The organism is Haloferula sp. BvORR071 (assembly GCF_000739615.1).
GTDB lineage: Bacteria > Verrucomicrobiota > Verrucomicrobiia > Verrucomicrobiales > Akkermansiaceae > Haloferula.
On record NZ_BATP01000007.1, the window covers coordinates 1 to 115,343 of the forward strand.

The following is a 115,343-nucleotide window of genomic DNA, read 5'->3' on the forward strand; positions in this document are numbered from 1 at the left end:
AAGGGCACTTTCTGCTCCTTGGCGTATCCCGCCCACTCGCCCGGAGTGGCACTGTGGCGGCCGGCGGTGAAGTCCTCCCGCGCCGTCTTGAAGGCCTTGGAGAGATAGTAAACGTAGTTCTGGTCGCGGTAACCGTGGCTGCCGTCCTTGTAGAACATCGCCGCGAAAATTCCGAACATCAGCAGCATCGCCACAGCACGGAACAGGAACCAGGGGGTGGGTTTCAGGACGAGGCGTTCGCTCATGGGTATCGGCAGCAGGGGGAGGAAAGCCGCCCGGGAGGCGCATGGCAAGCTCCGGCGGCTCCCCCAAAATCCGGGGGTCTACGCCCGGGCCGCGGCAATTCTCCCGTTTTTTCCCGCCTGACAGCAATGCAGGGATCCCGCTTTGACGTCCCCCCTTCCCCGCTCCATGCTGCCGCCGTCCGTGAGTTTTTCCGCCCAATTTGCCGCCGCCCTGGCGAACCCGTCTCCCCTGTTGCGCCGTTTCGAGCGGCTGATCGCCCCGGTCCAAGACCGCGGGCTGGAAGCCCTCGCCCGGGAGAGCCAGCGCCTGACCCGCCACCACTTCGGCCGCACCATGCGGCTTTTCGCGCCGCTCTACCTCTCCAACGAGTGCGTGAACAACTGTTCCTACTGTGGCTTCTCCCGGGACAATGGGATCTTCCGGGTGACCCTGACCGTGGACCAGGTGGTCCGCGAGGCGCGGTACCTGCATGACCTTGGCTTCCGCAATGTGCTGCTGGTCGCCGGCGAGCACCCGAAATTCGTCTCGGATGGCTATCTCCAGGAGTGCATCGATGCCCTGAAGGGCTTCTTCCCGACCATCGGTATCGAAGTCGGCCCGATGGAAGATGACCAGTATGCCGAAATCGTCCGCCACGGCGCGGAGGGTCTGGTGGTCTATCAGGAGACCTACCACCGCGAGACTTACCAGCGCCTGCATACCGCGGGACCCAAGAAGAACTTCGACTGGCGCCTCGATTGCCCCGAGCGCGCTTACGCGGGCGGCTTCCGGAGGATTGGTATAGGGGCTCTCTTCGGTCTCGCGGAATGGCGGCATGAGGCACTCGCCCTGGCCGCCCACCTCGAATACCTCTACAAGCATTGCTGGAAGGCGCAGTTCACCGTGGCCTTCCCTCGGATGCGTCCCTACGCCGGGAACTACCAGTACGAGCCGGACGAAAATCTCTATCTCTCGGACCGGGCGCTGGTGCAGCTCGTCTGTGCATTCCGGACCTGCTTCCCGCAGGTCGGCATCGTGTTGTCCACCCGCGAACCCGCAAACTTCCGCGACTCTCTCGTTCATCTGGGCGTGACCACCATGTCCGCCGGCGCGCGCACCGAACCCGGCGGCTACACCGGTGCGGGCAGCGATGACCTGCACCTGACCGTGAAGGGCCGCCGCGTCGAACTGGAGCAGACCACCGGCTGCGAGAAGGCAACCGAGCAATTCAAGATCGACGACACCCGCTCGCCCGCCGAGGTCGCCGCGATGCTGCGCTCGAAGCAGATCGAGCCGGTGTGGAAGGACTGGGATGAGGCGATCCTGGCCACCCCGTAGACAGTCCATGCGCGGCTTCCTGATCTTCTTCAATCTGGCAGGTGCGATTCTATCGATCGCCCTTCTCGTTTCAACCTTTGCCGCAAAGGGGATCATTACATCGCAGGCACAGCGAATCGCGGTGGAGAAGTCCCGCAAGTATTCCGACCCTCTCGCGGGCAAGCTTCAGGAAACGCTCGACCGCCCCTTGATCGGGAAACTGATCGTCGGCAAGCCGCGCGAGGTGCTGGAACGCGAGCTTCAGGATTACCGCAGCTCACCCGGCGACTGGCTCGAGGAGCTCGCCAGGGGAGGCGCGGACAAGGCCAAGCAGATCGACTTCCCCGAGATCACCCAGCCGCTCGCCCGCAAGGCTCTCGATGCACTGAAAAGCGAGATGACGGGGCTCAAGGCTCAGGTGCAGGACAGCTACCGCAATCTCATCGCGGACCTGCGCCTGTTTGCGACCACGAACCTGATCGTATTCCTCCTCATCGCTTGGCTCTGCTGGATCGCCCGCTCACCCTCGGCCATCCACTGGCTGGTCGGTTATTCTCTCGCGATGAGCTTGGCTCTCGTCATCTCGATCTACTTCTACGCCCAGCAGAACTGGGCGTGGTCAATCCTGCGCAACGACTATATGGGCTGGCGTTATCCAAGCCTGCTTGGCATTGCCACTGCCTACCTCATGCTCCGCTTCACACCGGAGATCGCGTTCCAATACGACTGGAAGAAAAAGGAACCCTTGCCATGACCCTCTTGATCAACGGAAACAGCCGGAGCTTCGATGCCGATGCCTTCAGCGTCGACAGCCTGCTCGACACCCTCGGCCTCGGCGGCAAGCCGGTGGTGGTGGAACTGGATCAGGAAGCGGTCTTCGCGAAGGACTACGCGGGCACACCGGTGAAGGACGGGGCGGAGGTCGAGATCGTGATGATCGCGGCGGGGGGCTGACCCTTCTCACTCCGGCAATTGCTCCTTGTCCCCCAAGTGTCTCGGACGGGTGCCGAGGATATTGACGTCGAGCCACATCTTCACCCGGGCCCCGACTTCTCGGACCTTGGTTTTGAATCCTCCGCTGCTGACGACGTCCTGGGCATTGAAGCCGGTGACCTTCATGCCATTCGCTTGGGCGAGGTAAACGGCGCGCTCGTTGTGGAAGCGCTGTGAGATCATGACCACCTCCGTCAGCCCGAAGATCTCCTTGGCACGCACCACCGAGTCCAGGGTCCTTAGGCCGGCGTAGTCGCAGACGATCTTGTTCTTCGGGATGCCGCGCTCGACCAGCGCCCGCCGCATCTTCTCGGGCTCGTTGTAGTACTTCTCGCTGTTGTCCCCGGAGACTAGGATCACTTGGATCTTGCCGGCCTTCCACAGCTTCTCCGCGGCATCGATGCGATAGCGGAAGTAGAGATTTTCGCGCTCCTGCGCCCGGTCAGTGGTGCCGAAGACCAGACCCACCTTGGTCGGCGGGACCAGGTTCACGTCATCGTACAGGATACCCCGGGACGCTTGGACGGCGGCGAGGTTCGCCCACGCAATAAACGCGACTCCCAAGAGGCCGACCGCCATGGCCGCCAAGAGAGTTCGCTTCAGCCAAATCCGCCAGCGGAGTCTATTCCCCGCTCGGGTCACGCCTTCTGTTCCGCCGGTTTCCACTTGGTCCATGCCACCATCGACTTCACCGCCTCCGCAAACCGGCTGCCGATCGGCTCCTCCGGAGCGATCACCCGGAGCCGACCGGGATCCTCATTGCTGAATTGCACCTCACGCCAGCGGCCGGCCAATTCGCCATCCACCTGCACCGGCACCTCGCGGTCCGCTATGACCTTGCAGGAATGGGCCTGCAGGTAGGCCACGGTGGTCCCCGCCGCCTCCACACCGCCGAAGGCGATGCCCCGGAGAGAGTCCAGCACCAGCTTGTAGCCGGCTTCCTTGAAGACCAGCACGTCGAGCATGCTGTCGCGGTTGTCGGCCTTGTGGAAAAGCTTGAATTGGCCGCCGTAGAGCGAGCCGTTGCCGGTCAGCACCGCCACGCCTTCCTCGCGGCGGCCGTCGTCGCAAATCACCTCCATCCGCGGCGGATCCTCGCCGAGGACCTTCACCGCCGCCAGCAGGTAGGCGAGCGGCCCGAGCATCTTCTTGGTCTCCCAAGTCGTTTCCTCGATCACCATGGCGTCGAAGCCGACACCCGCCATCTGGACGAAAGGAATACCGTTGGCCTCGAACAGGTCGATCTCCTGGACCAGACCGGCCTCGATGACCTCGAAGGCCCGCGGCAGGTTGTCGAAGGGGATGCCCAGCTCGCGGGCGAAAACGTTCATGGTCCCGGCCGGCAGCACGCCGAGGGCGGTCTGGGAGCCAGCCAAGCCTTGGACCACGGCATTCAGGGTGCCGTCGCCGCCCGCAGCCACCACAACCGGCGCGCCTTGGCGCGCGAACATCGCCGCCAACTCACGCGCCTCCGCAGCGCTACTGGTGGCATGCAGCGCGAAGCGCGTGGCATGATCCATGAGGAAGCGAAGGGCCCGCTGCCCTTTTTGGCTGCGCGCCCTCGGATTGAAAATCAGCGGATACCGCGGCAGCCCGGTCACGGGCCTGAATGGAACCCGGCGACGGCCAAGTTCCAAGTGCGAAGTAGCGCCGGAATTCCAGTCGTGCATCGCAGGCGCTCAATCCCCGCGAAGCGCCTCGATCACCTTGGAGACCGGAAGCCCCATCACGTTGTCAAAGGCTCCTTCGATGGATTCCACCAGCAGATCTCCGCGCTCCTGAATGCCGTAGGCACCTGCCTTATCCAGTGTATCGACCGTTTGAATGTATTCTTCGATCACGGACTCATCGAACTCCTTGAAACGAACCAAGGTAAGATCATGAAATCGATTTACACGATCGATTGAATCAAAAATACAAACACCTGTGCAAACCGTGTGAGCGCGTCCCGATAATTTCCGTAACATTTCACGGGATTCATTCAAGGACTTAGGCTTGCCCAGTGGCTCGCCCTCAATCCAAACAAGTGTATCAGCTCCTATCACCGTGGCCTTGGGATGCTGCTCAGCAACGGCCCGCGCCTTGAGCTCGGCATTTTGTTCACACAAATTCACAAGCGGGATACTTGCGTCGTGGATCTCCTCGGCGGGTGAAACAACCACTTCAAACTCCACCCCTGCCTCGGCAAGGAGCTGCTGACGACGAGGCGAGGCGGAGGCGAGGATCAGGTGCACGAGCGGGGTGTATCGACTCCCCTTCCCTCTGCAAACCTTTGATCGAAGACAGCAAGCTATCGCAATCGATTTGCAAAACCGCGCTTGCCGCCCAAAGCTCTGGCCATGCGTTTTGTCGTCGCCCTTCTCGCCAGTCTCCTGCCCCTGTCCGCCGCGGAATTGAAGGTGGCCTCCCTGCATCCTCTGGTGGGCGACCTCGCCCGACAGGTCGGCGGCGCGCGGGTGGAGGTGGTCGACCTGATCGGCAAGAACGGCGATCCGCACCACTTCGAACCGGTTGCAGCTGACCTGGAGAAGGTGGGAGACGTAAAGCTCTACCTCGCCTCCGGGATGGGCCTGGAGAGCTACCTGACTTCCCTGCGCGGGATCGTGGGAGGGAAGGCTACGGTCGTGGAGATCGGCAAGGATCTGCCCGCGATCGAGGAGGAGGACGACCATGATCACGGAGCGGAGGATCACGAGCACCATCACCACGAGCAGGACCCGCACTGGTGGCACTCCATCGACCTCTTCCGCCGGGCCACGACCGCGACGGCGGAGGCCCTGAGCGCCGCAGACCCTGCTGGCGCAGAGAGTTACACCAAGAATGCCGCCGCCTACCGCACCAAGCTGGACGAGCTACAGCGCTGGAGCCGCAAGGAGATCGCCCGGATCCCGCGTGAGCGCCGCCAACTTGCCACCGCCCACGCCGCCTTTGCCTATTTCTGCAAGGACAATGGCTTCGAGGCCATCCCCCTGCAGGGCCTGAACCGCGAGCAAATGCCAGACCCGAAGCAGCTCGCAGCCCTCATTACCAAGCTGAAGGAGCACAAGGTGGCGGCGATCTTCCCTGAGAAGGAATCCAACCCCAAGATTCTGGAGATCCTAACCAAGGACACCGGGATCAAGGCCGGCAAGCCGCTCTACGCCGATGGCTCCGGGGTGGACAGCTACGAGGCGATGATTCGCCACAATGTTTCGGCGATCGTGACCGGCTTGGCACCCTCTCCTTGAGGCTGGCGGCAACCGGACGGCGACGCCGGCAACCCGGCTCAAAGCTAGGAAGACAACGCAATTTTGCGGGCGTTCAAAAGTTTCCGACAAAATAATTTCCCAGATTTTTAAAATATGTTAAAGACTTCCCCGCTGTCGCCCATAAAACATGAAAAACCAACACTCGAGGTTGCCCCACCTCTGCGTTGGCCTGATTGCCCTGAACACCCTGCTCCCCGCGTCCCTCTCCGCCGCTGAAACGGCGCAGACCACCAACCCGATCGGTCGGGTAGCCAGGATTTTCAACCGCAAGCTGGTCGAGGTCGAAGACCGCATCCATTGGCTGGAAGACCGCCGGGATGCCCTCGCGGTGTTTGCGGAACGCCCCCTCAAGGAAAGCATTTGCTGGCGTTGCGGGCAGTCCGACGAGTCGGCAGGCAATCCGTGGATCTCCCTCGATCTGGGACGCGAAGTTCCCTTGGACCAGATTTTCCTTGTTCCAGCCCAGCGCGAGGCGGGCGATTCGAACGACCTTTTCCCGCGCCGCTACATGATTGAGGCGGCTACCCAAGCGGACTTCTCCGACGCCCGGACGGTCTACAAGACCGGCCAGCTTCCCCAGCCCTCCCCCAACGGCTACCCGGTCCGGATCAATGCTGACGGGCAGCCCGCGCGCCACGTGCGGCTCACCCTTCTGGAGGGCCACCGCCGCGGCCTGCCGAATGTCTGCGCGCTCTCCGAGATCTTTGTCTTCTCCGACCGCAATCCGGTTTCCTTCGGGGCGACCGTGACCAGCAACCAATCGGTGGAAATCCCCAACCGATGGGCCCCGCAATACATCGTCGACGGCCGCACGCCGCTCGGAATCTGGCAGGGTGGCCTGTGGACCGCCTCGCACGGTGACTGTCTGGAAGTGCCAATCGACAACCAGCGGGTCGAGTGGATCATTGATCTGGGCGAGAGCACGACGGTGGACCGTATGGTCTTCTTCCCCTACGCGCTGCCGGAGCTCTCCGGTCCGGGTGCGGTGCCGCCGCGCCTGAATGTGGAGGTTTCGGACACCCCGGATTTCGCCAAGCCCACGCGGATTGCCAGCAGCGGCGATCGCGATCTGCCGGTTGACCTGACCACGCCGATCGTGATGCCGACGAGCACCCGGACGGCCGGCCGCTATCTGCGGGTGGTCTCCGAAAAGGCCTGGCAACTGGGCAACCGCCAGCTGCAAGCCTTGGGCGAGATCGAAGTCTGGTCCGGCACCCGTAACGTGGCCTTCGGTAAGGAAGTCACCGCCCGCCAGGACGGGCTGGAACATCCCTCCGAAGAACTCACCGATGGCTCCGGCGGCAGTGTGCAGATCCTGCCGATGCACGTCTGGCTTAACCAACTCGTCGAGCGCAGCCAGATCGACGGTGAACTTCAAAGCCTGAAGTCCTCGCACACGACCATGGCGTCGGAGAGCGAGTTGAACACCACCTGGGGTGCGGCGATCGGGCTTGGCCTGACTTTCCTGATCCCGGTGGCAATCGTCGAACGACGCCGTCTGGTGTCCCGCACCCAGCTCGACAAGCTGCGCAAGCGTATCGCCTCCGACCTGCACGACGACATCGGCAGCAACCTCGGCTCCATCTCGCTGATCGCCCGCTCCGCGAAGCGCGACCTCGAGCGTCTGCACGGCCCCGATGTGGTGGCCAACGACCTGGGCGAAGTGGAAACGATCGCCCGCGAAAGCTCCCTGGCGATGCGCGACATCGTGTGGCTGCTAGAACGCCGCCAGGACACGATCGGCGACTTGGTGCAGCGGATGCGCGACTGCGCTGCCCGCCTGCTGCGCGAGATCGAATACTCTCTGGTCTGCCGGTCCTCCAAGACCGCGGCCAAGCTGACGCTCGATTCCAAGCGTCACCTCTTCCTTTTCTACAAGGAAGCGCTTCACAACGTGGTGAAGCACTCGAAGGCGACCCAAGTGACCGTGCGCCTCTTCGACGAGCGCGAACGCCTGGTCATGGAGGTCTCCGACAATGGCATCGGCCTGCCCCGCAACGAGGACGACCAGATGGCCGCCGTGAAGAAGCTCGCTGACCGCGCCCGGGTGCTGGAAGGCACCCTGCACGTGGAATCCAAGCCCGGCGCGGGCACCACCCTCCGACTCTCCGTCAAACGAACCAGCCTGATGGCAACCAAAGCAACCGCCCATGAGTAACACCGCTACTGTCCCGTTGCGGATCTGGATCTGCGAAGACCATGCGAACTTCGCCAAACAGATCTCGCGTCTCATCGCCGGTGAAGATGACCTCGTCTGTGAGAAGGCATTCTCGCACCCGGACGACCTCTTCGCCGAACTGAACTACTGTTCCGCCCCGCCGGATCTCCTGATGCTCGACCTCGGCCTGCCCGGCAAGGACGGCCTGCAGGTGCTGCGCGAGGTCAAGGCCAAGGTCCCGGCACAGAAGATCGTCATCCTCACCTCCTTCGACGACCGCGAGCGCGTTTACCGCGCCATCTGCAACGGCGCCTCCGGATACCTGCTCAAGACCGCCGATCCGGACGACATCCTCTCCGGCATCCGCGACGTGATGCAGGGCACCGCCGCGCTGAGCAGCCCGATCGCCACAATGATCCTGGAAGGCTTCTCCAAGCACGGCCCGGTGGAAGAAACCGAGCCCCTCACCTCCCGTGAGGAAGAAGTGCTGCGCCTGCTGGTGAAGGGCTTCATCAAGAAGGAAATCGGCGACCAGCTCGACATCTCCCAGCACACCGTGGACATGCACCTGCGCAGCGTTTACCGCAAGCTGCACGTCCGCACCCAGACCGAAGCCGTCTCCAAAGCGCTCCGGAAGGGCCTGGTCTGATCGTTCGCTCGCTTCACTCCCCGACGCTCCCCGCTTCCGCCGGATTCCATTGTCGCGGCTCGCGGCTCCGTGTAATTCCCTCTATCAATGACGGGAAAACGCGGGCTGACGCAGCAACATGTGGCAAGGATTCTCGGAGGCGAGAGCCCGGAGGTGGTGGCAGCGCGACTTGGCCCCAACTTCGACAATCTGCCAGCGGTTCCTGCGGGTAGCGCCAAGGTGACGGCGCAGCGTGCGGAGGCATTGTGGCAGGAAGCCGGGCTGGATTTAGAGCTACAGGCGATCCTGTTGAATGAAGCCGCAGTCCAGGAGCTACCAGTCTACCAGGGCAATATTGAGAATGCCATCGGCCTGCTGAAGCTGCCGCTGGGCCTGGCGGGGCCCTTGCGGATCAATGGCACTACGGCGCGGGGTGACTATCCCATTCCCCTGGCGACCACCGAGGCGGCGCTGGTGGCTAGCTACCATCGCGGATGCCGGCTGCTGACGGAGGCAGGCGGTTGCACCGCGCTGGTGCTCTTCGAAAGCCTGAGCCGCGCGCCCGCTTTCGTTCTCCGCACGGCGGCAGAGGCCTGCCGTTTCACGATCTGGGCGATGGAGAACTTCGAGGTTTTCCAAGAGATCGCGAATGCCACGACCTCCCACGGCAAGATGGTGGATGTGGGGGTCACACTGGAGGGCAACCACGTGTATCTGAACTTCGAGTTCACCACCGGCGATGCCTCGGGCCAGAACATGGTGACCATCGCCTCGCAGGCGGTCTGCGACTACATTGTCGAACACACGCCGGTGCCATTACAGCGGCACTATGTGGAATCGAATCTCTCGGGCGACAAGAAGGCCAGCACCAAGGCCTATACCAGTACCCGCGGCAAGAAGGTGACGGCGGAGGCGCTGATCCCGGCGGAACTGGTGAAGAAGCACCTGCACACCACGCCACGGGCGATGGAGCAGTACTGGCAGATGTCGGCGATCGGCGGGGTGCTCAGCGGCACACTCGGCATCCATGGCCACTTTGCAAACGGACTAACAGCCCTCTACCTCGCCACCGGCCAGGATGCAGCCTGCGTGGCGGAATCCGCAACGGGTGTGACGCGCTTCGAGGTTACGGAGGAAGGCGATCTTTACTCCACGGTGACCTTGCCGGGAATCATGGTCGGCACGGTCGGCGGGGGGACGCGATTACCCACGCAGAAGGCCTGCCTGGAGCTGATGGGGCTCGCCGGGGCTGGCAAGGCGCGGGCACTGGCGGAAGTGTGCGCGGGGCTGCTGTTAGCCGGAGAGCTTTCGATCATCGGGGCGCTGAGTGCGGGGCACTTCGCGCGGGCGCACCGCAAGCTGGCGCGGGGGAAGAAGAATGAATGATCCCTGTGGTATGGCCCGACTTCTCCCGGTTCTCGCCTGTGCGGCGATTCTAACAAACGCCTCTGCGTCTGTAGAGGTCGCCACGATCAGCAGCTTCGGCCAAGCGGTGAAATGGCTGGAGGTGGCGGCTCCAGTGCTCGTCCGTGCCAGCACACGGGAGATGAGTAGTGGGGCGACGGCTTTCCCGCCTCAGGCAGGCCCCGGCTATGAGGCATTCTGGCTGCGCGACTACTCCTATGTGCTGGAAGGCTGTAGTAACTCGCTCTCCGACACCGAAGTGCGCCGGGCCTGCACGCTCTTCCTCGATGCGCTCGATCCCAAGGGCGCTGGTGTGGATTGCATTAAATTCGATGGCACCAGGATCTATCAGCCCGGCTACGGCAGCATGGGCAAGAACCCGGTGGCGGATGGCTCCCTCTTCACTATCGAGGTAGCATGGCAGACGCATCAGCGGCTGCGGGACAAGGACTACCTTGCCGGCATCATCGGGAAGCTCCTGCTCGCGCACCAGGGCGTGCCACGAAACCCTAGCACCGGCTTGGTCCACATCACCAGCGAGGGCTGGGATCGTTGTCCTTATGGCTTCACGGATTCCGTACGCAAGCAGGGCGACGAGCTGTTTTGCTCGCTGCTATTGATCGAGGCGGATCGGCATCTTGCGACGATGCTTCGCGAACTTGGGCGGAGCGATGAAGCTGCAAAGTTCGAGGACGAGGCAAGCGCCCTAACAAAGACGGTGCAGGCTATCTTCTGGGACGGCGAAGCGGGATTGTTCCTCGCAGCTACCGGCCAAGGCCGCCAGCCGGACCTGTGGGGCTCGGCCTTTGCGGTGTATGCCGGCATTGCCTCACCAGAGCAGGCCATCGCCATCGCCCGTTATTTCCAGCAACATCATGCGGAAATCGTGCAGAAGGGGCAGATGCGACACCTGCCGAAAGGCATGTATTGGGATGCCGCCTGCGAGCGCGACACCTATCAGAACGGCGGCTACTGGGCCACGCCCACGGGTTGGCTGATCTACACGCTCGATCTCGTCGATCCCAAGCTCGCCGAGCAAACGCTAGTGGACCTGGTCCGCGACTTCCAGGAGCGCGGGGTGAACGAATGGATCTTCGGAGAGGGCGTCCACACCCGGAACTACCTCTCCAGCGCCACCCTGCCATTGGCGGGGGCGAAGAAGATGCTGGAGCGCCGGGCCAAGGCCAACAAGTGAGCGACTGCACCTTTCGGCCCACCCGGAAAGCAGCCCCTGCCTTGCCAGCGGACAAATCCACCCGCTAGACTGCGGACAAGGTCAATGGGGACGCCAAACGAAACTCCACCTCCAAGTTTCTCGGGGAAATGGTGGACCTATCAGAAGGAGCGTTTCCCGCTCCTAGCGCACGGGCCGCTGATCGCGGCATTCAGTGCCTGCGCGGTCTCCTACTCCTCCCTGCTGCGCCAAGCGCCGGTGCCGGGATGGGAGATGTATTTCACTGCCTTCGTGGTCTGTCTGCTGATGTTTTTGCAGCTTCGGATTGCGGATGAATTCAAGGACTTCGAGGATGACTCCCGCTGGCGCCCCTACCGTGCGGTGCCGCGGGGTCTGGTTAAGTTGTCTGAGTTGCGTGTGGTGTTCATTCTCGCCGCGGCGATCCAACTCGGGCTGGTGCTGTGGCTGGACCTGCGGCTGCTGTGGGTGCTGGGGATTGCCTGGACCTATCTGGCGCTGATGAGCGTGGAGTTCTTCTGCCGGGAATGGCTGAAGGCACGGCCGGTGGTCTATCTGGTGAGCCACATGGGCATCATGCCGCTGGTGGATTTCTTCGGCACCGCCTGCGAGTGGCTGCCGCGCGCAGGCAAGGCGCCGGCGGGGCTGGGCTGGTTCCTCGCGGCGAGCTTCTGCAACGGGATCGTGATTGAGCTGGGCCGCAAGCTGCGCCAGCCTGCCGATGAGGAGGAGGGCGTGGAGACTTACAGCGCGCTATGGGGTGTGCAAGGCGGGGCGACCGTGTGGGTGTTCATGTTGTTCTGGACCTGGTACTGCGCGCTCAAGGCATCCCAGGCGATCGGTTTTGCATTCCCGGTTTCTTGCGGGCTCGGCGCGGTCTTGTTAGTCGCTATGGCAGCGGTCTTTGGCTACGCTCATCGCGGGATGTCCGGGAAGAAGATCGAAGCGGTCTCCGCCGTATGGACGCTAGCCCTCTACCTGCTCCTCGGCTTGGTGCCGCTAGTCCTGAGACGCTGAACCGATCATGAGCTTTCTCTTCCCCGGAACCCCCAGTTCACGCCTCGGCGGCAAGGGCGCAGCCCTCGCCAAACTGGGCGAGGCGGGCTTCGACGTGCCGGCGTGGTTCGCGGTGCCTCCAGAGGCGCAGTGGAGCGAGGGTGAACTGGCGGCTTGCCTAACAGACCTTGGCGCGGGTCCCTTCGCGGTGCGCTCCTCCGCCACGATGGAGGATGGTGCAGGGCATTCCTTCGCGGGGCAGTTCGAGACCTTCCTGGAAGTTCCCGCGGCTGAAGTTGCGGAGCGGATCGCGGCCGTGCGGGACTCGGCACGGCGGGAGGCGGTGCTCACCTATTGCCGCGAGCGCGGGCTGCCGCTGCCGGAGCCGCCGACCGTGCTGGTGCAGCGGATGATCCTGCCGCGTTATGCGGGCGTAGCTTTCTCGGCGGATCCGGTCAGCGGCAGGCGCTCGCTCGCGGTGGTGTCCGCGGTTGCGGGAACCGGTGAGAAGTTGGTATCGGGCGAGGTGGATGGTGAGACTTGGCGCATCAGTAGCGAGTCCAGCGAGATGCCGGAAAATGCTCTGCTAAAGGAAGCTGAGGCCCGAGAGCTTGCTAAACTTGCCCGCGATTGCGCGGCTTACTTTGGACGGCCACAGGATATCGAGTGGGCGATCGACGAAGCAGGCAAGCTCTGGCTGCTGCAATCGCGGCCGATCACGACCTTGGCCGGCGTGCCGGACCCCGACGATACATTGCGGGTCTGGGACAACAGCAACATCGCGGAGAGCTACGGCGGTGTGACCACTCCCCTCACCTTCTCCTTCGCCCGGCGGATCTACGAGTCAGTCTACCGCGAGTTTTGCCGCCTGATGTCGGTGCCGGCGGAGCGGATCACGCGCGCGGACGATGTCTTTCCGCAGATGCTGGGGCTGATCCGGGGGAGGACCTACTACAACCTTGCGAGTTGGTACCGGGTGCTGGCGCTGCTGCCCGGCTTCCAGCTCAACCGCTCCTTCATGGAGCAGATGATGGGCGTGAAGGAACCGCTGCCCGAGCCGCTGGTGCAGAAGATCATCGCAGAATCGAGCGTCAGCCGCGGCGCGGACATGCGGGCCTTGGTCGGCACCTGCATTGGATTGATCCGGCAGTTGCGGGGACTGAAGAAGCAGGTGGCGGAGTTCCAGGCGCGGCTGGATACCGCGCTCGCACCGCCCCCGGTGCCGCTGGAATCCATGAGCGGGGAGGACCTGGTAATTCACTACCGCGACCTCGAGCGCCAGCTGCTCAAGCGCTGGGACGCGCCGCTGGTGAATGACTTCTTCGCGATGATCTACTACGGCCTGCTCCGTGGCCTGTGCGGCAAATGGGCCGGCGATCAGGATGGCACGCTGCAGAATGAGTTACTCGCTCACACTGGCGGGATCATCAGTGCGGAGCCACCGCGCCGGATCATCCGCATGGCCAAGCTGGCCGCGGAGCTTCCCGGCCTGCCCGAGCTGCTGGTGAATCCGGATACACCAGCGCAGGAGAAGCTCGCCGCGGTCAAACGCCACGGCTCGCTGAGCGCGGAGTTCCAGCGATATCTGGATGACTTCGGCGACCGCTGCCTGGAGGAACTGAAGCTCGAAAGCCCAACCGTCCGCGACGACGCCTCGACCCTGCTATCTTCCATCGGCGCGCTGGCGATGCGCGGGAACCTGCCGGAGGAGGTCGCGACATCGCAGGCTGAGGCGCCTTCGCTGGGCAATCCCCTGAAGCAGATCGTCTTCGGCCATGTGCTCAAGCATGCGCGGGAGAAGGTCCGCTGCCGCGAGAACCTGCGCTTTGAGCGCACGCGGCTGTTCGGGCGGGTGCGGGCGATCTTGCGCGAGCTGGGCAAACGCTTGCATGCCGACGACCGCCTGGCGGCTCCCGAGGATATCTTCTATCTGGAACTCGACGAAGTGCTCGCGGCATGGGAGGCGACCGGCACCATCGTGGACTTCGCCGCACTGGCCCAACAGCGCCGCATCGAGTTCGATAGCTTCCGGAACGAAGCGGCACCGCCGGATCGCTTCGAGACCCACGGCCCGGTGCATCGCTATTCGGCATTCGAAGCCAGCCGCAAGGAGGAACCAGTGGTCGCGGGCGAGCACATCAAGGGCATCGGTGCCTGCCCCGGCAAGGTGAAGGGCCGCGTGCGCGTCGTGCTCGATCCCCGCGGCGCACGCTTGGAGCCCGGCGAGATCCTCGTGGCTCAGCAGACCGACCCTGGCTGGGTCGTGCTGTTCCCGGCGGCCTCAGGTCTACTGGTGGAACGCGGCAGCCTCCTATCCCACTCCGCCATCGTCTCCCGCGAACTTCGCCTCCCCTGCATCGTCTCCCTCTCTCGCATCACCACCATCCTCAAGACCGGTGACCTCGTCGAAATGGACGGCAGCACCGGCGAAGTGCGAATCCTAACAGAGGAGGAAGCATGACGACCACCTGCCGTGCTCCCTTCAAAGTCGACCTAGGGAATGCCCGCTCAAAAGCCCCAAAGGGGCGGCCGGGAGATAGCCGAGGGCAAGCGATAGCGCAGCCCTGGGTTTTGCCCGAAGCTATATTGCCCCCTGAATTGGGGGCCGGGAGTGTGGTGACTCCAGACCGTTTTCCCATCGGCGACCTCGCTGCTCCCCTACAGGGAGCCAATCTTGTTAGGCACCGTGCCCAGGGTTGCGCGCGCTATCGCTTGCTTACCCGGGGCTATCTCCCTGCCGCCCCGTTGGGGCTCTTGAACAAGCGGCCTCTGTCCTCGATGCCATCTCGTGGAGGCTCATCGGAAAAGGACGGCTTATCCCACCGCACCTCACATCGCCCATGAGCAAATCCGAGATCCAGCACCGCGCCGACTTCTCGAAGGTCCGCTATGCCCAATGCTGGGAGGACTCGCTCCTGCTGGTCCAAGCCCTTCAGCCCGCGGGCCGGCACTGCCTGAGCATCGGCTCGGCTGGTGACAATAGCTTCTCCTTGCTTGCGGCTGGCGCGGCCTCGGTTACGGCGGTGGAAATGAACCCTGCCCAAGTCGCCTGCATCGAATTGCGCAAGGCGGCGTACTTGAGGCTCGACCATGCTACCTTCCTGGAGCTCCACGGCTCGCGTCCCTCAAGCCGCCGCCCGACCCTCTACGCCGAGTGCCGGGCCATCATGCCCGAAGAAGCCCGCACCTTCTGGGATGCAAATCCGGAAGACGTCGCCAGCGGCATCGGTGGCTGCGGGAAGTTCGAGAACTACTTCCGCCTTTTCCGCAGCCGGGTGCTGCCACTGGCACATCCGCGGAAGCGCGTGCTCTCCTTGTTAGAGCCCCGGTCCCACGACGAGCGCCGCCGTTTCTACGACAAGGTCTGGAACAACCGCCGCTGGCGCGCGATCTTCCAAGTCTTCTTCTCCCGCGCGTTGATGGGTGCCTTGGGCCGGGATCCGGAGTTCTTCAAGTACGTCGAGGGCTCCGTGGCCGAGCGAATCCTCAGCCGCACCGAGCACGCCTTGGCGGCGCTGGATCCTTCCGCGAATCCTTATCTCCACTGGATCCTCACCGGCACCCACGGCGAGACGCTGCCCCACGCCCTGGAAGAGGCGAACTTCGAGCCGATCCGCAAGGGTCTGCAGGAAGGCCGCTTCCGTGTGATTGGTTCTCCCATCGAGGCCTTGTTAGAAGCCGAGCCGGACAAACGCTTCGACGCCTATAACCTGAGCGACATCTTCGAATACATGAGCGAGGAAAACACCGAGGCCCTGCTGCGTCGCCTAGTCGCGGCCTCGAATCCCGGTGCCCGGCTCGCATATTGGAACATGCTCGCACCGCGCTCGCGCCCGGAATCCATGGCGAAGCTGCTGCAACCGCGAGCCAGCGAGGCCGCCAGCTTGTTTCATGAGGATCGGGCCTTCTTCTACAGCCGATTCGTCGTGGAGGAGGTACTGAGGTGAGCGGGCATGAATGGCTGGCTGTCCTTGGTGTGCTGGCCGCCTTACTGGCAGGCCTGCCCCTGATCCGCAAATTGTGCAGTGCCGGCGGCAGCTCCTCTGAAGTGGCGCGCAAGTCGGTACACGTCGCGATGGGTTTGGCCTGCGCGGCCTTCCCTTGGATCTTCGACAGGCCGCTGCCGGTGTGGGTCCTGGCTGGTCTCGCCACCCTGCCACTGCTGCTCTTGCGCTGTGTGCCGGCCCTGCGCAAGGGCGTCGGCTCTGCCCTGCATGGGGTGGAGCGCTTCTCCTATGGCGAGATCCTATTCGCTCCCGCGGTCGCCGCGGTCTTCGCTCTCTCGAAGGGCGATCCCCTGCTCCATGCCATTCCGGTCGGCATTCTAACCGTGGCGGATGCCGCGGGCGCGATTGCCGGAACGCGCTGGGGTCATCGCTTCTACGTCTGTGGCACGGGCCGCAAGAGTGCGGAAGGTTCCGCCGCCTTCCTGGTGGTAGCTTTCCTTTGCACCTTCCTGCCGCTCTTCTACAGCGGCCGCGTGGATGCCATCCACGCGATGGCCATCGCGCTCACGCTGGCCATCGTCTCCATGATGGCCGAGGGCATCTCGGACCGCGGCTTCGACAACCTCGTGATCCCGGTGGGCTGCCATCTCCTGCTCGCGCGCTTCCTGGCGAGCAGCATGCTGCAGATGGAGATTCGCTTCGGGGCTGCGGTGCTTCTGTTAGGCTTGGTGGCGTGGAGTTCCCGCTGGAGCACGCTCAGTGGCAGTGCCTTGATCGGCGGCGCTCTGCTCGGCTATGGCTGTGCGATTCTGGGCGACCCACGCTTTCTCCTGCCGCTGCTGGCCATCTTCATCTGCCACCTCGTCACCACCGGGCGTCATCGCCTCGGCGGGACCTTCGACCATCGGCTGGATGCCGTGATCTCGCATGCCATCGGCTCGCTGCCGTGGTGTCTCGCGGTGGATCGCGGCTTCCTCGATTCGCGGGTAGCCCTGACCGGGCTGTCCTTCGCGATGGCGATTCATCTCACGATGACCACACTCGCCACCCGCCGCTACCTCCACCCCGGCAGAGCCGCGCTGTTGTATTCCGTGGTGAAGGGCTGGGGTGTCGCTGGTCTCGCCGGGCTGCTCTGGCTGTGGAAGGACAACCAAGCGCTGGCGTGGCCAGCCACCATCGCGCTGGTCCTGACACCCGCCGTGGCCTTACTCTCGGATGCCTTGGAATCCCGTCTCTCCGCTTCCGTGGTGTGGACCCTGCGCGGAACCTTGGCCCTGCTCTGCTCCACTCCCGCCCTGCTCATGCTGAAGCAACTCGCGCCATGAACCCTCCCCTCATCCACATCCTGGAAGGCCCCGCTACGGACTGGAGCTCCCTGCCTGCGGCCCAAGCGATCTCCGAACAAGTCGCCGGCCCGGAGGAGAAGCCCGACGCGCGCCTGATTGCAGTCGATCCAGAAGGACGGATCGCCACCGCCGCCCTGTGGTGGAGCGACGTGCCTGCTTACGGAGACCACAAGGTTGGCACCATCGGCGGCTTCGAATCCTTCAGCGCCGAAGCGAGTGCGCAACTCCTGGAAGCCGCGGAGGAGCGCTTGCGGGAAGCGGGCTGCACCATCGCCATCGGCCCGATGAACGCCAACACCTGGCGCCGGCACCGCTTCGTGATCGAGAGCAGCGGGCGCGGGCCGTTCCTGTTAGAGCCGCGGAACAACCCCGCTTTTCCCGAATGGTGGCGCGCCGCGGGCTATCAAGAGCTGTCCCGCTACTCCTCCTCCCTCATGCCGCTGGATGGCAGTTCGGTGGTCTCGCCGACCCTCAAGGAGCGACTGGAACGATCCGGCATCGCCATCCGTCCGCTGCATGGGGATCGCTATGATGACGAGCTGCGGGCGATCTACGCAATCAGCCTGCGCAGCTTCGCAAACAACTTCCTTTACACGCCGCTGGAGGAGGAAGGCTTTCTCGGTGCCTACCGCAAGGTGCAGTCACGCGTCGATCCCGACTTCGTGAGGATCGCGGAAAAGGACGGCGTTCCCTGCGGCTTCGTCTTCGCGATCGCGGATTTGGAAGCCGCCGCCCGCGGCGAGAAGCCGGCCCTGATCGTGAAGACCCTGGCGGTTGATCCGGAGTCGCGCTGCGCCGGGCTCGGCAGCCTGCTGGTCGATGAAGTTCACCGCCTGGGCCGCGAGAAGGGCTTCACCGAGGCGATCCACGCCCTGCAGCACGAGAACAACACCTCGCTTAAAATCACGGGCCGCCACCACGGCGACCCCATCCGCCGCTACGCCCTGTTCTCAAAACTACTATGAACCTCGTGGCACTCCTCCGCGAGCGGGCGGCACTCCATCCCGGGCGTCCCGCCTTGATCGATCGCCACAAGGGCTGCGACCGCAGCGTGGGCTTCGCGGAACTGCTCCAGCGGGTCGAGCGGGGTGCCGGCAGGCTAAAGGAATTGGGCCTCAAGCGCGGTAGCACGATCCTGGTCTTCCAACCGGTTTCAATTGAACTCTACGAGATCCTTCTGGCGGCCTTCCACGGTGGTTTGCGGGTGATGCTCGCGGATCCATCGGCCGGACGTGCCTTTCTCTCGCTCTGCTGCCAGCGCCTGCCGCCCGATGCTTTCTTCGGTCCATGGAAAGCCCACCTGCTCAAGCTCGCCGTGCCAGGACTGCGGCGGATCCCGCGTGCCATTTGCTCAACTGGATGGTTTCCCGCGGCCTCCGCATGGTCACCGGGCCACCCAGCGAGCATGGAAGAGGTTCCCGACGAAGAGCCCGCGCTGATTACTTTCACCAGCGGCAGCACCGGCGTGCCGAAGGCCGCGGTCCGCAGCCACGGCTTCCTGATGGCCCAGCACCGGGCTTTGGAGAAGGCACTCGATTTCTCGGAAGCTGAGGTCGACCTGATCACCCTGCCGGTCTTCGTGCTCGCCAACCTCGCTTCTGGTCTGACCAGCGTGTTGGCCGATACCGACCTGCGCTCGCCAGGCAAGGCAGATGCCGCGGCTATCCGCGCGCAATGCGAGCGCCATGGCGTGACCCGCTGCGCCGCCTCCCCTGCCTTCTTCGAGGCGCTGCTTGCCGGTCCCGATTCGTTGCCACAAGTAAGCAAAGTCTACACGGGCGGCGCACCGGTTTTTCCCGATCTGCTAGAACGACTCCAAGCGGCGCTGCCGGATGCGGAAGTCACCGCGGTCTTCGGCTCCACGGAAGCGGAGCCGATGAGCCACCTCGGCGCGCACGAATACAGTGCGGATCTCGTCGCGCAGACGGCCGCGGGCTTCGGTCTCTGCGCGGGGGTGCCAGTGCCGGAGGTTGAGCTGCGGATCATCCGCGATCACTGGGGCCAGTCCTTGGCCAAGCTCACGCCGGAAGAACTCGACAATATCACCGTGGCGCCCGGGGAGCCGGGTGAGGTCATCGTGACCGGTGATCACGTGCTCAGCGGCTATCTCGGCGGCGTGGGTGACAAGGAAACCAAGATCCACGTGGCGGGCAAGGTCTGGCACCGGACCGGCGATGCGGCGTGGCTGGATGAATCCGGCCGCTTGTGGCTGTTAGGTCGCTGTGCGGCGAAGCTTCCGGCCAGTTCACTCGCTCGCGCCGGACTTCCCGAAGGCGCGCTCGACTATCCCTTCGCGATCGAATCGGCATTGCGGGCCCGGCATCCCGGCACTCGTACCGCGGCCCTCGGCTTGAAGGGTCGGCGGGTGCTCGTCACGACGGTTGCGGACATGGAGGCCGAGGCCGCGGAGTTTGGGATCGACGAGGTCATCCGGGTGGAGGCCATCCCCCTGGACCGGCGGCACAATGCCAAGATCGACTATCCCGCCTTACTGAAACTGCTCGGGGAAGCCTGAGCCGCTAAGACGTCGATTCCGCATTGGCGAATCCGCGATCTCTCCGCATGCTCCGCGCATGCCGACGGTGCACGTGGATCTGGGAGCGCGTTCTTATGACGTGAAGGTGGAGCAAGGCCTGCTGGTGCGGGCTGGCGAGGCGATCCGCGAGGCTGGCCTGAAGGGCCGCGCAGCGGTGATCTCCGACGAAACCGTGGCCGGGCACCACGCGCAGGCATTGCTCACAGCTTTGGAGACTGCCGGTTACACTGCAGATCTCCATCTGGTCCCCAGTGGCGAGAGCTCGAAGTCGATGGCGCGGGTCGAGCAACTCTGCTCCTCGATGGCAGCGGCGGGACATGACCGGCGATCCTTCGTCATCGCCCTGGGCGGTGGCGTGGTGGGCGATCTGGCCGGCTTCGTGGCCTCTGTCTTCTACCGCGGTATCCCCTTCGTGCAGATTCCCACGACCATCGTCGCGCAGGTCGATTCCTCGGTCGGCGGCAAGACCGGGGTGAATCTGGCGGAGGGCAAGAATCTGCTAGGCGCCTTCCACCAGCCGGCGCTGGTGCTGGTGGACCCACTGGTGCTGGCAACCCTGCCGGACCGCGAATATCACGAGGGTTTCGCCGAGGTCATCAAGCATGCGGCGATCCGCGATGCCGCGATGCTGGCGGACATCAAGGCGCTGGATCCCGCGACCCGCGATGTGCCGGCGGATCTCATCGCCCGCAACATCGCCATCAAGGCCCGCATCGTGGAAGTGGACGAGCATGAGACCAAGGGCGTCCGTGCCCTGCTTAATCTTGGCCACACCATCGGGCACGGGATCGAGGCCTCGGTACCCTACGGTGAGATGCTGCACGGTGAGGCGATCTCGCTAGGCCTGCGCGCCGCCCTGCAGCTCTCTGAAAAGCACGCCGGCCTACCAGCCGACCAAAGCGGCACCATCCTCGGGCTCCTGCAGCATTTCCATCTCCCCCTGCAACTCGATCCCGCGATCACGACCGAGCGCGTGATGGAGAAGCTGGGCCGCGACAAGAAGTTCGAGGGCGGCAAAGTCCGCTTCGTCCTCCTGCGCGCTGCCGGTGATGCTTTCGTGAGCGCCGAGGTTACGCCCGACGATATGCGTGAGGCGATTGAGCTCCTGAGGACAAAGGCGTGAGGGAACAAGGAAGGGCACTCTCCCCGTCCTCCACGCCTCTTCCAGGCAAAGAAAAAGGCGGAGACTCTCGTCTCCGCCTTCTTTAAAATCTCAGATCGCGTCCCTTACATCCCCGGCATCTCCACCGTGCGGGAGAACTGGAAGGACTCTTGGGCGAGGATCTTCTCGCGAACCTTCTGGTCGAGGTTGCCGGCACCAAGGCGGATCACCGCGGCATCGGAGAGAACCGTGACACCGATTTCCACACCGGTGAGGCGGCCGGCCTTCAGCTCGTCGTCGCTGACCTGCGGCTTCAGGCTGCCGGACTTGGCGTCGGTCTTGATGCCGTCGCCACGCATCCGCAGTTCCTTGCCCGCCCCGGTCTCGCCGAGGGTCACGCGGACCGGCACCGTGGTGGTGGTGTTACCCGTCTGCTGGGTCACATCGACATGGAAGGTCAGCGTGAACTGGTAGATATTCTCACAGACGAAGTTCTCCGGCTTCTTGAGGTCCGTCTTGAAGCTCTGGAAGGCACTTTCAAGATCGTCATGGCCCAGCAGCTTGTCGAAGGTGTCCTTCGGGTCCACCAGCTTGCGGTAGAAGACGAAGGTGTTCGCATCGTGGTTATCGTTGTTGTCCTTGCCGCTGATCGGGTCCTGATACTCGAGGCCGTAGCCGACACAGGAAACGTCGCCGCCCAAATCCTTTTGGCCGCCGATGTCACCCAGGTAACGGTCGGTCGCGGCGGTGAAGAGGATCAGGCTTGCGGCATTCGAACTCTGGTTCGAGGTCGGACCAGGAAGATCGTCGCTGACCTTGGCATAGAGCCAGTCGAAGTTGTTGCCACGGCGTGAGACGAAGGACTCGAAGTCCTTGGCCATCGTGTCGAGCATCGACTTGGCTTGGCGCGAGGCGCGGATCTCAGCACGGCCACGCTGCCATGCGTCCATGGCGATGCCGGTGATGGAGACAAGCACCGTCACGATGACCGTAGTGATGGCCATGGCGACCATCAGCTCGATCAGGGTGAAGCCGCCTTTGCGCTTGGAAAATTGCGGGGTTTTCATGGAAGCGGGTTTTCGCCGGGATTAACGGCGCACTGCGAGATTACGGGTGAAGACGGGTTTTTCGAGATTCTTCGGATCGAACTTACCGCCCTGCTTCACGTAGTTCGGGTCGCTCGTCGGGATGATGTAGAATTCAGCGGCGAAGGCGATCACGGCCTCCACATAACCGTTGGAGCCCTGTCCGCCGGAGCTATCGCCAGTGTCGTTCGGATCCTGGTTGATACCGTCGTCCTCACGCTTCACGAGCTGGCCGTTCTTGAATTCGAGCTGCGTCAGCTTGGCGGTGAAGATCCGGCCTTCCAGCGCGTTCAGGTCCTTCTGGAAAAGAGGATCATCGCGCTTGCGGACCGCAGGCTGGACGATGAAGTCCTTACCGGCAACACCGCCACCCTGCTCGTAAGGCTCCATCGAACCGTCCGAGCGGATCTCATCAGGCTTGCCGCGATACTGGTAGAGGAAGATCGACTCCTTGCCGGCGGAGGCGCCTTCGATCCACTTGTAGGCCTTGTCGAAGCCGGTGCTGTAATCGGAGGTGGTGCCCGGACGGACCGTCACGAGCTCACGCTCAAGGGCGGCGGCAAGGCGATCGGCCTCCTGCACGCTGATGGCCTTGCGCAGGCCTTGGGTGGCAGGACCAAAGACCGCGAGGAACGCTGTGAGAAGAAGGGCCAAAACGCCAATGGCGATGACCGTCTCCATCAAGGTGAAGCCGCGGTGCTTGCGAATGGAAGTGAACTTCATGGGCGGAATCAGAAAGTGGTAACTTGCGCGGGAAGACCGATTTGTTCGGGGTCGCGGAACAAGGAAGTGCGGCCGTTCCGCCAGACGACGAAGCCACCGAAGTCACGCTTGCCTTCCGCGGCGGGCCGGGGCGCTTGACCCAGAGGGCGGACGCCGGAACCGATCACAAAACTCGTTCCCGGACTGGTGCAAATGCCCTCAGAGTTGAACTCATAGGCGATGTACTTCCCGTCGTAGATGTCCTTGCCGAAGGTATAGGACTTTTCCTCCATGTCGCCTTCGCCGGTCTCGTGGTTCTTCTTGCTGAACTCCTTGCTGAAGTAGGTCTTCTCGGGGAGATTCTGGCCACGGCTGGAAAGCACCCACTTCTCCTTCATCGGCTGACCTTGCTCATCGAGTTCCTCGTAGCAGAGGACCAGGCGGCGGAGGTAGGTTTCTTCATTCTGCGGATCGTTGACATCGACCAGCACGCGGGCACGGGTGCCCTTGCCGACGGCAATGGCGCGGGCCTCATCGAACAAGGCCTCGGAAGTCGCGACCGCGGAGCCAAGGCTGTTGCCGCTGCCAATGCTTTTCATCACGCCAGCGCCCAAGGTGAGCAGTAGCGAAATGATCAGAATTACCACAAGCAACTCGACCAGGCTGAAGCCTGTGAGGTGACTTTTTCGGGACGGAATCATGGTGGGTTTTGTTTTGTGAACTTATGGTGCGGTCTAGTGCCGGATGCAAGCGGTAATGTGTTTACATCGCAATTACCTGAATTTTCCTGATTACGATTCGTAGCGGCCCTTCCGCGGGCCGGACATCCAGGCCCAGGCGGAGCTCACCATGTCGCGAACGTCCGTGTGCTTGGCGGACCAGCCCAGCGTTTGTTTGGCAAAAGACGGATCGGCAAGGAGTTGCGGTGGGTCACCGGCGCGCCGCGGGCTGTATTTCACGGGGACCGTACGGCCCGTGACTTCCTCCACGGCGGTGATGATTTCCTTTACGGAGACCCCTACCCCGGTGCCGAGATTGCAGGCCACAGAGCTGCCGCCGGCCGCCAAGTGGGTGATCGCCGCGGCGTGCGCAGAGGCGAGATCGTCCACATGGATGTAGTCGCGGATGCAGGTGCCGTCCGGCGTCGGGTAGTCGGTGCCGAAGACATCGAGGTGGGAAATCTCTCCGGTCACGGCCATCAGGACCCGCGGGATGAGGTGGGTCTCCGGATCGTGGTCCTCGCCGATCTTGCCGTCTGCGGAGGAACCGCTGGCGTTGAAATAGCGCAGGGAGGCGGTCTTCAGGCCCCAAGCGGCGTCGCAGTCCCGTAGGATCCACTCCAGCATCAGCTTGCTGCGGCCGTAGGGATTGATCGGGTCCTGTGGGTTGGTTTCGACGATCGGGATGCTCGCCGGCACGCCGTAAGTCGCGCAGGTCGAGGAGAATACGAAATTCTTGCAGCCCTTCTCCTGCATCACTTCGAGCAGGGCCAGCGGGGCGGCGGTGTTGTTCCGGTAGTACTTCAGCGGATTCGTGACCGACTCGCCGACGTAGGCGTAGGCGGCGAAGTGGATCACCGCAGCAAAGCCGTGGCGGTCGAAAAGCCCGGCAATCAGCTCCTTGTCGCCGATATCGCCCACCACGAGTTCCACGCCCTCGTCGACGATGGCATCCCGGTGACCGAAGACCAAATTATCGAGAACCACCACCTTGTAACCTTGGGCGGCGAGAAAACGGACGGTGTGGGAGCCGATGTAGCCGGCTCCGCCTGTGACCAAAACGGGGGTACTCATGAAATCGGATGAAAGAAAGGCAGCGTGTGCAGGGAGGAAATGGGTTTGGCGGGGCTGTGTCAACGGCGGGAGTGGCGCAGGGCACGGGCCGGAGGCGGATTTGGCGGCAAAGGCACCCGTGGCTCGATTTCCCGCGGTGCCCTCCCCTTCTAAAGCCGCCGGAGGGGTTCCGTGTCACCATTCCGCATCCAGCCGCAAATGAGCCGCTGGACTTCGTTCGAATCGGTTGAATAATTGTCTCCAGCAATCGTCACAAAACCATGATCCGGACATCCCGTTGGATTCAAGCCGCAGCGCTCGCGCTGGTCACCCTCAGTGCCACTTCCTGTTTCTATGACCCCTATGCCGGAGGCGGCGGCGGCGGATATTATGGAGGCGGCGGTGGTGGCGGCTACTACGGCGGGGGCAGCAGCGTGAATTTCGTCTACACCAGCAGCGACCGCTGGCTCTATGACCCGGTCGTCTATTGCTACTACGACCGCTACCGCGGCTGCTACTACGATCCCTACCTCTACGGCTACTACCCTGCCGGCTACTGCCCGCGTCCGCTCTACGGCGCCCATCACCCGTATGGCTGGGGTGGCCATGGCTACATCGGCGCGCCCACGGGCTTCCGCGACCGCGCTCTGCCGAACTACCAGAACCGCGTCCAGCAGTTGAAGGCCCAGAACTACAACTGGGCAAACAAGGTCCGCGAGCAGAACGACCGCGCCGCCGACAACCTCCGTAACCAGCGCGCTCGCGCTGCGGAGAAATACAAGGACGCGCAGTACTACCAGAAGCAGCGCAACCAGAACATGCAGTCCAACCAGGCGCAGAAGATGGAGAACATGCGCGAGCAGCAGCAGCAGTTCAACAACAAGGCCCGCGGCCGCACTCCTTACAACCAGCCGCAATACCAGCAGCAGCAACAACAGCAGCCGCGCCAGTATCCGCAGCAGTACAAGAAAAAGAGCAACAATCCCTATGAGCAGCCGGTGACAACCGGTGGTGGCGGCAATTCCCGCCAGGCCCGCATCGCGCAGCAACAAGCCCAAGCGCAGCAGTATGGCCGGGGTCATGGCCAGCAAGCTCAGCCCGCACCGCAGCACCAAGGTGGCGGTAACGGTGGCGGCGGCAACAACGCCGCAGCCAAGTGGAAGGAAAAGATGAAGGAGAAGAACGGCAACGGCGGCAACTGAGGATCCCGCTGCAGCACGATTTCAAGAGCCCGTCCACGAGAGTGGACGGGCTTTTTCATTTGGACCACGCCCGGTAGGGCGCGCTGGCCTCAGCGCGCCGCGGGCGATGTGGGGATCACCTTCATGCATTGCACCCGCTTGAGATCCACGGGGATCGCACGCGGCGGCCTGGGCCAGGCCGCCCTACCGGGCACGCCAGGGAGTTCCGGCACCTCAAGCTGTGGGTAAGGAGCAGATCCTGCCGGCGTACACCACAAGATCCGTCTCGCAATCAGGGCCGCTAGGCCGTTGAATGATTACCCTCCATGGACCGCGCTCTCCACGAACAGATCCTGCAGACCTTCTTCCACTGCGACCCGCAGGCGATTACCGGGATCTTCCGTGAATTCCTGAACGCCTTGATCGCGGAGGACACACTGCCGCCGGTCGCGCAGATGGAGCAGAACTACGAGACCGCGCGGGCGAATCCGGAGATCCACGTGCTGCCCGGCAATCTCAAGGACGCGCGCGATGCGGTCTTCCCCTTCTTCTGGGGCACCGACAGTTGGTCCTCGCCGCTGCACCTGGAGAACGTGAAGGGCCCGGCGAACTACGCGTCGCTCATCGGCGCACTGGCCTGCCTGCTCAAGAACCCGAACCTGTGCACGGACACCTACAGCCAGCGCTCGAACGAACTGGAGGTGAAGTCCGTGACTGCGCTCGCGAATCTACTGTTCTATCACACCAAGGACCCGTGGGGCGTGTTCACCATGGGCGGGACGATTTCTAACATGTACGGCGGCCGGATCGGGATCGAGAAGGTCCTGCCCGGCGCGATGCAGAAGGGCCTGGGCAGCGCGAAGCTCGCGGGCATCGTCTCCGCCGCCGCGCACTACAGCAACCGCAGCGTCGCCGGTTGGCTGGGGCTTGGCACGGAGCAGCTGCATGCGATCCCGACCGATGGCAAGATGGCGATGCGGCTCGACCTGTTAGGCGAGAAGCTGGAGGAACTCTACAGCGCCGGGACCAAGGTCGCCTTCGTCACCGCCACCTTCGGCACTACCGATGCTTGCGGGGTCGATGACATCGTGGGCATCCGCGGGGTGATCGAGTCGGTCGCCGCCAAGCATGGCCAGCCGGTGCCGCAGTTGCATGTCGATGCCGCGGTCGGCTGGGCGCTCAGTTTCCTCAGCGAGTATGACCGCGCGGCCAATCCGCTGGGCTTTTGCCCGGAACTCCTGCCGCTGGTACACCGCGCCCAGCAGCACGCCCTCGGCCTCCGCCAGGCGGACAGCATCACAATCGACTTCCACAAGATGGGCTGGGGCCACTACCCCGGCAGCGCCTTCCTGGTGAACAACCGCAGCGACCTCCGCTACCTCGCCCGCGACGTCAGCGAGACACCCTACTTCTCCGAAGCCGACGGCCGCCGCGACCCCGCCCTCTTCACCCTCGAGTGCTCGCGGCCCGCCCTCGGCCCCTACTCCGTCATGGCCTCGCTCAATGGCATCGGCATGACCGGCTGGCAGATGCTCATCGCCCGCTCCCTCGAACTCGCCCAACGCCTCAAGGACCGCCTCGAACAACTCGACCACTGCAAGGTCCTCAACCTCGAGACCACCGGCCCCGGCGTCGTCTGGTGGGTCCTCCCCAAGGGCCGCAACGCCAAGGACATCTTCGCCCGCCTCGAAGCCGGCGAACTCCCGCCCGCGAAGTTCGCCGGCTACGCCGCCGAGATCCGCCGCCTCTTCGACAAGCGCCAGCAATCCCTCGACCCCGCCCGCGACGCCCGCCTCAGCTTCACCACCAGCATCGGCTACCGCCCCCACGGCATCGACATCCCCGCCTGGAAGGCCGTCCTCTTCAACCCGCGGACGGATGAGGCGATTATTGATCGTCTTGCTGCGGGGATTGAGGAGTTGGTTTGAGGTTGGGGCAACGGCACTTCAGCTACCGCAAACCTTCCAGGGTCGCGCCCTCATCCGTCGCACTAAGATTCAAGGAGTAAAGAAGTGGCGACATTCAGCAATTTCAGATTGGTGATGCTAAAATGCTAGAACTGATTTCGTCCGACAACAGCCCAAAGAATCGAAGTCGTGCAGGCGCTCGAGCCTTTTACACCACTGCCTTTTCGATATTGCCCTTTGATAGGTAGTTTGGCATCGCGTGCTAGGTTGGAATGAACCCGCCATCACAAAACCAGTCACTCGCGACAGCGGCTCGATACATCGCCGCAACCCAAGAATTCCGGTGGTCAGCCTCAATACTCACGAGTTCTTCCTTCAAATGATCTCGGACGACGGATTTCCCGCCAAGTTTGAATAGGCCGGTCAGACGGCCACGAATCTCCGCAAGCCGACTTCCAGCATTAGAAGCAAACAACGTCGGGAGATTGAGCTCCTTGAGGTGGGATGCCGTCCGTGCCTGATCGTCGCCTGACCAATGGCTTGGCGGAGCGGCAAAGAATCGAAAAGCGACTGGCGAACCTACGATGACCTCAGCCACTAGCCAAATCTCGCCGTCAAAGTCGTCGAAGTACGGATGCAGCAGCTGTCCAGCTTTGTTCGCGGGAAAGTACTCGGATTTCTCACCTTGGCACCACTTGCAGGCGGCAACCAGATTGTCGGGCGCAACTGCATAAACGGGGTAATGAGTTTTCGGCAAATAGTGATCAAGCGTATTGACAGTTCCAATGCCACACATCGGACACCGGCTGTGTGCTGGAGTGGTCATGATCCGATCATAGATCGGGCGTCCCTTGGACTTTTTGGGAACCATTCTAAGGGTATAAACTCCTACCATCTCCTCACCAGAAACCATTCCAACCGGATCATAGCCGACCAACTGGTAGAGATCTGCCCCGCGAGCTTTGGCAAAGTAGTCTTTAGCATCGGACTCGACCATCGGCCTAGTTGCCCTCAGGCGATTTTTAAGGTCCTTGTCTCTCACCATCGAGACGCACGTCTCGAAGACCTCACCCGGGTCATAGGCCTGCAAAGTTTCATCAGTGGGTCTAGGCAACGATCTCATGACTCGATCCTCCCGGCATAGAATAGCCCCCGCAGAACCGCTCTTCCTTCAGAGCCAAGCTGGCCTTCCAGCCGCCCAATGGCGACCTCGTAGGTCGATGCCGCCTTCCTCACTTCCCCGAGTAACTGGTGATATCCCGACTGAGAAAGTTCTAACTGAAACACTTCTCGACTTAGAATCCCCACACTTTCGGCAAAAGTTTCGATCGCTGGTCGCTCGGCTTTCGCCGCTGTCAAAATCCGATTAAGGATCCAAACGCACGACTTGGGTACCTCTTGGAGAATGACGGGGGAATGCGTGGCCACGATCGCAACTCCGTTTCGCGCCACCATGAGGGCGGAAACAGCTCGTGTCATTGCGGACAACAACGGAGGATGGAGATGCGCTTCGGGCTCATCAATCAGAACCAGCGTTTTTTCTTCTACTTTCTCCACCAAGCGAGTCAACGTCAGGAGGACAATCTTATGACCCGAACTAAGGGCCTTGAACGTCTTCAGAACTGAATCACAATCTTCCTTATCCGAAAGATTCTTTTCGATAAGCAAAGTCAGTTGAGCTGCTTGGAAGACTGGGTCGGATTGAAGGATTTCGATGACTCTCACCCACCTACGCTTTCGAGCGCCGATTCGGCACTCGCTCAAGCTGTCCACGAACTCCCGTGCAAGGACCGCGGGAGACTTTGGCTTTATGGGAGCCGTAGGCGAATCGCTCGACCAACCACGTAGCCCAATATAAGAATATCCTAGACCATTCGGACCAAGGCGTTTCTCAGGAAGAAGGTCGCCTTCATCAAAGGCGCTAAATGACACCGCTACTACGTTTGCGAAGGCCCCACCCCGACCCCAAGTTTCATTGAATTCAAACTTCCCGGATTGTGCCGCCGACGCATCGGTGGCGACCAACGCCTTTGCCATCAATGCGAGCAATCGAGTCTTGCCCACTCCATTCCTCCCAATAAGGACGTGCACATTGGTAGGAATCGGCGATTCAGGATCAACACTGAAGTCCAAGATAAATGGAGGAGCGCCGTCACCCAGCCGCTTTGGGGGCGAATACACGAAATTAAATCGCGTTAACCCCGCGTCTCCGTGTGCCATCCGGCGGAATTGGCCTTCCACTGTGGTCCGCGTGATCGATCGGAGAAGGGATTCACCCATCACATATTCTTCCTTCGCCCACGCCCACCTCTCCGCATCCCATGCAACGTCGCGAAGACAACGAAGAACCCATTCGCGGACCTCATCGCCAAGTGAATTGAGATTTGAATAGTACTCGTCGTCCTGCCCTACGGAGAAAAAGTAATCTCCCAGCCAATCAAAGTTTGATCGAATGTTGGGCTTTCGAAATCCGACGGGAAGATTGGACGCCGCAGCATGCGGCTTGAGCCCCCACTCCCCGATCTTCACGTGCCCTATGCCATGATGCTTACCCTCTGGATCAACTATTGTCAGGTAAAACTGGGTGCAATACTTACCCCAGTCGTCCCATCTATCTCGGTTCAGGAATCCTAGCCATCCCTTCACATTCGAGGGAACCCTGTCGCTTTGCGCAATTACTCGGAATGGGCTGGGTGAAGGCTCAGACAGATTCATGCTTCTCTCGTTAGAGTTAGGTCATACTAGCCAAAGATCGGATGTCGAGGTTCTCGACAGACAGCTTGACGGAAATTAGTCGATCACTCGATCGCGCCAGAAGCTGATTTACCTCCTCCAAGGCGAGTGCCTGCTCGTGGAAGGGTAAAACGATCTCGCTGAACTTGGCTCGCAACACCCTGCCCGGAATAACCATCGGCAGACCTTGGAGGTCACCCCGGTTCAAGATCCATCGTGAAGCATAGAACTCGTTGGACTCAACCGCTCAACGAAAAGCCTCGCCATGTCCGCAGCCCCAAGCAGCCTCATAATAGGATGAGACCTCACGCCGACTCCCGCTTGGCCCGCTCCTTGAGCAGATCCTCGCGGGTCAGCATCGGGCCGAGTTTCTTGCGCGCCAGCCACCAGCCGATGATGCCGCCGCCGAGGTGGCAGCCGTTGCCGACGATGGCGAGGCCGGAGTCCGGCAGGCACCAAGCCGTTACCAGCAAGCCGGCTTCTGCCAGCATCAGACCGATCCCCAGGTTCCGGGCAGAGACGGGGATGGGCCACATGCGTTCGCTGGGCGAGACGGTGACCAGCCAGAGGACGACGGCGAAGATGCCGCCGGAGGCACCGACGAGGAGTTTCTCGGGGTTGGGGGTGACGGCGAGTTGGACCAAGCCACCCGCCAGGACGCCAGCGAGGAAGACCTTGAGCAGGACCGCGGCATCCGCGATGCGTTCGAGGCGGGCACCCGCCACCAGAAGCGCTAGGGCATTCAGCGCGAGGTGCCACCACATCATCGGCCAAGGGCCGTGGATGAAGGCGTGAGTGAGGAGTTCCCAGATGCGGCCGGCCCGGATGCCGTCGCGGGAGAGGCCGAAGGTCTCGTAGATCCAGTCGGGCTGGCCGAGCAGGGAGAGGATGATCTGGACGACGCAGAGGGAGGCGGCGAGGCCCATGGTCAGCTTGGCGGCGCGGATATCCGCACCGAGCCGGCGCCATCGTTCCATCCGCTTTCCGCTACCGCTCACAGGGCCATCCTTTCGCATGCGGGCACAAAGGTCCAATGGGAAGGACCTTGGTGCGCTCGGGGTTGCTGTTCCGGATTCTGCGGCGGCCAGGAGGAGTTCCGTCGCCTGCCTTACTTGACCACGCGGGCGCGCGGCTCGCGCGTCACCACATCACCCGTGCCGGGGCTGGTGACGAAGGGACCGCCTTCCAGCGGGGCGACGCCGGTGAAGGCGACGTCCGGCATTTCGCTCGGGCGGCCGGCCAGCGGGAAATCCTTGCGCAAGGGGTAGAAGGGATAGCCCTCCCACATGAGGATGCGGCGGAGGTCGGGGTGGCCGCTGAAGCGGATCCCCATCATATCGTAAACTTCGCGCTCATGCCAATCGGCACCCACCCACAGGTCGGTGCAGGTCGGGACTTCCTCGTCCTCGGAGACCTTGGACTTCACGCGCAGGTGCTTGGAGTCATCGACGGTGACCAGCTCATAGACCATCTCGAAGCGCGGGTCCTCGCCGAAGTGGTCGAGGCTCGAGATATCGATGATCATCGCGTAGCCGAGCTCGTTCTTGGCGGTAGCCAGAAGCTCATGGAGCACGGAGAGCTTCACCGAGATGGTGTGCTCGCCGCGGAACTCCTTGGTTCCGACGACATCCGCGCCGAACTTGGCGGAGAGAGTGGCAATATCCTGGGCAGCCGACATGGGAGAATGAATCTAACGATCAGGCGAGGTCCTCGATCAGTTCCTTCTTCTGGTTGCTGAGGGCGGGATCGCTCTCGATCTTCCGCTGCAGCTTCATGAGCCCTTCGATCAGAGCCTCGGGCCGCGGCGGGCAACCGGAAATGTAAACGTCCACCGGGATCAGGCGGTCGATCCCCTGCAGCACGGCGTAAGAGCGATACATGCCGCCGGAGGAGGCGCAGGCGCCCATGGCGATGCACCACTTGGGCTCCGGCATCTGGTCCCAGATCCGCTTCACAGCGAGGGCCATCTTGTAAGTCACGGTGCCGGCCACGATCATTACGTCCGCCTGGCGGGGCGAGAAGCGCATGACCTCCATGCCGAAGCGACTGAGGTCGAAGCGGCTGCACGCGGAAGCCATCATCTCGATCGCGCAGCAGGCGAGGCCCATGGGCATCGGCCACATGGAATTCTTGCGCATCCAGTTCATCGCCGCGTCCACGCGGGTGAAGATGATGTTGCCCTCGATCTTCGAATCGTAGGCGGCGTGGGCGGTCTGGGTGGAATCGCTGACCATAGGTGGCTCCGGCGGGACGATGCGCCCGGTGAGGACGCCCCTCAAGCCCGTTTGTGAAATTTTTCACAAGCTCCCCTGCCTGGGCCCGGCGACGCATCCTTGCCAGCCTGCCAGGAAACCCGCTAAGGATCACGCCGAATGGCGAGAAACCGGACCAGACGCAATTGGGCCTATGGGGTGGCGATCCTCATTTTGTGCCTCTTTTTCGCTTGGAACAATCGCGAAGCGCTGATGGCGGCCAAAACCGGTGGCGAAGCATCGAAACAGGGAATCGCCGGCAACCCAGCGACTCCGGACGAAACATCCCCTTCCAAGTCCGGCAAAAGCGGAGCCCGGCCCACCGCCCCGAAACCGGCAAGTGACAAGGAACAGGAGAAATTCAAACGCTTCTTTCTGCCGCCGATCAAGTTGGAGGGTGCGACAATCGAGGAAGCGGTGGCTGCGATCGTGGCCGCCTATCGCGAGACGGCGACAGCCACGGGCGAAACCGCGCTGGATCTACGCGTCGATCTTGCCTCCGCCCGGACCCGCAAGCCGCTCACCTGCACCACGCCGCGGGCTCCGGCCGGCACGGTCCTGCGCTACGTGGCGGCGATGGCCGGCAATAGCACAAAGGGCAGTTTGCCGAATTTCCGCCTAGAGGCGCTGTCTGACGTGGCGGATCGCAAGGGCAAGATGGAGGTTCCGCCCGACTGGGCCTCCCAGGTGGCGGACCTGCTGACTTCCGGGACGAAGGCATCGGAGGCCAAGCTGGCGGAAGATCCCTTCGCCGAGACCAAGAAGAAAGACCCGCCGCAGGACGATCCTTTCTCCGAAAACCCGCCACGCCCGAGGCCAAATCTCCGCGATCTGCTGATCGCCCAAGGATTCAACCCCGAGCTGGTATGCGCACAGTCGGGACCCAGCTTCACCTACGAGCACATGAGCGAAGCCGAGCAAGAGTTGCTCGCGGCATTGGCAGAGACCGGCGGGCTTGGCGGGCTGGGGCCGGTGCAGCTCAAGATCGATGCCAAGGTGATCGAGCTCCCCGAGGATCTCGCCCATTCGCTGAATTCCGGCGCAGCCCTTACGGACGCCGAGGTCCAACTCACAATGCGCGAACTCGCCCAGAAGAAGGGCGTCGATCTGATGACCCTGCCATCGATCACGGCACGTGCCGGCGAAGATGCGATGATCGAGCTTATCAACACCAAGCCGACCCAGGAGGGAGGAGAGACTTGGACCGGGGTAAAACTGGCGACCACGGCGGTTCCCTACGGACTCGGGAGCCAAGTCGAATTTGCCTTCAAGGGTCGCGGGGAAGGCGGCGATGAAACCTTAGCCCGGGAGCAAGTCACGCTGCCGGAGAACGCCAACGGTGTGGCCCTTTCGCAGGCGAACGGCGGCCAGAAGTTGGTGGTGATGGTCGGGAACACATTGATCGACGCCATCGGACGGCCGATCGCCCCGCCGCCCTGAGCCGAAAACCCGCACTTGTCACCGGGGGGCGAAGTGAAGAGGCTCCGCGCCCCATGAATCGCATCGACGCCGCATTCGCCCGGCTCCGCTCGGAAGGCAAGAAGGCCTTTGTCGCCTATGTCGCCGCGGGTGACCCCTCCTTCGAAGCCTCGCTTGAAGTGGTGAAGGCCTTGGCCGATGCCGGGGCGGACGTGATCGAGCTGGGCCTGCCCTTCTCTGATCCGCTTGCGGACGGGATCGTGAACCAGATGGCCGCGGATCGCGCCCTGAAGGCAGGCATGAGCACGCCGCGCTCGCTGGATCTGATCCGGGAATTCCGCAAGACGCACGAGACGCCGATCGTGCTCTTCACCTACCTCAATCCGATTTTCACCTACGGCTTCGAGAAGTTCCATGCGGACGCTGCCGCCGCTGGTGCCGATGGGATCCTGCTGCTCGACCTGCCGCCGGACGAGGCGAAGCTCAATGCCGATCTCGCCAAGGGCGAAGGGCTGAAGCACATCCGCCTGATCGCACCGACCACTCCCGATGAACGCGTAGGCCTGTTGGCCCAGTCCGGGGATGGCTTCATCTACGCCCTCTCCCGCACCGGCGTGACCGGCGCGCATGGCGTGCCCTCCGAGGGCATCGGCGCTCAGGTCGCCAAGATCAAGGCGCACACGCAGATCCCGGTTTGCGTCGGCTTCGGCATTACCAAGCCGGAGCAGGCCTCGATGGTTGCGAAAACCTGCGATGGGGTGATCGTCGGGTCGGCGATCGTGAAGCAGATTGAGCTGAATCCCGAGCGCGCCGCCGAAGCGGTCCGCGAGTTCGTCACTCCCCTGATCGAAGCCACCAAGGCAGCCTAAGACTTTCCGACCATGCTACTCCACTTCTACAAGATGAACGGTGCCGGCAACGATTTCGTTGTCATCGATAACCGCGATCTTTCCGTCGCCCTGGACAAGGACCAGATCGAAGCGCTCTGCGACCGCCACCGCGGTGTCGGCGCCGATGGCTTGCTGGCCGTGGAGCCGGCGGAGAACGGCGCCGACTTCAGGTTCCGTTACTACAATGCGGACGGCGGCGAGGCCGAGATGTGCGGCAATGGTGCCCGCTGCTTCGGCCGCTTCACCGCGGCGCTCATGGACGGTGAGCCAGAGCGCGTGACCTTCGAGACCATCGCTGGCACCCTGGCCGCGGAGCTGGTGGACGAGGAGGTCCGGATCGCGATGTCCGAGCCGAAGGACCTCAAGATTGATACCGGCGTGAAGATCCCGGAGCTGAACGCCACCTTGCATTTCATCAATACCGGCGTGCCCCACGTCGTCGCTTTTGTGGCGGATCTGCCAGGCACCGAGGTCGTGCGCCACGGTGCGGCGGTCCGCTATCACCAGGCTTTCGCCCCCGCTGGCACGAACGCGAACTTCGCCACCGTGCTCGCCCCCGGTCACATCGCCATCCGCACCTATGAGCGCGGCGTGGAAGATGAGACCCTCGCCTGCGGCACCGGCATGGTGGCCTGCGCCCTCATGCACCATCTGCTCGATGGTGCACCTTCCCCCATCAAGGTGGACGTGAAGGGCGGCGACACCTTGGAGATCGGCTTCGAGAAGACCGGCGAAAGCAGCTTTACGAATGTGACGCTGACCGGCCCCGCCGACTTTGTTTTCGAGGGCGACATCGAGATTTGATCCATATGATGCCAAAAAATGGCATCATATGATGATAAAACTTGCCATCACTGGGGCAGATGCCATGCTCGAGGCATGGAAAGGAAGAAGGTCAGCTATCGAAGTGCCAGCAAGCGCACCATCGTGGACTTGCCGGACGAAGACCTGAGCCGCTTGGATGAAGTGGCCGAACAGCAATCGGTCTCGCGGGCTGCTCTCCTCCGGGAAGCGGTGGCCGAATACGTGATACGCAAGAGCAAGGCCCCCGCAGTGCCCAAGCCGCTAACCGGTTTTGGCTCGCTGAAGGGCTACTACGGTGAGGCCCTCGCTTATCAGGATGAACTTCGCGGAGAGTGGGAATGACCGGCTTCTTCGACACGAATATCCTGATCGACTTCCTTAATGGCGTGCCGGAGGCGCAGGTCGCCACCTCGCCTTACGGCCGCCGGTGCATCAGCCGGATTACCTGGATGGAAGTGCTGGCCGGGGTGAAAGATACCCCGGGCGAGGACATCGCGCGGACCTTCCTCGCCCAGTTCGACGTGGTTGAGATGAGCGAGGATGTCGCCGAAGCGGCCCTCACCTTACGTCGACACCATGTGCCGCGCCTGAAGTTACCGGACGCGATCATCCTCGCCTCGGCACGGATGCTGGGCTGCCGCCTGATTACACGGAACACGCGGGACTTTCCTCAAGACTCGGCGGACGTGCTGGTGCCTTACCGTCTGTGACGGAAAATTTCATATTCCCCGGGTTCCGGGTTGAAGAGCGGCAAATCACGTTCATTCTCCGCCCGCCATGACGTTCCGAGGCACTTACACCGCGCTGATTACGCCCTTCCGTGACGACCGTATTGATGCCGCGGCCTTCAAAGCCCTGATCGAGCGGCAGATCGCCGCCGGCATCACCGGTATCGTCCCCGTCGGCACCACCGGCGAATCGCCCACCGTCGATACCGACGAGCACATCGAGGTGATCCGCCTCGCCGTGGAATACGCCGCGGGCCGCTGCCAAGTGGTCGCGGGCACGGGGGCAAATGCCACCAAGGAGGCGATCGAGCTGACCCAAGCCGCCGAGAAGGTCGGCGCGACCGGCACGCTCCAAGTCTGCCCCTACTACAACAAGCCTTCGCAGGAAGGGATCTACCGCCACTTCCGTAGCGTGGCCGAAAACACCGGCCTGCCGGTGATGCTCTACAGCGTGCCCGGCCGTAGCGGCGTGGAGATTGGCGTGGAAACCGCCGCCCGCCTTGCCGCCGACTGCAAGAACATCGTCTCCATCAAGGAGGCCGGTGGTTCGGTCGAGCGCGTGAACCAGCTTTTCCAAGCGGTGCCCGCGGATTTCTCGATCCTCTCCGGCGATGACCCGCTGACGCTGCCCTTCATGTCCTGCGGCGCGGTCGGTCTCGTCTCCGTGGCCTCTAACCTCGTTCCCGAGGTGCTGGTGAAGCTGGTGCAGACCTGCCTCGACGGTGACTTCGTGGCGGCCCTGGCCCAGCAGAAGCAGTGGTACCCCCTCTTCCGCGGCCTGATGTCGCTGGACGTGAACCCGGTGCCGATCAAGACCGCCGTGGCCCTGCAAGGTCACTGCACTGAGGAACTGCGCCTGCCGCTGGCACCGCTTACCGACTCCGGGAAGGCCCAGCTCCGCTCGCTCCTCACCGAATTCGGACTTCTCCGCTAAAAAGGACAGCCACCATCCGGAAAGCGCCATGATCCAACTTCTAGTCACCGGCAAGTCAGGCCGAATGGGCCAAGCCGTCCTCCAAGCCGCGAGCCAAGAGCCCGCGGTTACCGTGACCGCTACTCACGACGCCGGCGAGAATCTCGCCGCGGCGATCGCCCAAGCCAACACGGTGATCGACTTCACCATGCACAAGTTCACCAGGGAGCTGCTCGACGCGGCGCTGGTGAACAAAACGCACTTGGTGATCGGCACCACCGGCCACACCGATGAAGAGCGCGCGGCCATCCGCGAGGCCTCCAAGACCCTGCCGATCGTTTACGCACCGAACTTCTCGATCGGGGTGAATACCCTCTTCTGGCTGACCCAGAAGGCCGCGCAAGTGCTTACCCAGGACCGCTTCGACATCGAAGTGACGGAGATGCATCACCGCCACAAGATCGACGCGCCCTCCGGTACCGCCCGCCGACTGCTGGAAATCCTCAACGAGGAAACCGGCACGAAATACGAGGAGGACATCGCCCACGGCCGCTTCGGCAACGTCGGCCCGCGGGCGCCCCGCGAGATCGGCATGCACACCCTGCGTGGTGGCGATGTGGTCGGCGACCACACGGTGATCTTCGCCGCGGATGGCGAGCGGGTGGAACTGACCCACAAGGCCAGCTCGCGCCTGACCTTCGCTGCCGGTGCCGTGCGTGCTGCGGTCTGGCTCTATAACAAGCCGGCCGGCATCTACGACATGCAGGATGTGTTGGGCTTGAAATAGACAGAAGATCTGAAGGCTACAGACGACAGACTTGAGAATCACCCGGTGCCTTCCAGTCTTATGTCTGTAGTCTTGCCGTCTTCCGTCTCTCAAGGGATACGTGTGGGCATTGCCTTGGGGTCAAACTTGGGCAACCGCCTGAAGCACTTGCAGGAGGCCCGGGACCTGTTGAAGCGGGTCGCGGTGCCGGACTCGCTGCTCCAAGCATCCGTTTACCAGACGGAGCCGGTGGATTGTCCGGACGATTCGCCCGATTTCTACAACACGGTGGTCGAAATCGGCTACACGGGCACCGCGCATGAGCTACTGGATGCAACCCAGGCGATCGAGTTCCGGCTCGGCCGCACGGCGGTTCCGGAGCGGAACGCGCCGCGGGTGATCGATGTGGACATCCTCTACTTCGGCGAGGAGCGGATCGATGGCGAAATCCTCGACCTCCCCCACCCCCGGCTGACCTCGCGGCGCTTTGTGCTTCAGCCGCTCGCGGAGATCCGGCCGGACCTGATCCTGCCTGGCGATCAAGTTTCGATTGCGGAACACCTCCGCCACCTTGATTCTAACGAACCGCCGCTGGTGACTGTCCAAGCGACGTGGTAAGCCATCCGCCCGCCGTGACCGCATCCGAAAAAGCCGCCGCCATCCTCCGCCGGAAAGCTTCAGGCCCGCCGGTGACGATGCTAACGGCCTACGACTATCCGACCGCCCGTCTCTTCGATGATGGCGGTGTGGATATCCTGCTGGTCGGCGATTCGCTTGGCATGGTGGTTCTTGGCTATCCGGACACCACCCACGTGACGCTCGAGCAGATGCTGCACCACGTGGCAGCCGTGGCCCGGGCCAAACCACGGGCGATGGTGGTGGGAGACCTTTCGATCGGCACCTATCCCGACGCCGCAACCGCACTCGCCAATGCCAAGCGCTTGGTGGAGGCCGGGGCTGAGGCAGTGAAGCTGGAAGGCGGCTTGCGCCAGGCGGACAAGGTCCACGCGATCGTGGACGCCGGAATCCCGGTTTGTGGCCATCTAGGCATGCTCCCGCAGCGGGTGCTGGAAGAAGGTGGCTACCGCAAGAAGGGCAAGACCCCCGAGCAAAGCGCCGCTCTGCTGGAAGGCGCGCAGGCGTTGGTGGATGCCGGGGTCTTCGCGATCGTGCTGGAGAGCGTGGTCCCCTCCGTCGCGGAGTGGATCAGCAGTCAAATTGCTGCACCGACTATCGGCATCGGCAGTGGCGAGCATACTTGCGACGGCGAGGTGGCGGTGGCCACAGACCTGATCGGCACCTTTCCTTGGTTCGTGCCACCCTTCGCGAAGCCGGAGGCTAATCTTGCGCCCCAAATCGCCGCCGCTGCCGCTGCCTATTGCAAGCGGGTGCAGGACGCGCCGGCCCGCCACCCAGGCTAGAGCCAGCAAGCCCTACGGCATGCCATCCATCGTTCTGCGCCATGCCAGCGACTCGGACAGCTTGACCCGGGCGGTCGAATCGCTTGCCAAGCCCTTGGATGCCAGATGGTCCCCCGGCGACCGCCGTTCGAAGTCCCGGCAGCACGAGAATTTCGGCTTCAATCTCTGCCTGGTGGACCGGGAAGGCCCCGTCGGCGAATGCTTGGAGGAAGCGCTGCGACGGTTCGGCGAACTGGAACAGCAGCTTTCCGCCCTCGGCCAGTCGTTGCGGGGATGCGTGGTGGACATCGGGATCTTCGGGGATCCCGCTTACTTCACCCGCTCCGTGAGGCTCAGCGCCAGTCAATGCGCCCGCTGGGCAAACTTGGGAGTGGATTTCGAGGTCTCCTTCTACCCATCCTCCCAGCCGGAACCATGACCAGCCCCGAAAAACAAGCCGCGCTCGAAGAGCGCATGGCCCGGCTGGGCATCGAGGAGGAGGACCTCCACGAGAGCTTCATCCTCGGCTCCGGCTCGGGCGGGCAGAAGATCAACAAGACGAACTCCTGCGTCTTCTTGAAGCATATCCCCAGCGGCTTACAGGTGAAGTGTCAGGAAAGCCGTTCGCGCGAGGCGAACCGTTACCTGGCGCGGGAGTCACTCTGCGACACCTTTGAGGGCATCAAGCGCGACAAGGCGACGGCGCAGAAGCAGGCGATCGAAAAAGCCCGCCGCACCAACCGCAAGCGCTCGCGCCGCTCCAAGCAACGTTCGGTGGCCGAAAAGCGTCAGCTTTCTGAAAAGAAGTCGCTCCGGAAAGCTCCTGGAGCTGAAGATTGATTCCAGCAGCAAGCCTGCTAACCCTGTAGTCAGCCATGAAAGCCTACCTCGATCTGATGCGCGATGTCCTGCAGAACGGCGAGGAACGTTCCGACCGCACGGGCACCGGCACACTTTCCGTATTCGGACGGCAGGTCCGTTACGATCTCCGTGAGGGCTTCCCCTGCCTGACCACCAAGAAATTGCACCTGCGCTCGATCATCCACGAGCTGCTCTGGTTCATTAAAGGCGACACCAACGTGGCCTACCTGCAGGAGAACGGCGTGCGGATCTGGGATGAATGGGCGGACGAGAGCGGCGATCTCGGCCCGGTCTATGGGCGCCAGTGGCGCTCCTTCCCCGCCCCCGACGGCCGTGAGGTCGACCAGATCGCGGAACTCGTCCACGGGCTGCGGGGCGACCCGCATTCACGGCGACATCTGGTGGTGGCGTGGAACCCCGGCGAGCTGAATCGCATGGCCCTCCCGCCCTGCCATTGCCTGTTCCAATTCTTCGTTCACGAACCGGAGTCCGACCGTCCGGGGCTATCCTGCCAGCTCTACCAGCGCTCGGCGGACCTCTTCCTCGGGGTGCCTTTCAACGTGGCCTCCTACGCGCTGCTCACGATGATGCTGGCCCAAGTCTGCGGCTTCGAGGCGCGCGACTTCGTCCACACCTTCGGCGACCTGCACCTCTACAAGAATCACCTCGACCAAGCGCGCGAACAACTCACCCGCGATCCGAAGGCTCTGCCCAAGATGTGGATCAACCCGAAGGTCCGCGAGCTGGACGACTTCAGCTTCGATGATTTCCGGCTGGAGAACTACGATCCACACCCGCACATCAAGGCGGAAGTCTCGGTTTAAGTGCATCCATGTTCCACTTCGAGCACCGCGAGGATAAACCCATCAGCACGCACCGCTTCGCGTGGCGGATGTTGCGCTGCTTTTCCTACGCGCTGGTGACGGTGCTTGCGGCGCTGGTGATCGGCGTCGTCGGCTATCACACGATCGGCGGCTTGGGGTGGATCGATGCCTTTCTCAATGCCTCGATGATCCTCGGCGGGATGGGACCGGTGGATGCGATGACGACGGATGCCGGCAAGATCTTCGCTGGTTGCTACGCACTCTTCTCGGGCTTGTTCTTCGTGGCGCTGGCAGGCTTCCTCTTCGCGCCGGTGATGCACCGGATTTTGCACCGCTTTCACTACGAGGAGGACCAGGAAGGAGAATCTTGATGCGTTTGATTGCCATTGTCGCGATGACCCCGGAGCGTGTGATCGGTCGGAACGGAACCCTGCCCTGGCACCTGCCGGAGGACCTTGCCTTCTTCAAGCGGACCACCTCCGGCCATGCGATCGTGATGGGCCGCAAGACCTACGAGTCGATTGGCAGGCCGCTGCCCAAGCGCCGCAATATCGTGCTGACCCGGGACCAGTCTTGGTCAGCCCCGGGAATCGAGGTGATCCACGCGCCGGAAGAGCTGGCCATGCTTCCCGGTCTGGAGGGAGATGTCTTCGTGATCGGCGGGGCCGAGATCTACGCCGCCTTCCTCGACCAACTGGACGAATTGCTGGTTTCCCGCGTTTTCGAGAATTACCCGGGTGACACGCAGCTCCCGGTATTCGAACATGCCTTCGCGGAGCCGGAGCTGATCGAGACGCACGACGCCTTCGAAGTCCGCCGCTACCAACGCCAACCTTAACTCCACTAGCCAGCCATGCCCCAATCATTCGAACTCGAAGGCACCCTGAAGCTCATCTTCGACGTGCAGACCTTCTCCAGCGGCTTCATCAAGCGGGAGTTCGTGGTGGAAGTGCCGGACGGCAAGTTCCCGCAGATGATCAAGTTCGAGTGCGTGAAGGACAAGACCGCCATGCTCGACAAGCTGAGCATCGGCGACAACGTCAAGGTCTCCTTCGACGTCCGTGGCAGCGAATACAAGGAGCGCTTCTACGTGAACCTGAACGCTTGGAAGCTCGTGAAATCCGGCGGCGGCAGTGGCGATGACTTCAGCCAAGAGCCGCCGCGCGGCAACTCCTCGCTGGATGATGCCTTCGACCGCGAGCCGAATTACTCGGACGACGTGCCGTTCTGAAGCGGTGCACGCCTGCGGCGTGTAAGAGTCCGCGCCGGCCTCCGGCTGGCGGACTTCCCCTCAGGAGGGATGCGCCTTTGCTGCGCCATCCGCCTCCCTGTATTCTGCAATCTAGCAGACGGGGGCACCTATCTCGCGGCCGGGCTTGTGACGAGGCCGTAACGCAGGCCCCCCGGGACGCGCGGAGCCCCGGAAATCATCGCTTTTTTACAATTCGGAGATGGACCGTCTCCCTATCTTACGGTTGTTTGAATGGGATAAGTTAGGTCTTGGGCCGGGTCTCGCTACCCGGCCCATACTCAACCGCCTTGCTTACCCCCCACGATGAAAACCCTCGCGCCCCTCTTAGCTGCAGCTTTGTCCGGCATCGCCTTTGCTGGTATGCCTCCGGATTCAGGCAAGGTGCCCGAAGGTCTGGCACCTTCCGAATGGGCCGATATCCACGCCGCCTATGAGGCCGCCCGGCATGCGCCGCGGCGTCAGGAAAGCGGCCATTTCCTCGCCCGCAATCCCGGCCAGCAATGGTCCGCGGAGTTCGATGGCAAGGGGTTTGTCGTTACCCCCGACCTCGGCGCTTGGACCTGGGGCTTGGAATTGACCGGGTATGGGGAGCGCACCCTTCCATCCCCTTCCCAGCTTCGCCACGAAGGCGGAAAGATCACCTGCCAGCGGGATAGCAATCTCACCGAGTGGTTCATCAACGACAGCCGTGGCCTCGAACAAGGCTGGGACTTCCAACAGCGCCCCGAGCGCGCTGACCCGACCGCCCCGCTGCGCCTTCATCTAGCCATCCGTGGCAGTGTCCAAGCACAGGTTTCCGCCAGTGGCGACAGCGTTTCTTTCCAAGAGAAAGACGGCGACAGCACCTTGAGCTATGGTGGACTAAAGGCATGGGACGCGGACGGTAAGAAGCTCGCCGTCCGTTTCGAGCCAGCCGATGGGAAGGGCATCCGCATCGCGGTCGATGACCGGAGCGCCCGCTACCCGATCACCGTCGATCCGGTCGCCATTCAGCAAAGCAGCCTGCTTGGACCCGCCGGAATTGCCGTCTCCGGCGACACCGTGGTAGTCGGGGCCCGTGTCCTCACCCGCAGTGGCGGGGCTTGGGCCCAGCAGGCTTTGCTCGCTGGCAGCAATACCGCAGCAGATGACAGCTTCGGCAACGCGGTCGCGATCTCGGGTGACACGCTGGTGATCGCGGCTTTGAATGAAGACAGCGCCGCCACCGGCGTGAACGGCGATCAGAACAACAACGATGCCACCAATTCCGGGGCTGTCTATGTCTTCACCCGCAGCGGATCGACATGGACCCAGCAGGCTTATCTCAAAGCCAGCAACACCGGCGCGAATGACGCGTTTGGCACCTCTGTCGCAATCTCCGGCGACTCCATCGTAGTGGGTGCCTACGCTGAAGACAGCAATGCCACCAGCGTGAACGGGGACGGCAGCAATGATGCGGCGGCCAATTCTGGAGCCGCCTATGTCTTCGTCCGCAACGGCAACACCTGGACCCAAGAAGCCTACCTCAAGGCCAACAACGGCGTGGCAGGAGATGGCTTTGGCGGCGCGGTGGGAATCTCCGGCGACCACGTGGTGCTAGGTGCTTCCGCGAAGAACAACAGTGGCGGAGCCGCATTTATGTTCAGCCGTAGCGGGACGACCTGGACGCAAGAGGCCTACTTCCCGGGCAGCTCCAACGGACACTTTTTCGGTGGCACCGTGGATATCTCCGGTGAAACGGTGGTGGTAGGGGCTCCCCGCGATAACTTCTACAACTGGGCGGGAGCTGCCTATATCTACGTCCGCAATGGCAGCACTTGGAGCCTGCAGGGTTATCTAAAGGGCAGCAATACGGAAGACCTCGACCAGTTCGGCTATTCCGTAGCGATCTCCGGCGACACCGTGGTGGTGGGAGCCAATTGGGAAGACAGCCGGGCCACCGGCGCGAACGGCGATCAGTCGGACAACGTCGCGCTCGACTCCGGTGCCGCCTACATTTTCACCCGCAGCGGCACGACCTGGACCCAGCAGACCTATCTCAAGGCACCCTACACCCTGAACGGTAAGCAAGAGTTCGCCCGGAGAGTGGCGTTTTCAGACGGAGTGCTCGTCGCGGCAAGCTTGACCAACACCTTCGTCACGGACTTTTTCACCTCGGGATCCGAGATCCATATCAAACAAGGGACTGCCGATGTCTTCAGCGGCGGGACGACGGCCTTCGGACCGATTGTGGAAAACAGCGGTTCCACGGAGCTGACCTTCACCTTGGCCAACCTGGCCGTGGACGACCTCCTGCTGACCGGCACTCCAAAGGTCGCCCTGAGCGGCAGCAGCGACTTCACCCTCACCGCCCAGCCTAATAGCCCGATCGCCGGGTATGGGGCCAGCACCACGTTCAAGGTGCTCTTCACCCCCATCACCGGAGGTCTCAAGACGGCTTCCCTTGCGATTCCCAACAGTGATTCAGATGAAGGCCTCTTCACCATCAATCTGGCCGGGACCTCGCTGTCCTTCACGACCGACACGGATGGTGACGGCCTGAACGACGCCGCGGAATTCAACATGGCCAGCCTCAACTTCAACTGGCAGGTGGCGCAACCGGCCTTGGTAGACACCTACTTCGCCAATGCGGGCGGCACCGGGTTCGCGACCTTGGCACAAGTCCAGGCCCTCTATCCGGGGAAAACCTTGGTCGCCAGGAATCCAGCGAACGGCCGCTTCAAGGTGAGCACGCAATGGAAGAAATCCACCAACCTCGTCGATTTCTTCAACTTCCCGGCACCGGCGGATTCCGCGGTTTCGATTAGCCCTTCCGGGAAGATCGAGTTCGAATTCACAGCGCCGGAGAGGGCCGCTTTCTTCCGGATCGGGCAGCCGTAAAACCAAGGTTCGAGACCCACCGCGTCCCCTTTTCCTTCATCCCTCACTCCCGATGAAAACCCTTCTCCTCCTTCTCTCCTCCGCCTGGTCGGGCTTGGCCCTCGCCGCAGCGCCAGCCGATCATGAGACTATACCAGAAGGCCTTGCTGCCTCCGATTGGGCCGGCATCCGTGCCGCCCACGATACCGCCCGGCATGCCGTGCAGCGTGAGGAAGGCGGGGGCGATCTCATCGCCCGCAATCCCGGCCAGCAGTGGTCCGCCGAGTTCGATGGCAAGGGCTTCACAATCACTCCGGATGAAGGCGCCTGGACCTGGGGCCTCGATCTAACAGGATATGGAAGCCGGACGCTTTCCGCGGCTACCTCCCCGCAGCTCCGCCACGAGGGCGGGAAGATCACCTGCCAGCGGGATGAGAATCTAACGGAATGGTTCATCAATGACAGCCGCGGGCTCGAGCAGGGCTGGGATATCAAGCTGCGTCCCGAGCGCGCCGATCCTTCCGCCCCGCTGCGGCTCCATCTCACAAGCCGAGGCGGCTTCCGCCCGCAGGTTTCCGCGAGTGGGGAGAGCGTCTCCTTCCAGCCTGAAGACGGCGGCAATGCCCTGACCTACCGAGGTCTCAAGGCTTGGGATGCCGAGGGCAAGGTGCTCGCGGTCCGTTTCGAGCAAGGCGGTGAGGACAGGATCCGCATCGCGGTAGATGATCAGAATGCCCGCTATCCCATCACCATCGACCCCGTCGTCCAGCAGGCTTACCTCAAGGCCAGCAACGCCGGAGATTCTGACCGGTTCGGTTTCTGCGTGGCGATCTCGGACGATACGGTAGTCGTGGGAGCCCCCTACGAAGGCAGTGCAGCCACCGGTGTGAATGGCGATCAAACAAGCAACGCGGCCGGGGAGGCCGGTGCCGTCTATGTCTTCGTTCGCAATGGCAGCATCTGGACCCAGCAGGCTTACCTGAAGGCCAGCAACACCGAAGCCGGGGACCGCTTCGGTTGCTCGGTGGCAATCTCAGGCGATACCTTGGTCGTGGGCGCGCGCTGGGAAGACAGCGCTGCAACCGGTGTGAACGGCGATCAATCGAACAACCTCGCGTCCGCTGCCGGTGCCGCTTACGTCTTTGTCCGCAGCGGGACGACCTGGACCCAGCAAGCCTATCTCAAGGCCAGCAACGCCACAGATAACGACAACTTCGGATGCTCGGTGGCGGTCTCCGGCGATACGCTGCTGGTAGGAGCTTTGTGGGAAAGCAGTGCGGCCACCGGCGTGAATGGCGACCAGGCAAGCACCGCTGCAAGTGGATCCGGTGCCGCTTACGTCTTCACCCGCGGCGGCACCACCTGGACCCAGCAAGCCTATCTCAAAGCCAGCAACACCCAGGCAAGTGACTATTTCGGCATATCCACCGCAATTTCCGGCGATACAGCCGTCGTGGGAGCGGAGGAGGAAGATGGCAGCCTCCCCGGCGTGAACCCGAACCAAGCCGACAACCAACGCAGCGGTGCGGGGGCCGCCTACGTCTTCACCCGCAGCGGCGCGACATGGACCCAGCAGGCCTATCTCAAGGCCAGCAATCCTGGCAACGATAACCTTTTTGGCAGGTCGGTCGCAATTGCGGGCGACACCTTGATCGTCGGAGCCAGAGGGGAGCGCAGCACCACCACCGGCGTGAACAATCCTCCTGCGGGATATGGCAACGTCATCGGTGCCGCCTATATCTTCGCCCGCAACAGCGGATTGTGGACGCAGGAGGCCTACCTCAAGCCGCATATCAACACCGGGGTCGGATCTTTCGGCTCCGCCGTGGCAATCTCCGGCGACAAGGTGATCGTGGCGGCAATGAATGGCTCGCTCAGATCGGCCTATGTCTTCAGCCGCAGCGGCACAACTTGGACACAACTCGCCTACTTTCCTGGTGACGTCTCCAGTTCGACTGGCAACTACTACGACTTCCACGGTTGCGTCGGAATCGCCGGGGACACGGTGGTCGTCGGGGCCCATGAGGCCTCTAGTGCCAGCACCGGCGTGACACGGCTTGAGCCGCCACGCCTGAGCTCCATTTATCAATCCGGTTCCGCGTTTATCACGCATCTCGACTACAATGGGCCGCTGCCTGCCGACCTCGCGGTCCGATTGGCCACCGCCCCCATCCTGCGTGGCGGCACAGCGGCCTTGGGTCCCGCGGTCACGGGCAGCTCGCGGGAGACCAGCTTCGAGATCGCGAGCACCGGGCCGGGAACCCTGGAACTGAGCGGCAGTCCGCGGGTGAGCGTCTCGGGCAGCAGCGAGTTCACCGTGAGCGCCCAGCCCGATCCCGGCACCCTGCCCGGCCCCAGTGGCAGCACCACCTTCAAGGTGCTCTTCACCCCCACCAGCGGCGGCACCAAGACGGCCGCCCTCTCCATCCCCACCAATGACGGATACAATTCCAACTTCATCCTCAATCTGACCGCCCCCGGCTTGTCGTTCGTCAACGACACGGATGGCGACGGCATGAGCGATGCCTCCGAATACAACATGCCGGGACTCAACTTCGACTGGCAGGTCAAGCAGACCGCGCTGGTCAACACCTACCTCACCAATGCGAACGGCGCGGGGCTCTATACTCCCTCGCAGGTCCAAGCCCTCCGGACCGGGACGCCGTCGATCGCCCGGAATCAGGCCAATGGCCGGGTGAAGCTGACGATGGACTGGAAGAAGGCGACCAATCTCAGCGACTTCTCCAACTTCCCCGCCCCGGCGGGCTCCTCTGTCGCGATCAGTCCTAGCGGTGCCATCGAATTCGAATTCGCGGTTCCGGACAACGCGGCGCTCTTCAGGATCGACCAGGAGTGAAGCCCGAGGCTCAAGGCATCCGCCTTCCACCTTTTCCTCAAGCCGCGATGAAAACCCTCGCTCCCCTCTTCGCCGCTCTGCCAGGCCTTGCCTTCGCCGCTGACCTTGGGACCGTTCCCAAAGACCTCGCGCCTGCCGGGTTGGCCGATATCCGTACCACTTATGACGCCGCCCGGCATGCTCCGCAGCGTCAGGAAGACGGCGACTTCGTGGCCCGCAATCCCGGCCAACAATGGTCGGCTGAATTCGATGGCAGGGCTTCACGGTCATTCCCGATCACGGAGCCTGGACTTGGGGCTTGGATCTAAAAGGATATGGAGAGACCTTACGCTGTCCGCAGCTTCCTCCTCACAGCTCCGCCACGAGGGCGGGAAAATCACCTGCCAGCGCGATGAGAACCTGACCGAGTGGTTCATCAACGACAGCCGGGGCCTGGAACAGGGCTGGGATATCCGGCAACGCCCGGAGCGGGCCGACCCGGCCGCTCCGCTGCTGCTCCGGCTGGCAACCCGCGGCAGTGTCCACCCGCAGGTCTCCACCGGCGGGGACAGCATTTCCTTCCAAGACCAGGGCGGTGCCAGCGCGGTGACCTACGGCGGGCTCAAGGCATGGGATTCGAATGGCACGATGCTCCCCGTCGGTTTCGAGCAGGCCGGGGAGAATGGCATCCGCATTGCCGTGGATGACCGGAGCGCCCGCTATCCTCCACGCCATCCGCCAGTCAGCCCCCGAGATCGACGTGGATCCAAGGAGCGGCCGGATCAAGCTGACGCCCCGCTGGGAAAAGGCCGCAGACATGATCAGCTTTTCCGTGTTCCCCGTTCCGGCAGGCTCCGACGTTTCGATCACGCCTTCCGGAGGCATCGAATTCGAATTCCCGTCTCCGGACAGCACGGCCTTCCTCAAGATCGAGCAGGACTAGGCCTGGCTACTTCGAGGCCAGCCTTCTCACCCCATCCAGCGCCGCCTGGCTCACCGCCAGCTTGAAGTCCTTCCGATTGCGCGGGTGAATCTGTTTCACCGCGAGCGTCGCCTGGCCCTTGGCAGCCCAAGCCAGCCACACCGTGCCGACCGGTTTCTCCGGTGTGCCTCCGTCCGGTCCGGCGATGCCGGTGACGGCCACGGCGATATCCGCGCCGCTGACCCGCAAGGCACCTTCAGCCATCGCCCGGACGACCGGTTCGCTGACCGCACCGTGTTCATCCAGTATCTCCTGCGGCACACCTAACAGATCGCGCTTGGCCTCGTTCGCATAGGTCACGAAGCCATGCGTGAAGACGGCACTGCTGCCGGGCACATCGGTAATCCGATTCGCGATCAGTCCGCCGGTGCAGCTCTCCGCCGTCGCAAGCTTCAGCCCTGCGCCGCTCATCAAGCGCACCACTGTTGCCTCCAAGCTCGATCCATCCTCGGAGAAAGTCTGCTTGGCAAAAGCCGCCAAGGTCACATCACGCCCCGCGGCAATCGCCGCTTCGTCGCCGATCAAGCGCACGTCCACCTCACCCACGCGGGCGCAGTATCCGACCTCAAGGCCGGGGACCTCCGCGAGCTTGGCATCGATCTCCTCCTGGATATCGCTCTCCCCCACCCCGGTGATCTTGAGTTCCAGCATGCCCGGAGGATTTGCGAGACCCGCAAGCGCCACCAAGCGCGGCGCGACCTCGGCGCGGAACATCGGATAAAGCTCACGTGGCGGTCCCGGCAGCAGGAAGACGGCGCAGTTCGCCGCTCCATTCAGGCGCGGCGGGATGTAGATCCCCGGCGCGGTGCCATTCGGGTTCGGCAGCACGTCCGCTCCCACCGGCACCTGGGCCTGCTTGCGGTTCGACTCCGCCATCACCTTGTTCCGCGCGGCGAAGAAGGCCTCCAGCGAACGCACCGCGGCCTCGTCCTCAATCAGCTCGATGCCAAGAACCTCGCAAACGCATTCGCGCGTCAGGTCATCGCTGGTCGGCCCGAGGCCGCCGGTGATGATCAATACATCGGCGCGGACCACGGATTCGCGGATCGCCTGCGTGATCGCATCGCCATCCGGCACCGTGGTCAGGCGCTGGATGCGCATGCCCAGTTTGAAAAGCTCCTCCCCGAACCACTTGCCGTGGGTGTTCAGAACCTTGCCGAGCAGAAGCTCGGTGCCCGTGGTCAGGATCTCAATGCGCACGCACGAGACAGAAGGCGGGAAGGCCCCGGACGCAAGAGCGGACTCAAACCGGCCGCGTCAGCCTTTCCACTCGATTTCCTTCGCGTCGGCCCAGAGGTCTTCCAGACCGTAGTAGTCGCGCAGTTCCTCGTGCATCACGTGCACCATCACGTCGATGTAGTCGAGCACCACCCACTTGGTGTCGGCGTTACCCTCGGCATTCGCCGGGCGGGCACCGTACTGCTCCTCCACGTTGCCGCGGATATCACGCAAGATCGCGCGCAGGTGGGGCATGGACGAGCCGGAGCAGACGATCATGAAATCGGTCAGATTCGAGAGCCCGCGGAGGTCCCAGACACGGATCTTCTCCGCTTGGATTTCGTCCGCTGCCTTTGCGCAAGCCTTTGCCAATTCCAGTCCTTGGATCGCCATATCTTTCCCGTCCGGGGCGCGGAGCCTAGCGTGCCTGCGGCGCTTGGCCAATTCATTTTCGATCAATGCCGAATGAAGAATTTTCGAATGCCGGATGAAGTGACGGCCAGTTCGGAAACCCCCTCCCCACCGTCACAAACCCTTCGCTACCCGGGATTTGTGAATTTGCTGTGAGGTCAGCAGGGAGTTGTTCCCCTCTCCCACGGGCTTCCCTATACCCCGAGCATGAGAAAAATCCTCTTCTCGCTGCTATTTTCCCTGCCCCTGTCCCTGGCGGCGGAGGATCTCGAGTTCAAGGAGGCTTTCGCCGATCCCGCGAGCCGCGAGGCAGCCTTGGCCCGGCTGGTTCCCCAGACCCGCGACTGGTTCTTCTACCAAGCGCTCAACCATCAGCTCGCCGGTCGTACGGACGCCTACCGGAAGACCATGGCCGACTGGAAAACCGCCGCCCAGAAGCCCGGCGTGGGTGCCGCCACTCTCGAAGGTTACGACATCCTGGAAAACCGCGAGATCCTGCTCCGCTTCGACGCGGACCCGAAAAAGGCCACGGACGAGATGATCCACCGGGCCGGGATGACGTTCGACGACGCCAAGCCCGACGCCCGCGCCGACGAGAAACTCCCTGACCGCCTCGATCCCGCCCGGATTTCCGTCCAGGCCTTCGAGCAGGAAGCCATCGATCGCGGCAACGAGGCACCCTATCGACAGTTGAAGGGCGAGCGCCTGGCTGCGGAGCTGGCGAAGGTCGTGGAGTTCGACGAAGCCAAGCTGCTCTATTTCCGCCAGACACTCACCCAGGCGGATCTGCCCGGCGTCGTGGCCCTGCTCACCCGGGTCCACCGCCTGCCCCAGCCACCCCGCTTCGGCTCCGCAAGCATCGAGAACCGCTTGACCCGCGCCCAGCTCGATGAATTGGCCGCCGCAGTCCCGGCCCTGCGTGGCAATCAGGAGTTCGCAACCCGCTGCATGACCACCTTGCTGCCCGGGGCGGAGACCGACTTCGAGCTCGATCCCTCCGCGCATGCCGCACATCTCGCCGCCTGCCGGGATTTCGCGCTGACCCTGCCGCCCGCGCTGAATTCCCTGAAGGCCCACGTGCTTTTCCACCACCTGCGACTCCAGCGCGATCTGGGGCAGTATCCGCAGGAGGACTTCCTCGCCTACCTGCGCTTGCCGCGGAATGAGCATCCAATTTTGCGGCCTGTTCAGCAACGCGCCGCGGATCCCTTCATCAACCCGGCAGCCGACTACTCCCCTGCCACGGGCTGCCCGCCGATCGGGGACGACAGCGCTCTCGTCAGCGAGTACCTCCAGCATTTCCTCGGCAGTGCCGAAACGCCCGATCTCTTCAAGGATCTCATCGAGGAGAAGAAGCTGCGTCTCTTCCATGCCCGGGCCCGGCTCTTGGCCGGGGCAGATCCAGTGGCATGGGGTGCGTCGATTCCTCCGGCCGAGCTACTGGAAATGCAGAAGGAGACCCGCATCGTCTTCGCGCCAGGACAAGGCCAGGCGCTTCCCGCTGACGCGGAGGTGAAGCTCGCGCTCGATCTCAAGAATACGCCGGATCTGCTGGTGCGGATCTTCGAGCTGGATCTGCCAGCATGGATCGAGCGCGAGGGTAGCGAGCCGCCGGTGGACCTCGATCTGGAGGGCTTGGTGCCCCACCACGAGAAACGCCTGAGCTTCGCGCAACCGCCGCTGGTACTGCACCGCGAGACGCTGGATCTGCCGGAGCTCGCCGGGCCCGGCGCATGGGTCGTGGAGTGCGTGTCGAAGGAAGTCTCTTCACGCGCGCTCATCCGCAAGGGCCGCTTGATCGCCTTCGTGGATCACGAGGCCCGAGGGCAATCGGTGAAGGTCTTCGGTGAGGACGGCACCCTGCTCAAGGATGCGAGCGTCTCCCTCGGCACCGAAACCTTCGCTCCCGATGCGAGTGGCAAGATCGTGATTCCCGACAAGACCAGCTCGTCGCGCACGACTGGCTTGGTCCGCCAGGGCAAGCTCGCCGTGCCGCTCTCTCTGGAGGCACGCCGCGATGAGATCTCGCTCGACGCCCGCTTCCATGTGGACCGCGAGCAACTACTGGCCGATCAGCAGGCCAGCCTCTTCATCCGCCTGCGCCTGAATAGCCATGGCAGGGAGATCCCGCTGGAGTGGATCGATAAGCCCTCGCTGGTGATGCAGGCAACCTTGGCTGGCGGCCTCACTACCGAGCGCGTGATCGGTGGCGATCTCAAGCTATCCCCACGGATGTTCATCCCCTTCCAAGTCCCCGCAGACACCATCGCGCTGACCATGAAGCTCACCGGCTCGGTGACACCTCGCGACGGCGATGATCCGAAACCGCTGGAAGCCAGCAAGAGCTGGGAGCTGAACAACATCGTCACCAGCGGACGAATCGCTGCGGGCTTCTTCACGCGCGATACCGAGGGCTATCGAATGGAAGTCCGTGGCCGCAATGGCGAGCCCTTGTCCTCCCGCCCCGTCACCTTCCAGTTCACCCACCGCAACTATGCCAGCCCGATCGAAGTCACGCTGCGCAGTGATGATCGCGGCCGCGTGGCACTTGGCACCCTGCCGGAGATCGTGAAGATCGGGACTCGCAGCTCGGACATCGGCGAGGTCAATTTCAAGCCTGATGAGGAAGCCGGCTGGAGTGACTTCCCCGCTGAATTCCAGCTCGCCGCTGGCGATGAGATCCGCTTGCCGCTGCTGCGACCGATGGCAGTTCTTGATCGGGCTCGTGTGAGCTTGAGCGAATGGCGTGGCGAGGCATTGCTCCGTGATCACTTCGACAAGCTGGCGCTTGATAAGCGGCAGCTGGTCTTACGCGGTTTGCCCGCCGGCGACTTCCGGCTCGTGATCGATGGCAAGGCTATCCTCATCCGCTCCTCTGCCGCGGCGGAGCGCGACGGTCTGTTAGTCTCGGCCGCGCGCATCATGCCGCGCTTCCTGCCGCCATTGCCCTTCGTCATGGCCGCCACACCTGAAGCCGGTGCTCTGGTGGTGAAGGTGGATGGTGCTTCACCGGGTACCAGGGTCTCGCTGTTGGGGCGGCGCTATCTCCACGATTGGTCCGGCGGAGCGGCGCTGCAGCCCTTCGGGAATCCCCTGCCTGCTCTCCTGACCCCCGGCTTCACCGGGAATGCCTTCCTTGAATCGAAGCGCCTGAGCGACGAGATGCGCTACATCCTGGATCGGCGCGCCGCGAAGACCTTCCCCGGTTCCATGCTGCCGCGCGCGGGCCTGCTGGTGAACCGCTGGAGCGAGGACGACGTAGTACAGGCCGAGCAAAAGGGTGAAGGCGGCCGCGTTGGCCACGGCACCGGTGGCGGGCGGTCTGGCGGGAGGGAACCAGCGCCCTCTACTCCCCCAGAGGAACGTGAGGGTGATTCCAACGGCGAAGCCACGCTCGACTTCCTGGCTCGCACCTCGGTGCTTCGGCTCGATCTACCGCTCGGTGCGGATGGCACCGTGCAGGTGCCCGCGGCGGACTTCGCACAGTGCCAGTATCTGGAGATCGTGGCCGCTGACACAGCGGGCCGTCATCACCTGACGGTGCCGCTGGTGCCGAGCGACACCCCGCTGCGCGACCGCCGCCTGGCGAAGCCGCTGGATGCCAAGACATACCACGTCGGCACCCGCCGCGCGGCGGCCCTTGCCAAGGGCGCCGAGGCCAGCATCGAGAGCGTGCTTGATGCCGACTGGCGGGCCTTCACCACCCTGGCGGAGGCGCACCAGTTCCTGTTAGGCGCTTCGAGCGATACCCGTCTGAATGACTTCCTACCGCTGCTCGATTGGCCCTCGCTCGATGAGCAGAAGAAGCTGGCCTTCCTCTCCGAGCACGCCTGTCACGAGCTGCACCTCTTCCTGATGCGGAAGGACCCGGACTTCTTCACCAAGCACGTGAAGCCGATGCTGGCGGAGAAGCAGGAGCCAACGGTGGTCGACAACATCCTGTTAGGCCGCGACCTCACGGCTTACCTGCGGCCCTACGCCTGGCAGCGGCTGAATGCCGCGGAGAAGGCACTGCTGTCTCAAGCAATGCCGGAGGCCCGGGAACGGGTCGCGCGCGAGCTGAACTTGCGCTGGGAACTCGAAGCTCCCACGCCCGAGCAGGAGACCCAGCTCTTCACCCAGACCCTGCGCGGGAATGAACTGGCGACGGAGGACTCCCTCGGCCTGGCCGCAAAGGATACAGATGGTTCGATGACGCTCGGGGGAACCTCATATCTCCTCGAAAAAACCCGCAACACTATCATCCCCGTCATTGATTTTGAGGACACCTCGGTCGAAGAAGCCATCGACTTCCTGCGCCTGCGCTCCCGCGAGCTGGATACCCGTGAAACCGATCCGACCAGGAAGGGTATCAACTTCGTGATCCGCAAACCGCGGGCAGGCCTGGATGCCGCGTCGGATCCCGGTGCCCTCCGCATCAAGGAACTGCGCCTGCGCAATGTTCCCATGGCCGAAGCGCTCAAGTACATCTGCGAGGCTACCCGGCTGCGCTACAAGGTCGATGAATATGCCGTTACGCTGGTGCCGGGAACCGAGTCCGATGAGGACCTTTTCACCCGCACCTTCAATGTCCCGCGGGATTTCCTGAACCTGCTCACCGGCCCCAACGGCGCCATCAGAGAGGAAGATCCCTTTGGCACGACCGAGGCGCGCAAACGCGGAGGCCGCCTTACCATCACCGAGGCACTGAAGGAAAAAGGCGTCGCGGATGTCGCCGGTTCCTCCGCCACCCTAACAGGATCGAGGCTCGTAGTCCGCAATACATCCACCAATATCGACCTGATCGAGAGTCTTGTGGACGTGGTGCTGGAGGACCGTCCCGTGGCCAAGCCTCGTGCTGCGCATCGCGGCCTCTCTGCCGGTGTCCCGGGTGGCCTATCCGACAACTCCGGCATACTGCCACCACTACCTTCTTCTGCTGCCGAGGCCGATGGTTTCGCCTCCGGTGGCGGTGGCGCTGATCATTTTGCCGAGGCCGATCCGTTCGGAGGAGACGGGAGCACGGGTGCGGCACTGAAGCCGCGCCCCCCCATGGACCACCCCTTCTCCCGTCCTTCCTGGAGTTCCGAACGCGACCAGACCCGCCTGTGGCGCGAGTCGAACTACTATCGTTATCGTGGCAAGACCGACGAAAGCTTCATCCCGCTCAACCGCTTCTGGCTCGATCTCGCGCTGTGGGATGGCAAGGGCGCTTTCATCTCGCCGAACTTCAATGCCTGCACCCACAACGCCAACGAGGCGCTGTTTTGCCTGGCGATGCTCGACCTGCCCTTCAAGGCCCAGCGCCCGGAGACGCAGGTGGACGGCTCAACCCTCAAGGTGAAGGCCCGCGAGCCGATGCTGCTCTTCTACAAGGACACGCGCGAGACCCAGAAGGTCGCGCAGGATGCCCCGGTGCTGGTGCGCCAGATCTTCCACCGCCTCGATGACCGCTTCCGCACCGTGGACGGCCGTCAGGTGGAGAACAGCATCAGCGGCGACTTCGTGGCGGGGGTGCCCTACGGCGCCTCGATGGTGGTGACCAATCCCAGCGGTGCGGGCCGGCGGATTGATGTGCTGGCCCAGATCCCTGCAGGTGCGATCCCGCTGGCGGGATCACCGGCCACGACCTCGGAGACGTACGAGCTGGAGCCCTATGGCGTCCAGAGCCTGGAGCTTGCCTTCTATTTCCCGCTGGCCGGGGAATACGCGGTCTATCCTCTGCAAGTGTCGGAGAACGATACCATTCTCGCACGCGGCGATGCCCGGGTGCTGCGGGTCAGTGCCGAGCCGCCGCCTGCGGACGCCGACTCTTGGCCGGTCCTCGCGCGCGACGCCAGCAACGATGCCGTGCTCGCCCGCATGAAGATCGCAAACCTGCGCACGCTGGACTTCAAGCTGATCCGCTGGCGCCTGCAGGACCGCGGTTTCTTCAACGAGGCCTCCAAAATCCTGCGCGAACGGCTGCACTACTCTGCGGATGTTGCCTCTTACGGCTTCCTGCACGGCGATGTCCCCGCCATGCGCGAACTGGTCGAGAACTCCTCGCTGGCGCAGCGCTTGGGTGATTGGCTCGATAGCCCGATTATCCAAGTGCGGCCCTTGGTTCATCGCGACTGGGAGAGCCTGGAATTCGATCCACTGGTGAATCCCCGCGCCCACCGCTTCGCGGACAAGGAACGCCTGACCCACGCCGACGCCACGGCCCACTACACCGCGCTGTTAGACACGCTGGCCTGGAAGCCAGCGCTTGAAGCCGGTGACCAACTGGCCCTCACCGCGCATCTCCTGTTGCAGGACCGCGTGCCGGAGGCGCTGGAGCGTTTCGACAAAGTCGACTCTAACAAACTGCCCGCAACCATGGCCTACGATTACATCGCCGCGGTGGTGGATTTCTATCGGTCCAAGCCGGAGGACGCACGCGCTCTCGCGGTGCGTCACAGCACCTTGCCGCCCGGCCAGTGGAAGCAGCGCTTCGACGCGATCCGCACCCAGGCCGACGAGATCGTAGCGCTACAGGCACCACGCGCGGCCGAACCGCAGAAGCCGCAGGAAGAAGCGCCGAGCCTCGACCTCGCGCTCGCCCCGGACGGCAAGCTCGTGATCAAGCAGCAGCGGCTCGACAAGACCCTGCTGCAGCTCTTCAGCGTGGATTTAGAAATGCTCTTCTCCAAGGATCCCTTCCTCACCGGTGAAGGAGCCTCGCAGCCCGGCATCCGCGCCAACGATAGCCGCGAGGTATTACTCGCCGCGCCAGAAACCGCAGTCGACCTGCCCGAGAACTTCCGTCACGGCAACGTCCTTGTCGCCGCCAAGTCCGGCACCACCAAGGTCCTCAAGGTTCTCGACAGCCGCTCTCTGGAAATCACCCGCACGCCTTTGGAGCGCACCTTGCAGGTTTTCGACTCCGCCAGCCGACTGCCCGTGCCGCAGTGCTACGTGAAGGTCTATGTCGAAGACAGCAGTGGCCACCCCGTCTTCCACAAAGACGGCTACACCGACCTGCGCGGGAAGTTCGACTACCTCAGCCACACCGGCAGCGACCTCGGGGAGATCCACAAGATCGCCGTGCTCGTGAACCATCCGGAGAAAGGCGCGAGGATCGAGGTGTTTGATTTGTGAGATCCAATACGGGAGGGTCGATTCGTGATCGCAGATTGCGAATCGGACCTCACGGTTCTGCCTTTGATCCCTAAGGGATCTCCGCCTGATCCCAATAGGGATCAAAGCGGCAGTAGCCGGGGGTTGAGCGCAGCGACACCCCCGGTATCCGCCCCACGGAATAACTCGATCCCGAAGGGATCGCAGCCCGGCCATATTCCACCTCTACCTCCCCGCATCATGTCCACCTACCTCGGCCTGCACTACCACATCATCTTCGGAACGAAACATCGCGAACCTTCCATCACCCCCGACATCCGCCACCGCCTCCACGAATACCTCGGCGGTCTCGTCCACGGCCTCGGCGCCGAAACCCACGGAATCGGCGGGGTCGCGGATCACGTCCACCTCCTCGTCACCCTCAAGGCCACCCATTGCCTCGCCGACTTCATGCGTGAATTGAAGAAGGCCTCATCCATCTGGATGAAAACCGAAGGAGCCAAACCCAAGTTCGAATGGCAAGAAGGCTACTGCGCCATCACCGTCAGCCCATCCGCAAGAGGTGCAGTGAGCAAATACATCGCAGGGCAAGAAGAGCATCATCGTGTGAGGACCTTCAGCGAAGAACTCGTCGATCTGCTGAAAAAGGCAGGCCTTCCCTACGACGAGCGCCATCTGCCCTGAGTCACGTCCACCAATCCATCTCCGGCAACACGTAGAGCAAATCGTATGACGCTACGATCCCTCCGGGATCGAGATCTTCTCTTCGTGCCTGACCGGGGGTGTCGCTGCGCTCAACCCCCGGCTACTGTCGCTGTGATCCCTTCGGGATCGAGACAAGGATCGCCACTTGCGCGTGCGGGGAAAGGCCACCGGATCAAACTCCTAGGCCGAAGACGTGGAGGATAGCGGATTCGAACCGCTGACCCCTTGCATGCCATGCAAGTGCTCTACCAACTGAGCTAATCCCCCTTTGTCAGGTGCGGCCGGTTGGGGCCGCGCGAGGGCGGTTTGGTAGGGGATGGACCCCCTCTCGCGCAAGAGGTTTTTTCAAGAATCCGAAAGCTTTTCGATCAAAGCCACCAATGCCTTGGTCGCAGCGGCATGAAGAAGCGGATCAGGTGGGCTTGTATCGGCCTCGTCGGCCTTCACCACCGGGCGGGTGGAGACCCTGACTGCAGGCGCTCCAACTTCGAAAAGACTCGAGGACAAGTCGAAATCATCCTGCATGCAAACGTTCTCCGCTCCGACCACTTCGCCTAGGCCCGTGGCCAGGCGCAGCGCCCGGTTCTCCGCATCGCGGGAGCTGAGCAGGAGCTTCTCCCCTGCCCCGGTGGCCTCCACGACCAACACCTCCGAGCAGGTGCCCAAATTCTTGTCGAGCGCCGCCAAGCTCTGCATGACCGGGGCATCCAGATCGTAGGCATGCGGCATGAAGGCGAACTTCACGGTCCGCTTCGGTCTGGAGTTCGAAAGGGCGCCGGCGGCAGCCATCACGCTGGTCACGCCGCTGGCATTTGCCTCCATTCCCGGCGAGCCGCGGCGCGAGTCGTAGGCGGCCACGACCCACAAGGCCGACAAAGAGGCATCCGAACCGCGGAGAGTCACCATAAGGAGCGGCCAAGTGCCTGCACTGGTCCGGAATTGCTCCACCTTGTAGCCGGCATTGGCCGGCCCGAGCGCGCCCTCGATCATGGCCGCGGCCCGGTCGAGTCCCTTCGGGCTACCTTGATTCCGCTCGCCCACGAAGCTGAGGAATTTGCCCATGTCGTCCTTCAGCACCTCCGCGGAGACAGCGGTGGCGAAGCGCGGCTGCTCCTTCTGCGCCTCAATTCCCTGACGGTGAAAGTAGTACCAGATTCCCAGCCCGGCGGAGACGACGAGTCCCAGCGGCAGCAGCCAGAGCAGGATTGCGATGCGGGGGTCACGGCGTGGAGCGGTTTCCTCGGTCACGCGGCATCCGTGGTCGATGCAGCGGCGCGAGGCAAGGCCGATTGATGGTGCGACCGGCCGGGAGAACTCCGCGGCTCCGGGTTTTTTGGATTGCGCGGCGCGGCGGGCACGCCTCCCTTGCGGCGATGTCCTCGCTCAACATCCCCCAGACCTGCGGTGTGATGCTGCTGCCGGACTGCACACTCTTTCCCCACGGCGGCCTGCCGCTGCACATCTACGAGGACCGCTACCGCGAAATGCTCTCCGATGCGCTTCACGGCAGCTGCTTTTTCGCCGTGGCCCGGCTGCTAGGCAAGGAAACCGACGATCCCTCGCTCTGCACCGCGCCCGTCGGGACCATGGGCCTGGTCCGGGCCTCGCGAGAGCTTGACGACGGAACTTCCAACCTACTGCTACACGGGGTGATCCGGGTGCGCTTCATGGAGTGGCTCGACTCCCCCTATCCGAAGGCGCGGATCGAGCCAGTTCCCTCCGTCTTCGAGCCGGAATCTCAGTCCCGCGGCGCACTGGAAGCGCTTCAGGAGGCTGCGGAAATCGTGACCCGGGACCTACCCGACGAGGTCCGCGATGCGCTGACCTCGATGACCGCGCAGATCGATGACCCCTCGATCCTGGCGGACGTGATGGCGCAGCAGTTCCTGCACAATCCCGACGAGCGCCAGGATCTCCTGGAAATGGAGTCCGCAGCCGCCCGGATCGCGTGGATCTGCAAGAAATTCGAGTCCGGCGCGCCCCAGTGAAAGAGCGCAAGGACGGAGTAATCAGCGCGGTGGCCGCCTTCCTTATGTGGGGGGTGCTGCCGATTTTCTGGAAGGGTCTGATCTTCCTGCCGCCGGTCACGATCATCGCCCAGCGCACGGTTTGGTCGCTGGTCCTACTGGCCATCGTGATCGGCCTCCAGCGCCAGACCGGCAAGGTGCTGCGCGGACTGGCCTCTTGGCGTAGCGTGGGCTGGCACCTGCTTTCCGGCGGTCTACTGGCCTCGAACTGGCTACTCTACGTCTGGGCCACGCTGAACGGCCACATCCTGGAGGCGGCGCTGGGCTACTACCTGAATCCCTTCCTGAACATGCTGTTCGGCGCTATGTTCTTCGGCGAGCGCCAGACCCGGCTGCAGATGCTCGCGGTGGCCGTGGCGGCCGCGGGCGTGGCCATCCAGGTCTATGCTCTGAGGGGCATCCCTTGGATCGCGCTAGTGCTGGCGCTGACTTTTGCGCTCTACGGCGTGGTCCGGAAGCGGGCACCGCTGGAAGCACTGCCGGGACTGACGGCGGAAACCATCTTGCTGGCCCCCCTGGCCTTGGGCTGGCTGATCTGGGAAAACGTCCACGGAGTGCCAGTCTTCGGCGGCAACATGCACCAAGCCGGCTTGGTCGTCTTCACCGGCGTGGCGACCGCCCTGCCGCTGCTCTGCTTCGGTCATGCCGCGCGGACGATCCGGCTGACGACCTTGGGGATCTTGCAATTCATGGCCCCCACCCTGCAGTTCGTGATCGGTTGGAAATTCTACGGCGAGCCGATGACTCAGGCTCGGCTGATGTCCTTTGCCCTGATCTGGACGGCCGTGGCGGTCTATGCCGCGGATGCCCTCACCCGTGGCAAAAGAAAAGCCGCCCCGGATGAGGCGGCTTCCTGAAAAATGATTGCGCGTCCGGGCTGGCTCAGCCGATCTCGGTGCGGCCGGAAAGCTGCGCGCCTTCCTCCATCGAGAACATCTTGGCCTTGATGTCACCATCGAGGCGGGACTTGGCCTTCAGCTCGCAGCGCTCGCCGGTGATCTTGCCCTCGACCTTGCCGAAGACCTTCACGTCGCCAGCGGTCACGTTGCCCTTGATCATGGCGTTTTCGCCGATGGTCACGCGGCCCTTCTCGGAGATGATCTCGCCCTCGATCTTCCCGTCGATGATCATGTCATTGGAGAAGCGAATGGAGCCGGTGATTTCGATCCCGCTCGCGAGCACGTTCGTTGCGTTGGCCATGGTGCAGAGAATTCAGCAGAGCTTGAGCGGCTTGGCAATCGGATTTCCCCGGGCAAAACAGGCCAAAAAGGCCCTGTCGGGGTCCGAAAAAAGGCTTAGAGGGCCCCTGGCGGCGTCATTCGCCCCCAAGTCCTTGAAGAGACGGACTTTTTCCGTGCAGAGTTGCTGGTTTTGGCGCTAGAAAGGGCGGCAGATTCACGTCTTTCACCCATGCCGCGCGTCACCATTACTATCGCCGATCGCAGTCCCCAGCCCTACCGCTTCCAGCTTGACCGGATGAAGGTCAACATCGGCCGCGGCAGCGAGAACGACATTGTGATCGATGACGGCTCGGCTTCGGTGCGCCATGCGGTGATGGAGCGGATCGACGGCGGCTACCAGCTCCGCGATTTGGGCTCCACCAACGGTATCAAGCTGGACGGCGAGCGGCACGAGGTGATCCCGCTGCGGCATGGCCTGACCGTGAAGGTCGGTGATGTGGCCTTCGATTTCACGCTGACCGAAGAGGAGCGCGAGGCGCTCGCCCGCGAAAAACCGCAACAGGAATCGCCGATTGTCCGCGAGGACTTCGGAGGTGCCCCGAAGAAGCCCGCTGTAGCCGGCGGCCCGGCCCGCCCCGCCCCGGCACCGGCGCGCCAGGTGATCTACGAGACCCAGCCGAGCGCCTCGGCGAGCTTCTTCATGACCCTGTTCTTCTTGGCCTTGGCGATCGGTGCCTTTTGGCTGGGCATGGACCTCCGCCACAAGAGCTTGAACCAAGGACGCTCCCTGATGCAAGACATCCAGGGTTCCGCGGCTGGAGTGAAGGTTCCCCCGCCAGCTACCGGCGGCGAAGAGAAGAAGGAGGAAACGCCTCCGCCCGCCAAGTGAGAGCCTGAGCTTATTCCTCCTCGCCCACCGTCTCGTCCCGCTGGTAAATCGGGAGCTGGCGGTAGGGCACGGTGAAGGCGAGCACCATCATGGCGGTGCCGTAGATGCTGCCGGCCTCGCGGCTATTCCATGAGCCGTCTTCCTGCTGCTTCTTGACGTAGGTATCGTACATCCAGTTCGCGTAGTCGTTCCAGTAGCGGCCACCGATCTGGAAGGTGCCTTGGGCATTGTAGTAGTTGCCGTAGAACTCGAACTGGTCTCCGGGCAGGTCCCGGAAGGTCTTCATCACATAGTCGGCGGCAGCGATGGTCTCCGGCGAGCCGTGCTTGCCGCAGAGTTCCAGGCAGAGCAGGCCCATACCCGTAAGCGAGCGCTGGTGGTTGTCCTGATCCATGTAGCCGAAGTGGCCCTCCTTCTTGTTCTGGTGCCGGGCGAGGTAGGCCACGGCATCGGCTATCGCCTTGTCCGGCACCGCCGCGCCATTGAGCTTCGCCGAGCGTAGCGCCATGAGGGCCCAGCCGCTGCAGGAGGTATCGCTATCGCGGGACCCGGGGTGGTAGCGCCAACCGCCTTGATGGCGCTCCTCTTTGTCCATGGCTTGGGCGCGGAGGATCAACTGGAGTGCGCGCGGAAGGGCCTTCGCGATCTTCTCTTGACGCGTGGGATCGACCATGCCGCTGACTTCGGAAAGGAAGAGCGTCGAGATGTTGTGGGCATACATCGGCCCGCTGCCGGCGTTGCCCTTCTCGAAGAGGCCGTTCTCAAGCTGGTTATCGAGGACGAAGTCGATGCACTTGTTCAGAGTGACGACATAGGGTCCTTCGGTGGGAAGATGGCCCTTCGAAAGGATCGCCATTCCTGCGAGCGCTGGGACACCGGTGGAATCGCCGTAACCTTCCGGAAAGGAGCCGTCTTCGCGCTGGACCCGCGAAAGATATTCCAAGGCGCGCTCAACCGCGGGATCGACGCGGTCCTTCCACTCTGCGAAGACCGGATCGGCGGTCTCCGCAGCAAAGGCGGAAGCACCTGTTAGAAGGAGAATAGCAGCGGCGAGTGATCTCATTTCGCGCTCATCGTTTCGAAGTATTTCTTCACCAGCCCGCGGTATTCCTCGGGCACCCCGGCACCGCCGCCGCCGACATCAGACTTCAGGGTGGCTTGGATCTTTTCCCAATCGGAGGCGCTGATGCCGAGCTTGGCCAGCTCCGGCGGCACGCCCGGATCGGCTTCCGGAGTGCGCTGGTTCTCATCCGGCTTCTCGCCCGGCTGGCCTTGCGGGTCGCCGGGCATGCCGGGTTGCCCCGGTTTCGGCTGGCCACCTTGCATGCTCTGGCGAGCGGACTGGGCTGCACGGGAAAGGGCTTGGGCTGCTTGCGCCGCCTCACTGGCGGACTGGGTGCCCTGTTGCTTCTCGCCGGTCGCCTTCGACGCGGACTGGAAGGCTTGGGAAAGATCCTTCGGCGGGATGTTCGCGCGATGTTGTTCGGGCTGCTGGCCTTGGGCTTGCGCAGCATTCTGGGCGAATTCTTCCGCGGCGCGGCCCAGTGCTTCGGCGCTGCGTTGCAGATTGGCAGCCGATTGCTGGTGTTGACCGGCGGCATCCTGTGGCTTGCCTTGGCCGGCTTGCTCGGCGGCGGACTTGGCCTGTTCCCCACCCTGCCGTGCGGTTTCCTTGGCCTCGTTCATATGACCCGAGCCTTCGGCCTGAGGCATCTCGGCGATGTCATGAGCCAAGTCGGCAGCGGCATCAGCCTGCATCTCGCGGAGATCCTGCATCGCTTCGGCGGTCTTGCCTTCGGCAAGTGCTTGCAAGGCTTCGGTGACCTGTTGCTGACGCTCGGCGAGTTCGCCCAGTTCGGCGGCGCGCTGAGATTCCTGAGCGGGATTGGCTTCGGCTTTCCCTTGCTCGTTCTTTCCCTGCTCGTTCTTTCCCTGCTCGTTCTTTCCCTGCTCGTTCTTTCCCTGCTCGGAGGGAGCCTGAGCCTCGCCCGCTTGCTGGGCGGCTTCCTTCTGCGATTCCTTGAGCGCTTCGACTGCTTCCTTGGCAGCTTCGGCGGCGGCCTTGTCTTCTTTCTTGGCCATCGCCTCGGCGGCTTCACGGGTCGCGGCCTCAGCCTTGGGAAGGACGTCGGCGGTCTCGCTCAAGTCCTGCCGGGCCTCGGCCGTTTCCTTGGCGGTATCCTGGGCAATCTTCGCCTGCTCTTGGGCCAGCTCCTCACGGAGCTTCTGCACCGCCTGCTCCGGCAGGGGCGCATTCGCCGGAGTTTGCCGTGACTGCTCTTCCATTGCCTTCTGCGCTTCGCTCAGTGCCTTGGCCTGCTCGGCAAGTTCGCGGGCTTCGGTCGCTTGATCCTTCAGTGCCTCCGCACGCGCTTGCGGCTGCTCCCGGAGTTGCTGGCGGAGCTGCTCCTCCATCTGATGCTGGCGGTCCTGCCAATCCTGCGGCAGCGGCTTCTCACCGGTATTCGCAGCCACTTGGTTCTCCGCCTGACGGGCGAGTTCTTTCTGCTGTTGGGCCAACTCCTGGAGCCGGGTGACCTCCTCGATCTTCTGGCGGTCGCGGTCCATCTGCTCGCGGGCCTTCTCCAGTTCCTTCATCGCCGCCTCGGCCGCCTCGCGGGCACTGTCGAGCTTCTCCTCACGACGCTGCTGGCCGTCTTGCAAAGGCGCGCTCTCCAACTCCTGGCGGGCGGCGGCCGCGCGCTCGGCGGCCTTGCGGACTTCGTCGGCCTTGCTGGCATGCACGCTGTCCTGCATCTGATCCGCCAGCTTCTCCAAATTCTCCTTGGCCTCGGCCAGACGATCGCGCGCTTCCTCGAAGTGCTTCTTGGCATCCTTGCTGAGCTCTTCGTTCTTCATCTCGCCGCGATGCCAGTCCATGCGATCCTTCGCCTCGCGGGTCGCCTGCAGAGCTTTCTCGATCGACTCACGGGCGCCGTCGTGCTCGGCGCGCATTTCCTGGCGCGCCAGCGACTCGGCATTGCGGTCGATGCGCAAGAGCAGCCACTCCGAAGCACCCACACCCGGGCCATCGAGATCCTTGGGGCGGGCATCCTCGGCACGGACCCGCACGCGGATCTCACCCGCACCCGGCCAACGTTCGGCCAAAGAACCAATCGACAACTCCTCCGCGCCACGGAAGCGGAAGGGGCGGCTGCTGCCGGGAAGCTTTTCGGGCAGATCGCTGTTAGTGCTCACCGCCTCTTTGTCGGAGGCCTTCGACTCCACCTTGAGCGAGGCCAGACCGAAGTCCTCGGTCACTTCATAGCGCAAGCCCAAGACTTCATCCGGCCGCACGCGCAGCTCCTTCGCCAGCGGGCTCAACCAACGGACGACCGGCGCCTGATCCTCTAACACCCGCACCGGAAAACGCAGTGATTCCACTTCGCGCCCGAGGCGATGCTTCAACCTGACGACGGCTTCACCGCTGCTGTCCTTATCAAGAGCCCATGCGAAAGTCACCCGGCCGCCACTAGCCGCAGCGTCGATCTTGCCATCCGCGATCTTCTTGCCCTCAAGCTCGACCCATGCGGATTCGACCGCGGTGTTGAGCTTGCCTTCCAGCTTCACGGTGGTGCCGCGCACCGCCTCGATCCCGCGGCCCAAAGGTTCATCTTGCGGCAGAAGTCCCGAGTATTCCGGGAAGCCTAGGCGCACCCGCGGCTCCAGCATCATCGGTGAAGGCCAGACCGTGACCGAGAAGGAATCGCTTTCCCCGCGACCGGCTCGCGCGTGATAGCGGAAGGTCTCCCTAACAGGATTCATGCGGTAGCGCCAGAGCTCGCCCTCATGCTGCATCGGCTGGATGATTTCCTTGCCGTCGGCCATTACCATCACGAGGTCGAGCTGGTCCGCGGATCCGCTGTAGCTGACCTCGATCTGCAAGGCATCGCCCTCGAGCATTTCAACATCGCCAGGGCGGACAGTGAACTTCACCGCTTCGGCATTGCCCAGATTGCTGAAGGGGGTGACCGCGCGTGCCACCAGGCGGAAGGCTTCCTTCGGCCAGAGCACGAAAAGCATGAGCAGCATGATGGCCAGCACCGCAGCGGGACGAGCCCAGCGTTTGCCCGCTCCCACCGCCTTCATCTCGGCGCGGGCATCCACCTTGTCCACATCCTCACCGGCGGCCTTGGCGAGTTCCTCCATCAACCCCGCGGAAGCCCCGGCATCACCACCGGAAATTTCCAGCACCGTGCTCATGCGCTCCTCGATCTCCGGATGGCGGCCTTCGAGCCAACGCGCGATCTGAACCAAGCTGATCTTGCGCAGCAAGGGACGAAGGCCGGTCAGCAAAGCCCCCACGATGGCAAACAGCCAGAGGCCGAAGAGCACCCAGCGTGCGGCCATCGGCAGCGGCGAGAAGAGGTGGTCCGCCGCCATGATTACCAGCAGTCCGCCGAGGGCCACGGTGGCGAGCAGCAAGCCGCCACGCAGCAACTGGGCCCGGCGAATGCTCGCGCGAACCGTCGCGAGGCGGCGGGTGATGTCCTGTCTAGCTTGTTCCGTGCTCATGCGATCGAGTTCCCGGTTGGTTGTTTTACGGCAATCCCCCGCCCCTTCTGATCACCCATTCCGCTGCCACGAGAAAGGCGAAAAGCGCGAGCACCAGCCCGCTATCCCACAGGGAGGTCTCGCGAATCTCCTTTTTCGCGTTGCTTTCCTTCAAAAAGAGTCCGGTCAGCTCGGCGGTGTTTTCCGGTTTCACCACCTTGCCGCCGGAAAGCTCGGCCACGGTGGAGAGCAGCGGCAGATTGAGCGTGGTCTCCGCCAACTCTACGGGACCGCGCGAGCCGACGACACGGAAGCCGGCGCTAACAGCGGTGCCGCCGTCTTCATTGATCAGGCGGTCCGCCTCCTTACCACGCAAGCGTACCTCGTAGCGGCCGGAATGCGGCAGCGCGGGCAGCTCGACTTCGTGCAGGCCATTCGAGCCCTCGACGGCGGTCATCGCCGTGCTGGAGACCAATTGTCCATCGCGGTAGAGTTCAGCCTTCAGGTCCTCGTCCTTCACCGGATTGAGACCGGTATCGCGGAGACGGGCGGTGACCTTGATCCGGTCGTCCGCGGTGTAGGTGAGCTGGTCTGTGCCAAGGCGCACGCGGGAACCACCGGCCCGCAAGATCGGACCAGCACCCCAGCGGACGAGATTGCCCCAGAAGCGGTGGTGATAGAGATCGCCCGCGCCCTCGCGCAGGCGCCAAGTGCGGTCCGTAAGCAGGAGCGCGACCTTGCCCTTGCCAGTCTGGCGGGTCACGAGCAGGGCTGCGGCAGCCTCTTTCTCGCGGTGCTTGGCGAGCGCATCAAGCGCGGCGTTGAGATCAGCACCGCCGGAGATGGAGGAGTCAGCCTCCTTGCTGGCGGCGGTGAGCAGCACTTCCGCGCCCTCTTTCAAAGAGCGCACAGGTTGGCGCCACGGCACCTCCGGGAAGCTGGCCCAGACCGCATCATTCGCAGTCTCACCGGTCGCCTGCTGGGTTACCGGGTGGTTGCGGCCTTCCGCAGTCAGCGAGAAGCGGAAGGGCTCCTCATGCTCGCTGTAGAAATTACGGTTCCTCTCATAGGTCTCCACCGGCACCAAGTCCTGCCCCGAAGGCGCGGTGATGCCATGCGGCATGAAGCGCGGTCCGGCGATCATCACCAGCATTGCCGCACGTTCCTTCACGCAATTCGAAATGGTCTGCCAAGTCGCCTCGCTGATCGCCTTGGGATCGACATCACCGATGATAATCACGTCGAACTTGCGCCACTCCTCCTCATTGGCTGGAAGCTGGGTCGCCTGGGCATCGCCGAAGGGGCGGGTGGCCGAAGCCGGAATCTGCGCGTCTTCCTGTTCCTCGATCCGGTCCGGGTGCAGCAGCACGTATTGCATGTGCACCGACTTGTCGCGGCCGTAGAAGAGATTCCGCAGGTAGCGGAACTCCCAGCGCGGTTCGTTCTCGACGATCAGGACGTTAGTACGGGCATCGGTGATCGAGGTCTCGAACTCCCAGGCATTATTCTCCGCGAAGCGCTCGCCCGCGAGACCGGCGATCTCAATGCGGTAACCGCCGACGCCGCCTTCCTCCGGCACGGTGGTAAAGCGCACTTCCTCGCGATGATGGTCCTGCGGAATCGGTATGGGGCGTTCCTCGATGACCTTGTCACCGCGCATCAGGCGAACCTTCGCTTCCTCGCCCTTGTAGCCATCGAACTTGAGGGAGGCATTCACCCGCATGCGGTCGCCGAGGTGAATCGCCTCCGGGGCTTTCACATCGAGAATCGAGGCATCACGCGGCGGCTCCGCACTACCGGTGGCGACGATGCCGACCGGGGCGTCGAGGATGCCGAAGCGGCGCGCGACGTCTTCCACACGGCCGGGACGATTGTGGCGGCCATCGCTGACCATCACCACCCCGGCCAGATCGTCGGGCGGGACTTGCTCGAGCACCGTGTTCATCGCGGCGACGAGGTCAGTGGCATCGCTCCAGCCTTCTGCTCCCTCTTCGCCTTCACCGCGCACACTACGGGCCGCGCGCACGGTGCGGACCTTCATGGAGTCGCCGAGTTTCTTGAGGATGCCAGAGTCGGCCAATGCCTTCTCACCGATCTCCAGGCGAGTGGCGGAGGCACCGTCGTCCTTGAGATGCATCGAAGCCGAATCATCGAGTACGACCACGACCTCGCGGTTGCGTTGGCGCTCGACCTCACGAACCCAGGTAGGCTCGATCATGATCCAGACAAGGACCGCAAGCGCGACGAGGCGCAGGGCGATCATCCAGCGGGCGCGCTTGGGAGTGACGGCGCCGGATTCGTAACGATAGAGGAAGAGGATCAGCTCGGCAGCAAGGGCCGCGATCAGGGCAACCGACCAGATCGGCCAGTCCGGCGATAGGCGCACGAGCTTACCGAGGCCTTGGAGAAGGCCCCAGAGGGCCAGGAAGATGAGGGGGAAGCGGACGAGGTATTTCATCGGCCGGCACCTCCTCCCCAAACCGCGCTGTCACCAAAGCTCACGCGCACATCTTCCGCCATGCGGCGGGAGCGCGAGACCCACCGGGCCAAGACACTTTCCAACAGGAAGAGAATGAATGCGGACACGGCGAGCAGCTTCCAGATCTCGCGGCCGAAGCCCTTGCCCTGCAGCACGCCGAGGATGTCCTCGACCGAGCGAGGTTGGAGCAGGTCGGCATGCTTGCGAACCAATGAGAGATCTTCTTCATTACGGGGCTCGAAGTGGCTCTCCGCGGGATCACGAACCACCGCCACCGGCAGCTTCGCGCCCTCCGGCAAGCTCATGTTCGCGCGCAAGTCCTCATCGGCCTCCACCTGATAGACGCCGGGCACCGAGGGTCCGCCGATCGCCAATTCGCGGCCGCGGCGGGCGGGGCGCAAACGAGCCTCGCGCGGGAGCCCCAGAGGATCCAGCACCCGCATCGCCTCGCCTGCCTCCTCGCGTTCGGGAATGAAGGCGTAGCCGGGAATGATCTGCTTGTCGCCGCCTGGGAGATTCCAGAAGAGCCGGGCCTTGGCCTCACCGCCATCCTCATGGTACTTCGCCACGAAGGGGACCGGCTTGTTCGCCTCCAGGTTCATGCGGCCCATCTCGTCGTTGCCATATTGGGCCTTCATGACCTTCCCATCCCCGATCTGGACCTCGATGACATCATCGACATCCGCGGAAAAGACATACTCTCCGCTGAAGGGCGGCACCAATTGGCCACGCCATTCGATCGAGAAACGGTCCGCGGGGAGCCGCGGGGCGGGCTTGTCATTGCCCCATTTGAAATCGATTCCGGCGTCCACCCGCACCATCGCCGACTTGCCGCGCCATTCCTGGTTCGGATAGTAGGTGCCGGTCAGGCCGCCGCTTTTCCCGAGCAAGGCCACCGAGGGACTCCATGCCGGATCGAGGTTCAGCTCGACGCCATTGCCTGCGGTCCAAGCGACCAGCTCGTGGAGAAGAGGTACGAAGGAGCGCAGCGCCGGCAGATTTCCGGAGCGGGCGTCGAAGGCACAGGTCGCCAGCAAAGTACGACCGCTGCCGTAGTTCTTCGCGGCGAGGAAGGTATCGCCATTCAGGTAGGCTGCGGCCTGCACGCCACCGGTCGGATCACCGGTCTTGCGCCACTGGCGGATCCGGGCGGAGGCGAGATCGGAATTTTTCTCGTCCTTGAAGAGGGCGACGCTCTCGTGAAGGAAGGTCGCCGGCGCCGGGGCAACACCATCAGACTCGACGGCCATCTCGCCCAGAGGCATCGGCAGCAGTGGACCTTCCGAAGCCTTCCAGTTGTTGAAGAAAGCAGGTTCGGTCCGCGGCCCGGCGATGACCAGCAGGCCGGTCCCATCCGCCACCCGACCCGCGAGCTTGGCGGCGAGGCGCTCGGGCAGGCGCGGGACATCGGCCAGCACCACCACGGAGCGGCCTTCGAGATCCTTGTCCGTGAGTTCCGGAGCCGCGACGACTTCGGGGTCCATCAGGTAGGCATCCCCCACCTTCTTGCCGCGACGAAGATCGGGAGAGGGCGCGAGCGCGAGGGCCGAGTAACCGGCGGCACGCTCGAAGAAGGATCCCGCGGGGTTACCGTCGACGAGCAGGACCGGCAAAGTGCCACGCACGTCAATCACACGCTCCGCCTTGTCATCGGCGGCCAGGTCGTCGTTCGCATCCATGCGCGCGGCGATCACCCGCGGCCCCGGTTTCGCAAAGCGGTGGTGGAATTCCACGGTCTCCTTCTGCCCTGCGACCAAGAGTCCCACCGGCTTCTCGCCCACCTTGCTGCCGTCAATCTCAAGAATGACCGGCCCCGGAGTCACCGGTTGAGTGCCGGTATTCTCCACCGTCACCTTGAGTGTGACCTCGCGGTCAGTGCCGACGACCCGGCGGGAGGTATCGAGTGTTGCGAGCGAAACATTGCGCAGGCCCTCGGGCACGCCGAAATCACGGAGAATAAGCTTCGGCTTCGCTGGCAGCGACTTCCATGCCTGCTCCAAGCCGTCCCAAGCATTCGGATTATCAAAGCGCCAGCCGGCACGCTGGGCATCCGTGAAGACGATGATCTCTTTGGTGGCGTTCGTTCCTTCCGAAAGTCCGAGAGTCGCGACGCCCAAGGCTTCATGCGCGCGGAAGCTACCGCCAACCGGCTTCAATCCATCGAGCACACCCAAGACATCGGCGCGATGAGTCAAGGGAGCCGCGGTCTTGGCCTCGGGCGCGGGGCCGCCGAGGATGACCAGGAAGGCGGTCCCACGCGGAGCCTCCTTCACGAGTTGCTTGGCCTCATCCACCGCGTGGGCGAAGACGGTGCGGCCATCCTTGGAAAGCTCCATCGAGGCTGAGGCATCGATCACCAGCGCGACGTCACGCCTGCCACTGGCCTCGAAGCGCTTGAGGTTGAGCATACGCTCCATGAGCACCAGCCCGGCGCCGACAATGAGCAAGACCAATGCCGAGAGGCGTAGGATCCAGCGCGCCTTCCCCGCCAACACGAATGAGCCACCTAACAGCGCAATCCCGATCAGGCCCGCCGGCAGCACAAAGAGCCAAGGCACGGTGGAATCCGGCGGGATGAAGGGCCGCGCCAAGGCCAAGGCCAGCAAACCTAACAGCAGGCAGCGCGCTGCCATCAGCAGCAGGTCCTCCCACTCCATCTTACGGCGGCGCATCGCCACCGTATCGAAAAGGAAGCGCATCGCGCCCCAATCGATGGGCTTCGCGGCCTGACGCCGGACGAGATGGATGAGGATCGGAATCGCCACCCCGGCCAATCCCGCCAGCAACCATGGATTCAGGAAAAGCATCGATCTATTTCCGGCCTCCGAGGTAGCGCAGCAGGGTATCCCGCAGCGGGGTTTTCGTATTCACGGCCACGTAGTCGGCGCGCAGCTTGCCGCAAGCGGCATCGATCCGCTTCACAAAGTCGCGGACCTTTTCCAGATAGGCGGCGCGCACGGCCTGCGGGTCGATCCGCAGCATCTTCTCAATGCCCTCAAGGTCCTTGAAGCGCTGGAAGCTCTTGAAGGGAAAGGTCAGCTCCTCCTCCGCCATGAGATGGAAAATCACCAGCTCGTGCTGGCGGAAATCGAAGTGGTGGAAGGCCTCGATGATCTTCGCGGGATCATCGAAGAGGTCGCTGATAAGGATCACCAGGCCGCGCTTCGGGATGCGCTCAGCGACGCCATGCAGGACTCCGCCGACATCGGTATCGGCGCCGGCTTGGGTGATGTGGAGTTCTTCGAGGATACGCCGGACTTGGCTGGGACGACTGCCCGCCCGGATGAAGCTGCGCAGCTCCTTGTCGAAAGTGACGAGGCCGGCGGCATCGCCCTGCTTGACGAATAGGTAGGCGAGCGCGGCGGCGAGGTGCTTGGCGTATTCCAGCTTCGAGAGTCCGGTCTCCCCCACTTTCGCGGCCGAGTCGCCGGTGTAGTTCATCGAGCCGGAGACATCGATGGCCAAGGTCGCTCGGAGATTGGTTTCCTCGATATACTGGCGGATCACGTTGCGGTCGCTCTTTGCGATCACGCGCCAGTCGAGGTCCTTCGGGTCATCGCCCGGGACATATTCGCGGTGCTCGGCGAACTCCACCGAGAAGCCCTTGTCCGGCGAGCTGTGGCGGCCGGTCAAGGTGCCCTGCATGCGGCGGCGCGCATACCATTCGAGCCGCTTCATCACGCCCATGGTCTCCGCTGGGAGCAGGCGCATGCAGGCGGGAAGTTTGAGGGAGTCCTCGGACATCAGGCGAAATAGAACAGATAAGACAGATCGGACAGATTCGACGGATCGAACCTATGGCGTTTGTTAGACAACGAGCTCCTCCTTCGGGGCCAGGTGCTTCACCAGACGCTTGATGACCTCATCACTGGTGACACCAGCAGCCTCAGCATTGAAGGTGGTGATCACGCGGTGGCGCAGTACCGGAATGGAGACCGCGGCGACGTCGCCGGTGGTGGCGTGGAATCTGCCGCGCAGCACCGCGTGGGCCTTGGCAGCGGAGATCAGGCTGATTCCCGCGCGCGGGCCGGCACCCCAGCCGACCATCTCCTTCACGAAGTCCGGCGCGGAAGCGTCCTTCGGGCGGGTACCACGAGCCAGCTTGGCGGCGAAGTCGATCACGTGGTCGCCGACGGGCACACGCTTCACGATCTGTTGGAGATGGATGATCTCCGCCGCATTCATCAGCGGGGTGATCTTGGTCTCGCTGGGACTGGTGACGCGGCGGATGATCTCGCGCTCCTCTGCTTCGGTGGGATAGTCGACGAAGATATTGAAGAGGAAGCGGTCGAGCTGGGCCTCGGGCAGCGGATAGGTGCCTTCCTGCTCGATCGGATTCTGGGTCGCGAGGACGAAAAAGGGCTCCGGCAAGTGCAGGGTGTGCTCGCCTACCGTGACGTGGTGCTCCTGCATCGCCTCTAGCAGCGCGGCCTGGGTCTTCGGCGGGGTGCGGTTGATTTCGTCCGCGAGCACGAGATTCGAGAAGAGCGGCCCGTGGACGAAGCGGAAGCCGCGGCGACCGGTCTCCGGATCGACCTCCAGCACGTCGGTGCCGGTGATGTCCGCGGGCATCAGGTCCGGAGTGAATTGGATGCGCTTGAAGCCGAGGTCCAGCGCGCGGGACAAGGTGGAGACCAGTAGGGTCTTGGCCAGACCGGGAACGCCTACCAGCAGGGCGTGGCCGCGGCAGAAAATCGCCATGAGGGCCTGTTCGACCACGGCTTCCTGGCCGACGATGACCCGGCCCAGCTCCTCCTTCATCTGCCCGTAGGTCGCGTGCAGCTTTTCCACCGCTGCCTTGTCGTCGTTGCTCATGGTCCCGGCTCTACGCGAGGCATGTACGGCAAATTGCAGTTTGTTGAAACCGGTTTTGGTTTTTTCTCAGGGCTTTTTTGCGGGCGGCTCTTGTGGGCAGGGAAAAGGCCCTCAAGAGCGGCCTCTAACACCCTCCCGCGACTCCCGAATCCCCTTCCCTAGCGCTAGCCAAGCGCGGGCTGAGGCCCTAGCGTCCGCCGCGTGGGATTTTTCCGCTTCATCGGCAGCCTGGTCACCTCCTTTCTCGAGTATCTCGGGGAGGTCTCGCTGCTGATACGCGACATCGCGGTCTCGCTGGTGAAGGGGAAAATCCGCTGGTGGCTCGTGATGCAGCAGATCGTGGAGATCGGCTACCGATCCCAACCGGTGGTCATGATCACGGGCGCTTTCACCGGCGCGGTGCTGGCGGCCCAGTCGCTGTTTCAATTCAGCATGCTGGGCATGGAGACCGGAGCTGGGGCGCTGGTGAGCGTGGCGATGCTGCGTGAGCTGGGGCCGACGATCACCGCCCTGATGCTGGCCGGACGGGTCGGCGCAGCGATGGCCGCCGAGATCGGCACCATGCGGGTGACCGAGCAGGTCGATGCCCTGCGCTCGATGGGCGTGCATCCGGTCGATTATCTGGTGAGCCCGCGGTTGCTGGCGATGCTGTTTGCGGTGCCGCTGCTGATCGGCGAATCCGCGGCGCTGGGCATTGGCGCCTCGGTGATAGTCGGCACTGGTCCCTTCAACGTGAACGCAGCCTACTGGATGGACCAGATGGGCAAGTACACCGATCTCACCGACGTGCTGATCTCGCTAATCAAGGGCGTGGTCTTCGGGGTGCTGATCGTATGCATCTCCTGCCACCAGGGGATGAGCGCGAAGGATGGCGCGGTGGGCGTGGGCCGCAGCACGACGCGGGCGATGGTTTACTCCGCGCTGGCGATCCTGATCTTCAATTTCTTCCTGACCCTGGTGCTGAACGTGATCTTCCCGGCGGGACTGAGCCGGCACTAGGGCGGCATGCCAAGGCATCATCGATTTGGTCGATGATGGAATTGAGGATCGGGATGAGGGCGCGAGCGGAAGGCGTGCGATAAGCGGGCCAAACCGGAAGTCCGTGAAATCGAAACATTACCTTTTGCAGCAGTTCGCGCGAATCCCCGCTTTTCTGGCGGCGCTTGCCTCCTTCACTTCCTGCACCGCGGCGATTTTCTCCCTGCCTGAGCCGAAGACCAAGGCGGAGAAGATCCGCAATGATCTGTCGCCCTTGGCTATTCCCGTCGCGGTCGCCGCCGACGTGGCGGTGATCGTGCCGCTGATGGTGGTTACGGGAGTGGCGAAGACGGCCGTTTGCGGGACGCGCGAATCACCGGACAGCAAGAAAAATCAGGCCGACAAACGGACCGAAGAAGGATCCGGGTCGATGAAGTGAGTCCAGCTCTCGTCGGAGTGCGAGTTCTCACGCAGGCCAAACATCGGCCGCCAACGCGGGGCGGCAGGCTTGCGCAGCGGGTGCATGTTCGCCTCATGCGGGAGCTTGTTCGCCTTGCGGGTATTGCAGCGGATGCAGGAGGTCACGATATTCTCCCAAGTGGTCCGGCCGCCTTTGTCGCGGGGCATCACGTGGTCGAGGTTCAGCTCGGCCTCGGCGAAAATCTTGGCGCAGTACTGGCAGGTGTGTTTGTCGCGCAGGAAGACATTCCGGCGGGTGAAGCGCACCTCCATACGAGGCAGCTTCTCGTAGATCGCCAGCACGATGATCTTCGGCACCTGCAGCGCGAGGCGCACGGTATGGATCATTTCCTCGACGATATCACGCGACGAGTGCTCTACCCACGAGCCCAAGTCGTGAGTCCGGAATCTGTCCTCGCCTTCGGTCTGCACCACCTGCGCATGGCCCAAGAACAAGAGCTTGAGCGCACGTCTGACGGTGCAGGTTTGCACCGGCTGCCAAAACCGGTTGAGAACGAGGACGGGATGGTCAAGATGCCCTACCATGCCTTTTCCCAGCAATTGCCGCGGAAGCTAGCAGGAAAGCGGAGTGCCGCAAGGAAAAGGTAGGCGGGAAAAGAAGTTACGGAGATTTTTGAAATCCACTGGATAAGACCTCAAGGAACCACAAAGGCTCCGCCGGATTTTCGCAAATCATCACGGCCTGAATTCGGAGAAATTAAAATAGTCCCGAGGGTCGCTTCCCACAAATGAGTAGGCTGCCGGGCGACGACTTTTCGGAAACACTGGGGTTGGTGAAAGGCGGGAGAGCCTTGCAATCGTCTCCAAAATCCAAGCTTGCACTCCCGCCGCTACACGCAAAAGTTGTCTGACAAATCCATGAACATCCGCATCCTGTTTGCCTCCCTGCTCCTCGCCTCCCCGCTCGCCCGCGCCGAGGAAGGATTCACCGATCTCTTCAACGGCAAGGACCTGACCGGCTGGACCCGCGTCAACGGACTTGGCGAATACAAAGTCGAGGGCAAGGACATCGTCGGCTTCGGCGAAAACGTGAAGTCGAACACCTTCCTGCGCACTGACAAGACCTACAAGGACTTCGATTTCCGCTTCGAGATGAAGTTTGACGATCTCAGCGGGAATTCCGGAATGATGTTCCGAGGCCTGCAGAAGGAAGGCAAGGATGGCCGGGTCAATGGCTACCAATGCGAGCATGACAACGGCAAGAGCCGCGCCTGGACCGCCGGCCTCTACGACGAAGCCCGCCGCGGCTGGCTCCAGCCCCTGAAGCATGGCGATGCCAAGCAAGATACCGAAGCGGACAAGAAGGCACAGGCCGACTTCACCAAGCAAGGCGGGGAGATCATCAAGTGGGAGGACTGGAACGACATCCGCATCCTCTGCAAGGGCAAGCACATCCAAATCTGGCTCAACGGCAAGGAGCGCGTGGACTACACCGACGAAGCCAAGGAGTTCACCCCAGAGGGCTTCTTCGCCCTGCAGGTGCACGCCGGCAAGTCCTGCAAGGTCCGCTGGCGGAACATCCGCATCAAGGAACTCTGATTTCCGCCTCTTCGCCCAATAGCGACTTCCATTCACCCTCGCCGATCTCGGCGAGGGTTTTTGTTTTGCGGACCTTGTCGGCCGGAGCATCGGGCAGATCCGTGGCCCAGACCACTTGCATGCCCGCGGCCAAGGCAGCCGCCACGCCGCGGCGGCTATCTTCGATTGCCACGCAGTCAGTCGCCTCCACCCCCAAGCGACGACAGGCGAGGAGATAGACATCCGGGGCCGGCTTGCCCTCCGCCACTTCATCCCCTGCCGCGCGCACCAGGAAGTAGCCAGCCAGCCCGGCGGCTTCCAGGCAGAGCGCGATGTCTTCCATGTCGCTGGAGCTCGCCAAGGCCAGCGGCACCCCCCATTCGCACAGGCGCTCCAGCAATTCCTTCACTCCCGGCAAGGACTTCAGGCGCTTGCCCGCGATGATCGACTTCCACGCAGCACGCCAATCCTTGCTGAAGCGCGCGGCGTCGAATCCGGGCGGTGCTTTGGCGGTGAGGTAGCTTTCGATAGTGGCGTTCGTGGCGCCCATGAGCTCACGGAAGTATTCCTCCTTTTCCAGCTTCCCGCCCTGAAGGGCGTAGGCCTTGCGGAAGGCATCGCAGTAGAGCGGCTCGGTGTCGAAAAGCGTGCCGTCCATATCGAAGACGACGGCACGCCGATTCCCACGAGAGACCGCCGGAGCATGCTTCTTGCGGAAATCGCTCGGCCGTTCGCCGGTCTCCGCCAGAAAGAAACGGCTCAACTCATGGGCGGAAGCGAACTGCATCCGCCGCGCGATCTCCGCGAGGCTCTGTGCGGGATCGGCAAGGAGTTGCTGCAGGTGGCGCAGCCGCACGCGCTGGATCTCCTGCTTCGGCCCGTGGCCAAGCAGCGCGGCGAAGCGGGCCTTGATGGTGGTCATCGAAAGCGGCGTGAGATCTTCCAGCTCGGAAACCAGTAGGGCTTCGCGCGGCGCACGCAAACGGATGAGGCGGACCAGTTCGCGAATCTGCGGATCGGCGATGGCAAGGGTGTCGCTCGATTCCCGCACCACCAGATTCTGCACCGCGATTTCAGTGCGGCCCGGTGGCAGGGCCTCGCCGTTCATCTGCCTCCACAGCAGTGCCGCTGCTTCCCGGCCAATCTCGCGCCCGGGATAAGCGATGCTGCTGAGGGCTGGAAAGGTGGAGAAGCAGTACTCCGAATCGTCGCCAAAACCGATGACCGCCAGCTCGCCCGGCACCTGGATGCCGAGACGGTCCGCCGCGCGCAACGCGACCGCTCCGAGCGAATCGTCCACCACGAAGAGCCCACAGGGCTTCGGCAACAGATCCAGGAAGGCCATCACCTCGGTCTCCACCTCCCGCCAGGACTGCGCCTTCCAAAGAGGACGTCCCTTCAAGTAGTGCACCGCTGGCTCCAGCGCGTATTCCGCCAGCTTGGAGCGGAAGGCCGCGAGCCGTTCGCGGGCATAGCGACGCAAGCCGGGCGCAAACTGCGCCTCGCGATAGAAAGTCTCACCCCGCGCCAGGAATGCATAGTTAGGAACCGAGCACTCAATCAGATGCTCCGCCGCCATGGCTCCGATCCGGGCATTGTCCGGCACCACCCGCGGGAAGCCCAAGTCCGGACCTTCGGTGCTCAAGAGAACCACCGCTTGCCCACGCCGCTTGAATTCGGCGAGTTCTTCTTCGGAAGCTCGGAATAGAATCAGTCCATCGCCATGCCAGTCCTTATCGATCAGGACTGACTCCATTTCACCATACGAACGGTTCTCAGTGACCAAACGCCACGCCTGATGGGCGCGCATGAAATCCACCACACCCTCCATGACCTGCGGGCCATAGGAGGACCAGACCGGGTGGCGGATCGCGACGCTGCGGCGGATGCTTGGTGTGTCCGGCATTCCGTGCCGATGGAAACGAAACATTCGCCCGGCTGGCAAGCGGGACCGCCGACTAACACAAAGTGACGATATTTTCTCCCACTCTGATGAGTAGTCGGCTAAACGCGCCCATAGGCTGCATCGTAATGATTGCAGGCTCCCCCCAGCCCGTTACCCGACCCGACCCAGTGATTACACTATGAACCCACCTAGCCTCCAGATACCAGCCGGCCTCCTGTTAGGCGCGGCCGCCCTCGCAGCCCAAGCCGCTGCCCAGTCCTATCCCCCGAACGTGCTAGCCGATGGCCCGCTCGCTTACTACTCCCTTGGCGATCCGCTGCCCGCGGATGTCGCCATCAACCAAGGCACCTTGGGTGCTGTGCTGAACGGCACCCACAACAGCGTGCAACACCGCGTGCCCGGCGCTCTGCTTTCCGGTGGCAATACCGCCTCTTTCTTTTCCGGCGGTCCCTTGATCCGCACTCTGGTGCCCAACAACGTGGCACTCAACCCTCCGGCGAACCAACCCTTCACCGTCGAAGCGTGGATCCGTCCTACAGTTGAGGAGAACATCGCCGTCGGCCAGGCTCCGCTGTCCAACCGCAAGTCCGATGGCAATCGCCAGGGCTGGGTCTTCTTCCAGCGCGCATCGACCAATGATACCAGCCGGACCCAAGGCTGGAACTTCCGCATGTACAGCGGCTCCGGCAGCACCGTTTCGGTGGACATCACCGGTGGCACCTACACGACCGGCCTCTGGTCCCATGTGGCGCTTACCTGGAACGGTAGTACCGCCACTCTCTACGTGGATGGAAATCAGGTGGCCACCGGCAACGGCACCTTCGCACAAAACATCACCACCCCATTCTCGGTGGGTGCCTATGCCGATCCCGCAGGCGGCAATCCATTCACCGGCGACATCGACGAGGTGGCCTTCTACCCCACCGCCCTCAGCGGGACCAAGATCCAGGAGCATTTCAACAATGCCTTTGATCCCGCTCCCGCGCAGTCTTATGCCGAACTGGTCAAGGCCGACGGCGCAGTCCTCCAACAGCGGATGGACGAGTATGACGCTTGCCGCGCGGTGGCCTTCAACCAAGGGACCATCGCCCCGCAGGGCAATGGCATCCACTTCCCCGGCGTGACCCACTCGGTGCCCGGCGCTCTGGTCGCCAGCAGCGACACGGCCATGCGCTTTGACGGCGTGGACAAGAGCAGCAATGACGTGGACTACGCCACGGCCATTCCTTACGACGCGCGGATGCACACTCCCAACTTCAGTTGGGAAGGCTGGGTCCGCCCGACAGCGGAAGGCAAAGGCAACGCGCAGTGCGTGTTCATGAACTACGATCCCACCAACAGTGGCCCGCGCACCGGCTGGGTGCTGTGGCAGCGCGGATCGAAGGCCGCAGCCAGCGGCGACAAGGGCTGGAACCTGCGCATGTACAATGCGAATGGCAGCACCCGCCTGATCGACATCATCACCGGCAGTGGCACCGGCGGCTATGACTTGAACCAGTGGCAGCACCTCGCCTTCACTTACAACCAGGCCAGCCTGACCGCCATCTTCTACGTGAATGGCGTTCAGGTCGCGACCCAGACCGGCGTGGGCGCTCCCTACGCACCGAACCCAGGGAACATCACTCCGGGCATTGGTGGTTTCGCGAATGGCCGCGAGAATCCCTTCTACGGCGATATCGATGAAGTGGCGCTCTACGACAAGGTGCTGACCCCTTCCTTGATTGCCGCCCACTATGCGAATGGCACGAGCGGATCTCCCGCCCAGCCTTATCAGCAACTCATCGCCTCGGACGGGCCTGTCGCCTACTATCGCATGGACGAGACGAACAAGGCCCCGGCTGCCAACCTCGGCACCTTGGGCAGCGCAGCGCTCGGCACCTATGTGAACTCCCCTGCCCCGACTGCTGGGCCGCAGCCAGCAGCCTACAAGGGCTTCGAGGCCAGCAATTTGGCCAGCCAGTTCCGTGGGAGCAACAGCTACGTCGAACTCGGCAATCCTGACGGTCTGAATGTCTCCGGGCCGATCACCTTGGAAGCATGGGTGCAGCCGGCCGCAGTGCAGGCGAACTTCTCCAATGTCATCATCGGCCACGGCGACAATGACACCTTCGGGGCCGCGATCTACCTGCGCATCGAAGATGGCAAATACCAGATCGGCAGCACCGCCGGACAAGCCAGCGCCCCAGTGCCTGCAGAAGACCTCGGCACCACCAAGTGGGTCCACCTCGCTGGCACTTGGAGCGCCGGCCTCTGGACGCTCTATAGGAACGGCAGCGTCTTCGCCACCGGCGTGGATGCCACCGGCCCGGGCCAAGTGCCGAATGCCTCTTGGGCGATCGCTGCGCGCGGGCGCTGGAAGCAGGGAGCGCCCTACACCTTCCCGACTCCGGATCCGGCCGAGCACCGCGTCTTCTCCGGTGGCATCGCCGAGGCGGCAATCTACGACAAGGCCCTCAGTGCCAGCCGCGTGCGGGCGCACTTTGTCGCCGGAGTGGGTTACCAAGCCCTCAACCTGACCCGTCCCGGCGGCGTGGTCACGCTGGAATGGGACAACGGTGCTCTCCAGCACTCCGACGACATGCTTAACTGGTTCGACGTGAATGGCGCGACTTCGCCGTATTTGCCGAATGACGGCCCACGCGAGTTCTACCGCCTGCGCTTCTAAGCCTCCCGATCCACACCTTGTTTCACGAAGGGTCCGCCGCAAGGCGGGCCCTTTTTGTTTCCAGCTCCGGCGATACTTGCCCTGCTTCCGTCGAAATTGCCCATACCTTCCAACCCGCGCTTGCGGACACGGTGGAAGGTGAAATGACCTCGACCCTCCGCACCCTCCCGCTACTCCTCGCCGCCGCCACTTCCGCGCAGGCAGCCACCGTCTACGAGTGGACCTTCGATTCCGGCGACCTCTCGACCGCCACTGGCAATGGCGTGATGAGCACTGCCGGTGCCGGCACTCCCGGCTCGCTCGCCTATGCCACCACGGATGGCGGCACAGTCCCCCACATCGGTGGCACCGCGGCCAGCTATCTCAGCGTGCCGGCCCTGCCGACCGGCGCCAACGGCCTCCTGCTGACTTTCAACGACAGTGGCCCGAATGGCGGGGGCAACTACATCAACCAGTACACCCTGCTAATGGATGTCTTCAGCCCCGGAGCCGCCGGCTGGCAGGCGCTGATGAATACTGACACTTCCAACGGCAACGACGCCGACTGGTACATTTCCTCTACCGGCCAATCGGGCATCGGAGCTTTCGGCTACTCCGCCGCCAACAGCTTCACCCAAAACTCCTGGCATCGCATCGCGGTCTCCGCCGACCTGACCGTCGGCACGGTGAAGTACTATATCGACGGTAATTTGGCGTTCACCCGCACCGGCTCCAGCCAAACCGACGGCCGCTTCGCCGTCTTCTCGAACGCCAATGCCGGCGCCGATCTCCTGCTTTTCAACGAGGGTGACACCTCGGGCACCTACACCCACGCGCTGTATGTGAACTCGGTGGCCTTCACCGACCAAGCGCTGAGCCAGAGCGCCATCCAGTCGCTCGGCGGGCCATCGGCTGCGGGCATCCTCGTACCCGAACCATCCACCTCCCTGCTCGGCCTGCTGGGTGCCCTGGGTCTGCTGCGCCGCCGTCGCTGAACTTCACCAAGCTTCTTGCCCCTCTCATCTCCCAATCCTTCCGCTCATGAAAAATCCGATTCAGACATCGCTCTTCGCCATCGCGCTGGGAGCCGCCTGCCTCACTCCAGCCGCGTCCGCGAGCACGGTCAATCTGCCCGTGCAGAACGCGGGCTTCGATACCGCCACTGGCAACCTCGCCGACTCTTGGAACTCCAACGGCGGCTCAGTCCGCGGCGGAAATGAAGGCGGCTTCGGTTGGACCGCTTCCTACTTCGGAGGAACCTTCCCCACCAACAACACATTCGCCACCACCTTCGGTGGACCGATCCGGCAGGACCTCACTGGCCCGGGCAGCACCTTCGTGGCGGGTGCGACTTACACCCTCAAGGCCGATCTGTTCGGATCGACAAATTACAAAGCCGGTGACAGCCGCATGTGGACGCTGGCCCTGACGGGAGACGGCGTCGTAGTCGCCCAAGACCAGTGGTTCTCCGATGAGTTCGCGAGCCAAAAGGTCTCAAATGGCGGTGCTATTCCCGATAATCACATCATCACCGTGAATGCCAGCAGCACCGGTCTCACCACCGCCACCCTGACCTTCACGGTTCCGGCCGAACTCGCCGGACAGGTAATCGGGATCCGGCTCGGCGGCGATGCTTCGGCAGTCTACACCTTGGCCTCCGGCTCTCCCGCGACCGACGACTACTTCGGCTTCATGGACAATATCTCGCTCGTGGTCAGCGAGGAGCTGATTGCTGCGGTCGACAGCTTCTACGCCGACGACACCTTCATTGGCGACCCGATCACCTTGTCATGGCGTGTGGTCAACCCGTCGGTGATGAATTCACTGACACTCGATAGCGGCAGCGGAGAAGTCAGCGTACTGGCCGCTACCAATCCGACTACCGGCGAAGGCTCGATTGCCGTCAATCCCAGCGCTACCACCACTTACACGCTGAAGGCAAATGGCAGCAGCAGCAAGCAAGTGACCATCTCGGGAGGCGAGATCTCCAGCTTCAGCACCACCAGCAAACTTGGCACTGCAGCCAACAACCATCAGGTCACGCTCAACTGGCAGGTCTATCCGCCGGGACTTCCGATCAAGATCTCGGACGGCACCACCGACTACAACGTGGCCGCGGATACCGATGAATCCGGATCCGGCACCCACACCTTCAGCCTCACCAACACGGACACGACCTTCACCCTCAACCAAAACAACGGAAGCGACACCGCAACCGTGCGGGTCCTCCGCGAAGCGGGCAATAGCGCTGCATTCTCCCTGAATAAGGCGCAGCTCACCGTGGGTGAAGCTGTCACCGCGAGTTGGGCGGGAACCGGTGGCGATCCCAACTCCTGGATCGGCATCTACAACACCGCGCAAGTTCCCAACACCAACCAGTCCCTGCAGTGGAACTACCTGAGCGGAAGCCACACTGTGAGCGGCTCGCATCCCTCCGGTTCGATGAACTTCACCCTTCCGGTGGGGAACTACTACGCGGTCCTGTTCCTGGACGAGGAGTACACGATCGAGCAGGGGCCGATTGCATTCTCGGTGGTGGAAGTTCCACCGGTGGAGCCCACAATTAAGGTCGGGTCGATCACGCGGACGGGAAACTCCGTGACTGTGGTTTGGGAATCCAAGGCCGGACAGCAATACGACATCTATGCCTCCGAGACGATGGCAGGAGCTCCCAAGACTACGTGGGAGCATGTCGGAACCGGTCTTCCCTCCAATGGCGATGGCACAACCTCCTTCACCGAGACGCTTCCTGCACCCGCGCCGATGCGCCGCTTCTACAAGATCTACGAGTCCGCGACGGGGCAGTGAATCCATCTGCTTTCCGCTCCGACCACTGAATGATGAAACGCTCGTCCTTCCTCCGCTTGTCAGCCCTGGGAACCATAGGCCTCGCCTCGCGTAGCGTGGCCTTGCCGCCGGGCTACACCGGGATCCCCGCCGGGATCCGGCCCTATCTCCAGACGCCACGTCCCGACTCGATGTGGGTCTCGTGGTTCTCCGACAATCAGCCAAGCGGCCAGATTGAATGGGGCAGCTCTCCCGGCGACCTGACAAACACCGTGACTGCCGCGCTCGACGTGCTCGGCGCGGGCTACAACTACCACTCCGGACGGATCACCGGACTCTCCCCCGCCAGCTACTATTACTATCGGGTTCGCAACGGCAACACGGTCTCCGACACCTTCCGTTTCCGAACCCCAGTGCCTGCGGGGACGAAGACCGGAAAGCTGCGCGTACTGGTAATGGGCGACAATCAGATCATCGGCGAGAACCGCTACGAGAAGCTGATCGCCTGTTGTAAGGCCAAGATCGAGACAAGCTACGGCAAGCCGATTGAAGAAGTCATCGACTTCATCCTGATGCCGGGCGACCAGGTCGATGTCGGCACGCTCGACCACTACCGCAACCTGCACTTCAAGCAGTGCGGCCTAGTCTCGCCAAATTTGCCGATCATGACCACGATCGGCAACCACGAGACCTACTACGACACGGGGATGGATCTGTACAAGCGTATCTTCCGCTACGACGACATCAGCTACGCGAACATTCCCGGCCCGGAGGGTGAACTCTACTACGCCTATCAGCTCGCGAACGTGGCATTCATCCACACCAGCAGCGAGCACACAGGCACGGTTCAGAAGGGCTGGGTCCGCTCACTAGTCGACGCCCTGAAGACCGACACCACCACCGACCTCTGCGTCAGCGTGGTCCACCGCCCCTACCAGGCGGAGCAATACGTGGGTGACATCTCGGGGTGGTTCCGCAGCGACATCATGCCGATGCTCGCGGAGACTGACAAACACGTCCTGAACATCGGCGCGCACCACCACCTCTACGCCCGCGGGCAGACGCGCGAATGGCCGATCTACCACATCATCTCCGGCGGCACCGCTTGGGATCAGTATTGGGGCCAATCCACGGAGATCGACATGGACGATGTGCAGAAGACCGTCGCCCACTGGGCGTGGCAGCTTCTCGACTTCGACCTAGCGGCGCGGACCATGGAGGTGAGCTGCTATGCTGAAGCGAACGTGAAACTCCCGGCGGCCACCCGCTGGGACTACAACAGCCGCCTGATCGACAGCTTCCACCGCAAGCTCGGCTTGGCAGCACCGGACAAGCCCGCCCTGACCAATACCTTCAGTGCACCGGTCAACCTACCGCTGGAACTGATCAGCAGCCCCTACCAGACGGCTTCAGGTGAAGTGCAGAACAGCACGTGGTTCCAGATCGCCGCGGATGCCGGCTTTACCAACCTGAAGATCGACCGCATCCGCGATGTGGAGAACCTCTATGGTGACACCGGTTCCCCGCTCTACGAACCGGTAAACATCCACGCCAGCGTGGACATCATGCGCTACACCGTGTCCTCCGGTCTGGCGAATGGCACCTACTACTGTCGCGTGCGCCACCGCGATGCGAACGCGGCGTGGTCCGCGTGGTCGGAGGCACTGAGCTTCCAGCTCCAAGGCAGCACTACGGGAGACCCGAAGCTGAAGCTGGCCAAGAATGTTTACGCGCCGAACGAAGACTTCGTGGTCACCTACGAAAATGGCCCCGGCGTCACACAGGATTGGATCGGCATTTACAAGAAAGGCCAGTCGCCCGGCCCCACCGCCTCCACCACCTGGCAGTACATCAGTGGCACGGGTGGAACGATGAATGTCAGCTACGACCTGCCGGTCGGCGAGTGGTTCGTCGGTTACTTCACCGCCAACGGCTATACCGAAGTCGCGCCACGGGTGCCCTTCTACGTCGGCAACAAAGTGACACTCACCCCCACCAAGCTGGCCTACGACGAAGGTGAGCCAGTTGCTGTCGGCTTTGCCAACGCCCCGGCAGGAACCAAGGATTGGATCGGCATCTACAAGGTGGACAAGAATCCAGGCTCCAGTTCGCCATCCGTGCAGTGGAGCTACGCGACCACGGCAGCGGGAAGCAAGTCCTTCACCAATCTGCCGAAGGGCTACTACTACGCCACCTTCATGGTGAACGACGGCTTTCAGGAGATCGCCGAGCGAGTCCGCTTCTCGGTCGGCAACCTGATCTCGTCCGTCAGCATGGCCTCTAACAGCATCGAGGCAGGCGAGGACTTCTCCGTCAGCTTCGCGAATGGCCCGGGCATCCCGAAGGACTGGATGGGCATCTTCAAGCAGGGCCAGACTCCCGGAGTGGACGTGCTCACCGCCTATCTCTACTTCGCGGGCGCCACCAGCGGCAGCGTGAATTTCCACCTGCCGGAGCTTCCCCCTGGCGACTACTTCGTGGCGATGTTCACCAATGACTCCTACACGGAAGTCTCGAACCGCTTCCTCTTCAGCGTGGTGGGAAAGCCTAAGCTCGGATTCCAGAGCGTCGAAAGGGAGGGCAACAACATGCGCTTCCGCTGGAACTCCGAGAACGGCAAGACCTATAAGATCCAAAAGAGCACGGGCCTGAACTCATGGACCGACCTGCGCAGCGTAACCGCCAGCGGTAGCAGCCATGAGGAACTCGTGCCGATCGATGCCATCGGGGAGAAGAATTGCTTCTTCCGCGTGACCGATCAGTAGCATTCCCGATACGCCGCCGGCTTGATTTCCAAGTCGGCGGCGAAATCAACCCATTCGGCCGCAGCTTACTTCTCCTCCGGAGTGGTGAGCTCCCGGAAGGTCTCTTCCAAGGACTCGGGATTGCTCTTGCCCGGACTCGTCGCTCGGGCGGAGCCAGGCGCTGCCAAGCGGGCTTCCAAGTCGTCCGTCGGATTGCGGGCGGTGCCCGAAACCTTGACACTGGCCCAAAGCAGATCGCCCGCCTGGCGGGTGAATAGACTACGCATGGCAAGTTGCTTGGACGCCACGACCGCGGCGGCTGGCAGCCCCAACTCCAGAGTTCCCTCCAAGCGCCCGTCCGGTTTGGCAATCACCGTTCCTTGGATCGCCATGCGGCCGCGCGCTTCAAGTGAAAGGTTCTCCACCCCGGCATGCTCGCGGTCCTTGACCACATCTGCGCGCATCACATCGAAGTGAGGCTTCTCATACCACTCGTCGTTCAATTGGGAGGAAAGGATCCTGAACAGCGGCAGACCGCTGGTGGTCGATTCGGCTCCTGCGGCGGAACGGACCGATGCACGTGCGGCGAGACCTCCCTTTCCTTCGGAGCGAACCAACAGTTTGCCCAAGGCCGGAGTGCTTGGCGTACTTTCCGGCGTCTCCACGGTCGTGGACAGCCAAGTGCCGAAGCTCGGCCCTAACAGCTCGGCCAGCGGCACCCGGTCCAGATGCAAGTCCAGCTCGGTCCCCTCGCCGCTCATGTCCAGCGGGAGGTCGGAAGGATTGGCGATACGGATTTCTGCTTTCCCGCCACTGGGTGGCACCAAGCGCACACCGCCCACCCGCATGGCCCCGCCCTCGAACTGGAGGGAAGCGAACTCGAGTTGGAAATTCCCCCAGTCAGCGGTATCCAGATAGCCGCCGACGAACTGCAGGTTGGCGGCGCTGCCTTTTTCGAGAGGCACCAGCGAGGCCCCACTCTCCCGCACGCGGAACACCGGCTTCTCCGGATTCCCCATCACCACGTTGAACTTGTTGCTGCGGTAGCGGAATTGGAAGGGACATTCCTCACGCGAAGCATCGGCCTTACCCGGCACCATGGGCTGCGGACGTAGCGAGAGCGTGCCACTGGCGGCAAGCAATTCGCTGCCTTTCCAGACGCCCTTGGGCAAGTGACTCGCTTCAAGATTGCCGTTGATGGCACCGAGCTTGAGCTCGTCCATCAGCGAGCCCGCCGGCCACTTGAGTTCCAGCCCACTCGCCGCAGCGCTCGCGGGCGTCAACCGCAGCTCGGTGAGTTTCGGCTCGGCACCGGTCCAAATGCGGATTTTGTCGGTGATTTGCCCCCGATAGGCTCCGCTGTTCATGTAGATCAGCGAGGCACCAAAAGCGAGCCCGAGCAGGATCACCAGCCCCACCGAAGTAACCACCAGCCCGACGTGCATGCGGCGCTGGCGCTTCTCCTTGTCCTTCTTCGGCTGCTGGCTGCGCCGCTTGCGCTTGCGCATCTTGTAGACCTGCGTCCCGTCTTCACGGGTCACCAGCTTGGCCTCACCATCCTGAGAGCCCTCGCCACGGGACCGCAGGCGGTCCATGATATCATCGATCGAATATTTCTCAGGTTCCGGGTCCGTGGCAGGCATCGCTGGGTGTCAGGAAAAGTGGGGCGCCAAGCTCCGCAGCCGGAGGGCGAACGTCAATGTCCGCTTGGCGGTTGTCCCGTCGGATCAAGCACCTGAACGGTGACCAGGAAGACAATCGCGGTGCGCACCGGGGCATAGGCCTCGTTCCGGAACATGCGTCCGACCAGAGGCAGATCGCCGAAGAACTGGGTCTTGTCTTGCACCTTCTGCACCCGCTCATCCATCAGACCGCCAATCACCAGAGTGGCACCGTTGCGAATGGTCAGGGCGGTTTCCGCCTTCATCACCGAAAAGACCGGCATCAGGATCTCATTCGGGGTGAGTACGACTTGTGAATCACCAAATGCCCCGCCAATCGCCCCGATCACGCTAGGAGCCGGGCTGGTGATCGGTGTCCCGTAGTTCACAAAGCCGTCGAAGTCCGTCACTGTGGGCTTGAGGGTCACGTCCACGTATTGGCCGTCCTCGCTCACCGTCGGCAAGACATCCAGAACGACGCCTACTTCACGGGTCTCGAAGGAGGTCGGTGTCGCCGGAGTGATCGGAGTCACCCCCGTTCCACCGTTGGTGATCAGCCCGGTGACGGGATCGATGAAGTCCGTGCTGCCGACCGTATTCGGCAGCTCGGGGGGCTCGTATTCGGTGGGATAAATAAATTGCTTGGTCGACGCCAGCGTCGATTGCTGGCCGCTCCGGGTGACGGTCGTCGGGCTGACCATGAGGTCCACGCCCTTCTTCTGCTGGAAGCCACGCATCAACATCGTCAGGTTGGCGTTGTTCAGGAAGCCATTGGCCCAGAGTACGCCGGGAGCTCTGGCGGAGCCAGGTGCAAAGCCCTGCTGGGCCATCAGGATCCGGTCGTCGATCGAGTTGCCAACGATCGCCTCGTTGCCGCTGCGGTTGCCGGAGGTCAGGCCATTGCGGAAGACCGCTCCGTCCGGCAGCGCCACATCACTGAGATTGTCAGGATTCGGACTACCACCGGAAAGGTGCGTGGCCGAAATACCAGGCGCGAAGCTCTTCCCGCCCAGCGAGAAGTCGTCCAGCAGCCAATCGAAATCGAGTTCCTCAAGTGTGCGTTGCTGGGTTTTGATCACCCGCACCGTCACCGCCACCATCGTCGGTTTGGCTGACTGCGCGGCAGCAACCACCTGCTGCACCATTTCTTGATTTTCCACCGTGTTGACCACACGCAGCGTGCTGGTCGAGGCGATGAAATCGGCGTTGGCACCTTCCGGGAATGGGATCCCCATTTCCTTCAGGCGGGTCAAAGCATTCATCCGCTTCGCCAGCAGGCCTTCCGCCGGCTTGTCCCCGGCAAACGGATCGCTGGCCCCCTCCCCGGCCCCCACGGAACCGCCCGAGCTCAGGAAGTCCGGCGGGACACGATAGCTCCGCGTGATGAGTTCCGCGGAAGCCCCGCCCACGGGCCGGATGGCTACCGCATACTCCTGCGAAGCGTAGGTGGTCTTGGTTTGCTCGCCGATGTATTTCAGAACCTGCGAGATGGGGACATTCTTTAACTGAAGATTGATCTTGGTCGAAAGGATCTCCTTCGCGGCGGGAGAATCGGCCGGACCAAGATCCAGGACAAAGTTCACGCCCTTGTCCTTCGTATCCAATTCAAAGGTATCCAGCGTGATTGACTGGCCGCGGAGATAGTCCAGAGCTTCCTGAATGGTGGTCCCCTCAAAGTCGACCCGCGGGATAATCAACCGGTCGAGCTTGGCGGAAATCAGCATTCTTGTCGGAGCCGCCCCCTCGTCAACCGGCCCCAAGGCATTGGTAGCTTCGATCAACGGGCGCGGCTTCAGCTCCCAGCCGGCATCCACCTCAGCCAAGTGCCGGGCACGGGTTTCGTCATACGCAGCGCGATAATAGTCGGCGCGAAGCTGGACCGCATCCTCCATGCCGCGGCGGGCCGCCTTGTTGGTGGGGTCTACGCGCAGGACTTCCTGATACATCGCCTCAGCGGCGTCGTATTTGCCAAGATTCTTGAAGCCTTCCGCCTCGTAGAGCTGGCGGCGGACCTTATCGACATTTTCAGCGTGCTCCCGGTTGGCAGCGGGATTGGTACGGATCGGATCATCGAGTTCTTCCCGGAGCTGACGAGCGGCGGCATCAGCCGGAGCCACATCGGGCGCGAGGATCTTGTCGAGGGTTGCAGCCGCCCCTTCATTGTCGCCCATCCGGCGTTGCTTGCGGGCCAGTTCCACTGAGGCTTGAGCCAAGCGCTCGGTCGCAGCGGCACGGGCATCGGCGGTTGCCGGGGCATCGGGCAGGAGGCTACGCGCACCAGCGTAGGCGTCCACCGCCTCCGACCATTTGCCTGCCTTGTAAGACTCGTCGCCCTTCTTGAGTAGCTCTTGGGCCTCCTGTGCCTTGCCAGCGCGGCGCTGCAATTCAGCCTCCGCCAGCCGGGTACGGCCCTGCGCCGCTAAGGGCTGGGTGATGAGAAGGCAGGTCAGGGGCGCGATCGCCAGCAGACGGGCACGGGAGCTGGCGGATTGGAAACAATCGGAGATCGGCATCGGGGTTTCGGCGATCTATAAAGGGCAGTTTTTCACAGGGTAAGCGGAAAATCCGGGAAAAGCCGGGAAATTTCATCAGGAGCCCTTGCCTGCGGCACGGAGTATATACATTGCCTGTTCAACATCGCGGCCGATTTGCGACTTCAGCGCCTCGATCGACTCGAACTTCCGCTCCCCCCGCAGCTGCTGGAGAAACTCGACCTCCAGCACTTGGCCGTAGAGATCCCCGGAAAATCCGAAAAGGTGGACTTCCAAGAGCCGGTTGCTCCCATCGACCGTCGGCCGCACGCCGAGATTGGCCACGCCTTCGAGCAGCCGCTCCCCGGCCCGGGCCCGCACTGCCCAGACGCCGTCCGGGGGGAATTGCTCTTCGCCGCGTGCGACATTGGCGGTCGGAAAGCCGATTTGGCGGCCGAGCTTGCGGCCTTCCACCACCCTGCCCTCCACCGTGTAGGGACGGCCGAGCATGCCGGCCGCAGCCTTCATGCTGCCATCGCGGATCGCTTGGCGGATGCGCGTGCTGCTAATCCGCTCACCGTCCATCATCACCGGAGGCATCGCAGCCAGTTGGAAACCGTGCTGCTGGGATAGCCTTTCCAGCATCGCCACGTCTCCCCGGCGGGACTTGCCAAAGCGCCAGTCCTCCCCCACCGCGATGGTGGCGACGCCCGCCGCAATAATCTCGCGTACGAAGTCCTCCGCATCCTGACCGGCGCGCGCCATGTCGAAATGCAGGGCCAGCAGGAAATCCACCCCCATCCGGCCGAGGATCTCGGCCTTGTGGTCGAGGGAGGCCAGCAAGCGCCGCGGGGCCTTTTCCGGGGCCAGCACCCGGATGGGATAAGGATCGAAAGTCAGCACCCCGCAGGTGCCACCCGCGGCATCCCGGGCTGCCAAGGCCTTGCCGATCACCGCCTGATGGCCAAGGTGGACACCGTCGAAGACCCCCAGCGCAAGGTGGTGGGGACCCGAAGTCCGGGCAAGTTCCTCAATAGTGGTGAAGCGGAGCACGCCGCGATAGAAATCACCAATCCCCGATCTTCCAATCTTCATCTGATCGGGGATTTCTCCTTTCCCCCCAATTCCCGCTGGACCTCCGGGTCCTCGCCACGAAGCTTGCCGTTCCGCACATGGCCGAAGTCTACCGCTCCACCGCCCAAACCGCCGGATTGCCCGAAAACCTCGCCACGGTTCTCAAGTGGCGCGATGCCAATGTCCCCTTGAGCGAGGAGGACTTTGGCCAGGCGATGCAAGAATTGAGCACGGTGGTCGAGAGCCTGACCAACCAGGAGGACGCCTCCAGCCGCTCGATCCGGGTGCTGGCGCTGATGGTGCTCGGTAACCTCCACCGCGACCATGGCCTGCTCGACCACGCCCTGCCCTTTTACGACAAGGCACTGGAGCAGCCCGGCGACATCAATGACGGTACGCCGCGCGGCAAGAACGAGCTCGCCAATCTCCACACCAACCGCGGCATCTGCCTGCTCGCCATCGGCAACCCGGAGAAATTCCCGGAGGCGCTGATCAACTTCGACGCCGCAGTCGAGCTGCGCAAGGACCTGCCCTTGGAAGAAGACCCTTCCTTCCGCTGGGGTCTCAGCGCCGGCTACATGAACCGTGGTGACGTCTTGCACCGCCTGGAGCGCGACGATGAAGCTGTGGCCGCCTACGACGAGGCAATCGCTCATCTACGCCAACTCCCTTACGAAGAGAATCCCGGCACCCGCCAGCGCTACGCTCTCGCTTGGGCCAACCGCGGCCTGGCAGTCGGAGACCCGGACGAAGCCCGCCGCTGCTTCGACGAGTGCATCAGCCTGCTCGAAAATCCCCAGAATCCGCAGCAGCTGCTGACGCTCTGCAATGCCATCCTCAACCGCGGCCGCCATTCCCTACAAGTGGCGGGAGACGCGGAGGCCACCGCCGCCGACGCGCGCCAGGTGCTCGAACTGATCGGCGAGCACGAGCGCGCCCACCCCGCCCCGGCGGAGATGGCGCTGCAAGCGCGCCACCTGCTGGCGCACGCGCTCTGCGTCTGGCTCGACGAGAGCAAGAAAGGCCCCGGCATCGCGGAAGATTGGATCGGCGATTGCACCGACACGGTGGAAGACGCCTTGTCCGTTGAGCGCTTCTGGGAACAACAGGGAGTGACCGCCTTGCGCCCCCTCGCCTGCGATCTTTTCGCGCTCGGCCTGCACGTCTACCGCGTGTGCCAGCCACATTTCTTCGCCGACTTCCTGGTGGAATCCATGGACCCCGAGATGTCACCGGGAGCCCCCTTCGCGGACCAGAACTTCCAAGCGGTCGCCGCCCGTGCCTTGCAGCAAGCGGTGAACGAAGTCGCCCAGCGCGCCGCCTCTTCCACCCTTGAGCCGGAGGCCATGGCCAAGCAGCAGTCGATCCTCAAGACCCTGAAGCTTGCCGATCACCGTCTGGCAGAGCTGCAGCGCAGCATGCAGACGGCTTGAAGGCTGAAGACCGGCAGACGCAAGACTTGAAGCTTTTGGCAGGGCCGACTCTCGCAGTCGCAGCCCCTTCCGGCCTTGAGGTCTTGCGTCCCTTCAAGCTCCGGTTTCTGCAGCTGGGCCTTCTACCACAGCGCGGGCCTTCTTCCCGAAGAAGCGGCGCCACCTGAGGGCCAAGCCGGTCCAAACCAATACGGTGGCGGCGATCGCGGAGAAGGCTGCGAGCAACTGGCCCAGCCACCCTCCAGCCTCGCCGGTGTGAATCCAGCGCGTCCACAAGCGCCATTGGCGACCCTTGCTCATGGCCTCAAAGCTCTCGACCTTGCGCAGCTCGCCTGCAGGTAATGCCACGGTGACCGTCTGCTTCAGATCGGGCCGACCGCGATGGCTCGCCGCGACGTTGAGGACAAGATCCTTGCCTTGGGGAAATTGAAACTGAATCGAATCCCATGTCGGATTGGAGGCGGCGGCGGCAGCAAGACCCGTATTCCAACCGCTGGTGTCGATCACCGGCGCGGGACCGGCTCCCGGCTTACCGCCCTGTGGCCCCCTGGGCGGGGGCGGTGCTTCACCCGCGGCGCGGAAGAGCAGCGCATTCGCCCATGGATAGGCGATGATCAAACCGGTGCCGGAGAGCACCAACAGTGGCAGGGCAAACCAGATGCCAAGCACGTTGTGCCAATTCCAGTCCCGCGCACGGCCCTTGAGCTGGCGCTGGAACAGCGTGATCACCTTCACGCCGCGCCGGGTCCAGCGCTTGGGTATCCAGATGAGCAGGCCGCTGAGGATTAAGAAAAAGAACACACAGGCGGCGGCGGAGGTAATGCTCTGGCCGGTCTTCTGTGCGTCCCCCTTCATCGCCAGCCAGCGGTGCACGCCTGTGACGAACTGGAAGAACTGCCGCGTCTTTTTCGCGCCCTCGCCGAGCACCTCTCCGGTGTAAGGATTGACGAAGACGGTCTTGTCCTTGCCAAACTGAAAAGCCGCTGGCTGGGCCGGATCCGCAAATACGGTCAGACCTGTCGGATTACCTGCCTCCTTGGCCTGAAGGGCCGCAAGCATCTCCGCTGGCCCTAGCTTCTTGGCATCCGCCGGAACGGCTAGCGAGAAGCCGTTGGCAGCTTCTGCAATCTGACGCTCGAAGGAGATCAGCGTACCGCTGACCGCCATCACCAGGATGATCAAACCAGCCCCGACCCCGCCTGCAAGGTGGGCCCAGAAGAAGAGACTACGAAGACGGCGGAACATTCGCAAAGCGGGAAAAGGAAAAGCCAGAGGCCGGGGGGCAGGAATACCTGCTTGGACCCGAGGAAAATTGGGGACGGGAAGCGCGCCCTGGCGCAACCTCCCGTCCCACTGCAACCGATGTTTCGGGGGCTAGGAAGACTTAGAAGCTGATGTCCGCGCTCAGGAACATCGAGCGGCCCTGGCCGGGGACGAAGTGTCCACCGCCGACGCGATCGATGTATTCCTCGTCGAGGATGTTATCCACGTTGAGGCGGAAGGAGAGGTTGTCGTTCACGCGGTAGCCGGCCATCGCGTTCACGAGGAAGAAGTCCGGGGCTTCCTGGCGGGTGGCGCGGTTGTTATTGTTGTAGCGGCTGTCCACATACTGCGTGCCGAGACCCACCTGCACGTTCTTCGGCAGGTCATAGACCGCCCAAAGGCTGAAGGAGTTTTCCGGGGTATTGCTGACCTCGCTGCCGACTTCCCCATAGGCGAGCGACTTCTTCACTTCGCTCGACAGATAGGTGTAGCCGCCAAGCAGGCGGAAGTTGTCCGTGATGCTGCCGGTGAAGCCGATTTCGACGCCTTCCACCACTTGCTCGCCGGTCAGGCTCACCGAGGTAGGATCGACCACATCGGTGGTGCGGGCGTTGGTCTTCTCAGTACGGAAGATCGCGCCGCTGACCAGCAAGCGCTGATCGAAGAACTCCCACTTCGAGCCCAGCTCGATCGTCTCGTTCTCTTCCGGGTCGGTATTGAAGAGCGCCAGAGTGTTGTTGTTCGCGGCAGGTGCGGCGATGTAGGTCAGGTTCTCCGTGGCCGGGTTGAAGGAGGTGCCGTAGGCGAGATAAATGCTACCTTCCTCCACCGGCTTGTAGGTAAGCGCCACTCGGTAGCTGAACTCCGAATTGTCGCTCTGCAGCGGAGTGACCACGCCATTGGTGCGTGGTGGTGTGCCAACGTGAACGTCAGCCGTCCGCGCCGTGTAGTCCACATCATAGGAATCCCAGCGACCGCCACCGGCGAGTTCCCAGTGCTCGTTGAACTTGATCGTGTCGAAGAGGTAGAGCGCCGCCGTGTCGGAGACGGTCTCCGTAATCGCACCGTTGCGGCGGATGACGCCTGCGTAAGGCAGGTAGTTGTTAGGTCCGAACAGTTGGGTGATCGGGTTCGCCGCGGCACCGCCGGTAGCCGGGTTGAAGGCACCACGACCGTAGTTGGTGGACTTCTCGCGGCCCACTTCAAAGCCACCTACCAGCTTGTGCTCAAGCTTGCCGGTCTCGAAGTCGTAGCGGATATCCGTCTGGCTGAAGATCGCGGTGTCGATCTGGTCGCGGGACTGCAACTGCTGGGTCAGGCGAGTATCGTTGTAGTTGACGACGCCACCCGGTGCGCTGGTGGAGATGAAACGCGGCGCGGTGGTGATCGAGTCGCGGTCGTTGCGGCCGAAGCGCAGGGTGCTGCGCAGCTTCAGGCAATCGCTGAAGTCGTGCTCGAAGATCGCGGTGATGATGTCCGTGTTGATGTCTTCGTAGTCACGGTTGAGGTTGCCGTAGTAGTTCCGCCACAGGTATTCCGGCGGTGCTCCGGAAGGCAGGCCGGTGTTGTTGTTCGTCGTGGTCGTGCCGCCGGTCGCGGTCGGCACTACGGAGTCGCGCGGGATCCAGGGAATGCCGTAGTCCGGCACGTTGTCCTGCTCCTGGTGCAGGTAGTTCACCGTCAGGCGGGTGTCCGTGCCCAAGCCGAAGGCGATCGAGGGAGCGATGCCCCAGCGCTCGTTGTTGACATGGTCGCGGCCCGGGATGTCCTGGTTGTGATACATGCCGTTCAGGCGCACCGCCGCGCCGTTCAGGCCCGGGATGGTCTGGTTCACGTCAAAGGTGCTGCGGAAGAAATTGTCCGAACCGCCGCCCAGCATCAGGCCATACGAGTTCTCGTTGGTCGGCAGCTTGGTCACGATGTTGATCGAGCCGCCGGTGGACCCGCGGCCGGTGCTGGCCGAGGCCGGGCCCTTGGTCACTTCCACCTGCTCGATGTTGAAGGAGTCGCGGGTGTAGCCGCCGCTCGCGGCGTCGCGCATGCCATCGACAAAGATGTCCGAGCGAGCCGCGAAGCCGCGGATCGAAAGGTTGTCGCCCGCCGGACCGCCGCCGCCTTCACCGGCTTGCATCGAGATGCCGGGCACGTTGCGCAGGATGTCGCGCAGGCTGGAGGCGTTCTGCTCCTTGATCACTTCCTTCGGCACCACGGTCACGGTCTGGGCGATGTCGCGCAGCGGTTGGGTCTGCTTCGGCGATTGCAGGCGCTCGGGCTTGTAGAGGGCCTGATCCTTGTTGGCGCTGACCACCACTTCGGAGAGATCTTCCTTCTTCTGAGGACCCTCTTCCTTCTTTTCGGCGGGAGCCGGAGTTTGGGCGGCGAGCTGGCCAACGGCGAGGAGAGCGCCGGTCACGGCGAGGCCTTCGGGGCGCAGGCGGAGGGAGTCGGAGTCGTTTTTCATAGGGTCAGTCGGAAGCAGAGGAGCGCGGTGGCCGCGCCAGAACTGTTGCGACTGCGTCTCAATAGCCAATCCTAGTCAAAACAAAAAAACTCGAACGCTGCGATATGGCAATCTGGCGCTAGCCGGGGGGCGAGATTCGTTCCCCGGCGGCGGAATCGGCTTGGCCCCCGCGTCCGAAAATGGGCAGAGAAAGCGCGTGATCGTTTGCATCCCCGACGTCCTGAGCCCTGAGAAGACCAAGGAGTTCCGCCGTGAGCTCGATGCCGCGGACTGGGAGGACGGCAAGTCCACCGCCGGCCACATGGCGGCCAAGGCCAAGGACAACGTGCAGATCCCGGCGACCCATCCGGCAGCCCGGCTGGTGGGCGAAGGAATCATGCGGGCGCTGACGATCAACCCGACCTTCATGTCGGCCGCGATCCCACTGCATTTCCTTCCGCCGATGTTCAACCGCTACTCGGGCGGCCAGACCTACGGCACCCACATTGACTCCGCGATCCGGCAGATTCCCGGCACCGGCCACCGGATCCGCACCGACCTTTCCTGCACCTTGTTCTTCTCCGAGCCGGACGAGTACGACGGCGGCGAGCTGGTGATTGAGGACACCTACGGCAGCAAGTCGGTGAAGCTCCCGGCGGGCCACATGGTCCTCTACCCTGCCACCAGCCTGCACCGGGTCACGCCAGTAACCCGCGGCAGCCGGCTCTGCTCCTTCTTCTGGGTGCAGAGCATGATCCGCTCCGACGAGCAGCGCTCAGTCCTCTTCGACCTCGATCTGGCGATCCAGCGACTCACCGCCAACCTCCCGGACAATAACCACGCGAACCAATCCGCGGTGCAGTTGACCGGTGTTTACCACAACCTGCTGCGGCAGTGGGCGGACCTGTGAAGGGTTGAGCCCCTTCAGGCCTGAGCCATGGCCAGCAGATAAAGGGTAAGCGCGGTCAAGGCCCCGACAAAGGCGAGGGCTGGGAATGCCAAGGCGCGCGCGGCACTGATCAAGCGCGCGAGCGCCAGCAAGATCGCTACCAAGGCAAGCAGCACCACAGCAACGAGCGCGCGGTCGAGGTCCATGTCGAGGATCGCGGAGCGCAGGGAAGCAGGCAGCTTGGTCTCCGGGATCTTGGACAGGAGATCCCAGTAGCTGCCGCACCTAGCCAACAACCAGATCAAGCCGACGGAGAGGAGGATCGTGGCGTAGGCCGCGAAGCGTGCCGCCGGGGCTCCGTCCAATACCTTCGGGCCTTGGGCAGGCGGCTCCAGGGGCTCTGCGGCAGGAGGCTGATAGGGTTGCTCCATCTGTAGTCAGCTTAGGGATTGAGGTGGTCCGTGGCAATACCGGTAGCGTCGGCTCAAACACCGGTCGCGCGGATGACGGCCAAGACCAAGAAACCCCAGCCGACATAGGTGCACGCATCCAAGGCCAGGGCCGACAGCACCAGTCCCAGCATCGCCAGGGTGCGGCCGGAACTCCTGAAGGACAACACGACTCCTGCGGCGGCCAAGGCCAGCGCCGCAAGGAAGGACAGCCATCCCTCGTTGCGGAGAAGCAGCCAGTCCAAACCCGGCGAGGATGGCAAGCTGTGGACTCCCAGCTCCTCCGCCATGGACGAAATCCTGCGAATGAAGTGGAGTAAGACACCCGCCCCCACCGTGGCCAGCAGGCCGAGGATCCGCGTCGTCAGGCGCGCGACCTTGCCGGCAGCGCGCCTTTTGATCACGGGATCGGCCGCCTGCGGCGGAGCGTAGGGAGATTCCATGTCCTCGCTCATGAAGCAGGCCAGATCACCGAGGGGTCGAGTTCCGCGAGGGTGGCACGCCCTGTTAGAGCCATGGCGATCTCGAGTTCGGTGCGCAGGATCTTGAGGACATGGGCGACGCCGGTAGCTCCGGCGGCGGCAAGGCCATGGAGGATGGGACGGCCAACCATGACGGCGGAGGCGCCGAGGGCGAGGGACTTCAGCACATCGGTGCCCCGGCGGATGCCGCCGTCCATAAGGATGGGTAGCTTGCCCTGGAGGGCTGCGGCGATGGAGGGCAGGACTTCGATAGCGGCGGGGACGGTATCGAGGGTGCGGCCGCCATGATTGGAAACGATGATGGCATCGACGCCATAACTGGCTGCTTGGAGGGCATCGTGGGGATCAAGCACGCCCTTGAGGATAATGGGCAGCTTCGTGTGCGAGCGCAGCCAAGCGAGGTCCTGCCAGGTGGGTGCTTTTGCCAAGAGGTGGCTGCCGAAGACGCGGTCGGCGGGAGGCACCGTCTCCATGCCGCGCAGGTTCACAGGCTCGAAGCCCGGGGGCATGCGAAAGGCAGCGCGCTGCTCGCGGTTGCGCAGACCGTGGAGAGGGGCATCGGCGGTGAGGACGATGGCGCTGCAGCCGGCGGCTTCGACGCGCTTCACGAGTTCCGCGGTGAAGGCGCGGTCCGGCTGGATGTAGAGCTGGAACCATGGCGGCACGGTGGCCGCTTGGGTGATCTCTTCGATGGCCGTGCCAGCCTGGGTGCTCACGGTCATGCAGGTTTCCAGCGCGGAAGCACCTAGAAGCGTGGCCAGTTCGCCGCTTGGGTGGAAGAGGCGGTGGAAGGCGGTGGGCGCGATGAAGATCGGGTGCGCATATTCCCGGCCGAAGAGGCTCAGTCGGGTATTCGCTTGGGAGAGGTCCCGGAAGATCCGCGGGCAGAGGCGCAGGCGCTCGAAGGCCGCACGGTTTTCACGGAGGGTGATTTCATCCGCGGCCGCGCCGGAGAGGTAGGCCCAAGCTCCGGGCTCGATCCGCTCGCGGGCGAGCGCTTCGTAGTCGTCGAGGGAGGCGACATCGGGCGGGATGGTATCGAGCGGCGGTAAGGGCATCGCGCTGCGACGCTAGCAGAGGGGGCAAGCGAGGGGCGCGGGCTTCTTCGTCATGATAGCGGGCTTCTCGCAAAGCCAGCCGAAGGCGGTCCAGGCGCTGAACCATTGTTGGACCTTCGCCGCAATTTGATCGGCTGCGACTGCCTCGTCCCCGAAGGCCATACCACAGGCGTTTTCGAGGGTCTCCCCTGCCCTCAGAGCCGAGAGCAAATGATAGGCCGCCGGCTGGAGGCGCTTGTAGTAAACCACCAGCTCGGAACGATGAATCGCCAGATGAACCGGGCTGGCCGCGGGCTTGGCGTGCAAGCGGAGCTTGCGGGAGCCCGCGCCCGAGGAACGGGCATTACTGGCGGCGGCGTTCTCGGATTGCTTCAGTTTTTGCAGCAGCCGGTCCACGGGGTATTGGAGTTCCAGTAGCGTGAGATAGGGCTGGAGCCCCAGCTTCATCCGCGAGGGGCGGCGGCTGGCAAACTCCACGGGGTCGATGCGCGGCCACTCGGCAGCATCGAAGGCAATCACCCGGGCCCATTCCAGCGCCGCCATGTCACGCGCAAGCGGGCCATGGGAACCCAGCAGCTCCGGATGGGCGACGATGAAGGCGGACAAGCCCTGCCCCAAATCGCGGAGATTCCAAGAAGCCGAGCCGCAGGCATCAAGGTAGGCAATGGCCAAGCGCTCAAACCTGCGTTCACCGAGCACGGCCGCAAGACCGCCGAAGTCATCCCCAAAGGAGCCTAACAGACGCCACCAGTACTGCTGGTTGTAGATCTGCAGGCGATCCTTTGCAGCGAGCCGCGCATTCGGCTTCACGAACTCGGCGGCCACGGCATGGCCTTCGCGGCGCATGGTTTCACCGGGGCCGAGTGGGCGCATGATCGCGCCGGCCAAGGCGGCTTGAAAGCGGGCGAGCGTGCTCATATCCATTTAAGCGGCCGCCGCGGAGGCAGGCAGGAAGCGATTGGCCTTGAGGGCCTCGGTGTGGACCTCCTCGAAACTGGGGATCTTGTCGTCCCACTCCAGCAAGGTGGCCACCCGGCCACAGCGCTGCATGGCGAGCTCGTAGAGAGCCCAAACCGGATCGATCACGGGGTGATCGTGGGTATCGAGGATGTACTTCTTGAATTCGGTATGCCCGGCGAGGTGGGTTTGCGCGACCCGCCCGGGAGGCACGGCATTGACGTAGTCCCGCGGGTCAAAGCCGTGGTTGCGGGAGGAGACGTAGATGTTGTTCACGTCGAGCAGGATTCCACAGTCCGCTGCCTCCACCACTTCATTCAGGAATTCCCACTCCGTCATCTCCGAGAGATGGAACTCCGCGTAGCTGCTGACATTCTCAACCGCCACCGGCAATTCCAGGAAATCCTGGACTTCGCGTACGTTGCGGGCGGTGGTCTTCACCGCTTCCCAGGTGTACGGCATTGGCAGTAGATCGTGGGTGAAGCGTCCATCGACGCTGCCCCAACAAAGATGATCGCTTACCCATGGCGTCTTGGTGCGCTTGGTCAGAGCCTTGAGCTTCTTGAGGTGATCACGATTCGGCCGGGCAGTGTTGCCGAAATACATCGAGACCCCGTGCTGGACCACGCGATACTGCTCGAGGATCTGATCGAGAACCGCGAGAGGCCGGCCAGCTTCCCCCATGTAGTTTTCCGAGATGATCTCGAACCAATCCACCACCGGCTTCTTCTCGAGGATGTGCTGGTAGTGCGGGATGCGCAGGCCGATGCCCACGCCGTAGTCCTGGAAATTCGTGAAGCGGGATGCAGTCATGGCGATGCTTTGTTAGAGAGAGAGAAGGACCGCAAGGCTCCGGTGGGGAGGATCCGGAGCCTTGCAGGGAAAAGGATTACTTCTTCTCGGTTTCCTTTTCCTTGTCCTTGTGAACCGGCTTGCCGTCCTTCATGGCGCAGCCGCCCTTACCCTTGCAGGAGTTTTTGCCAGCGCAGCCGTTGTCGCCACCCTTGCAGCCGCCCTTGCCCTTGCAGCCATTCTTGCCCTTGCAATCGTGGGTCTCGCCCTTGTCTTCCTCGGCCTGGATGCCGGCGCTGAAGGCGCTGCCGCTCTTCTGCTGCGCGCCGGCGGTATTACCCACCTTGGCGAGGGCGAATCCGCCGCCCATGATTCCTGCGATGGCGGCACTGGCGATGATGGTCTTGTTGGTCTTCATGTCGTTTGTCTTTCTGGTTTCGGTTGGTTGGACCCGGCTGATGCCGGGATGGTTCTCCCGCAAGGACACGCCACCGTGGCGGCCCGTTACGGGTGAAGGGATTCAGGCCACGGCGGGACGTGCCGCGGGCTCCGCCCGGAACTTGCGGGCGAGAAGATGATCGAGGGAGAAGGCGCCGGGTCCGAACACGAGGACCAGCAGCGAGGCGAAGAGGAACTGGAAGGGCGCAGCGCTCACGAAAGCGTCGGAATCACCGAAGATGCCTTTTACCGCATCGAGGTCCGCCGTGACGTAGGCGACGATCATGGTGACGATCAGCGGGATCGCCGTAAGGCGGGAGGCCAAGCCAAAGAGGAGCAGGAGGCCGCCGAAGCACTCGGTGCTGGCGGCTGCCAGCGCATTCACTTGGGGCAGCGGGATCCCGAGATCCTTGAAGTAGTCCGCGACCTCCGGCAGCTTGTGGAGCTTGCCCCAACCGGTATGGCAGAATTGCCAGCCCCAGTAGAGACGAACGGCCAACAGCAATGCGGATTGGGTGAGCGAATGCCCCGCGGCGGCGGTGAGGAGATTATAGCCGCGGCGGCCGGGTTCGAGGATGGGAGTTGCCTTCATCTATCCGGGGCGACGAAGCAGCCCGGATTTTGATTGCGCGCTTTTCGGAAAAATTTTGCGCATGCTCCGATGGGGACTCGGGCGGATTTCCGGTTTGCCTCATTCTAGCGCGGCGGCTACCCATGCAGGCATCGCGGGCCGAGTGCCCGCCGCTTCTCTTGGAAAGCGCCCTCCCAGATCCCGCACCGACCGAAGCCGAGCTACTGCAATCCGGCTTCCGTTACGCGCTTGCACTGACCCACCATCATGAGGAGGCGGAGGATCTGGTGCAGGAGACCTGGCTGAACCTCTGCCGCCGCTACGGCCGCGTGGAGAACCGCGCGGTGCTCTTCACCGCACTGCGGAATCTCTACATCGACCAATGCCGGCGGCGGAAGCTGGTCCACTTCGATTCGCTGGATGATGCGGAGATCAACGAAGTCCCGGAAGTCCTCGTGGACGAGCCCTGCGTGAAGGGCGAAATTGCCGCACTGCTTGGCCAACTGAAACCCGGCGAGCGCGAGGTGATCTTCCTGCACTACTACCAAGGCCACACTGCCGAGGAGATCTCCCAACTCAAGGGCCAGAGCCGAGGTACGGTTTTGAGCCTGATCCACCGCACGATCGCCAAACTTCGCCAGCTGGGCGAGAACGCAGCCGGAGCGGTCGCCCGCAATCAACTGCTGCTGTTCTTCGTTGTGCTGATCAGCATGGCGTTTTTCCTGATCCCCTAGAAAAGAGCCACCACCCCATGTCCGACTTCCGCAAACAAGTCCGCGATCACTACGACGCGCAATCGCTCCCAGCCGAGAAGCTGGAAGCGATCCTCGCGCGCGGTCGCGAGGCGGCAGTGGAAGGCGAGAAAACCGTCGAGTTCCCGGCGACGAAGAAGCGCTCTTGGGCGCGCTATGCGGCAGCCATCGCCGCGGCGATCGTGCTCGCCCTGGGCGGCACCTGGTGGATGAAGCGGGATGTCGGCGAGGTCTCCCTGGCCGCCCTGCCACCGCGGGTGATCGAGTTCTTCGCGAAGGCGCCGAATTTACACGAGGCGATCCAGGACAAGACCGAGTTGCGAAATTGGCTGATTTCCCAAGGCGCTCCCGCGGACATCAAGATCCCGACCAGCCTTCAGACGCTGCAGAGCGCCGCCTGCAGCGTGGTGGATGTCCAAGGCCGCAAGGCCTACCTCTCCTGCTACGTCCGCGAGAAAAATTCGGCAGGGGGCGTGGAGCTGATCCACCTGCTGGTGGCGCGCAGCGAGGACTTCTACGACCAGCCGCGGGGCAGAGAGGTGGTGGTCAAGGAAGAGGATGGCTGGAGCTTCGCCTCATGGACCGAGGGTGACACCATCTACACCCTGGCCACCGCAGCGCCGAAGGAGAAGCTGGAGCCTTTCCGGCCACAGGCGGGCCTGCCGGTGGAGAAGCAGCGTCATCTCTCTGGCCTTGAGGCGGCCGTTTCGGGAATGGCGGCTTTGGCGCGCTGAGAGGCTGTCTGAAATGGTGCTCACTTGGCGCGAAATTTAAACAGTCGAAGAGGCATTTGAAAATCGGGATGGCAGGGACTCGTCTTCGCAAGGTCGGATGAGGAGAAAGCGGGGATCTCACGATGCGATTGTGGCCGCGGAAGTGCGACGGTCATAGACGCGCCGCTACAGGTGAGGGTCTTTGGAGGCCTTGGGCCGAGGCCTAGAAAACCTACGCAAAGCTTCAGTTTTGTGTCAGTTTGGCGCGGAAACCGCCGTAAAAACCGCTGCCCATGGGGAAATCCGCCGCTGCCCTCCTTTTCGCCTCGCTTGCCGCCGGGACCACCGCGTCCGGCCAGGCCGACCCGAAAGCGCTTGCCGGCCGGTGGGACAAGGAGATCCAGCCGCTGGTGGAGACCTACTGCTTCGACTGCCATGGCGACGGCCTCCACAAGGGCGACCTGGCGATCGACAAGTATCCGACCATCGCGGAGATGCAGCAGCATCGCGATGTATGGAAGGAGGTACGCGATCATTTGAAGCAGCAGCTCATGCCGCCGCTCGATGAGGACCAGCCGAGCGCGGACGAGCGGAAAAAGATCCTGGCATGGATCGAGGCCGCGGTATTCCCGGTGGATCCCGCCCACCCGGACCCGGGCCGGGTCACGCTGCGGCGCCTGAACCGGGTGGAGTATCAGAACACCCTGAGCGACCTGCTGGGCGTGCGGGTGAATGTGATGGACCTGATCCCGCCGGATGACTCTGGCTACGGCTTCGACAACATCGGCGACGTCCTGACGATCTCGCCCGCGCACCTGGAGCGTTATCTGGAAGCGGCGCGGGTCGCCTTGGACAAGACGGTGAAGCCCGGCAAGATGCCGCCACCGGAGGAGAAGTTCCCGGGCCGCGAATTGGAAGGCGACGGGCACCGCTCGGAGGAAGGCCACTATCTTTTCAAGGAGGGCGTGGCGAAGACCCAGTTCAAGCCGCTGCGGGCAGGCACCTATCGCGCCACCGTGCTGGCTGGCGGCACCCCGGGGGGCGACGGGCCGCCGCTGATGGAGCTGCGCGAGAACGGCAGCAAGATCTGCGAATGGAAGGTGGATGCCCGGATGGAGCGGCCGCAGGAATACACCCGCGAATTCAAGATCGAAGGCGACAAGCCGGTCGAGATCGCGGTCGCCTTCACCAACGATTTCTACGACGAGAAGAATCCGGACCCGAAGAAGCGCGACCGCAATCTGATGGTAAACGCGCTCACGATCACCGGCCCTCTCGATGGCCCGCCGCCGGCAAAGCCGGAGAGCCACAACCGAATCTACCTGAAGCGTGAGCCCGGCGAGAAGGACGATGTCTATGCGCTGCGGGTGCTGAACAACTTCGCGCGCCGCGCCTTCCGCCGCCCCAGCCAAGAGGGTGAGGTGCAGCGTTACCTGCAGCTCGTCGGCCTGGCCCTCAAGCAGGGCGAGGGAGTCGAGGAAGGCATCCGCCTGGCCCTGGAAGCGATGCTGGTGTCGCCGGCCTTCCTCTATCGCGAGGAGCCGCAGCCGGAGCCAGACAATGCGAGCAAGATCCATCAGATCGACGAACACGCGCTGGCCACCCGCCTGTCGTATTTCTTCTGGAGCACGATGCCGGACCAGCGGCTGATGGAGTTGGCAAGCCGCGGCGAGTTGCGCAAGAACCTGGATGCGGAGATCGAGCGGATGATCCGCGATGAGCGCTCGGAGGAGTTTGTCTCAAACTTCGCCGGCCAATGGCTGCGGCTGCGCGATGTGCAGGCGTCGATGCCGGGCAAGCAGGCCTTTCCGAATTTCGATCCCAAGCTGCGCAATGCGATGCGGCGTGAAACGGAGATGTTCTTCGAGGAGATCATCCGCGAGAACCTGCCGATCGCCACCTTGCTCGATGCGGACTTCACCTTCCTCAATGGCCCGCTGGCCCGTCACTACGGGATCCAGGGAGTGGAGGGTGAGAAGTTCCGCAAGGTCACTCTAAGCGACAGCCACCGCCGTGGCATTCTCGGCCAGGGATCCTTCCAGTTGCTGACTTCCTATCCACTGCGGACCTCGCCGGTGCTGCGCGGGAAATATGTGCTAGAGAACCTGCTCGATATGGCCCCTCCCCCGCCGCCGCCGAATGTGCCGGAGCTGCAGCCGCCGAGCCACCGTGGCGACCAGCGCAGCCTGCGCGAGCAGATGGAGAAGCACCGAGCGGATCCCGGCTGCGCGTCCTGCCACAAGCTGATGGACCCGATCGGATTCGGCCTGGATAACTTCGACGCGTCCGGAGTCTGGCGAGACGATGACCGGGGCAAGCCGATCGATACCTCCGGCGAGCTGACCGAGGGCCGGAAGTTCGTCGGCGTGGACGAACTCCGGAAATACCTGGTGCAGGACCATCGCTCGGACTTCCACCGCGCTGTCGCCACCAAGCTGCTGACCTACGCCCTCGGGCGTGGTCTGGATTGGTATGACAAGCCGGCCATCGACAAGATCGTATCTGAAACCGAAGCCGCAAACGGCAGCTCACGCGCAATGCTCAAGGCGGTGATCAAGTCCGTGCCGTTCCAATATCGCCGAGGGGAAGGATGAGCCCAGCGGCGAGCCAAGAAATCTGAAATCTGAAATTTGAGATCTCAAATTTGAAATCCAAAGCAGCCATGACCCCGAGACGCACTTTCCTCAAAAGCATCGCGGCTACCTTGGTGGTGCCGTCCTTTCCTTCGCTGCTGACAGCGCAGGAAGCGAAGCTCGCGGCGCCGACGCGCATGGGCTTCATCTACATCCCGAACGGGGTGAACCTGGATCTGTGGCGGCCGAAGGGTGGCAGCGGCAAGGATTACGCGATGTCCCCCACCCTCGAACCGCTGGCCGGGCTGCGCGACCACTTCTCGGTGATGCGCGGGCTCGATTGCGAAAAGGCCGAGGCGAATGGCGATGGCGCGGGTGATCATGCCCGCGCGAATGCGACCTTCCTGACCGGCTGCCAGGCGAAGAAGACGGCGGGAGCTGATGTGCGCCTCGGCGAATCGGTCGACCAAATCGCCGCGCGCGAAGTGGGCAGCAATACCCGACTCGCCTCGCTGGAGCTTTCCACCGATCCGGCACGCAGCTCGGGAAATTGCGACTCGGGCTACTCCTGTGCCTATCAATTCAATCTGGCCTGGATCAACGAGACCACTCCCGCCCCGGCGGAACGCGACCCGCGCCTGGTCTTCGAGAAGATGTTCGGCTCGGGCAATGAGAAGGAGGACGCGCGCCGCCGCGCCTACCGCAAGAGCATCCTCGACTTCGTGATGAACGATGCGAAGCGCATGCAGCAGCGCATGGGTTCCACGGATCGCGGCAAGATGGAGGAGTATCTCACCGCGGTGCGCGATGTGGAGCAGCGCATTGAGCGCGCGGAGAAGTTCCGCAAGGAAGTGCCGGAGGACAGGCGACCGGATGGCATCCCCGATGGCTACGGTGAGCATATCCGCATGATGTTCGACCTGATGCACCTCGCCTTCCACACCGACACCACGCGGGTCTCGACCTTCCTGCTGGCGCATGACGGCTCGAACCGGACCTTCCCGGAGATCGGCGTCCAAGCGGCGCACCACGAGCTTTCCCACCACCGCAGCAATCCGCAGACCCTGGAGACCATCGGCAAGATCGACCGCTTCTATGTCGAGCAGCTCGCCTACTTCCTGAAGAAGATGAAGGACACGCCGGACGGTGAAGGCGGCGGTTCCTTGCTCGATCACTCGATGATCGTCTATGGGGGCGGCATCGCGGACGGGAACCGGCACAACCACGACGACGTGCCGATCCTCTTGGCGGGGAAAGGCAATGGCACCCTTGCGCCGGGGCGTTTGATCGAGGCTCCGAAGGGGACCCCGCTGACCAACCTTTACCTGTCCTTGCTGGATCGGATGGGGGTGAAGGCGAGAAGGATCGGGGACTCGACGGGGGTGTTTGATAAGGTCTGAGGGGAGATGACGAATTCCTCTCCCAGGTTGCCAAGACGGCGAATCTGGCTAGGCTCGGGCAGTTCATGGTTTCCGCCGACAACACTTCTCCTTCTGCCACAGCGGCTTATTACGATGTCGTGATCTTCGGCGGGGCCTTTTCCGGCTCTGCGCTGGGGCTTTTGCTCAAGCGAGCGCGGCCGGAAACGCGGGTGCTGATCGTGGAGAAGTCGGAGGCCTTTGACTTCAAGGTCGGGGAATCGACCTCGGAGGTGGCTGGCTGCTTCATCACCCGGGTGCTGGGACTGGGGCACTACCTCGCCTGCGAGCACTTCCAGAAGCACGGGCTGCGGATGTGGTTCAACACTCCGGAGAATGACTGCCCGAATTGCTGCTCGGAGATCGGGCCGAATGCGCAGGCACGCTATCCGACCTATCAGCTCGACCGTTCGAAGCTGGACACGCACATGCTGGAAATGGCGGTGGCCGAGGGTTGCGAACTCTTGCGCCCGGCGACGATCAAGTCCTTCGAGCTGGGCGGAGCCGGCAAGAATATCGTGGTGCTCAAGCACGCTGGCGAAACCCGCACGATCACCGCAGGATGGGTGGCCGATTGCTCGGGCAAGGCGGCGCTGGTCGCCCGCCAGCGCGAGACCTGGCGCAAGCTGGAGGATCACCCGGTCCACTCGATGTGGGTGCGCTACAGCAATGTGATGACCCTCGACTCCCATGAGGCGCGGGTGAAGGCACCTTGCCTGAAGGACGGCCCCAGCGTGCCGCGCTCCAGCGCGACGAATCACCTGATGGGGCGTGGCTGGTGGTCATGGATCATTCCGCTGTCGAATGGCGACTTCTCCGCGGGTGTGACTTGGGACGAGCGGCTCTTCACCCCTCCCACGGAAGGTCACATCGCCGAGCGCCTGAAGCAGCACTTGGTCAGCCACCCGATCGGCAAACTGATGTTCGAGAACGCGGTGGCGATCGAAAACGATGCACGGATCTACAAGCATCTCCCCTACTACTCCACGGAGGTTTGCGGTGAGGGCTGGATCATGGCGGGTGATGCGGCAGGCTTCATGGATCCGCTCTATTCGCAGGGTCTCGACTACTGCGGGCATAGTAGCTATTGCGCCCACAAGATTATCCTCAAGGCGCTGCGGGGCGAATGTGTGAAGATGGCGCTGGACCATCACAATGAGATCTACCCGCAGTCCTACCAGCGCTGGTTCCACGGGCTGTATAAAAACAAGTATCAGTATCTCGGCGACGTGGATCTGATGCACGCGGCCTTCCTGATGGACATCGCGGCGTATTTCATCGGGCCGGTGCGGGCGGTGTATGCGGATGCCGACAAGGAGTATTCGACGATGCCTTACAATGGGGTCGGCGGCGCGATCTTCGCGAGGTTCATGCGTTTCTACAACCGGAGGCTGGAGCTCATCGCGCGCAAGCGTTTGATGCTTGGCACCTATGGGAAGAACAACCTGAAGCACCGCCATTTGATCCGCGTGCCTTTTGAGCCGAACATGAAGGCGGTGAGGCACCTCTTCAGCGGGATGAAGGTGTGGTTCAAGATGGAGGCGGAGACGATGTTTACGCGACCGATCGAAGAGTTGCCGGAGCCGGGGAAGGCGACTGCCGCGACGCGGGTGGCGGAGGTTTCTTGATCCCGAAGAGATGCGGAGCGAGGACCACAAGAGCCCGCGGGAGATCTATCTGGAATGCTGTGAACAGATTTCCTTGGCATTCCAGTCCGACGGCTACCGCTATTCCAGCTCGGCCCGGCGGCTTTCGAAGCCTGAAGGGCCATTCCGCTTTGAGATCTCATTCCAATCCAGCAAGAGAAATGCCGTTGGCGAATTTGTCGGCATTTGGATTCAAGGAAACGTCCATTCTCCGAGGCTGAAAAAATGGCGGCAGTCCAACGTCTCATTGCGGGGACCCTCCGATATCGTGGGAGAAGGACTGATTGGAATTCTGGCTTCGAATCCGGAGTTGGGCTTGTGGAACGTGGCAGACCCGGTTCACCGCGACGCGGAGATCTCAAATATGATCCAGACGATCCGGAGCGTAATCCTTCCCTACTTCTCGACCTTTGAAGATATTCCGACCGCTTGCGAGCTCATGACCCGCTTGAACATTCCGGGGATCTACGTGGTCGACCTGCTGGACTTCTTGATGTGTTTCTCCGATCAACTCTCAACCCGCATGGCTGCGGTGAACTATCTTGATCGACGTCCCGAGCTGAAACCTTTCTACGCGCAGATGTTCGAGCGTTTCGCACGGAACGGAATCCCGGATTACCCGCTCTACCCACCTCCGGAGGCGTTGGCAGCAGCCTCCATTGTTTATCAATTCGGGGATCTACTTGATGGCTGAGGATTCTCCATCCGGGAAGAATGCGGTTTCACTCGCTGCATTTTGTTTGCGTCGGGCACTACGTTGAATCGCTACGAGCGCGCGAAGCCGTCCCACCCGCCCGAAAGGGCCGCGTATTCCCTCCTCACACCATTTAGCAACGGAAGCCGAGGCAACCTCTTCGAGGTTGAATGATCTTTTGGGCCATACCCAGGGTAGCCGACCGCGTTCATCTTAGCCCTCCGGGCTGCGACGGACGCGGCCGGCAACCCTTGGGCTATATGAGGGAACGGCGTTGCCGTTCTCCGATAAGGCGGCCACGACTCAGCTTAAACTGCTCCAAACAGCGGTTCCGAAGTTTCCAAGCGATGGTCGTTGGGCGAACGATGATCCGGGCTATTCAGAATCATCGGGACCGCCTCCGCTCCGTTCCGCGGAGTCATCGATGCTCCAGCCCTGCTGCGATCCCTTCGGGATCGAGTCTTCCTCTCATGGCGGTTCCGGGGGTGCCGGCTTCGCCTCAACCCCCGGCTACTGTCGCAGTGATCCCTTCGGGATCAGTCAAGTGACTCTCCCTTGGGGGTGCGGGCATGCCAGCCGGGGAGGAGGAAGATGGAGACGGCCATGCTGAGGACGATCCCGATCACGGCGACTTGGCCCAGGCTCACGAGGGCTTCGCTGGCCGAGAAGATGAGGGAGCCGAAGCCGATGACGTTCGAGACGCCACAGAAGAGCAGGGCCTTGCCGGTGCCGTTCCAGAGTTCCTTGAAGCACATGCCGGTGCGCCTGAGGGTGAGGGTCACGTGGATCGCGTAGTCGATGCCGGTACCTAACAGCAGCGGCGTGGCCATCAGGTTCACGAAGTTCCACTGCAGGCCGCAGACGCGCATGATCGCGAGCATGGGCACGATGCTGACCACCATGGCGAAGATCGCGAAGCCAACATCGCGGGCGCGGCGGAAGATGAAGGCCATCATGCCGACCAGCAGCACGCCCATCGGCAGGAGCATGCGGCCGACGTCGTCCTTCACGAGGCCGGAAATCGCGGGCTTGAAGAGGCTCCAGCCGCTGAGCCAGATGCCATCGCCATTCAAGGCGCGCAGGCGTGGGTAGCCGGCGGTGTCCGGCCCCACCTCGTCCGCGGGGATCAGGGAACCGATCACCAATCCCCCGCCCTTGTCATCGCGCTGCATGAAGAGCCGCATGATCTCGCGGGCGGTGGGCGACTCGGGGAAAAATGTCTCTGCCTGTGCCGCCTTTTCCAGCGCCGCGAAGATCTTGCTACCCAGTGCCGTACCTTCTTCCGAGAAGCCGACCTCATCCGCCTCCGCCAGCAAGCGCGGCCCGTCCTTCGCCAGCGCGGCAAAGGTCGCGCGATTCTCATGCTGCTTGGCGGCATCCGGCCACCAACCGCGCGGCAATTCGCCTTCCAGCAGGACGCCATCCGCCTTGCCCTTGGCCAAGCGACCCTCCGCCTCGCGCATCCGCTCGAGCATCTGGCCGTCGTTCTCCGCTTCGATCACCACCCGCAGCAGGCGTGGGTCGCGGTCCGGGAATTTCTCGCGCATCCGCTCGAAGGCCGCCATCGCCTGGCTGTTCCGCGGCCGCATGATATTCGAATCGTAAACCAGCGCCGGTAGTCCCATCACCACCAGCAGCAGGATCGAGACGGCGAGCATGCTTCCCGTGATGATCCAGGACTTCCGGCGGCGCGGCACCCACTTCGCCTCGTCATCGGGAACCATCCGATCCACACCGTACTTCGCCACCCATGGCAGGTAGAGCACGATCATCAGGACGCCGGCGGCCAGCAGCCCCCAGGCCACGATGCTGCCGAGCTGCGCCATGCCCGGCAGCCCGCCGAGATTGAGCGCCAGGAAAACCACGCCTGTCGTCAGTGCACCGCAAAGTACCGGCTTGCCGCTGGCGTGCCGCAGCTCCTTCTTGTCGTGCCCGGCGACCTTCGCCTCCTGGCAGATCACCAAGCCATAGTCCGTCGCCAGGCCGATCAAGATTTCCGCCGAGCTCAGCGCCATGATACTAAGCTCACCGTAGATCCACCCAGCGAGACCCAGTGCCACGGCGAAGACCAGACAGAGGGTCACGATCAAGCCGCCCAGCAGCATCAGCCGCCGCTGCATCCACCAGAAGAGCAGGCCGATCAAAGTCAGGGTCAGGCCGATCGAGCCGCTCATATCCTTCTCCATGGCCATCCCGATTTCTGAGGAGAAGACCGGCTCACCGGTGAGTCCCACGTGGTAGCCCTTGCCCTCCCCCGCTTCCCACTGGGCGGCTACCGCGCGCACCCGGTCCATCCACACCGCGGACTCGCGGTAACCGTGGACGGCTCCGGTCGCATCAATGAAGACCAGATGCGAGGTTCCGTCCGCACTGGCGAAACCCGAGCTGCCCTCCCCGGAATTGGCGAAGAGCTGCGTGACCGCCGGGTGGGCGAGAAAGCCGAAGGGATCGTGCGCCAGCATCGCCAGGTCTTGCCCCTCCATCGAGGTGGCAAGCTTCTCGACCACCTCTTCCATCGCCGCCTTCGATTTCCCCGGGGCGAGGCGCTCGGCCATCGCCTTCGCAGCCTCCGGCTCGCCGTTGAGCCAGAGGTAGGCGAGCAACTCGGCAATGCCATCGGCATCCTCTTTGAAACGCGGCTGCCAGCGGGCACGCTTCACCACGCCATCTTTCTCCAGCGCCTTGGACAGCGACTCGGCGGCCTTTTCCGGAGCCAGCTCCCCCGAGCCCAGATTCTCCACCAGCAGGATTGCCTCGTCTTCCCGGGCAAAGGCGTGGTGGTGGGCCTTCAGCCCGCGGACCTCGGGCAGCTCCCCAGGGAGCATCGAAAGGATGTCGGTATCGAACCGCAGCCGCGAAAGCCCGGAAGCCGCCACGGCCACCGCCGCGAGCAGCATCAGGGGAAGCCACCATTTGCGCATGCGCGGAGGGAAGAGGGTCGGCCGGAGCTTGGAAAGCGGAACTCTGAACTTTAGTGGAAATGACACTGGCAAGCGGGCCGCTCCGGCGGTCCTATACCGCCATGAAAGCACTGCTGATCCTTGCTTCCTTGGTGGCCATCGCCCGCGCCGACCTCGACGTGAAGCCGCTGGAGACCTGGATCGCCAAGCAGAAGGACCTCCAGAGCCTGGAGGCGGACTTCGTCCAGGAGCGCAAGCTGCCCTCGCTCAAGAAGCCGGTCTCCACACCCGGGAAATTGCGTATGGTCCGCCCCGGCAAGCTACTCTGGGAGCTGGGCAACCCGGTGAAGACCCTGGCCGTTTCCGACGGCTCGTCCATGACCCTGATCGATGTCGAGAACAAGCGCGGCAAGGTCATCGATCAGGACACCGCCGAGGCCAAGCAATTCACCCTGCTCTCCGACCAGGCCTTCCGCGACCTCGCGGGCTTCCAGGCGACCTTCGAGCTGGTCGAGTCGCGCGTCACGGACGGGATCTACCAGCTCACCGTGAAGCCGAAGGACAAGGCGCTCAAGAAGCACGTGAGCTGGATGTTCCTGGACATCGACCAGAAGACCCAAGAGCTGCGGGCGCTCGATCTGGAGCTGGATGACAAGACCCGGATCCGCACGGTCTTCACCCAGTCGAAGATCAACGCCAAGATCGACCCGGCGGTCTTCCAGCCGAATACCGAAGGCTACCGGATGCTGCGCTGAGCCCTCTTCTTGTGGAACTCGTGAAGCCGGGATGAAAAAGGCGTAATTCCCGGCACCAATCTGAATTTCCACCTTCCCCCCGAGCGGGGCGCGCCTGTTAGTGTCGGGACCGTGAATCCTGCGATCCGTGACCTGCTTGAAAATGCCTTCACCGGCGGTGCCAGCGACGTCTTCATGATCGAGGGCGAGCGCCCCCGGGTCCGGAAGGACGGCGAGGTGATCATCGCGCACGGCGGCCCCGTTTCGAAGGAAGACGTGGCGGCCATCTGGCGGGAGTGCGGCTGCGATCCGGACAGCACCAACGACGGAGATTCAAGCCTC

At 63.0% G+C, this 115,343-nt stretch carries 97 protein-coding genes and 1 tRNA gene (1 of these 98 running past the window's edge); 58 read left to right on the plus strand and 40 right to left on the minus strand.

The window, feature by feature from the left end; all coding sequences use genetic code 11:
* Positions 1-245: hypothetical protein (locus BV071_RS05325; RefSeq protein ID WP_035603202.1), on the minus strand; the 245-nt coding region annotated here is incomplete at its 3' end.
* A gap of 181 nt (positions 246-426) precedes the next feature.
* Here BV071_RS05325 and thiH point away from each other — a divergent pair.
* The 3 genes from thiH to thiS are packed head-to-tail and all read left to right on the plus strand — an operon-like array spanning position 427 to position 2,496.
* Positions 427-1,563, plus strand: coding sequence for a 2-iminoacetate synthase ThiH (gene thiH, locus BV071_RS05330; RefSeq protein ID WP_265594099.1), 1,137 nt, complete (start codon positions 427-429; stop codon positions 1,561-1,563).
* 7 nt (positions 1,564-1,570) lie between these two features.
* Entirely contained in the window at positions 1,571-2,296 is a 726-nt protein-coding gene (locus tag BV071_RS05335) for a hypothetical protein (protein ID WP_035603205.1), read from the plus strand.
* Positions 2,293-2,496 carry a sulfur carrier protein ThiS gene (gene thiS / locus BV071_RS05340; RefSeq protein WP_035603207.1) on the plus strand — a complete coding sequence of 68 codons (204 nt, stop codon included), beginning with the start codon at positions 2,293-2,295 and terminating at the stop codon, positions 2,494-2,496. The genes BV071_RS05335 and thiS overlap by 4 nt, the downstream gene beginning before the upstream one ends.
* 6 nt (positions 2,497-2,502) lie before the next feature.
* On the opposite strand, the gene BV071_RS05345 is transcribed toward thiS, so the two are convergent.
* The 3 genes from BV071_RS05345 to BV071_RS05355 form a co-directional block, all read right to left on the minus strand.
* Complete coding sequence (locus BV071_RS05345; protein ID WP_081885806.1) at positions 2,503-3,210, minus strand: ElyC/SanA/YdcF family protein; 708 nt, start codon at positions 3,208-3,210, stop codon at positions 2,503-2,505.
* Positions 3,174-4,136 (minus strand): diacylglycerol kinase family protein, encoded by a 963-nt coding sequence (locus BV071_RS05350; RefSeq protein WP_052572928.1) that lies wholly within the window; start codon positions 4,134-4,136, stop codon positions 3,174-3,176. Before BV071_RS05350 ends, BV071_RS05345 begins: the two co-directional genes overlap by 37 nt.
* A gap of 78 nt (positions 4,137-4,214) precedes the next feature.
* Positions 4,215-4,769: a Maf family protein gene (locus BV071_RS05355; protein ID WP_035603209.1), complete on the minus strand. Its 555-nt coding sequence runs from the start codon at positions 4,767-4,769 to the stop codon at positions 4,215-4,217.
* Between the two features lie 105 nt (positions 4,770-4,874).
* On the opposite strand from BV071_RS05355, the gene BV071_RS05360 reads away from it, so the two are divergent.
* The 12 genes from BV071_RS05360 (at position 4,875) to aroB (ending at position 21,113) form a co-directional block, all read left to right on the plus strand.
* Positions 4,875-5,762, plus strand: a complete 888-nt coding sequence (locus tag BV071_RS05360) for a metal ABC transporter substrate-binding protein (protein ID WP_035603211.1) — start codon at positions 4,875-4,877, stop codon at positions 5,760-5,762.
* A 148-nt stretch (positions 5,763-5,910) separates the two neighbouring features.
* A complete protein-coding gene (locus BV071_RS05365; protein ID WP_081885808.1) occupies positions 5,911-7,941 on the plus strand; it encodes an ATP-binding protein in 2,031 nt (676 codons plus the stop codon).
* Positions 7,934-8,590: a response regulator transcription factor gene (locus tag BV071_RS05370; RefSeq protein WP_035603215.1), complete on the plus strand. Its 657-nt coding sequence runs from the start codon at positions 7,934-7,936 to the stop codon at positions 8,588-8,590. The genes BV071_RS05365 and BV071_RS05370 overlap by 8 nt, the downstream gene beginning before the upstream one ends.
* An 87-nt stretch (positions 8,591-8,677) precedes the next feature.
* On the plus strand, positions 8,678-9,955 hold the full coding sequence (locus tag BV071_RS05375; RefSeq protein WP_052572929.1) for a hydroxymethylglutaryl-CoA reductase: 1,278 nt from the start codon (positions 8,678-8,680) through the stop codon (positions 9,953-9,955).
* Positions 9,956-9,965: 10 nt separating this feature from the next.
* On the plus strand, positions 9,966-11,168 hold the full coding sequence (locus BV071_RS05380; RefSeq protein ID WP_035603217.1) for a hypothetical protein: 1,203 nt from the start codon (positions 9,966-9,968) through the stop codon (positions 11,166-11,168).
* 84 nt (positions 11,169-11,252) lie between these two features.
* Positions 11,253-12,182: a UbiA family prenyltransferase gene (locus tag BV071_RS05385; protein ID WP_035603219.1), complete on the plus strand. Its 930-nt coding sequence runs from the start codon at positions 11,253-11,255 to the stop codon at positions 12,180-12,182.
* 7 nt (positions 12,183-12,189) lie between these two features.
* The gene (locus BV071_RS05390) at positions 12,190-14,622 is read left to right on the plus strand and encodes a PEP/pyruvate-binding domain-containing protein (RefSeq protein ID WP_035603221.1); all 2,433 of its coding nucleotides are present in this window, start codon (positions 12,190-12,192) and stop codon (positions 14,620-14,622) included.
* 379 nt (positions 14,623-15,001) lie between these two features.
* Entirely contained in the window at positions 15,002-16,108 is a 1,107-nt protein-coding gene (locus tag BV071_RS05395; protein ID WP_035603223.1) for a DUF3419 family protein, read from the plus strand.
* Positions 16,105-17,433: a hypothetical protein gene (locus tag BV071_RS05400; protein ID WP_035603225.1), complete on the plus strand. Its 1,329-nt coding sequence runs from the start codon at positions 16,105-16,107 to the stop codon at positions 17,431-17,433. Before BV071_RS05395 ends, BV071_RS05400 begins: the two co-directional genes overlap by 4 nt.
* Positions 17,430-18,419 (plus strand): GNAT family N-acetyltransferase, encoded by a 990-nt coding sequence (locus BV071_RS05405; protein WP_052572930.1) that lies wholly within the window; start codon positions 17,430-17,432, stop codon positions 18,417-18,419. The genes BV071_RS05400 and BV071_RS05405 overlap by 4 nt, the downstream gene beginning before the upstream one ends.
* Positions 18,420-18,424: 5 nt before the next feature.
* Entirely contained in the window at positions 18,425-19,969 is a 1,545-nt protein-coding gene (locus tag BV071_RS05410) for an AMP-binding protein (protein ID WP_265594100.1), read from the plus strand.
* A 58-nt stretch (positions 19,970-20,027) separates the two neighbouring features.
* Positions 20,028-21,113 (plus strand): 3-dehydroquinate synthase, encoded by a 1,086-nt coding sequence (gene aroB / locus BV071_RS05415; protein ID WP_035603229.1) that lies wholly within the window; start codon positions 20,028-20,030, stop codon positions 21,111-21,113.
* 104 nt (positions 21,114-21,217) lie between these two features.
* Here aroB and BV071_RS05420 read toward each other — a convergent pair whose 3' ends face one another.
* The 4 genes from BV071_RS05420 to galE form a co-directional block, all read right to left on the minus strand.
* Positions 21,218-22,159: a prepilin-type N-terminal cleavage/methylation domain-containing protein gene (locus BV071_RS05420; RefSeq protein ID WP_035603232.1), complete on the minus strand. Its 942-nt coding sequence runs from the start codon at positions 22,157-22,159 to the stop codon at positions 21,218-21,220.
* A 21-nt stretch (positions 22,160-22,180) separates the two neighbouring features.
* Entirely contained in the window at positions 22,181-22,900 is a 720-nt protein-coding gene (locus BV071_RS05425; RefSeq protein ID WP_035603235.1) for a prepilin-type N-terminal cleavage/methylation domain-containing protein, read from the minus strand.
* Between the two features lie 8 nt (positions 22,901-22,908).
* Entirely contained in the window at positions 22,909-23,580 is a 672-nt protein-coding gene (locus BV071_RS05430) for a prepilin-type N-terminal cleavage/methylation domain-containing protein (protein WP_035603236.1), read from the minus strand.
* Positions 23,581-23,670: 90 nt separating this feature from the next.
* Positions 23,671-24,672, minus strand: a complete 1,002-nt coding sequence (gene galE, locus BV071_RS05435) for a UDP-glucose 4-epimerase GalE (protein ID WP_035603238.1) — start codon at positions 24,670-24,672, stop codon at positions 23,671-23,673.
* 260 nt (positions 24,673-24,932) lie between these two features.
* On the opposite strand from galE, the gene BV071_RS05440 reads away from it, so the two are divergent.
* Together BV071_RS05440 and BV071_RS05445 are read left to right on the plus strand one after the other, a co-directional pair.
* Positions 24,933-25,853 (plus strand): hypothetical protein, encoded by a 921-nt coding sequence (locus BV071_RS05440; protein ID WP_035603240.1) that lies wholly within the window; start codon positions 24,933-24,935, stop codon positions 25,851-25,853.
* A gap of 305 nt (positions 25,854-26,158) precedes the next feature.
* Entirely contained in the window at positions 26,159-27,760 is a 1,602-nt protein-coding gene (locus BV071_RS05445) for a pyridoxal-dependent decarboxylase (RefSeq protein WP_035603242.1), read from the plus strand.
* Between the two features lie 241 nt (positions 27,761-28,001).
* Here the strand turns inward: BV071_RS05445 and BV071_RS05450 are convergent, their stop codons facing one another.
* From BV071_RS05450 to nuoB, 5 genes are all read right to left on the minus strand, one after another.
* Positions 28,002-28,736: a hypothetical protein gene (locus BV071_RS05450; protein WP_265594101.1), complete on the minus strand. Its 735-nt coding sequence runs from the start codon at positions 28,734-28,736 to the stop codon at positions 28,002-28,004.
* Positions 28,737-28,858: 122 nt separating this feature from the next.
* Entirely contained in the window at positions 28,859-30,454 is a 1,596-nt protein-coding gene (locus tag BV071_RS05455; RefSeq protein ID WP_035603245.1) for an AAA family ATPase, read from the minus strand.
* A gap of 323 nt (positions 30,455-30,777) precedes the next feature.
* Complete coding sequence (locus BV071_RS05465) at positions 30,778-31,449, minus strand: rhomboid family intramembrane serine protease (protein WP_035603249.1); 672 nt, start codon at positions 31,447-31,449, stop codon at positions 30,778-30,780.
* A gap of 131 nt (positions 31,450-31,580) precedes the next feature.
* A complete protein-coding gene (locus BV071_RS05470; RefSeq protein ID WP_035603251.1) occupies positions 31,581-32,150 on the minus strand; it encodes an NADH-quinone oxidoreductase subunit C in 570 nt (189 codons plus the stop codon).
* Positions 32,151-32,169: 19 nt separating this feature from the next.
* Positions 32,170-32,706 (minus strand): NADH-quinone oxidoreductase subunit NuoB, encoded by a 537-nt coding sequence (gene nuoB, locus BV071_RS05475; RefSeq protein ID WP_035603253.1) that lies wholly within the window; start codon positions 32,704-32,706, stop codon positions 32,170-32,172.
* Between the two features lie 231 nt (positions 32,707-32,937).
* On the opposite strand from nuoB, the gene BV071_RS05480 reads away from it, so the two are divergent.
* The 18 genes from BV071_RS05480 to BV071_RS05565 all read left to right on the plus strand — a co-directional run bounded on the left by BV071_RS05480 (position 32,938) and on the right by BV071_RS05565 (position 48,584).
* Positions 32,938-34,164 carry a hypothetical protein gene (locus tag BV071_RS05480; RefSeq protein ID WP_265594102.1) on the plus strand — a complete coding sequence of 409 codons (1,227 nt, stop codon included), beginning with the start codon at positions 32,938-32,940 and terminating at the stop codon, positions 34,162-34,164.
* A gap of 53 nt (positions 34,165-34,217) precedes the next feature.
* Positions 34,218-35,012 (plus strand): tryptophan synthase subunit alpha, encoded by a 795-nt coding sequence (gene trpA, locus BV071_RS05485; RefSeq protein WP_035603257.1) that lies wholly within the window; start codon positions 34,218-34,220, stop codon positions 35,010-35,012.
* A gap of 12 nt (positions 35,013-35,024) precedes the next feature.
* A complete protein-coding gene (dapF, locus tag BV071_RS05490; RefSeq protein WP_035603259.1) occupies positions 35,025-35,837 on the plus strand; it encodes a diaminopimelate epimerase in 813 nt (270 codons plus the stop codon).
* A 75-nt stretch (positions 35,838-35,912) separates the two neighbouring features.
* Positions 35,913-36,179 carry a CopG family transcriptional regulator gene (locus BV071_RS05495; RefSeq protein ID WP_052572933.1) on the plus strand — a complete coding sequence of 89 codons (267 nt, stop codon included), beginning with the start codon at positions 35,913-35,915 and terminating at the stop codon, positions 36,177-36,179.
* Positions 36,176-36,547 carry a type II toxin-antitoxin system VapC family toxin gene (locus BV071_RS05500; RefSeq protein WP_035603261.1) on the plus strand — a complete coding sequence of 124 codons (372 nt, stop codon included), beginning with the start codon at positions 36,176-36,178 and terminating at the stop codon, positions 36,545-36,547. The genes BV071_RS05495 and BV071_RS05500 overlap by 4 nt, the downstream gene beginning before the upstream one ends.
* A 67-nt stretch (positions 36,548-36,614) precedes the next feature.
* On the plus strand, positions 36,615-37,499 hold the full coding sequence (dapA, locus tag BV071_RS05505) for a 4-hydroxy-tetrahydrodipicolinate synthase (protein ID WP_035603263.1): 885 nt from the start codon (positions 36,615-36,617) through the stop codon (positions 37,497-37,499).
* 28 nt (positions 37,500-37,527) lie between these two features.
* The gene (gene dapB, locus BV071_RS05510; protein WP_265594103.1) at positions 37,528-38,265 is read left to right on the plus strand and encodes a 4-hydroxy-tetrahydrodipicolinate reductase; all 738 of its coding nucleotides are present in this window, start codon (positions 37,528-37,530) and stop codon (positions 38,263-38,265) included.
* A 60-nt stretch (positions 38,266-38,325) separates the two neighbouring features.
* Positions 38,326-38,862, plus strand: a complete 537-nt coding sequence (gene folK / locus BV071_RS05515) for a 2-amino-4-hydroxy-6-hydroxymethyldihydropteridine diphosphokinase (RefSeq protein WP_075090845.1) — start codon at positions 38,326-38,328, stop codon at positions 38,860-38,862.
* Between the two features lie 14 nt (positions 38,863-38,876).
* A complete protein-coding gene (panB, locus tag BV071_RS05520; RefSeq protein ID WP_052572990.1) occupies positions 38,877-39,665 on the plus strand; it encodes a 3-methyl-2-oxobutanoate hydroxymethyltransferase in 789 nt (262 codons plus the stop codon).
* Between the two features lie 19 nt (positions 39,666-39,684).
* Complete coding sequence (locus BV071_RS05525; RefSeq protein WP_035603265.1) at positions 39,685-40,083, plus strand: hypothetical protein; 399 nt, start codon at positions 39,685-39,687, stop codon at positions 40,081-40,083.
* Complete coding sequence (locus BV071_RS05530) at positions 40,080-40,484, plus strand: peptide chain release factor-like protein (protein ID WP_035603267.1); 405 nt, start codon at positions 40,080-40,082, stop codon at positions 40,482-40,484. Before BV071_RS05525 ends, BV071_RS05530 begins: the two co-directional genes overlap by 4 nt.
* Positions 40,485-40,519: 35 nt before the next feature.
* Positions 40,520-41,329, plus strand: coding sequence for a thymidylate synthase (locus BV071_RS05535; protein ID WP_035603269.1), 810 nt, complete (start codon positions 40,520-40,522; stop codon positions 41,327-41,329).
* Between the two features lie 8 nt (positions 41,330-41,337).
* Positions 41,338-41,700: a hypothetical protein gene (locus BV071_RS05540; RefSeq protein ID WP_035603271.1), complete on the plus strand. Its 363-nt coding sequence runs from the start codon at positions 41,338-41,340 to the stop codon at positions 41,698-41,700.
* Positions 41,700-42,167, plus strand: coding sequence for a dihydrofolate reductase (locus tag BV071_RS05545; protein WP_035603273.1), 468 nt, complete (start codon positions 41,700-41,702; stop codon positions 42,165-42,167). The genes BV071_RS05540 and BV071_RS05545 overlap by 1 nt, the downstream gene beginning before the upstream one ends.
* A 15-nt stretch (positions 42,168-42,182) precedes the next feature.
* On the plus strand, positions 42,183-42,560 hold the full coding sequence (locus BV071_RS05550; protein WP_035603274.1) for a DUF3127 domain-containing protein: 378 nt from the start codon (positions 42,183-42,185) through the stop codon (positions 42,558-42,560).
* A gap of 324 nt (positions 42,561-42,884) precedes the next feature.
* A complete protein-coding gene (locus BV071_RS32530; protein ID WP_081885810.1) occupies positions 42,885-45,440 on the plus strand; it encodes a hypothetical protein in 2,556 nt (851 codons plus the stop codon).
* A 52-nt stretch (positions 45,441-45,492) separates the two neighbouring features.
* Complete coding sequence (locus tag BV071_RS32535; RefSeq protein ID WP_052572936.1) at positions 45,493-48,276, plus strand: choice-of-anchor D domain-containing protein; 2,784 nt, start codon at positions 45,493-45,495, stop codon at positions 48,274-48,276.
* A gap of 47 nt (positions 48,277-48,323) precedes the next feature.
* On the plus strand, positions 48,324-48,584 hold the full coding sequence (locus BV071_RS05565; RefSeq protein WP_035603276.1) for a hypothetical protein: 261 nt from the start codon (positions 48,324-48,326) through the stop codon (positions 48,582-48,584).
* Between the two features lie 40 nt (positions 48,585-48,624).
* On the opposite strand, the gene BV071_RS05570 is transcribed toward BV071_RS05565, so the two are convergent.
* Positions 48,625-49,074 (minus strand): hypothetical protein, encoded by a 450-nt coding sequence (locus BV071_RS05570; RefSeq protein ID WP_265594104.1) that lies wholly within the window; start codon positions 49,072-49,074, stop codon positions 48,625-48,627.
* On the opposite strand from BV071_RS05570, the gene BV071_RS05575 reads away from it, so the two are divergent.
* The gene (locus BV071_RS05575; protein WP_265594105.1) at positions 49,073-49,198 is read left to right on the plus strand and encodes a hypothetical protein; all 126 of its coding nucleotides are present in this window, start codon (positions 49,073-49,075) and stop codon (positions 49,196-49,198) included. The genes BV071_RS05570 and BV071_RS05575 overlap by 2 nt on opposite strands.
* A 6-nt stretch (positions 49,199-49,204) precedes the next feature.
* Here BV071_RS05575 and BV071_RS05580 read toward each other — a convergent pair whose 3' ends face one another.
* Both BV071_RS05580 and rsfS read right to left on the minus strand, forming a co-directional pair.
* A complete protein-coding gene (locus BV071_RS05580; protein WP_035603281.1) occupies positions 49,205-50,437 on the minus strand; it encodes a competence/damage-inducible protein A in 1,233 nt (410 codons plus the stop codon).
* A gap of 57 nt (positions 50,438-50,494) precedes the next feature.
* Positions 50,495-50,827 (minus strand): ribosome silencing factor, encoded by a 333-nt coding sequence (gene rsfS / locus BV071_RS05585; protein ID WP_265594106.1) that lies wholly within the window; start codon positions 50,825-50,827, stop codon positions 50,495-50,497.
* 246 nt (positions 50,828-51,073) lie between these two features.
* Here rsfS and BV071_RS05590 point away from each other — a divergent pair, with 246 nt between their 5' ends.
* Together BV071_RS05590 and tnpA are read left to right on the plus strand one after the other, a co-directional pair.
* Positions 51,074-57,967 carry a hypothetical protein gene (locus BV071_RS05590; protein WP_035603284.1) on the plus strand — a complete coding sequence of 2,298 codons (6,894 nt, stop codon included), beginning with the start codon at positions 51,074-51,076 and terminating at the stop codon, positions 57,965-57,967.
* 219 nt (positions 57,968-58,186) lie between these two features.
* Positions 58,187-58,630, plus strand: coding sequence for an IS200/IS605 family transposase (gene tnpA, locus BV071_RS05595; protein ID WP_035603286.1), 444 nt, complete (start codon positions 58,187-58,189; stop codon positions 58,628-58,630).
* A gap of 215 nt (positions 58,631-58,845) precedes the next feature.
* On the opposite strand, the gene BV071_RS05600 is transcribed toward tnpA, so the two are convergent.
* A tRNA-Ala gene (locus BV071_RS05600) sits at positions 58,846-58,918 on the minus strand.
* A gap of 78 nt (positions 58,919-58,996) precedes the next feature.
* A complete protein-coding gene (locus BV071_RS05605) occupies positions 58,997-59,899 on the minus strand; it encodes a M28 family peptidase (RefSeq protein ID WP_035603288.1) in 903 nt (300 codons plus the stop codon).
* Positions 59,900-60,024: 125 nt separating this feature from the next.
* Here BV071_RS05605 and BV071_RS05610 point away from each other — a divergent pair, with 125 nt between their 5' ends.
* Both BV071_RS05610 and rarD read left to right on the plus strand, forming a co-directional pair.
* Positions 60,025-60,639 (plus strand): LON peptidase substrate-binding domain-containing protein, encoded by a 615-nt coding sequence (locus BV071_RS05610; protein WP_035603290.1) that lies wholly within the window; start codon positions 60,025-60,027, stop codon positions 60,637-60,639.
* Complete coding sequence (rarD, locus tag BV071_RS05615; protein WP_035603291.1) at positions 60,636-61,535, plus strand: EamA family transporter RarD; 900 nt, start codon at positions 60,636-60,638, stop codon at positions 61,533-61,535. Before BV071_RS05610 ends, rarD begins: the two co-directional genes overlap by 4 nt.
* Before the next feature lie 25 nt (positions 61,536-61,560).
* Here the strand turns inward: rarD and BV071_RS05620 are convergent, their stop codons facing one another.
* Complete coding sequence (locus tag BV071_RS05620) at positions 61,561-61,878, minus strand: polymer-forming cytoskeletal protein (protein WP_035603293.1); 318 nt, start codon at positions 61,876-61,878, stop codon at positions 61,561-61,563.
* 210 nt (positions 61,879-62,088) lie between these two features.
* On the opposite strand from BV071_RS05620, the gene BV071_RS32540 reads away from it, so the two are divergent.
* Entirely contained in the window at positions 62,089-62,748 is a 660-nt protein-coding gene (locus BV071_RS32540) for an FHA domain-containing protein (RefSeq protein WP_052572937.1), read from the plus strand.
* 10 nt (positions 62,749-62,758) lie between these two features.
* On the opposite strand, the gene BV071_RS05635 is transcribed toward BV071_RS32540, so the two are convergent.
* The 6 genes from BV071_RS05635 to BV071_RS05660 form a co-directional block, all read right to left on the minus strand.
* Positions 62,759-63,811 (minus strand): prenyltransferase/squalene oxidase repeat-containing protein, encoded by a 1,053-nt coding sequence (locus BV071_RS05635; protein ID WP_035603297.1) that lies wholly within the window; start codon positions 63,809-63,811, stop codon positions 62,759-62,761.
* Complete coding sequence (locus BV071_RS05640) at positions 63,808-67,263, minus strand: hypothetical protein (RefSeq protein WP_035603299.1); 3,456 nt, start codon at positions 67,261-67,263, stop codon at positions 63,808-63,810. The genes BV071_RS05635 and BV071_RS05640 overlap by 4 nt, the downstream gene beginning before the upstream one ends.
* Positions 67,264-67,288: 25 nt before the next feature.
* Positions 67,289-69,700 carry a hypothetical protein gene (locus BV071_RS05645; protein ID WP_035603301.1) on the minus strand — a complete coding sequence of 804 codons (2,412 nt, stop codon included), beginning with the start codon at positions 69,698-69,700 and terminating at the stop codon, positions 67,289-67,291.
* On the minus strand, positions 69,697-72,528 hold the full coding sequence (locus BV071_RS05650) for a PA14 domain-containing protein (RefSeq protein ID WP_035603302.1): 2,832 nt from the start codon (positions 72,526-72,528) through the stop codon (positions 69,697-69,699). Before BV071_RS05650 ends, BV071_RS05645 begins: the two co-directional genes overlap by 4 nt.
* A 4-nt stretch (positions 72,529-72,532) precedes the next feature.
* The gene (locus tag BV071_RS05655; RefSeq protein ID WP_052572938.1) at positions 72,533-73,465 is read right to left on the minus strand and encodes a DUF58 domain-containing protein; all 933 of its coding nucleotides are present in this window, start codon (positions 73,463-73,465) and stop codon (positions 72,533-72,535) included.
* Between the two features lie 63 nt (positions 73,466-73,528).
* Positions 73,529-74,536, minus strand: a complete 1,008-nt coding sequence (locus BV071_RS05660) for a MoxR family ATPase (protein ID WP_035603304.1) — start codon at positions 74,534-74,536, stop codon at positions 73,529-73,531.
* Between the two features lie 201 nt (positions 74,537-74,737).
* Between BV071_RS05660 and BV071_RS05665 the strand changes: the two genes are divergently transcribed.
* Positions 74,738-75,535, plus strand: coding sequence for an ABC transporter permease (locus BV071_RS05665; RefSeq protein WP_081885813.1), 798 nt, complete (start codon positions 74,738-74,740; stop codon positions 75,533-75,535).
* Positions 75,536-75,638: 103 nt separating this feature from the next.
* On the plus strand, positions 75,639-75,953 hold the full coding sequence (locus BV071_RS05670; RefSeq protein WP_265594107.1) for a hypothetical protein: 315 nt from the start codon (positions 75,639-75,641) through the stop codon (positions 75,951-75,953).
* Here BV071_RS05670 and BV071_RS05675 read toward each other — a convergent pair.
* A complete protein-coding gene (locus BV071_RS05675) occupies positions 75,908-76,519 on the minus strand; it encodes an HNH endonuclease (protein WP_035603310.1) in 612 nt (203 codons plus the stop codon). The genes BV071_RS05670 and BV071_RS05675 overlap by 46 nt on opposite strands.
* Before the next feature lie 333 nt (positions 76,520-76,852).
* On the opposite strand from BV071_RS05675, the gene BV071_RS05680 reads away from it, so the two are divergent.
* A complete protein-coding gene (locus BV071_RS05680) occupies positions 76,853-77,533 on the plus strand; it encodes a DUF1080 domain-containing protein (RefSeq protein ID WP_052572939.1) in 681 nt (226 codons plus the stop codon).
* Here BV071_RS05680 and BV071_RS05685 read toward each other — a convergent pair.
* Entirely contained in the window at positions 77,520-79,418 is a 1,899-nt protein-coding gene (locus tag BV071_RS05685) for an HAD-IA family hydrolase (RefSeq protein WP_035603312.1), read from the minus strand. The two genes, BV071_RS05680 and BV071_RS05685, sit on opposite strands and share 14 nt — an antisense overlap.
* A 178-nt stretch (positions 79,419-79,596) precedes the next feature.
* Between BV071_RS05685 and BV071_RS05690 the strand changes: the two genes are divergently transcribed.
* From BV071_RS05690 to BV071_RS05705, 4 genes are all read left to right on the plus strand, one after another.
* A complete protein-coding gene (locus tag BV071_RS05690) occupies positions 79,597-82,083 on the plus strand; it encodes a LamG domain-containing protein (protein WP_081885815.1) in 2,487 nt (828 codons plus the stop codon).
* 143 nt (positions 82,084-82,226) lie between these two features.
* Positions 82,227-83,057, plus strand: a complete 831-nt coding sequence (locus tag BV071_RS05695; protein WP_035603316.1) for a PEP-CTERM sorting domain-containing protein — start codon at positions 82,227-82,229, stop codon at positions 83,055-83,057.
* Between the two features lie 46 nt (positions 83,058-83,103).
* Positions 83,104-84,870: a hypothetical protein gene (locus tag BV071_RS05700; RefSeq protein ID WP_035603319.1), complete on the plus strand. Its 1,767-nt coding sequence runs from the start codon at positions 83,104-83,106 to the stop codon at positions 84,868-84,870.
* Between the two features lie 29 nt (positions 84,871-84,899).
* A complete protein-coding gene (locus BV071_RS05705) occupies positions 84,900-87,614 on the plus strand; it encodes a fibronectin type III domain-containing protein (protein ID WP_052572940.1) in 2,715 nt (904 codons plus the stop codon).
* A gap of 65 nt (positions 87,615-87,679) precedes the next feature.
* On the opposite strand, the gene BV071_RS05710 is transcribed toward BV071_RS05705, so the two are convergent.
* The 3 genes from BV071_RS05710 to BV071_RS05720 form a co-directional block, all read right to left on the minus strand.
* The gene (locus BV071_RS05710) at positions 87,680-89,236 is read right to left on the minus strand and encodes a hypothetical protein (RefSeq protein ID WP_035603322.1); all 1,557 of its coding nucleotides are present in this window, start codon (positions 89,234-89,236) and stop codon (positions 87,680-87,682) included.
* 53 nt (positions 89,237-89,289) lie between these two features.
* On the minus strand, positions 89,290-91,767 hold the full coding sequence (locus BV071_RS05715) for an Amuc_1098 family type IV pilus outer membrane protein (protein WP_035603323.1): 2,478 nt from the start codon (positions 91,765-91,767) through the stop codon (positions 89,290-89,292).
* Between the two features lie 75 nt (positions 91,768-91,842).
* On the minus strand, positions 91,843-92,820 hold the full coding sequence (locus BV071_RS05720) for a bifunctional riboflavin kinase/FAD synthetase (protein ID WP_052572941.1): 978 nt from the start codon (positions 92,818-92,820) through the stop codon (positions 91,843-91,845).
* 77 nt (positions 92,821-92,897) lie between these two features.
* Between BV071_RS05720 and BV071_RS05725 the strand changes: the two genes are divergently transcribed.
* Positions 92,898-94,232 (plus strand): tetratricopeptide repeat protein, encoded by a 1,335-nt coding sequence (locus BV071_RS05725; RefSeq protein ID WP_035603324.1) that lies wholly within the window; start codon positions 92,898-92,900, stop codon positions 94,230-94,232.
* 93 nt (positions 94,233-94,325) lie between these two features.
* Here BV071_RS05725 and BV071_RS05730 read toward each other — a convergent pair whose 3' ends face one another.
* Positions 94,326-95,477 (minus strand): PepSY-associated TM helix domain-containing protein, encoded by a 1,152-nt coding sequence (locus BV071_RS05730; protein ID WP_035603325.1) that lies wholly within the window; start codon positions 95,475-95,477, stop codon positions 94,326-94,328.
* 139 nt (positions 95,478-95,616) lie between these two features.
* Complete coding sequence (locus BV071_RS05735; protein ID WP_035603326.1) at positions 95,617-97,956, minus strand: TonB-dependent siderophore receptor; 2,340 nt, start codon at positions 97,954-97,956, stop codon at positions 95,617-95,619.
* Positions 97,957-98,152: 196 nt separating this feature from the next.
* Between BV071_RS05735 and BV071_RS05740 the strand changes: the two genes are divergently transcribed.
* Positions 98,153-98,845 (plus strand): Fe2+-dependent dioxygenase, encoded by a 693-nt coding sequence (locus tag BV071_RS05740; RefSeq protein WP_035603327.1) that lies wholly within the window; start codon positions 98,153-98,155, stop codon positions 98,843-98,845.
* Positions 98,846-98,859: 14 nt separating this feature from the next.
* Here the strand turns inward: BV071_RS05740 and BV071_RS05745 are convergent, their stop codons facing one another.
* The 7 genes from BV071_RS05745 to BV071_RS05775 all read right to left on the minus strand — a co-directional run bounded on the left by BV071_RS05745 (position 98,860) and on the right by BV071_RS05775 (position 103,592).
* A complete protein-coding gene (locus BV071_RS05745; protein ID WP_035603328.1) occupies positions 98,860-99,255 on the minus strand; it encodes a hypothetical protein in 396 nt (131 codons plus the stop codon).
* Positions 99,256-99,308: 53 nt separating this feature from the next.
* A complete protein-coding gene (locus BV071_RS05750) occupies positions 99,309-99,716 on the minus strand; it encodes a hypothetical protein (protein WP_265594108.1) in 408 nt (135 codons plus the stop codon).
* An 8-nt stretch (positions 99,717-99,724) separates the two neighbouring features.
* On the minus strand, positions 99,725-100,813 hold the full coding sequence (locus BV071_RS05755; protein WP_035603332.1) for an alpha-hydroxy acid oxidase: 1,089 nt from the start codon (positions 100,811-100,813) through the stop codon (positions 99,725-99,727).
* Between the two features lie 12 nt (positions 100,814-100,825).
* On the minus strand, positions 100,826-101,731 hold the full coding sequence (locus BV071_RS32545; RefSeq protein WP_265594109.1) for a DNA-binding domain-containing protein: 906 nt from the start codon (positions 101,729-101,731) through the stop codon (positions 100,826-100,828).
* Positions 101,732-101,737: 6 nt separating this feature from the next.
* Positions 101,738-102,583: a DUF692 domain-containing protein gene (locus BV071_RS05765; protein WP_035603333.1), complete on the minus strand. Its 846-nt coding sequence runs from the start codon at positions 102,581-102,583 to the stop codon at positions 101,738-101,740.
* A 76-nt stretch (positions 102,584-102,659) separates the two neighbouring features.
* Positions 102,660-102,980: a hypothetical protein gene (locus tag BV071_RS05770; RefSeq protein WP_035603335.1), complete on the minus strand. Its 321-nt coding sequence runs from the start codon at positions 102,978-102,980 to the stop codon at positions 102,660-102,662.
* A gap of 102 nt (positions 102,981-103,082) precedes the next feature.
* Positions 103,083-103,592 carry a DoxX family protein gene (locus tag BV071_RS05775; protein WP_052572943.1) on the minus strand — a complete coding sequence of 170 codons (510 nt, stop codon included), beginning with the start codon at positions 103,590-103,592 and terminating at the stop codon, positions 103,083-103,085.
* A gap of 122 nt (positions 103,593-103,714) precedes the next feature.
* Between BV071_RS05775 and BV071_RS05780 the strand changes: the two genes are divergently transcribed.
* The 6 genes from BV071_RS05780 to BV071_RS35185 all read left to right on the plus strand — a co-directional run bounded on the left by BV071_RS05780 (position 103,715) and on the right by BV071_RS35185 (position 111,367).
* Positions 103,715-104,305 (plus strand): RNA polymerase sigma factor, encoded by a 591-nt coding sequence (locus tag BV071_RS05780; RefSeq protein WP_052572944.1) that lies wholly within the window; start codon positions 103,715-103,717, stop codon positions 104,303-104,305.
* Positions 104,306-104,322: 17 nt separating this feature from the next.
* Positions 104,323-105,057: a hypothetical protein gene (locus BV071_RS05785; RefSeq protein ID WP_035603337.1), complete on the plus strand. Its 735-nt coding sequence runs from the start codon at positions 104,323-104,325 to the stop codon at positions 105,055-105,057.
* 272 nt (positions 105,058-105,329) lie between these two features.
* Positions 105,330-107,630 carry a DUF1592 domain-containing protein gene (locus BV071_RS05790; RefSeq protein WP_052572945.1) on the plus strand — a complete coding sequence of 767 codons (2,301 nt, stop codon included), beginning with the start codon at positions 105,330-105,332 and terminating at the stop codon, positions 107,628-107,630.
* Between the two features lie 68 nt (positions 107,631-107,698).
* Positions 107,699-109,009: a DUF1552 domain-containing protein gene (locus BV071_RS05795; protein WP_035603339.1), complete on the plus strand. Its 1,311-nt coding sequence runs from the start codon at positions 107,699-107,701 to the stop codon at positions 109,007-109,009.
* 65 nt (positions 109,010-109,074) lie between these two features.
* Positions 109,075-110,655, plus strand: a complete 1,581-nt coding sequence (locus BV071_RS05800; RefSeq protein WP_052572946.1) for an NAD(P)/FAD-dependent oxidoreductase — start codon at positions 109,075-109,077, stop codon at positions 110,653-110,655.
* A gap of 382 nt (positions 110,656-111,037) precedes the next feature.
* Positions 111,038-111,367 (plus strand): hypothetical protein, encoded by a 330-nt coding sequence (locus BV071_RS35185; RefSeq protein ID WP_265594110.1) that lies wholly within the window; start codon positions 111,038-111,040, stop codon positions 111,365-111,367.
* Positions 111,368-111,903: 536 nt separating this feature from the next.
* Here BV071_RS35185 and BV071_RS05810 read toward each other — a convergent pair.
* Positions 111,904-114,288, minus strand: a complete 2,385-nt coding sequence (locus tag BV071_RS05810; protein WP_035603343.1) for an MMPL family transporter — start codon at positions 114,286-114,288, stop codon at positions 111,904-111,906.
* 101 nt (positions 114,289-114,389) lie between these two features.
* On the opposite strand from BV071_RS05810, the gene BV071_RS05815 reads away from it, so the two are divergent.
* Together BV071_RS05815 and BV071_RS05820 are read left to right on the plus strand one after the other, a co-directional pair.
* Complete coding sequence (locus BV071_RS05815) at positions 114,390-115,022, plus strand: outer membrane lipoprotein carrier protein LolA (RefSeq protein WP_265594111.1); 633 nt, start codon at positions 114,390-114,392, stop codon at positions 115,020-115,022.
* A 111-nt stretch (positions 115,023-115,133) separates the two neighbouring features.
* On the plus strand, positions 115,134-115,343 hold the beginning of the coding sequence (locus BV071_RS05820) for an ATPase, T2SS/T4P/T4SS family (RefSeq protein WP_052572947.1). Its footprint extends 852 nt past the window's final position; 210 of the gene's 1,062 nt are visible here — the first part of the coding sequence; it begins with the start codon at positions 115,134-115,136; its stop codon lies off the right edge, out of view.

Coding starts and splice junctions, on each gene's coding strand:
- BV071_RS05335 (WP_035603205.1), top strand. CDS start 1,571: ATGCGCGGCTTCCTGATCTTCTTCAATCTGGCAGGTGCGATTCTATCG.
- thiS (WP_035603207.1), top strand. CDS start 2,293: ATGACCCTCTTGATCAACGGAAACAGCCGGAGCTTCGATGCCGATGCC.
- BV071_RS05345 (WP_081885806.1), bottom strand. CDS start 3,210: ATGGACCAAGTGGAAACCGGCGGAACAGAAGGCGTGACCCGAGCGGGG.
- BV071_RS05360 (WP_035603211.1), top strand. CDS start 4,875: ATGCGTTTTGTCGTCGCCCTTCTCGCCAGTCTCCTGCCCCTGTCCGCC.
- BV071_RS05365 (WP_081885808.1), top strand. CDS start 5,911: ATGAAAAACCAACACTCGAGGTTGCCCCACCTCTGCGTTGGCCTGATT.
- BV071_RS05370 (WP_035603215.1), top strand. CDS start 7,934: ATGAGTAACACCGCTACTGTCCCGTTGCGGATCTGGATCTGCGAAGAC.
- BV071_RS05375 (WP_052572929.1), top strand. CDS start 8,678: ATGACGGGAAAACGCGGGCTGACGCAGCAACATGTGGCAAGGATTCTC.
- BV071_RS05380 (WP_035603217.1), top strand. CDS start 9,966: ATGGCCCGACTTCTCCCGGTTCTCGCCTGTGCGGCGATTCTAACAAAC.
- BV071_RS05385 (WP_035603219.1), top strand. CDS start 11,253: ATGGGGACGCCAAACGAAACTCCACCTCCAAGTTTCTCGGGGAAATGG.
- BV071_RS05390 (WP_035603221.1), top strand. CDS start 12,190: ATGAGCTTTCTCTTCCCCGGAACCCCCAGTTCACGCCTCGGCGGCAAG.
- BV071_RS05395 (WP_035603223.1), top strand. CDS start 15,002: ATGAGCAAATCCGAGATCCAGCACCGCGCCGACTTCTCGAAGGTCCGC.
- BV071_RS05405 (WP_052572930.1), top strand. CDS start 17,430: ATGAACCCTCCCCTCATCCACATCCTGGAAGGCCCCGCTACGGACTGG.
- aroB (WP_035603229.1), top strand. CDS start 20,028: ATGCCGACGGTGCACGTGGATCTGGGAGCGCGTTCTTATGACGTGAAG.
- BV071_RS05420 (WP_035603232.1), bottom strand. CDS start 22,159: ATGAAAACCCCGCAATTTTCCAAGCGCAAAGGCGGCTTCACCCTGATC.
- BV071_RS05425 (WP_035603235.1), bottom strand. CDS start 22,900: ATGAAGTTCACTTCCATTCGCAAGCACCGCGGCTTCACCTTGATGGAG.
- BV071_RS05430 (WP_035603236.1), bottom strand. CDS start 23,580: ATGATTCCGTCCCGAAAAAGTCACCTCACAGGCTTCAGCCTGGTCGAG.
- galE (WP_035603238.1), bottom strand. CDS start 24,672: ATGAGTACCCCCGTTTTGGTCACAGGCGGAGCCGGCTACATCGGCTCC.
- BV071_RS05440 (WP_035603240.1), top strand. CDS start 24,933: ATGATCCGGACATCCCGTTGGATTCAAGCCGCAGCGCTCGCGCTGGTC.
- BV071_RS05445 (WP_035603242.1), top strand. CDS start 26,159: ATGGACCGCGCTCTCCACGAACAGATCCTGCAGACCTTCTTCCACTGC.
- BV071_RS05450 (WP_265594101.1), bottom strand. CDS start 28,736: ATGGTCGAGTCCGATGCTAAAGACTACTTTGCCAAAGCTCGCGGGGCA.
- BV071_RS05455 (WP_035603245.1), bottom strand. CDS start 30,454: ATGAATCTGTCTGAGCCTTCACCCAGCCCATTCCGAGTAATTGCGCAA.
- BV071_RS05465 (WP_035603249.1), bottom strand. CDS start 31,449: ATGGAACGATGGCGCCGGCTCGGTGCGGATATCCGCGCCGCCAAGCTG.
- BV071_RS05470 (WP_035603251.1), bottom strand. CDS start 32,150: ATGTCGGCTGCCCAGGATATTGCCACTCTCTCCGCCAAGTTCGGCGCG.
- nuoB (WP_035603253.1), bottom strand. CDS start 32,706: ATGGTCAGCGATTCCACCCAGACCGCCCACGCCGCCTACGATTCGAAG.
- BV071_RS05480 (WP_265594102.1), top strand. CDS start 32,938: ATGGCGGCCAAAACCGGTGGCGAAGCATCGAAACAGGGAATCGCCGGC.
- trpA (WP_035603257.1), top strand. CDS start 34,218: ATGAATCGCATCGACGCCGCATTCGCCCGGCTCCGCTCGGAAGGCAAG.
- dapF (WP_035603259.1), top strand. CDS start 35,025: ATGCTACTCCACTTCTACAAGATGAACGGTGCCGGCAACGATTTCGTT.
- BV071_RS05495 (WP_052572933.1), top strand. CDS start 35,913: ATGGAAAGGAAGAAGGTCAGCTATCGAAGTGCCAGCAAGCGCACCATC.
- BV071_RS05500 (WP_035603261.1), top strand. CDS start 36,176: ATGACCGGCTTCTTCGACACGAATATCCTGATCGACTTCCTTAATGGC.
- dapA (WP_035603263.1), top strand. CDS start 36,615: ATGACGTTCCGAGGCACTTACACCGCGCTGATTACGCCCTTCCGTGAC.
- dapB (WP_265594103.1), top strand. CDS start 37,528: ATGATCCAACTTCTAGTCACCGGCAAGTCAGGCCGAATGGGCCAAGCC.
- folK (WP_075090845.1), top strand. CDS start 38,326: ATGTCTGTAGTCTTGCCGTCTTCCGTCTCTCAAGGGATACGTGTGGGC.
- BV071_RS05525 (WP_035603265.1), top strand. CDS start 39,685: ATGCCATCCATCGTTCTGCGCCATGCCAGCGACTCGGACAGCTTGACC.
- BV071_RS05530 (WP_035603267.1), top strand. CDS start 40,080: ATGACCAGCCCCGAAAAACAAGCCGCGCTCGAAGAGCGCATGGCCCGG.
- BV071_RS05535 (WP_035603269.1), top strand. CDS start 40,520: ATGAAAGCCTACCTCGATCTGATGCGCGATGTCCTGCAGAACGGCGAG.
- BV071_RS05540 (WP_035603271.1), top strand. CDS start 41,338: ATGTTCCACTTCGAGCACCGCGAGGATAAACCCATCAGCACGCACCGC.
- BV071_RS05545 (WP_035603273.1), top strand. CDS start 41,700: ATGCGTTTGATTGCCATTGTCGCGATGACCCCGGAGCGTGTGATCGGT.
- BV071_RS05550 (WP_035603274.1), top strand. CDS start 42,183: ATGCCCCAATCATTCGAACTCGAAGGCACCCTGAAGCTCATCTTCGAC.
- BV071_RS32530 (WP_081885810.1), top strand. CDS start 42,885: ATGAAAACCCTCGCGCCCCTCTTAGCTGCAGCTTTGTCCGGCATCGCC.
- BV071_RS32535 (WP_052572936.1), top strand. CDS start 45,493: ATGAAAACCCTTCTCCTCCTTCTCTCCTCCGCCTGGTCGGGCTTGGCC.
- BV071_RS05565 (WP_035603276.1), top strand. CDS start 48,324: ATGAAAACCCTCGCTCCCCTCTTCGCCGCTCTGCCAGGCCTTGCCTTC.
- BV071_RS05575 (WP_265594105.1), top strand. CDS start 49,073: ATGATCAGCTTTTCCGTGTTCCCCGTTCCGGCAGGCTCCGACGTTTCG.
- BV071_RS05570 (WP_265594104.1), bottom strand. CDS start 49,074: ATGTCTGCGGCCTTTTCCCAGCGGGGCGTCAGCTTGATCCGGCCGCTC.
- BV071_RS05590 (WP_035603284.1), top strand. CDS start 51,074: ATGAGAAAAATCCTCTTCTCGCTGCTATTTTCCCTGCCCCTGTCCCTG.
- tnpA (WP_035603286.1), top strand. CDS start 58,187: ATGTCCACCTACCTCGGCCTGCACTACCACATCATCTTCGGAACGAAA.
- BV071_RS05610 (WP_035603290.1), top strand. CDS start 60,025: ATGTCCTCGCTCAACATCCCCCAGACCTGCGGTGTGATGCTGCTGCCG.
- BV071_RS05620 (WP_035603293.1), bottom strand. CDS start 61,878: ATGGCCAACGCAACGAACGTGCTCGCGAGCGGGATCGAAATCACCGGC.
- BV071_RS32540 (WP_052572937.1), top strand. CDS start 62,089: ATGCCGCGCGTCACCATTACTATCGCCGATCGCAGTCCCCAGCCCTAC.
- BV071_RS05635 (WP_035603297.1), bottom strand. CDS start 63,811: ATGAGATCACTCGCCGCTGCTATTCTCCTTCTAACAGGTGCTTCCGCC.
- BV071_RS05640 (WP_035603299.1), bottom strand. CDS start 67,263: ATGAGCACGGAACAAGCTAGACAGGACATCACCCGCCGCCTCGCGACG.
- BV071_RS05645 (WP_035603301.1), bottom strand. CDS start 69,700: ATGAAATACCTCGTCCGCTTCCCCCTCATCTTCCTGGCCCTCTGGGGC.
- BV071_RS05650 (WP_035603302.1), bottom strand. CDS start 72,528: ATGCTTTTCCTGAATCCATGGTTGCTGGCGGGATTGGCCGGGGTGGCG.
- BV071_RS05655 (WP_052572938.1), bottom strand. CDS start 73,465: ATGTCCGAGGACTCCCTCAAACTTCCCGCCTGCATGCGCCTGCTCCCA.
- BV071_RS05660 (WP_035603304.1), bottom strand. CDS start 74,536: ATGAGCAACGACGACAAGGCAGCGGTGGAAAAGCTGCACGCGACCTAC.
- BV071_RS05675 (WP_035603310.1), bottom strand. CDS start 76,519: ATGGTAGGGCATCTTGACCATCCCGTCCTCGTTCTCAACCGGTTTTGG.
- BV071_RS05680 (WP_052572939.1), top strand. CDS start 76,853: ATGAACATCCGCATCCTGTTTGCCTCCCTGCTCCTCGCCTCCCCGCTC.
- BV071_RS05685 (WP_035603312.1), bottom strand. CDS start 79,418: ATGCCGGACACACCAAGCATCCGCCGCAGCGTCGCGATCCGCCACCCG.
- BV071_RS05690 (WP_081885815.1), top strand. CDS start 79,597: ATGAACCCACCTAGCCTCCAGATACCAGCCGGCCTCCTGTTAGGCGCG.
- BV071_RS05695 (WP_035603316.1), top strand. CDS start 82,227: ATGACCTCGACCCTCCGCACCCTCCCGCTACTCCTCGCCGCCGCCACT.
- BV071_RS05700 (WP_035603319.1), top strand. CDS start 83,104: ATGAAAAATCCGATTCAGACATCGCTCTTCGCCATCGCGCTGGGAGCC.
- BV071_RS05705 (WP_052572940.1), top strand. CDS start 84,900: ATGATGAAACGCTCGTCCTTCCTCCGCTTGTCAGCCCTGGGAACCATA.
- BV071_RS05710 (WP_035603322.1), bottom strand. CDS start 89,236: ATGCCTGCCACGGACCCGGAACCTGAGAAATATTCGATCGATGATATC.
- BV071_RS05715 (WP_035603323.1), bottom strand. CDS start 91,767: ATGCCGATCTCCGATTGTTTCCAATCCGCCAGCTCCCGTGCCCGTCTG.
- BV071_RS05720 (WP_052572941.1), bottom strand. CDS start 92,820: ATGAAGATTGGAAGATCGGGGATTGGTGATTTCTATCGCGGCGTGCTC.
- BV071_RS05725 (WP_035603324.1), top strand. CDS start 92,898: ATGGCCGAAGTCTACCGCTCCACCGCCCAAACCGCCGGATTGCCCGAA.
- BV071_RS05730 (WP_035603325.1), bottom strand. CDS start 95,477: ATGTTCCGCCGTCTTCGTAGTCTCTTCTTCTGGGCCCACCTTGCAGGC.
- BV071_RS05735 (WP_035603326.1), bottom strand. CDS start 97,956: ATGAAAAACGACTCCGACTCCCTCCGCCTGCGCCCCGAAGGCCTCGCC.
- BV071_RS05745 (WP_035603328.1), bottom strand. CDS start 99,255: ATGGAGCAACCCTATCAGCCTCCTGCCGCAGAGCCCCTGGAGCCGCCT.
- BV071_RS05750 (WP_265594108.1), bottom strand. CDS start 99,716: ATGGAATCTCCCTACGCTCCGCCGCAGGCGGCCGATCCCGTGATCAAA.
- BV071_RS05755 (WP_035603332.1), bottom strand. CDS start 100,813: ATGCCCTTACCGCCGCTCGATACCATCCCGCCCGATGTCGCCTCCCTC.
- BV071_RS32545 (WP_265594109.1), bottom strand. CDS start 101,731: ATGAGCACGCTCGCCCGCTTTCAAGCCGCCTTGGCCGGCGCGATCATG.
- BV071_RS05765 (WP_035603333.1), bottom strand. CDS start 102,583: ATGACTGCATCCCGCTTCACGAATTTCCAGGACTACGGCGTGGGCATC.
- BV071_RS05770 (WP_035603335.1), bottom strand. CDS start 102,980: ATGAAGACCAACAAGACCATCATCGCCAGTGCCGCCATCGCAGGAATC.
- BV071_RS05775 (WP_052572943.1), bottom strand. CDS start 103,592: ATGAAGGCAACTCCCATCCTCGAACCCGGCCGCCGCGGCTATAATCTC.
- BV071_RS05780 (WP_052572944.1), top strand. CDS start 103,715: ATGCAGGCATCGCGGGCCGAGTGCCCGCCGCTTCTCTTGGAAAGCGCC.
- BV071_RS05785 (WP_035603337.1), top strand. CDS start 104,323: ATGTCCGACTTCCGCAAACAAGTCCGCGATCACTACGACGCGCAATCG.
- BV071_RS05790 (WP_052572945.1), top strand. CDS start 105,330: ATGGGGAAATCCGCCGCTGCCCTCCTTTTCGCCTCGCTTGCCGCCGGG.
- BV071_RS05795 (WP_035603339.1), top strand. CDS start 107,699: ATGACCCCGAGACGCACTTTCCTCAAAAGCATCGCGGCTACCTTGGTG.
- BV071_RS05800 (WP_052572946.1), top strand. CDS start 109,075: ATGGTTTCCGCCGACAACACTTCTCCTTCTGCCACAGCGGCTTATTAC.
- BV071_RS35185 (WP_265594110.1), top strand. CDS start 111,038: ATGATCCAGACGATCCGGAGCGTAATCCTTCCCTACTTCTCGACCTTT.
- BV071_RS05810 (WP_035603343.1), bottom strand. CDS start 114,288: ATGCGCAAATGGTGGCTTCCCCTGATGCTGCTCGCGGCGGTGGCCGTG.
- BV071_RS05815 (WP_265594111.1), top strand. CDS start 114,390: ATGAAAGCACTGCTGATCCTTGCTTCCTTGGTGGCCATCGCCCGCGCC.